The sequence below is a fragment of the Litchfieldia alkalitelluris genome, assembly GCF_002153425.1.
In the GTDB taxonomy this organism is placed as follows: domain Bacteria; phylum Bacillota; class Bacilli; order Bacillales; family Salisediminibacteriaceae; genus Evansella; species Evansella alkalicola.
On record NZ_KZ119600.1, the window covers coordinates 2,691,948 to 2,807,290 of the forward strand.

Genomic DNA, 115,343 nt, shown 5'->3' on the forward strand with positions numbered 1-115,343 from the left:
GTTCTGTATATAATATATCAAGAACGAATGTTCGTGTCAACAGATTAATAGAACGGATGTTTGCTAGTGAGTTGGAAGCATGGTATAATGTTCCTAAATACAATACATATAAACTCTAAATGAGGTGGAGAAAATGACGAAGCTATCAAAACGCCAGCAGGATATACTAGATTTTATTAAACAAGAAGTGAAAAAAAGGGGTTATCCTCCTTCTGTTAGGGAAATAGGGGTAGCAGTAGGATTGGCTTCAAGTTCCACTGTACATGGCCACTTATCAAGACTCGAGAAAAAAGGATATATTCGTCGTGACCCTACTAAACCACGAGCAATAGAAATTATTGATACGGAAAAAGAAGAAATGAAATTCCCTGAAAGTCCATCCGTTTATGTACCGATCATCGGTAAAGTAACTGCTGGGGAACCGATTACGGCGATCGAAAACATTGATGAATATATTCCCTTACCAGCAACATTTGCACATGACGAGAATTCTTTCGTTTTAGAAATTTCTGGTGACTCCATGATAGAGGCTGGTATTTTCGATGGAGATTACGTCGTTGTCCGTCAACAGCAAAGTGCAACAAATGGAGATATCGTGGTTGCTATGACAGAAGAAGATGAAGCAACGGTTAAGAGATTTTTCAAAGAAAAGGATTATATTCGCCTGCAGCCGGAAAACTCTTCCCTTGAACCAATTATCCTGAAGAACGTGCACATATTAGGAAAAGTCATCGGAGTATTCCGCTCTATACATTAAGCGACAGTTCAAGCTTCGGAAATTATTAAAATAATAAAAACGAGTCCCTTTCACTAAAGGGACTCGTTTTTTAATCACTAATTGCTACAACCAGATAAATTTGTTAATCATCAATTTCTAATTTTCATCCAACAATGGAACTTGAATACATTTATTATTGATGAAGCTAGGATTGGTTGATATACTAATCCTATATACCTATTTTAAATATTCTAAAAAATAGTTTTTTTGTCCTAAATTATGGTGGATCACAAACTCTAGATTTTATAATTATTTAAGGTTGATAAACTTAGTTTAGATGATGATACGTACGTTTTTACTTACAAATCTCTTTAGTAGAAAGTAGCTGATTGTTTTGAAGCATAGAAAAGTATTCTCCCCACTGAAAAACGAAAAAGGAATAGCCTTGGTACTAGTTTTACTTATAATTGTCATTATTTCAGTCCTTAGTCTTAGTATGGTAGGGATTGCAACAACGACTTTAAAGCATAGTTCTGGAGAGAGGGATTTTCAATCAACATACTATATTGCTGAAGCTGGCGCTACCCTTATGCTACATGAATTATCCTCCGAAATAATGGAAATACATGAGGATCATTCAAGTGCTCATTCTTTTTTTAGCACAGTTGAAACCGAACTACTAAATTTAAATAATACTATCGAATATGATGTTTTTAGTGATAATAAAGGTGAAACTCCAAATGCAGAAGTTACAGTCGAAATTGCAGAAATGGTTGATGAAGAAACGAAAAGGTATAAATTAGTTTCTAAAGGGCAAATCGGGAATAGAACTAGAATTGTAGAAACGTATTTAGATCTATCATGGCACGAAACTAGTTCCGATGGAGAGTATATAAGTATACTTAACGACATGGCTATTTTTACAAACGGAAATATAACTTTATCAAATTCAAATAGTAATGTAACAGGAAGTATAGGAACAAATTCACAAGTGGATAACTCAATAAGTATGCATCGTAACTCAAGTGTTAGTGAATACATTTATATACCAGGTGCAAAACAAAGTGTCGTTGATGAAAGTAGTCATCATAATAAAGTAAGAGATCTAGGAGAAAAAAGAAATTATCATCTTCCTCCATTCCCTGATTTACCAACCTTTAGCGAATCCAGTGGTAATTTCCACAATGGGGTGATTGACTCAGATAGATCATTCAATGTTCTCGGTGGTAATAACAGCAATATTCATATAGAAGTAGGAAGTGGACAGCGGATTATACGAGTAAAAGAACTACTTTTGGGAAATTCAAATAGTAGTCTAACCATTGAAGGGGATGGGGAACTGTTACTTTATGTGGAAGATAAGATTGATATTAAAGGAAAGTTCAATGAAGCAAATAAAAATGTAACTATCTATTATAGTGGAGAAAATAGTGTAGACATTACATCAAATAATAGCCTCTTTTATACAAGTCTGTTTTATGCTAAGAATGCTAATTTGAAAATTAATGGTGGGAATGTAAGAGGTCATATTTTTACTGGCGGCAATAGCATCGATTTTCAAGGTAACGGTGAAACACATAGCCAATTACTCTTAGCTCCAAATGCTAATGTTAAATTGAGTGGTAATGCGACCTTTAAAGGTTCCCTTATTTCGGAACAGCTTACATATAGTGGTAATGCAGATGTGATTTACGGTGAAATCCTTGAAGATGAAATAATAACTCACTTTCCAGGAGAAGGCTCTACTGACGTCTCACGTGAACAAATTCTAAATATAAATTCAATAAGAGAAAGATAGCATTTAACGGAGTTCCCATAACTTAGTTGAAATACTGTCTTAAACTAAGTTTCGGGAAACTCATGATATTATATTCTTAATTTTGGACAAGAATGTACTAGACTTGCAATCGAAATGTGTAAATAATTGACTAACGATAGGTTATTTTTCAGCATGTAATTTTACAACGACTATTTCCGGCCTATTAAAAACTCTCTGTGGAATAATACTATTCCCAAGTCCCCTATTCACAATCATTGTGGTCTTGTTGTTTTCCTTATAAATGCCAGAAGTATAACTAGGGAAAAAACCTTGATTTGGTGCAACCAGCCCCCCAATAAAAGGCAATCTAAATTGTCCACCGTGAGCGTGTCCAGTAAAAACTAGATCAAATTCTGCAGAGGCATAGAGGGAGAAGAATTCCGGTCTGTGAGCTAGAAGGATTTGGAAGCCCTCTCCTTTTATTATTTCAACTTTGTTTAGGTTTTCTTCCGTTATTGTTTTCTCTGCATAAGTTGCTTCACCTTTGGCAGGATCATCAATACCTATAAGATTAATTATTTCGTTTTCATAGACAATCTCTTCCGACGAATTCCTCATTACATTAACTCCGATATTCTGAAGTTTAACCTCTAAATCATCGAAAATTCCAGAACGCCATTCATGATTACCTGTTACATAATAAACGGGAGCAACCTTTACTAATTTTTCCATTAAGAGTAGACTAGGTTTTTCGTCATATTTCCTAGAGTCTATTAAATCACCTGTAAATACAATCAAATCAGGTCTTAAATTGTTCACTCTATTAACTAGGTAACTTTGATCAGCTCTAAATGATTTGTTATGTAGATCGGATAATTGGACAATCGTGTACCCATCAAAGCTTTCCGGCAATTTATTTGATTGAATGCTATATTCACTAGTTATAATGGCGTTATTTTGAAAATAAGAGAAAGAGACTAATAACACTACTACAATTAATAGAATCATGATTTTATAAACCTTTCTAGATCTCAACTGCTTACCTCCCAAAAGTTCGTAAATGATAGAAATCTTCTTAATCCGTAATTTTAATAACCTTATTGTCTATAATGCCATAATCAATTTACTACATTCGGCAATAAGGGTGAAATAACCTTTATATTTGAACAAAAGTAGGAATCCTGCGTGAGTTAGGCTGCTTATCGAACGCGAAATTGGGCAAAAGTTAGGATCTCACGTGAGATTGACTGCTTATCGAACGCGAATATGAACAAAAGTAGGAATCTCGCGTGAGTTAGACTGCTTATCGAACGCGAAAAAGCTCAAAAGTGGGAATCTCGCGTGAGTTAGACTGCTTATCGAACGCGAAAAAGCTCAAAAGTGGGAAACTCGCGTGAGATTGACTGCTTATCGAACGCGAATATGAACAAAAGTAGGAATCTCGCGTGAGATACCAATCTAATAAGTATATTTAATCTACCATGTAGTAAGAATAAGGGCCATGGAATACAACCTTATAATGCTGAACTATTATTCTTACAATAGTTCGTTCACTTACACCTCCCTCCCACACCATATTTTTGTACAATAAAGCATGAAAGTTTTAGTTTCTAAGTTTGTCTGAACCGGATAAAATCAAAATGATCTTTTAGTATCTTTTTAATCATTCCACTACTTTGCTACACCACGATCACCTTTACACATATTTTAATCCATGAGTTATCCACAGGTCGATTATTTTATAATTTCCTGGTAAACAATAGAAAAGCCTTGAAGCAAAGTGCTTCAAGACTTTTTAAGTATTAATAAGTAGTCATATACTGTTCACGTTCCCAAGGGTGTACTTGCGTGCGGAACATATCCCATTCAATCTCTTTTGCTTCAATGAAGTGCTCTAGGACGTGCTCACCTAGCGAGCCAGTGATTGTTTCATTTTTCTTCAATGCTTCGATTGCCTCTTTTAAGGTTGCTGGTAGTGCTTTGATACCTTCTGCTTCACGCTCATCAAGGTCCATCGCATAAATATTACGGTCAGTAGCCTTAGGTGGAGCAATTTTATTACGGATACCATCTAGTCCTGCTGCTAGCATAGCCGCCATTGCAAGGTATGGATTAGCTGCTGGGTCTGGACTTCTCACTTCAATTCGAGTACTTAGTCCGCGAGAAGATGGAATACGTACTAATGGTGAACGGTTACGCATTGACCATGCAACATAACAAGGTGCTTCATAGCCAGGTACTAAACGCTTATATGAGTTTACAGTTGGATTTGTAATAGCTGTAAATGCATCAGCGTGCTTTAAAATACCGCCTAAAAATTGCATTGCTGTTTCACTTAATTGACCAGGTGCATTTTCATCGAAGAATGCATTGTCCTTTGGTCCACGGAATAGAGACATGTTCGCATGCATCCCACTACCGTTAACACCGAACAATGGTTTTGGCATGAATGTCGCATGTAAACCGTGCTTACGAGCGATAGTCTTTACAACAAGTTTAAACGTTTGAATATTGTCACAAGTAGTTACAGCATCTGCATATTTGAAGTCAATCTCATGCTGACCAGGAGCTACCTCATGGTGAGATGCTTCGATCTCGAAGCCCATGTCTTCAAGCTCAAGCACGATGTCACGACGGCAGTTTTCACCAAGATCAGTAGGTGCTAAATCAAAGTATCCACCTTTATCATTAAGTTCTAAAGTTGGCTCCCCTTTTTCATCAACTTTAAATAGGAAGAACTCTGGCTCTGGCCCAATGTTAAAGTCTGAGAAACCTAAGTCTTTAGCTTCTTGTAATACTTTCTTCAAAGTGCCACGAGGGTCCCCAGCGAATGGTGTACCGTCAGGATTATAAACATCACAGATAAGTCGTGCTACTTTTCCTTTTTCAGGTGTCCATGGGAAGATTACCCAAGTATCTAGATCAGGATACAGATACATATCTGACTCTTCAATTCGAACAAAACCTTCGATGGATGAACCGTCAAACATCATTAGATTATCTAATGCTTTTGTCAGCTGATCAACTGGAATTTCTACGTTTTTAATAATTCCTAGAAGGTCTGTAAACTGAAGTCGGATAAACCTTACATTTTCCTCTTTAGCCATTTTCATAATATCTTCTCTTGAAAATTTACTCATGAATGAATCCTCCTCAATAATTATCTCGGTAATAGGTACATTTTTGCCCTTCCCGAGGCGAAAACGAACTAAATGATTAACATTAGCTATGAAAAGTCAATTTATGTTCGTTTTTCCTTTGCGTTATGTACATAATAACGGAGATTAAATCAGTTGTGTTTAATCATGTCAGATTATCTGACATGGTAATTTTTCTGACAAACCAAGCTATCGTTTGTTAACAGTTGAGACAATGGGCTTGAGTTCACATTTAAATAATAGTAAATATTTCTTATTTAATTTCCCAAAGGCCTTTTTCTAATAAATTCATTACAGCATCCTTCACACCAATTTTCACGTGTTCATATGTGAGACCACCTTGTACATATGCGGTATATGGTGGGCGAATTGGCCCGTCCGCTGTAAGCTCGATACTTGCTCCTTGAATAAATGTTCCAGCAGCCATAATGACATCATCTTCATAGCCTGGCATCGGGCTTGGGTGAGGTTTTACATGGGCATCCACTGGAGATGCACCTTGGATGGCCTGACAAAAAGCAATCATAATCTCCTTATTGGGGAAGGAAACAGATTGGATTAAGTCCGTTCGGTCTTCATTCCATGCAGGTGATGTTGTCATACCCAACTCCTCTAGTAGTTTTGCAGTAAACAGCGCCCCTTTCACTGCTTGATTAACGACATGAGGCGCTAGAAATAAACCTTGATACATCTCTAATAAACTATATAATGATGCACCACCCTTTAAGCCAATTCCAGGTGCAGTTAATCGATTGGCACATTGATTAATATATTTTTCCTTTCCAACAATATATCCACCAGTTTTCACTATACCCCCACCAGGGTTTTTAATGAGTGAACCAGCAGTAACATCTACTCCCACATCACCAGGCTCTTGTAGCTCAACAAATTCACCGTAACAATTATCGACGAAAACAATAACATCTTCCTTTATTTCTTTTACGAATGAGACCATTTCTCCTATTTGCTCTATTGTAAAGGATGGTCGTGTATCATAGCCTTTCGAACGCTGTATCCCAATGACCTTCGTTTTGTCATTGATCATTTCCTGGACCTTCACATAATCAATTTCAGTCTGTCCCTTTAATGGTACATAGTTATAGGAAATACCAAAATCAAGGAGTGATCCACTTATATCCCCGCGAAGACCGATTACCTCTTCTAATGTGTCGTAAGGTTTTCCTGATATATATAATAGTTCATCTCCAGGTCGTAGTAGCCCAAATAAGGAGGTGCTAATCGCATGAGTACCTGAAACAATTTGTGGTCTTACAATCGCTTTTTCTCCGCCAAAAACTTGAGCATAGATATTTTCCAACGTTTCACGTCCAGTATCGTCGTACCCATATCCTGTGGAGGCTTGAAAGTGAAACTCAGATACTTGATTTTTTCTAAATGCTTCTAGAACTTTCCGTTGATTTTGTTCAGAAATCTTTTCTCTCTGGAGGAAAGCTGGTTGGAGTTCTATCTCTGCTTCCATACTCAGCTTGTCCACTTTATTTAGTATTTCACTCATAAATCTTTCTCCTCTGATTGTCTTGTTTGCATTTCATGATAAATGGCTGATTCAGGTGGTGCAAAGCCACGGACGATGTACTCTTCTTTTAACTCATCAAATATTCTTTCCACCTGTATCGTCTCTTTTTGTAGCCGATGTAGTAATTTCCCTTCGTCCGACTCTAGATGAACGATATATGGCGAGAAATTTTCCTCCATTATAAGCTCAATCTTCTCCCTAAGCTTGTCCATATCCCCTTCATCATTGGCGCTCACTAAAGTGGTTGGACCATCGGAAAAGGAAAAGAAATCGCTTGTTAATAAATCTCGCTTATTGTACACAGTCAGCATCGGTATTTTTTCTGCAGATAGTTCTTCTAATAACCCCTTCACCGTTTTCTCATGGTTTGGATAATCTGGGTTGGAAGCATCTACTACATGGAGTATTAAGTCTGCTTCCTGGACCTCTTCAAGTGTGGATCGAAAGGCTGCAACCAGTGTTGTTGGGAGTTGTTGAATAAAACCTACTGTGTCAGTTAAAAGCACTTCAATACCAGATGGTAGCTTTAGTTTTTTCGTCGTAGGATCAAGAGTTGCAAACAGTTGGTTCTCCATATAAACGTCCGCTTTTGCTAATTTATGTAACAATGTAGATTTCCCTGCATTTGTATAACCCACCAATGAGATCTGGAATGCTTGATTTTTCTTCCTACGGGTCCTGTATCGATTACGGTGGGATACAATTTGTTCTAGCTGGCGTCTAATATCTGTCATCCTATTACGAATATGACGCTGATCTACTTCTAACTGCGTTTCACCTGGTCCCCTTGTTCCAATTCCCCCACCAAGACGAGACAGCATGAGCCCTTGCCCTCTTAAACGGGGTAATAAATAACTTAATTGAGCGAGCTCCACTTGCAGCTTTCCTTCTCTAGATCGTGCACGTTTAGCAAAAATATCTAAAATCAGTTGGGTTCTATCGATAACCTTCACATCAATAATATTGGTTAGGTTACGAATTTGTGAGGGGGTTAGTTCATCATTAAAGATGACTAATTCCACCCCCAACTCCTCCACTAATGCTTCTAACTCCTCCACTTTACCTTTCCCAATATATGTGGCCCTGTCAGGATTCTCCCTGTTTTGAATGACTTCAGAAACAACAACACCACCTGCAGTATTCGTCAAGGCTGCTAATTCTTCCATACGATATTGGAAGTCTTCTTCATCTGTTTCTGTATCTCTCACACCAACAAGCACAACGCGTTCCTCATTTACTTGTACGCCTTTTTCCAAAATGCTAGTCTCCTTTCTTATTTAAAAGCTGCTTTTTTAAAATCAACACTTTTTAATGTCATTAACTCAGTTTTTCCATAGTTGTCTTCTTCTAAAAGACGAACTGCCTGAGCCCTAATTGCCCGTTCTAATAAATTTCTAATAAACCTGCCATTACTAAAATTATCTTCTTGTTCTTCTTTCGCATGAGAAAGAAGGTTTTTTAAGGTTTCCTCCCCTTTCTCATCTAACTGATAATCACGTTCCTTCACCATCTTTTTAGCCATCTGTAATAATTCGTTAACTGTGTAATTTGGGAAAGTTACTTTCATCGGAAAACGTGAAGGTAATCCTGGATTTAATTTTAAAAAACGATCCATTTCTTTCGGATAACCAGCTAAAATTAAAACGAAGGAGTGCTGCTGATCTTCCATAGATTTCACAAGAGTATCAATTGCTTCCTTCCCAAAATCCTTTTCACCACCACGGGCTAGGGAGTAGGCCTCATCTACAAATAATATACCACCAATAGCTTTTTGTACTAATTCCCTTGTTTTCTGAGCCGTATGTCCAATGTATTCCCCTACAAGGTCCGCTCTTTCCGCTTCAATTAAATGGCCTTTCTCAAGTACACCCATTTCTCGAAACATTTTTGCAATCAGTCTAGCTACCGTCGTTTTTCCTGTTCCTGGATTACCACGGAAAACCATATGCAGAACTTGTTTGCCAGCCTTTAAACCCGCTTCTTCCCTTCGTTGGTTTAAGTATAACCATGCGTAGATCTCTTTCATGAAATCCTTAATATTTTTGAGCCCAATAAACTCATCCAGTTCCCGTTGTATTTTTTTAAAAGCATGATGTTCCGGCTTTTCCAATACATTTGATTGATGGGAGAGGAGAGCATCTTGCTCTGGTTGTTTTTTTAGTACAACATTAATTTGCCCTCTTTTTCTCATTCTTGCTGCCTTTTCCAACGAGGTCACCATCCTCTATTGTATAGTGGATATATCTTTCTAACAACTACTATACGCAATTGCGTCGTACGCGTGACACATGCCTAAATAATTTATTCCTACTAAGTTTAAATCTCCTTTTTTCCAGTCCTACTATGAAATAAGGTTTATTGGAACAACCTACGGTTTACTCCCTTTCCGTGGGCGAACCGCAAGCCTCCTCGTTCCTGCGAGGTCTTGCCTGGCCCGCTGTTCCCACAGGAACGAGCGTTTACATCACGAATATGCTTCGAGTTGTCTCGACGGATACGCTTCGTAGCATATGCTCGTAGAGGAAGAGACAGTTGCTTCGTAAACCTCCGTTTGTTCCAAATAATTTTCCATCGTACATGGTGCAACATTTCCATTGCATTGAGGTCTACCGTGAAAATACTTATCTTGTGTAGGTTGTCGTTACTGTTCATTTGTTTTTTCCGATTGGATGATAGCCCTTTGTTGCAAGACAAGTTATAATATTTAGAATATAATTTAAATAAAGGAAAGCAATGTTTTAAGAAAACATTTGGAAGTCAGGCAACCTTAGAAAAACAAGAATCAAATTTTTACAACAAAAATAAAGTCTGTGAGGTGTTCAAATGAATTTAATCAAAGGTATGGAACGCTTTATGATCGACTTAAAGGAAGCTAAACAACCAAGTACAATTAGAAGATATAGTTATGATTTAAAACAGTTTGATCAATGGTTAAAAGAAGAAAGAAACACTTCTGATTCAGATATACCCACCTTAGAAGAACTCCACTCCTATTATTTATATTTAAAGCATGTAATGGAATATTCCCCTAATACCATACGCCGGATTTTGTCAGTCTTAAAACAGTGGCTTTTATTTATGGATAATAAAGAATTAGCTTCTTGTTTAGAAGCCTATATTCAAAAGACAACTGGTAAGGGAAAAGATCGTAAATACCCGTTCTTAAAAGAAAAGGATATAAATAGACTTTTTCACAGTATTGCCTCTAACAGTGGATTAACAGACCACCAAATGAAATATCGCCATCTTATCCGTGATAGAAACGATGTGATATTCCGCCTTATTCTATTCTATGGTGTTACCATTCAAGAATTAACTAATTTAACAATTGATCGAATTCATTTTGCTTCAGATGAACTCGTTTTAAAAAGTCGGAAGGGAAAAATACGGCACAGGACTATCTCTAAGGAGGATCGAATTAAACTGTTTGAGTATTATATGACGATACCAGAACCCGTACGACCAGGTAGATACGATCACGCACCGTTTTTTATTGCATTTGATTATCAGCGTGGAACATATCGTTGGGATTATGATCACGATATACCAAAAGGGCTCACTGAAGTTGCCATGCAAAAAATGATACGTCAGGAAATGGTCCGTGCAGGACTTGGGAGAAATTTAACAGCTCGCCAGTTAAGAAAAACATATATTCTGAATCAGCTTCAAGCAGGAAGAAGTAAAGAAGATTTAAGTGTGGAATTACGTTTTGAAACAGTAAAACCTATTGAAACTGTAGAAGAAACATGGCAAAAGTGGGAAAGCGATAAAAAACTTCAAACTATATAGAAAAGCGAAAGCGCCTTGGTCATCGGCCACAAAAACTGCCTCTTCCTCTACTAGTAAAGCTCTGTAGCGTATCCGTCGAGGCAACTCGAAGCATATTCGTGATGTAAACGCTCGTTGGAGGAGCTAATTCGAAGAAGCTATCGTGAGATAAAGGAAACACAACGAACGGAGTGTATCCGTCTAGGCAATTTACAGAGGATCTTAATAAATAAAACACTTCTGCAGAACAAGCTGCAGAAGTGTTTATTAATTTCCATCTTGATTTAACTGAACGTTCTTTTGTGGTGAGAATGTTGATATAGCATGCTTATAAACAAGCTGCTGCTTCCCATCCGTATCAAGGATTATCGTAAAGTTATCAAAGCTTTTTACAAATCCCCTTAGTTGAAATCCATTCAACAAGAAAACGGTAACTGGAATACTTTCCTTCCTTAACTGGTTTAGGAATTGGTCTTGGATATTCACTGGCTGTTTCATGGTCATGTAAGCCTCCCTCTTTTTCTCTTTATTATTTATATTCGCTATGTAAAACAACTTTCCTTCACAAACTGATGAATTTCTTCAAGCTTTTTTTCACCATGTTTCGTCATATCAAACCATTGTATGTCCATTTTATTTCTAAACCATGTTAACTGGCGTTTAGCGTACCGTCTAGAGTTTTGCTTCAATAAATCAATGGCTTCCTCTTTTCCCAATTCTCCACTCAAATACAAGTAAATTTCCTTATAGCCAATGGCTTGGACAGACTGACAGTCACGTAACCCACTTTGATAGAGCTTATTTACCTCGTCAATGAGACCTTGTTCGATCATCAGATCCACCCTTGCATCAATACGATCATATAAGATTTGCCGATCCATTGTAAGCCCGATAACCGTAGCATCATATGGTGATTCCTTCGGCTGGTCTGGACGTTCCCCAATAGGTTTACCCGTTAACTTATAAACTTCTATAGCCCTAATTACTCTCCGTATATTATTCGGGTGTAATTCGTTATAACTAATGGGATCGATCTCTTTAAGCTTTTCATGAAGTGCCGTATTGCCATGGGTTTTCGCATAGTTTTCTAACTCTGCTCTAAGCTTAGAATCCCCTACTGAATCAGAGAAATCGTAATCATAAATAACAGAATTAATATAAAGTCCTGTTCCCCCTACTATAATAGGTAGTTTTCTTCGCTCAGAAATAGAATGAATGTATTCCTTTGCCCGTCCTTGAAATTCTGCGACAGAAAAACTTTGATCTGGCTCCTTGATATCAATAAGATGGTGAGGTATGCCATCCATTTCCTCCACCGTCACCTTTGCTGTACCAATATCCATTCCTTTATAGACTTGCATAGAATCCCCACTGATTATTTCACCGTTAAAGTTTTTTGCTAATGAAATACCTGTAGCTGTTTTTCCTACTGCTGTTGGACCTACAATGATGAAAATCTTCTTTTTCATTCACTCACCCCATTTCTTCGTTTAGTTCTATTGTGCCAAAGTGATAGGTCGCAGAGGGGCGTACTCGTACATGAAAACCTAACTCTTCAAATCTCTTACTACGAAAATGATCCTTTAAAACAACACGCTTTCTTGCCACTCGTTTTGCTTCCTTAATCACTTCTTCAGTTAATAATTCCGTATAGGTGAATGGCCTAATTGAATCAAATCCGTCCGCTCCTGTTACTGCCTCTTCAAACATAGGATCAAAATAAACGATATCAACTGACTTTTCTGGCGCATTTCGTAACCAGTCTCTATTATCAGCAGAAATTACCATAATTCTTCTCAATGCATCATCTATGTACTGGACACCGCTATTGTAATCTTTTAAACCACGTGTTACAAGAAACGATATGATTGGTGACGCGTCTAATCCTATGACAGCTCCCTTATCACCAACAGCTAAACTGGCAAGTATGGCATCAGATCCTAAGCCTAACGTCGCATCAACTACCGTGTCTCCAGGCTTTAGTTTGCAAGCCTCTACCAGTGGATCTTCCCCTGATTTAAGCCACCGCTTCGCCCGAAACATTGCAGAATTCGGATGAAAGAAAAACACGTGGGAGCTGCCTCTTCTATGAGCCTTTAAACCATCGGCACCTACGACAATAGCATCGCTCCCACTTTCTTTCATCACATTATTTACAGACCGCTTTTTTCTTTCCACAAAGGGTACTCCAATTAAGTCAGCCACTTTTTTTGCATAGATAACAATTTCTACAGAAGGGCGTCCTGATGTGGTGACAATTACATTCTTCAACTTCAAAACCTCAACTTTTTACATGACTCGTTTAAACATCCGTTCCATTTCATACGTGGAGAAGTGCACGATTACAGGTCTCCCGTGTGGACATGTATAAGGCTCTTCACACATTCTTAACGTTTCTAAGAGACGGAACATTTCATCTGGTGTTAAATAACGATTGGCTTTAATCGCGGCTTTACAAGACATTAAGATGGCTGCCTCTTCGCGAATTTTTAATATATCTATAGAAGTAGAGCTATGATCTTTAATTTGCTCTAGCATTTCCTCAATTATATCCTGCTCTTCTCCCCTTGGGAACCAGGTTGGATGGGACCTGACTAAATAAGTTCGTGTGCCAAATGGCTCAAGAAATATTCCTACTTCTTCTAGAAGATGTCCCTTTTCCTTAATTCTTTCCTCTTCTGCTTGTGTCACCTCAAAAGTGAGGGGTACAATCAAGTCTTGTAAATTCTTATCCACTTCCACGATCTTGTCACGAAAATACTCGTACTTGATTCGCTCCTGAGCTGCATGCTGGTCTATGATGAACAATCCCTTTTCATTTTGGGCTAATATATAGGTTCCGTGTAGTTGACCAATTGGATAAAAAGCTGGTACTTCTTTCTTTCCATCATTCTCCATGGGGCTTGTCTCATCTAAAGCTACATGAGCATTTGAAGCATCAGTCCCTAAGTCTCCCGTTTCCCCTATTGGGCGCTTTTCATCTACAGCAGTCATTAATTCTTCCGCAGAATTTTGTCCCCCATAACCCTCCATGAGCACCTTATTATCTTCTTTATCTCCATATTGTTGTTCCTTTAATCTAGTACCGTAAAAATCATCTACTTTTTCCGTTTTTTGCGGTTGAAGCGAGGCTTCACTATTATCACTTTCTTTTAGTTTTAGGTGATCGCCTGTTTTTTCACTAGCTTCCTTTGAAAACAAATCATGCGTTATCCCTAAAGATAGCTGTTCAGAGTTTTGCTTTTCTTTCGGCAAAGAAGATGAATCATATCGCACCTCTGGAATAAATCGTGTTCTCTGAAAAACTTCCTTTAATGACCTCGTTACAAGTTCCTGTAAAGCTTGTTCTTTACTAAGACGAACTTCTAGTTTCGAAGGATGTACATTCACATCTATTAAAATAGGATCCATCTCAATATGAAGAACAACAATCGGAAATTTCCCAATTGGAAGTAGCGTATGGTAACCGTCTTGGATAGCTCTCATTAATGGATAGTTTCTAATGAAACGACCGTTAATGATTGTGGACATATAAGAACGGTTTGATCTTGTGACTTCAGGCTTGGCGACATACCCCTTCACCGTAAAGTCGAGCGTCTCTCCTTTCACTTCCAACATATTTTTAGCTACATGAGAGCCATATATCGCTGAAATTACTCGGAGCATATCACCATTTCCCATTGTTTTTAACAATGTTTTCCCATTATGTGTCAGGTGGAATGCCACTTCCGGGTGAGCCAACGCCATTCGGTTTACCACATCAGATATGTGACCTAATTCTGTATGGACAGTCTTTAAATATTTTAAACGAGCAGGAGTATTATAAAAGAGATCTGTAACGATAATTTCTGTCCCTTTTCTAGAAGGGCTAGAGCCTTTTGAGGTGATGCGTCCACCTTCTAGCTTAATTTCATGCCCTTCATGATTTCCATTACATGTTTTCAACGTAAGTCTTGATACGGATGCAATACTAGGAAGTGCTTCCCCGCGGAAACCAAGCGTCGCAATACGGAACAAGTCATGATCATTTCGTATCTTACTTGTAGCATGTCGGAAAAAAGCAGTTTCTAGATCATCCCCATCGATCCCATCTCCATCATCTAGTATACGAATCAGGGTCAAACCACCTTCTTCCACATCAACACGTATTTGTCTACTATTCGCATCAAGGGAATTCTCTACAAGCTCCTTGACTACAGATGCAGGTCGCTCAACTACTTCACCAGCAGCTATTTTATTCGAAAGCTCGTCTGTTAACTGATAAATTTTCCCCAATGTCTTTCACTTCCTCAAGTTAGTTTGCGTTCACGCAAGCTTAAAATTACTATATTTATCTATTTATTTTCAAAATTACCTACTATTTTCGTAGCTTTCTCTGTAATTCATCTAATACTTGTATCGCTTGTATTGGTGTTATATGGAGCAGGTTTAATTTCTGTATCTCATCTACGATCGTCTTTTCTTTTGATGACAGCTTCTTTTTACTGCTTTCTTCTTCATTTTCCTTGTCTATCGTTCCAAACAAGGTTAGCTGCTCCATGTCATGCGCCTGTTGCGTAGAAGTGTCGATCACTGTTTCTTCAACAGCAGCAGATACTTCCTCAAATGCCTGGTGAGACTCGTCCACTTCTTTCACGATACTATGCTTATCTCCATTTTCAAAGTCATGTAGAATTGTTTTCGCACGGGATATAAGCTTTGGCGGCAGTTCAGCCAACTCCGCTACATAAATTCCATAACTTCGATCTGCCGCTCCATCAATCACTTTATGAAGGAATACGACCTTTCCATCTTCTTCTATAGCTGATACATGAACATTTTTCAGCCTTGGGAGATCATTTGCTAAGCTAGTCAATTCGTGATAGTGAGTTGAAAATAAAGTTTTTGCCCCAATTTCATGGTGAATGTATTCAATAATAGCCTGTGCTAAAGCCATTCCATCATAGGTTGATGTACCACGACCAATTTCGTCTAATAGAATCAGACTGTTTTTGGTAGCTCTAGACACGGCATGCTTTGTCTCTAGCATTTCCACCATAAAAGTACTCTGACCTTGTGCTAAATCATCGGCAGCACCAATTCTCGTAAATATTTGGTCAAAGACAGGCAACGTTGCAGCGCTTGCTGGAACAAAGGATCCTACTTGTGCCATGATAGAAATAAGGGCAAGCTGACGCATATACGTGCTTTTACCTGCCATGTTTGGACCAGTTATCAACAGCATCTCCTGTTCATGATCAAGATGAATATCATTAGAGACATAGTCCCCTTCATCAATCATTTTTTCCACTACAGGATGTCTACCGTCTGTTATTTTCACTTCTCCGTTATAGACCACTTTAGGTTTTACATAATGATTTTTCTCCGCAACTTCTGCAAAGCTTTGCAATACATCTAAGGTACTTATAACAGAAGCTAGCTTTTGCAATGGACGAATATAGGCCTTCACCTTTTCCCTTATCTCCATGAACAATTCATATTCTAGCTTCACGCTTTTTTCTTCCGCTTCAAGGATTAACGTTTCCTTCTCCTTGAGCTCCTCAGTAATGTAACGCTCTGCGTTGGATAGTGTCTGCTTTCGTTCATATCGCCCTTCTGGTAGATGGGGAATATTCGCCTTCGTCACCTCAATATAGTAACCAAAGACTTTATTAAAGCCTATCTTTAAGGACTTGATTCCTGTTTCTGCCCGCTCTTGTTGTTCTAACCCTGCAATCCAAGTTTTCCCATTACGCATAGCATCTCGGTACTTATCTAATTCTTGATTGTACCCGTCCTTAATAATATTACCTTCCGTAATAGACAAAGGTGGTTCTTCCTGAAGGCTTGTCTCTAATAGCTCCCGAAGACCTTCACAGTTCTCCCCCTGTCCAATAAGCTCATCTGCATAGCCATTCCCTAATTTAGCAGCAGTTTCAAAGATTTGAGGCACTTGCTGCAAGGAGCGCTTTAGCTGGATCATATCTCTTCCGTTCACATTTCCAAACGCCACTTTTCCAGAAAGGCGCTCTAAGTCATAAACACCATTTAACTGCTCCCTTAATGATTCCCTTTCAAAAAAACGGTCCAATAATGTTTCAACGAGGCTTAATCTTTTTTCAATAAGATCCTTGGAAACAAGTGGTCTTTCAATCCATTGCTTTAAATGTCTCCCACCCATTGCAGTTTCCGTTTCATCAAGAACCCACAGGAGAGAACCTTGCTTTTTCTTCTCTCGTAGTGTTTCAACTAATTCCAAGTTCCGTTTCGAATGCACATCTACTCCCATATATTCATTTGCCATATAGTAGATTGCTGGTTGCAAGTGATCGAGTGATCGTTTCGTTGTTTTTTTCAAGTAATTCAAGAGTCTAGCACAAGTTTTAACCAAAGCTTCCTCTTCAATTTTATGGAATAAAGTGTTATCCACTGCTTGTCCATCTTCAAACGATAAGGTGACACCAAGGTTTTTCTGAAGGTGCTGTTGCATGTCCTCAGAAAACGTAGATGGAATAACTAATTCCTTAGGTTTATATACTGCTACCTCATGATAGAGGCCTTCAAGTCCATCGATTGCAGTTACTTTAAATTCACCAGTCGTCATATCCACTGCAGCAATGCCAAAGCGGTCTTCTGCCAACGGAGTAATGGAAACGAGATAGTTATTATCCTTCTCCTCTATAATGTTTCCTTCCATCACCGTTCCTGGAGTAATCACCTGTACGACTTCTCGCTTAACAACCCCCTTCGCTTGCTGAGGATCTTCTGTTTGCTCACAAATGGCTACCTTATATCCTTTTTTGATAAGCTGTACTATATACTGTTCCGCTGAATGGTAAGGAACTCCGCACATTGGGATACGGTCCTCTTCTGCTCCCTTCCCACGGCTCGTTAATGTAATCTCTAATTCCTTCGCTGCTTTAATCGCATCTTCTAAAAAGAGCTCATAAAAGTCTCCTAGACGAAAAAATAAAAAGGCATCTTCATACTGTGCCTTAATTCGTAAATATTGCTCCATCATTGGCGTCTGTTTTGACATGGTTCTCCCCCAACTATCTATCATAATTATAGAATTAATTATAACATAGGTTCCCCAGTCTGCTAATCTATTCTCTCTCTCATTTTTAGCCAATTTAACCACTCATTTATTAGTTTTTGTTCTGTAGATGAGAGCAATGGATATAGTTGTTGGAAAAATTGGGTCACTGCTATTTTTAAGGTTGCTATGTCACCGTGGTAATAAGCACGAAGGACTGATTCAGTAAACTTATAATGAGGTAAATTTGGGTGTAAAAAAATAAATTCAATCCATTGAAAGAAAACCTTATTATCATCATCAATCAGCTCGTACCAGGATGGCAAAGTGCGATACTCAAAACCATTGTAGGGATTAAGACGAATAGAACCAAGTCTTCCGTAAATTTTGCGCCTATCCAAACCGTTTTTCATGTAATAAGCACTCAACGGGAGTGTGATTAGTGCATCTAATTGAGAAGCCTTGCGAAACGTCGCTTTCTGATTAGATACATGAATATGTCCACCGAGATAGAATCGCCCAGTTGGATTAGGAGAAGAAACAATTTGGAGACTTCTTTTACCAAGATTCTCTTCCAATCTACATTTAAGGGTATGTAATTCGTCTCTAAGCTTTATGCCCGATTCCTGTGGGGATGGGCGCAACTCGATAATCGGTTGATAAAAAGCATGACCCTTCCTAATTAAAGCCCTGTCAGACCCAATTTTACTACCTTCCCTATTCCCCATTGGAATGGCAACGAAAGACCCTCTCAAAGGATGATAGACCATTACCTCAATATCTGCCCCAAGCAGTGCCTTTAATTGCGTCTCTCCTTCCCCTCTATCTGAAAGATTGTGTTCGTTTTCCTCCGTTGATATAACACCAATCTCTTTCCCCATTCTCTGTACTTGTACCCTGTAGCTTGGAAGGTTGTTATAATAGGCAGCCATGATGGCAGTGTCCATCATTTCTTGTCCTAAATAATATTTATTAATGGATGATGCGTGACTTTGAATCGTTATGTAATTGTTTGATAAAGGCTGTTTTACTTGAATGCTTATTGGATAAAAATCAGTTCCTTCTACGATCATTTGAAAACCGTTATCCTTCTCTTCCATTGAACGTATACCATGAAGCTCATAATTTTTTTTCGCTACCATCCCTTTTTCCCCTTTTCGTTTCTACCCTTATAAAAATAAGGAAGAAGCTTTTGGCTTCTTCCCATAACTAACTATTCTTCTAAATCACCCATGAGGAAGTTTGGATCTAAGTCTTCAAAGTCTTCATCCTCGACATCATAATCCCAAACTTTATCATCCCAGTCATCTGTGCACCCATCAGGATTGACGTACACACAAACTTTAGTCTCACCGATTACTTCTACTAGGAATTCACGCTCTACTTGCACATTCACATCAGTTCCATTAGCAGCAATAGTTGCTTCTAATGTGTTTGGCTGTTGAACAGCTCTTGCAATTACTTCTAACTGATCAGAAAGGACATTTTTATCCTGCATGGATAGTGGTACAACATCCGTGTAGGTAACTGTTTCAGTTGCAACATTCGTCTTCGTATTGTTGCTGTAGGAATACCATATATTAATATCGTATTTACCACGAACCTCAATGGCATCTCCTTTTTTTGCAGCCTGATATTTGTGATTAATAATCCAACAACCTAGAATACTTGTTGGTTTTTCTCCTGGACTAATAGCGTGACTTGCTTGAGAAAACTTTCTTCCCTTTCCACATACGGCTTTCGTTATAATCTCTCTGTAATTAAGCTCTCTGTCTGCTGGTGACATGCTTTTCCCTCCTCAAAACGATTGATTGATGCGCAGCAAACGAAATTCCTAGAAATAACACGGTTTCACTTGCATCTTATGCAAGACAAATGACCATTGTGATAATAAAAATATGTGCGACTACTGCAATCTATGATGTTAAGTAAGAAATTGTTCCAAAAGAACAGGGGTTTTCCCAGTTCTAAAGGGATGTTTTGCACCCTTTTAAGTACCCTTTCTCCATAGTTCATTTATTTATATGATTGAATCGTAAAGATAATGATTATTCCAATAAAAAAATTTAAGAATAATATAATCAATCAAAGATAGTTTCAACTAAGTAGCCATGAACAACAATTCGTGAGACTCCTGTGGAAAAGGAAGGCAGGGCAAGACCCTGCAGAGCGTAGCTCGAAGCGGCTTGCCTGCTTCTCCACGGAAAGGGAGTGAATTGTTGTGAATTGGCATTAAAACTAACAAATTTTCCGGTAGCCATAAAAAAAACTGCCCATTGAAATATGGACAGCTTTAATATTTTAACAGCCGTGTGAATCAAAAGGGCTCTTCGTTGTCGTTCCCTTTAACAAATCTCCACCTGTTGACTTAATAATTTCGTCTGTTACTGTGTTTGAAATTGTCGTACTAACTAGTTGCAATAAGGAATTGACATCTGTTTGTGTCTGTTTAAATTCCTTTACTAGAGGGATCTCATCTAGCTCATCTTGAAGTGCATCAATTTTATCTTCGACAGCTTTAAGCCCCTCTGTTTTTTGGTAGTGCTGCAGATTAACAGCTTCTTTTTGCAAGGACTTGATTTTTGCAATTGTCTCCTGCACTTTAAGATTTTCATTGATTTGAAGCTCTGCACGTTTAAAGAAATCTACCTCTTCTGTTTCTGCAATCATTTTTGCCAGTTCTTTTGCTTGATCAATAACTTCTTGCTTTGAATAAGTTTTCCCCATTATTTTTTCACCTCGGCAGTTTCCACAACTTGGCCATTTAATGACCAGGACTTTGCATCTGTTATTTTAACATGAACAAGCTTTCCAATACAGGATTTAGGTGCTTCAAAGTTAACTAGTTTGTTCGTTCGCGTCCTACCAGCTAGTACATCAGGGTTCTTTTTACTTTCCCCTTCAACGAGAACCTCCACAACTTTTCCTTCATATGCTTTGTTTTTCTCTGCAGAAATTTCATTGACTAGGGCATTCAAACGCTGTAATCGCTCTTTCTTCACTTCCATTGGAACATTGTCTTGCATTTTAGCGGCTGGCGTTCCTTCCCGTGGAGAATAAACATACGTATAGGCACTGTCATATTCCATTTCTCTCACTAATGACAACGTGTCCTCAAATTGCTCCTCTGTTTCATTCGGAAAGCCAACGATAATATCTGTTGTAAATGATGCATGAGGAATGGCTTTCTTAATTTTATTAGCAAGGGTTACATACTCCTCACGGTTGTATTTTCTCGCCATCAGTTTCAATACATCACTATTTCCACTTTGAACTGGAAGGTGAATATGTTCAACGAGATTGCCACCTTTAGCTAACACCTCGATTAAGTGATCATCAAAATCTTTAGGATGACTTGTAGTAAAACGAACACGTGGAATGTCTATCTTACGAATTTCATCCATCAAATCTCCTAGTCCATAGTCCATGCCTTCTAAATCTTTTCCATATGCATTCACGTTTTGTCCTAAAAGCGTGATCTCCTTGTAGCCATTACGAGCTAAGTGACGGACCTCTTCAATAATATCCTCTGGGAGACGGCTACGCTCTTTCCCCCTCGTATAAGGAACAATACAATACGTGCAGAATTTATCACAACCGTACATGATGTTAACCCAGCCTTGGATTTGACCTTTACGGGCACGTGGCATATTCTCCACAATATCTCCCTCTTTAGACCAAACCTCAACGACCATTTCCTTACTGAAGATGGCATTTTTTATTAAAGTCGGCAAACGGTGGATATTATGTGTTCCAAAAATCAAGTCAACATGTTGATGTTTCTGAAGTATTTTGTTAACGACTGACTCTTCCTGCGACATACAACCACATACACCAACGATTAGCTCTGGCTTTTCTTGTTTCATTGGTTTTAAATTCCCAATTTCTCCAAAAACTTTGTTTTCTGCATTCTCCCTAATAGCACATGTGTTTAGTAGAATAACATCTGCATCTTCTGTTTCCGTCGTCGATTCAAACCCCATATTGAGTAAGATCCCAGCCATGTTTTCTGAATCATGTTCGTTCATTTGGCATCCATACGTACGGATTAAAAACTTCTTTCCTTTCCCAATCTCTCGCATATCCTCTGGTATCTCAAAATCATAGTGGATTTCCACATCTGCTTTACCACGCTTTTTAGCCTGCTTAAGGTCTGGTGGAATATACGTTGTTTGAAAATACTGAGAGAAGTCTTTACCCTGGCCGGATTTTTTGTCCGCAGAGCTTGTACTCCCTACTGCTGTGGTTTGTTGCTTACGTTGCTCTTCATTCATTTTTATCAAAGCTCCTTCTACCATCAAATTTACAAATTAATTATAACTGTTAAACATTCTACAACCTATAAGTATAAATGGTTTTATACTGATAAACAATAGGAGGTTACGATACATAATCTTTAGTTTGTAGAAGTAGTATTAAGGGAATATGGTTCCTAAAAAAGAAGAAAGGTGGATACTATCATGAGTAACCCACCTTTTACTATTAGATTATCCCCAGTTCTTTGCCAGCCTTTTCAAACGCTTCTAAAGCTTCTTGAAGTAACTCCTTCGTATGCTCTGCAGTGACGATAGTTCTTACCCTTGCTAACCCTTTTGCAACTGTCGGGAAAGCAATCCCTTGCGCAAAAACTCCATAGGATAAGAGTTTATCAGAAAGTTGATGTGCCTTGGCTTCATCGCCTACGATGACAGGTGTAATTGGTGTTTCACTAGTGCCTGTTTCAAAGCCTAGCTTATGAAGACCTTCTTTAAAAAACTTTGTATTTTCCCATAATCGATCAATTCGTTCTGGTTCATCCAACAAAATATCAATCGCTTCCGAACATGCAGCAGTAACTGCAGGTGGGTGTGATGTACTAAATAGGAACGGACGTCCTTTATGAATGAGATAATCACGTACAGCTTGCGTACTAGCGACATATCCCCCTAAAACACCAATCGCTTTACTTAATGTACCAACTTGAATATGAACACGTCCATTAAGATCAAAGTGGTCTACAGAGCCTCTTCCATTACGACCAAGAACACCGCTTGAATGGGCATCATCCACCATTATTAAAGCATCATATTTTTCTGCTAATTCTACTATTTCTGATAGTGGTGCAATATTACCGTCCATGGAAAAAACACCATCTGTTACTACAAGACGTTTGCGGTAATCCTTAGACTCTTTTAAAGCAGTCTCTAGACTTTCCATGTCCACGTGCTTATATATTTTACGTGCCGCCTTTGTTAAACGAATGCCATCAATGATGGAGGCATGGTTCAATTCATCAGAAATGACCACATCATCCTTTGTTAAAATGGATGATAAAATGGCTTGATTTGCCGTAAACCCAGACTGTAAAACTAAAGTTGCTTCCGTATGCTTAAATTCAGCTAGTTTTTTTTCAAACTCTTCATGCATACTAAATGTACCTGCAATCGTACGTACTGAACCTGTACCAGCTCCATATGTTTCTACAGCTTTTAAAGCTGCCTCTTTCATTCTAGGGTGATTTGTCAACCCAAGGTAGTTATTAGATGATAACTGAATAACTTCCTTCCCATTAATAACCACTTTTGCCCCTTGATCAGATTCTAAAGGTACAAGTGAACGGAATACCCCCGCCTCCTTCATACCTTGAAGCTCTTCCTCTAAATATTCAAACCCCTTCATATGAAAACCTCCTCGTTTATGGATGTAAAACGACTTTTCCACATTTACCTTCTAGCATTAAGTCAAAGCCTTTTTCAAATTCTTCTAGTTTAAAATGATGAGTAATCATTGGCTTCACATCCACTTGGCCTGAGCTAAGTAAACCTGATACTTGCTGCCATGTCTCAAACATTTTACGACCTGTAATTCCTTGTACAGTAATTCCTTTAAAGACAATGTCATTTGTAATGTCAATTTCTACTCGCTTCACTGGTAAACTTAAGATGGACACACGACCACCATTTGTTACCATTTTAAAGCCTTGATCCATTGCAATAGGGTGGCCACTCATCTCACAAACAACGTCCACTCCAGTTCCATTTGTCAGTTCACTAACTACTTTTAATGGATCTACTTCTTTAGAGTTAATAATCGTTGACGCGCCCATTTGTTTAGCCAAATCAAGACGATAGTTATTTAAGTCAAGTGCAATTACTTGAGATGCTCCACAAGCTTTCGCAACCCCGACTGCCATAATACCAATTGGACCACAACCAATTACTGCTACACTCTTACCTGCAACATCCCCTGCTAAAACCGTATGAACGGCATTACCAAAAGGCTCCTGCACACTAGCTACATCAAAAGGGAGCTCTGGGTCATTTTTCCACATGTTTTGCGCTGGTAATGCAACATATTCTGCAAAACACCCATCTCGATCTACCCCGATTATTTCTGTATTTGCACATATATGCGCTTGACCAGTTAAACATTGAGGACAGTGTCCACAAACAATATGTGTTTCAGCAGAAACGTGATCTCCTACTTCCACATTGTAAACATTTTTCCCCTTTTCCACAACGATCCCAGCAAACTCATGTCCGAAAACATAAGGTGGATTTACTCTACTTTGTGACCATTCATCCCACGTATAAATATGAACGTCCGTACCGCATATAGAGGTTGCTTTTACTTTTATCAGTACTTCATTATCACCAATCGTAGGGACCGGAACTTCCTTTAATGTTGCTCCAGGACCACGTGTATCTTTCACAATGGCTTTCATTAGTTTAGTCATGCATTCTCCCCCTCAGATGATAGGTTTACATTGAAAAAAGATATAAATGATATCTTATATTGAATTTGTATGCCTTCTCTATTTTACCATTTGGAAATGTACTCGTAAACAACACTGTCCACAACAAGAGGACAAACGATCCCCTACTTAAAACAAATCAAAAAATATTTTCTCCACATAAAAAGCACCTCTCGAAATGAGAGGTGCTTTCCCTTTTATTACATAAATTCACTAATTAATTTATCGAATTTCTCTTGATCTAATTCTAAGTCTTGTTTTGCTAGACCTTCTTCTTCGAATCCTTGTACAAGGGATTCATATGATGGCTTTTCTTTATCTTGATAGATTAAACCAGTTACTAATCCGTTATATTTCATTAGTGTATTCATTGCATCTGTACGATTTTCTGGATCATATCCTTCAATCGTTGAAAGGGAAGTAAGGTTTTCCTTGAACCAGTCATACGTATTAATCTTATTAAATGTTACACAAGGGCTGAACACATTAATTAGTGAGAAGCCTTTATGGTTAATTCCTTGCTCTATTAAAGATGTTAACTCTTTTAAGTCACTGGAGAAGCTTTGTGCTACAAAACCAGCGCCAGAAGAAATTGCAAGCTCCATAACATTCAATGAAGATTCAATGGTTCCAGCAGGTGTACTTTTCGTTTTGAATCCCATTTCACTACGAGGTGACGCCTGACCTTTTGTTAGTCCATAAATTTGGTTATCCATGACGATATACGTAACGTCAATATTTCGACGGATCGCATGAACCGTGTGCCCCATTCCGATCGCAAAACCGTCCCCGTCACCACCTGAAGCAATAACCGTTAATTCGCGGTTAGCCATTTTAACACCTTGTGCGATAGGTAATGAACGACCATGGATTCCGTGAAAACCATATGAATTAATATAACCGGATATTCTTCCAGAGCATCCGATACCAGATACAACAGCTAGTTCTTCTGGAACGATACCAACATTCGCAGCAGCACGCTGGATTGCAGCTTGTACAGAAAAGTCACCACACCCTGGACACCAGTTAGGTTTTACATTATTTCTAAAGTCTTTAAACGTGGCCATATTAGAACAACTCCTTGCATTGGTTGTGAATTTCAGATGGCAAGAATGGATTTCCATCGTATTTTAGAATAGAATGAATATCTCCTTGACATAGGTTCATCTTCGTCAGTTGTGCCAGCTGGCCTGTGGCGTTATTTTCTACCACAACGACCTTCTTAGCTTTAGCTACCATGCTCTTCACTTCTTCTGTTGGGAATGGGTGAAGCAGTCGCACTTGACCATGATTGACCTTCAAACCATCTTTTTCTAACCTTGGAATTGCTTCTTGAATTGTTCCACGCGTTGAATTAAATCCTAAAATAAGTAGATCCGCTTCTTCATGTCGCTCATCCTTATAAACAGGAGTTGGGAAAACATCTGGTAGCTTATCTACCTTCCTCATACGCTTATCCATCTGTGCCTTACGGTTTTCAGGACTTTCTGACGGCTTACCTTGTTCATTATGTTCAACACCAGTAACATGATGAATACCATATTTCATACCAGGGATAACCCGTTTTGAAATACCATCTTCCGTTACTTCATAGCGCTTAAAGTACTCATTTTTTTCTAGTTCAGGCAATTCTCCATTAAGGTCAAATTTCCCTCGACGAATCTTCACCTTATCAAAGTCTAGTGGCTCTACAGTCTGTTTTCCTAATGAAAGGGCTAAGTCTGTCACTAGAATTACAGGTAATTGGTATTCTTCCGCAATATTGAAAGCTTCGACAGCGTCATAGAATGCTTCCTCTACTGTTGACGGTGCGATCACAACTTTAGGAATTTCACCATGTGTACCGTATATTAAAGCAAAAATATCAGATTGCTCTTGTTTCGTTGGTAAACCAGTACTTGGACCTCCACGTTGTGTATCAACAATTACTAAAGGCGTTTCTGTGATACCGCTTAGACCAATTGCTTCCATCATTAACGATAACCCCGGACCAGCTGAGGCAGTTAAACTACGGACCCCACCGTAATTCGCACCAATTGCCATTGTACATGCAGCAATTTCGTCCTCTGTTTGTATAACTGTTCCACCGTATTCTGGAAGTTTTTTAATTAAATATTCCATAATTTCTGAAGCTGGCGTAATTGGATACGCTGGCATAAATCTAGCGCCACCTGCAAGTGCCCCTAGTGCTACTGCATCGTTTCCAATCATAAACATGCGGTTCTGTCCATCAGCTTCTACTAATTGAAAATCGCCCACATTATCCTGCGCTTCATTTAGGAAATATTTCATACCTTCTTCAATTGCTTGTAGATTTTTCTCAACAACTGATTCACCTTTTCGTGAGAAAATCTGTTCCACTACTGATCGGAATGCATCTGCTTTTAGTCCTAATAAGGCACTAGATGCTCCTACTGCCACCATGTTTTTCATCAATGAAGTTCCTAAGTCTGTCGCAATTTCTGTAAATGGTACAGAGAATAAACTTGCTGTACATCCTTCAGGTTGTTTTGGTGAAAATTTACTGTCTCCAATAATTACTCCACCTTGACGCAATTCATGGTGATTTAAATCTATTGTTTCCTGGTCAAAAGCTACCAGTATATCTAAATCATCTGATATGGAATTAGTCGGTGTAGTACTTACACGAATTTTATTGTTTGTATGTCCACCTTTAATACGTGATGAAAAGTGTCTATACCCGTATAAATAATACCCTTGACGGCTTAATGCCATTGAGAAGATTTCACCTGTACTTTCAATCCCCTCACCTTGCTGTCCTCCAACTTTCCATGAAAGTTGATTGATCATCTTTTTCTCCACCCCTTTAATCTGACAATGAATTAGTTACAACATGTGAAAGTAAAAACGTTCTTAATCAACAATAAATATGTACCGTGATCCTGGACCTTTTATCAAATAATGTTCCAAGAAACACCTCGACTTTCATCGATCCCCATTTGTTTAGGCCTCGTTTCTAAAGTTCAGAAGTGAAAACTCAATATTTTTCATAGATTCATATTGTAAAGCGTTTTCAGCTACTGTTTAATTTCTTAAAACACATTTATATTGTAACATAACTTTCACAATTTCTAAAACAAGAATATTCATTCTATTTTGTCAGATCTTATTTTGATTAAAAGCAATAGGCTATGTTAAAGAGTAGTCTAGATATGTTTAACAGAGCCAAATAATAAAAAATGTCTGAATAACTTGATGATTTGATTAAACTATATAAACACTTGATACGTTTGTCAAAGGATTGAACTCAACAATAAACGATAGACTTAAAATAACATTTTTGAGATGATATTCGCGTCAATCTCCAACAAAAAACCTGCTTGAAATTTCAAGCAGGAAAATTACCTCTATTTAACGAGGCTCAATAATTAATTTAATTGCAGTTCTTTCATCCCCATCAATTTGGATGTCAGTAAATGCAGGAATACAAATGAGATCAATACCACTTGGTGCTACAAAACCTCGGGCAATAGCAACCGCCTTAATGGATTGATTTAACGCTCCTGCTCCTATTGCTTGAATCTCAGCTGCTCCTCTTTCTCGAATTACTCCAGCTAATGCACCAGCAACGGAATTAGGATTAGATTTTGCTGAAACTTTTAATACTTCCACTTGAGAACCTCCTTAAGGAATTTTAGTGTGGTAAGATCATAACCAAAAACATAACATTGCAGAATATTTTCATCACTTCTCTTTATCTATTTATATTCTACAACGAAATGGACTAAAAAAGTTAAAAAATTCTAATTTTTTTCTCTTTTTGTATATATTCATAAAAAATTTAATTATTCTTATCCCATAAGATTAATCAAAAAAAGGTCGGTCCTCATTGATACTTATTCTTTGAATTGATTCTGCCTTGCCTGTTTGATTGTTTAAAGTAATAGTCACTCCATTGATCTGCTCTCTACCTTTAGCTACTTCAAACCTTCCAGGAAGACTCGTCAAAAACCTATTAATAATTATATCTTTATCCATTCCTAATATCCCATCGTACGGACCAGTCATCCCCACATCAGATATGTATGCAGTTCCACCAGGTAAAATTCTTTCATCAGCTGTTTGGACATGTGTATGTGTTCCAACAACTGCAGAAGCTCTACCATCCAAATACCATGCAATAGCTTGTTTTTCACTCGTCGCTTCCGCATGAAAATCAAGAAAAATAAAAGGTGTTTTTTTCCGTACTTCTTCAACTACTTCATCTAGTATTCTAAAAGGACAATCAAGAGGAGGCATAAACGTCCTTCCTTGTGCATTAATAACTGCAATTTTTTTATTCCCTGCTTTTGCAATTACATAGCCAACTCCTGGGGTATCCTGTGGAAAATTAATTGGCCGGATAAGGTTAGGAACATCGTCAATAAAATCAAAGACTTCTTTTTTATCCCAAGCATGATTCCCTAATGTAATAACATCCGCACCTGCTTCTTTTATCTCGTGGTACACTTTCTCAATGATCCCCTTGCCCCCTGCAGAATTTTCTCCATTTACAATTGTTATATCTGGTTTATATTTCGACTTTAATTTTGGTAAAAATTCTTTTAGCACCTTTCTACCAGGTGATCCTACTACGTCAGCGATAAATAATATCTTCATTTGATTGCTCCTTTGAAACTTTAATTATTATGTAATCTTTTTATGTTTGTTCTTCTTGGTGACCCTTGGATAAGAAACGGAATTGATATAAAAATAAAGTGGCAGAAATCGCCACTTTATTTTGCATACTCAACTGCCCTTGTTTCACGTATCACAGTCACTTTAATGTGTCCAGGATAATCGAGCTCGTCTTCTATTTTTTTAGTAATATCACGAGCCAATCGATAGGAGTCTTCATCCGTAATGAAGTCAGGCTTCACCATGATTCGGACTTCACGCCCTGCTTGAATAGCATATGTTTTTTCCACGCCATCAAAAGACTCTGAGATTTCCTCTAGTTTTTCTAGACGTTTAATATACGTTTCAAGCGTTTCTCTCCTAGCACCTGGTCTTGCTGCTGATAATGCATCTGCTGCAGCCACTAAAGTGGATATAACTGAAGTTGCCTCCGTATCACCATGGTGTGAAGCAATACTGTTAATGACTACTGGATGTTCTTTGTATTTTGATGCTAATTCCACGCCAATTTCTACATGGCTTCCTTCCACTTCATGATCAATGGCTTTACCAAGATCGTGTAGAAGGCCTGCTCTTCGAGCCAATTGAACATCTTCACCTAGTTCAGATGCCATTAAGCCGCTCAGATAAGCTACTTCCATGGAATGTTTTAAAACATTTTGTCCATAGCTAGTACGGAATTTTAAACGACCCAATATTTTGATCAAGTCTGGGTGTAATCCATGAATACCCATTTCGAATGTGGATTGCTCTCCGTATTCACGAATTAATTCGTCTACTTCACGGCGAGACTTGTCCACTGTTTCTTCAATGCGTGCTGGATGAATCCTTCCATCCTGAACAAGCTTTTCTAATGCTGTTTTTGCGATTTCTCTACGAATTGGATCAAAACCTGACAAAATTACAGCTTCAGGAGTGTCATCAATTATTAAATCAATCCCTGTTAAGGTTTCTAAAGCACGTATGTTACGCCCTTCTCTACCAATAATACGGCCTTTCATTTCATCATTCGGTAAATTTACTACCGATACAGTTGTTTCTGATACGTGATCAGCCGCACAACGTTGAATTGCCATTGATAAGATATCCTTTGCTTTCTTATCAGCCTCTTCTTTCGCTCTCGTAACAGATTCTTTTATCAGCACAGCACGTTCATGTGTTAATTCCTCTGAAACAGTTTTCATGATGATTTCTCTTGCATCATCTTTAGTAAACCCAGATATTCTTTCTAATTCTTGTTGTTGTTCTTTTACCATTTCCTCGACTTTGCTATTCATCTCGTCGATCTGATTCTGACGTTTTGACAATTCATCTTCTCGTTTATCGAGACTTTCTTCTTTCTTGTCTAACGTTTCGCTCCTACGGTCCAACGATTCTTCCTTTTGAACTAATCGATTTTCTTGTTTTTGAATATCGTTTCGACGATCACGGACTTCTTTTTCAGCTTCCATACGAAGCTTATGGGCTTCATCTTTCGCTTCAAGAATTGCTTCTTTTTTACTAGCTTCCGCTTCTCGCTTCGCATCTTCAATCGTTTGCTTTGCAAGCTGCTCTGCGCTGGAAATTTTAGCTTCCGCGATCGATTTTCTAACGAAATATCCAATAAAGAATACGATTATTGCAGTGAATAGCAAAATGAGGATTTGAATGATCATGTCCAAGACTGATTCACCTCCCCATGCTATTTCTTTTTTTTCAAACTTAGTTTCATTTTTTCATTTGTTCATGTTCAATTTGATTCCAATTTACAAATTACGTCAAAAAGCGCACATCCAATAAAAATTTAAATCAGTGAGTATGTGAAAAACTATAAAGTATTCTTTCTAATTGTATTCTTCATAATTTACAATGTCAAGCACTGGAAGAGCTCTTGAAACCTTATGAAAGCTGTTTTCCTGTCTTATCCCCTTGAATTTAATATATATATAAGATAGTACTAGTGATTTTTGTTGAAAAGTAGGGTTAATATAGATAATGTTTTATTGGTAGATACATAGTCTTATTTAAATAAAATCGACCCAAATGGTTATATACCTTTTGGGTCGATCTCCAAAATTATTTTAAATCTAATGGCAAATCTTCAGGCTCATCTGCATCAGCAGCTGGAACCGTAATCGGTTCATTTAATCCATGATACTCACGAATTTTTGCTTCAATAGCACTTGTAATATCATTATTTTCTTTTAAAAACTGCTTTGCATTTTCCCTACCTTGACCTAAACGCTCTTCATTATAGGAATACCAAGCACCACTCTTTTGAACGATATCTAAATCTGATCCAATATCCAAGATGGATCCTTCTCGAGATATTCCTTCTCCATACATGATATCCACTTCAGCAGTTTTAAATGGAGGTGCTACTTTATTTTTAACAACTTTAATTCTTGTTTTATTACCAACCATGTCATTTCCTTGCTTCAATGTTTCTGCTCGACGAACTTCTAATCTAACAGAAGAGTAGAACTTTAATGCACGACCCAATTTGTTATCCTATCGGCTTTTTATCCGATAGCTCTTACCCTTTCTTTCGAGTAAGTTCAGCATACATTTTCACCTTCGCACGATACGTTAAGGTGGCGGAGACTCGTGGGGATATTTTTGCTATCATAGCGCTCAATCCCTATGCGTTACACAGACTATTGATCATAGCCCGCTCGATATTAGCATCTCAGCCTTCATCGAATTTCCCCGCTCATAATCTAGATGGTTTCTCACCTAGACGGCAGTGTGATTAATAAATACTACCAGGTGTCGTTTCAGGATTCAGTTGTGTTAACACAAGAGTTTTTTATCTCTTGTTTCTGGAGGTTGTATTCCCTCATATCCTAATACTAGGATTACGATCAGTCATTTCTGATCCAGCTCAGCATATCTTTTCATCTTCGACATAACTCGTTAAGATGATGCGGCCTCTTGGAAGGATTATATTCTGTAATAATATACAGTTTCACCTTCTATGCGTTGCCCCTGACTATCATTTTACTTATAGCCTTCGGTTCGGATTTGCATCTCAGCATCCCCGGCTAATTCCGCATTCATAATCTAGAAAATTTCTTTTCTAGACGGCAAAGTGCTTGTCTTAAGCAACTCTATCACCAAACATAACTCCAACTTTTTCGCGAATCTGGTTAATAAATACTGCGATTGTTTTTGATTTATTGATTGCACCAGAAAGTTTTCTTAGTGCTTGTGACATAAGTCGGGCTTGAAGACCAACGTGGCTGTCTCCCATTTCCCCTTCAATCTCAGCTTTCGGTACAAGTGCTGCCACAGAGTCAATAACAATCATATCTACAGCGCCACTTCGTACTAATGCTTCAGCTATTTCTAGGGCTTGTTCTCCAGTATCTGGTTGAGATAAGAGTAATTCATCAATATTTACTCCTAAGTTTTGTGCATATACTGGATCGAGGGCATGTTCAGCGTCTATGAAAGCCGCTTGTCCACCATTTCGCTGAATTTCAGCGATGGCGTGTAATGCTACAGTTGTTTTACCAGAAGATTCGGGCAGGATTGTTATACACAAGGCTTTTTATCCTTGCTTCTGGAGGTCACCCTCATCACCATTACGCTCTGGAAACATAATGGCTACAGTTGGTTATTTCCAACTCAGCTCAGCGTACATTTTCACCCTCAGCATGATCTGTTAGGGTAGGGACACTCTTGCCAGGATTATATTCTATTAACGGTTAATAGGTTCACCTGGTACGCGTTACGGTGTTACGACTTTTTAGTTTCGCAATTACCTCGGAATTGTCTCAAGTGAGAGGTTTTCCGATTTTGCCCCTTTCCTCTTACCAGTTTCCCAGTAAGCGGGCGATCCGTCTCTTAACTTTTGTTAAGAATTATTCACCATAGATTTCAATGATTCTTCCTTTAGGATATCCTCCTACACCTAATGCAATATCTACTGCTAACGCTCCAGTTGATACAGTAGAAACTCGTTGTTCCGCCTGTTCTCCAAGTTTCATAATGGAGCCTTTACCAAACTGTTTCTCGATCTGACGTAAAGCCATATCAAGTGCTTGTTTACGATCTGACATGTTCAATCTCTCCTTAGTCTTGCATTCTTATTTCTAACACTATCTTACCTCTTTTTAATCTATTTGCCAATAGATTTGCAAACATTCGTTCCCTAATTTATTTTTTCTAAATCTAATAGAAAACTACTCTATTATACCTTTTTTAATTCCATCAATGCTAACTAAATCATCGCACCACTTATTTCCTTTCCTTCCACTTCCCTTTTTCTCTAATTGCTTAGGGCACTGCAGCGTATCCATCGAGGATACTCGAAGCAGAAACTTGATGACTGCTCAAGTTCATAAAAAATCCGCCTTTTTAAGAAAAGGCGGACATTGTTTTATTTTCTTTTCGGTCTCGGTTTCGCTGGTTCTAAATTTATTCGTGCACCATTGACTCTTGAGTACTTTAACCCTTCGTACACAAATGGCGCTACTTCCTGTGGAACTTCCATAAAAGTAAAGTTCTCAAATATATCTATTCTACCTACTGCATTTACTGGGATTCCAACTAAATGAGCAACCTCTTCTGATAGTATTTTCGGCGTTAAATCAACGTTTCGTCCAACATTAATAAAAAACCTTGTCATCCCTTTTTGTGCTCCAGTATCACCGAAATCATATCCATCATCTTTCAGATCATCCTGGCTATAAAAAGCAAGCTTCATCAAAGACGTAATCACTTTTTCTGGTGGATAATGCTCTAGTAAATCAGCAACCAGTGGATCATATAAGCTTTCCATGTCATCATCACTTTCAATTAGGTCAATGATTTGTCCTTTCCAGACATGCTGCTGCTTTTCAACAACTTCTTCTACAGACGGCAATTTTTCCGAAGGTATATTCATTTTGATCTCAGCTTCAATAGATCTCAAATGCTTCATTTCGCGAGGCGTGACAAGCGTTACTGCAATCCCTTCACGTCCAGCACGTCCAGTTCTTCCTATGCGGTGTACATAACTCTCAGGGTCCTGCGGAATATCATAGTTTATAACATGGGAGACATTTTCCACATCGATTCCCCTTGCAGCTACATCTGTTGCAATAAGAAACTCTATAGATGAATCCCTAAATTTTTTCATAACAATATCCCTTTGTGATTGTGTTAAATCACCGTGAAGACCATCAGCCATATACCCTCTTGCTTGTAAAGCTTCTGTTAATTCTGCAACACCTTTTTTTGTACGACAGAAAATAATGCCTAATTCGATTGTCTCACTGTCAATGACACGGCATAAGGAATCCAACTTATTTTTTTCTAGTACTTTATAATAGACTTGGTTAATTGATGGTGCCGTTACTTCTCCTTTACTAATTGTCACCTGTTTTGGACGGTTCATGTATTTATTAGACAATTTACGTATTGGAGGAGGCATCGTTGCTGAAAACAAAAGTGTCTGGCGTTCGCTATTGACTTGTTGAAGAATCTTTTCAATATCCTCAATAAAGCCCATATCAAGCATTTCGTCTGCTTCATCCAAAATTAAAGTGTGAACATTTCTTAATTGAAGCGTCTTTCTGTTTAAGTGGTCCAAAATTCTACCTGGAGTACCTACTACGACTTGAGTGCCTCGTTTTAATGCTTTAATTTGATGGCCAATAGACTGACCACCATAAATTGGAAGAATATGAACATTTTTGTACTTAGACAGCTTTTGAAGCTCACCGGCCACTTGAATTGCCAATTCCCTTGTTGGAGTTAATATAAGGGATTGTACATTGCGATCCTTCGTTACGTGTTCAAGAAGGGGAATACCGAAAGCAGCTGTTTTACCAGTACCTGTTTGCGCTTGTCCTATAACGTCTTGTTTTTTTAAAATCTCTGGGATAACTTTTTCTTGAATAGGCGATGGCGCTTCAAAGCCCATGTCCTTAATTGCTTTTTTTATATCATCAGAGATTTGAAATTCTTCAAATTTCATCATTTATTCATCCACCTTTTCATTTGCAATAATAAATAGGCTCCGTATTTAACTGAACGGTCTCTTATATTTTGCCTGCTACCAGCTAACTTCAACTCATAACTTTTCGTTTCATCTTCTGTGGAGATACCAATATATAAAAGACCAGGCTCTTTTCCTTCAAGTTGATCAGGACCTGCTACTCCAGTAAAGCTTATTCCAATATCAGAACCCATTATTTGTCTAACATTTCTAGCCATTTCCTTTGCACACTCATGACTCACAGTCCCGTGAATTAACGCTTCTTCTGAAACCTGGAGCTGAGATTTCTTTACTTCATTTGAATAACAAATAATACTTCCTGGGAAGATGCTTGACACACCAGGTTGTTTAGTCAATTCTGACGCAAATAATCCACCTGTAAGACTTTCCGCAGATGAAATGGTAGTATTTTTCGCCTTTAATTCATCAACAAGCTTTTCAACCAAGGTCACTTCTCCAGTACCATAGAAATACTTGTCCAATCTTGAAACGATTTCGTCTTGTAGCTTATTTAACTCATTTTCGTTCTCCGTCTCATCTAAACCCCTAATAGTTAATCGCAGCGTTACTTCTCCATCAGAAGCAAGTGGGGCTATAGTTGGGTTTGATTGACTTTCAAGGAGATCATCAATAATCTCAACTAATTGTGATTCACCAATGTCAAAAAAGCGCAATACTCTGGATTGAATCGAGATAGCATGCTGCATCTGTTTCCTAAGGTAAGGGATAACGTATTTCTCGAACATTGGGTTCAATTCTTTAGGGGGACCAGGTAACATGATGAATAGACGATCATCATCTTTTAACCCCATTCCACAAGCTAATCCGTGGTCATTAGGAAACACATGGGAGTTTTCTAAGATTAAAGCCTGTTTACGGTTATTCTCAGTCATTACTCGATTTCTTGCTTGAAAAAAACCTTCAATTCTATCCATTGTATCTTGATCATAGACAAGCTTTTTACCAGTGAAAGCAGCTGTAGTTTCTTTCGTTAAATCATCCTTCGTAGGACCAAGACCTCCAGTCATAATAATGACATTAGAGCGTTTTTTTGCAACATGCAAAACTTCCCCTAGTCTTTTAGGATTATCTCCAACCACTGTATGGTGATAAACATTTATACCTAATATTGTCATTTGCTCTGACAGATATTGTGCATTGGAATTCACTATTTGACCTAATAAAAGTTCAGAACCAACAGCTATTATTTCTGCATTCATCGTATTCATGTACTATATTTATACCCCTTTAATCAAGACTTGTTTGTTCTTAATAAAATAATCAATACCCGAAAGTAGAGTTAAGACTACTGCGACATAGACCATAACTGTGTCAAAAGGGAACCCTATCATTTCAAAAATCATATTATGTAACATCAATGCTGAAGCGGCAATAATTTGACTTACCGTCTTCCATTTCCCCCATTTACTCGCTGCAATAACCTCACCTTCACCAGAAGCTACAAGTCGAAGGCCAGTTACTGCAAATTCCCTACTTAGTATTACCACTGCTGCCCAAGCTGGAAACATATCTAAGCCCACTAATGAGATAAATGCTGCAGTAATTAATAACTTATCAGCTAAGGGGTCTAAAAACTTACCCATATTTGTAACTAGATTATATTTTCTTGCGTAATAACCATCTAACCAATCCGTTGAAGCTGCAATAATAAATACAAGTGCAGCGAAGAAGTGATGTAATGGTATATTCGCCCCCAAAAAGCGAAGTTCACCCCAAGAGAATGGTACCAACAGCAATACCATAAAGATAGGTATTAATATTATACGGGATATTGTAATTTGATTAGGTACGTTCACCTTAATCCTCCTAACAGCAATTAGTATCACTAAATGGAACAAGCATGCTATAAGCTTTATCAATTTTACCAAAAAAGGAACCATTTTGCGAATTATACATATACATATCTATTTAATTCATGATTTTCCCTCAAAAAAGAAGCTAGGATATTAGTGTCTGTATAAATGAAATTCCGGAACGAAATAGAACTGCACAAAATTCGCTCAGAAAATAAACTTTCTCCCAGCCGGCTAGTGAGCAGCATCGATGCTTTGCATTTGTTAGCTCACCATTATATATCTCCGGTTAGAGTAAACGTATATTTTCCTCCGCTAAGATTGTGCATTGTTCGTAAATTCATTTACACACACTTATTATATCCCAGCCTCTTTTAATGCTACTATTCATCTGTTTCATCTGTTTCTTCTGTTTCCTCTGTTTCTTCTGTTTCTTCAAAAGTAACGGTAATATTCTGGACATCATTATTAATGGGATATTCAATTAATTGGTCATTAATGAATATTGTCGCGGTTCTTGTATTACCGATCCTAAAAGTAATAGACTCTTCATCTGAAAAATCAAAGGACAATTCATCTTCATCGTAGTATTCTCCTTGATGGAACTCATCATCGTTAGAATCCCTTATTTGGATCCAAGTATGACCTGTGAACTCCAAACGAACGTCAAGAGAATCTGTATTTGATAAGATAAAATAAGAGTGAGACCCTTCCGTACGATCAAGTGCTAACTCTTGTTCAGGTTCAGGCTCTGGTTCTGGTTCGGGTTCAGGTTCGGGTTCTTCATCAACCTCTTCTTCATCAGTATCTTCCCCATCCTCTAATACATCATCAATATCAGAGTCAGGAATATCAACTGCAGGTCCACTCTGTTGCTCTTCACGGGATACCCCATCATTTGAACCGTTATCATCTAGATTGAAATACCAAAATGCCGTAGCAATTGCTAGTACAAAAATAACAACGACCAACGTAGGAATAAGAGATGCTAATTTTGATCTCTTCTTCACCAGTTTTGGTTTGGCCCGATTTACACGAGGAGGGAGTTCTGAAGGCGTCTGTTTAGATTGTGGTAGTTCATCACGATGCTCTTCGAAAAGCATATCTGAATCTAAACCTACGGCATCTGCATATCTTTTCACAAAAGCTCTGGCATAAAAATCACCTGGCATTCGCGAAAAGTCACCCTCTTCTATTGCCATCAAGTACCTTTTTTGTATTTTAGTTATGGTTTGTAACTCATCTAATGAGTACCCTTTTTCTTCACGGGCGGTTTTTAACCGCATTCCTAATTCAGACAATCGAAACACCTACCACCTTTAACTAATGTCAAAAGATGAGAATCCTGAATCAATAACTTCATATGTAATTTTCTCATCTTCATCACTTCTTAGTTCTATTATATAATCAAAATCATCCAATGAATACTCTGTTTCTCTCACAAAAATATCGGGATGTTCCACTACCTTTGTTGCAGGGAGCCTCATAATGTCACCAACGAGCATTTGATGCCTTTCAGAAGCCCTCATTGTTGAAACAATACCGTCAATAATATAAATATTATCTTCAGATAACTCATCATCTGCCAGTTGACTCCGAATCGTCTGTCTTAATAAAGTTGAAGATAAAAATGACCATCTTTTACTAGCACAGACACTCGCTGCTACAATTGACTCTGTTTTCCCTACTCTTGGCATTCCACGTATTCCAATGAGTCGATGACCGTCCTGTTTAAAGAGTTCTGCCATAAAATCAACTAACAGACCAAGTTCATCCCTAACAAAGCGAAAGGTCTTCTTTTCGTCTTGATCTCGTTCTATATATCGACCATGACGGACTGCGAGTCTATCCCTTAATTTAGGAGCACGAATTTTCGTCACCGTTATAATATCCATCGTTTCTAGAATATATTGCAAACGGAGAATACTCTCTTCGTCCTGACTTCTGATTAGCATACCCCTACGTTGGTCTTCTACACCATTTATAGTTAGGATATTAATTCTCAGCATTCCTAATAAGGAGGCAATTTCCCCAAGGAGACCTGGGCGGTTTTCATTTATTTTATATTCTAAATACCATTGTTTTTGCTCTCCCATCGTCCAACCCCTTTTCAATTATTATACTCCTTACTCCCTATCATAATTGATTTATTTCTGCATTTAAAGAAGTTTCTTACACTATCTGAAAAATAATCCAAACTATTCACGAATACTTTTAAATTTGTCTTTTGTTAAATTTAAATGTTGCTTTTTTGTTTGTTTAACAGAGATTTATATTTTAAATATTTCCACTATGGAGGTGATTTAAAAAAGTGCCGCTGAAAAAGCGACACTTTCTTCTTTTACCCTTTCTGAACAAGCTTAACCATCATGTTTGCTATAGCATGCTGTTCTTCTTCAGAAGCAACATGCCAAAGATCTGAAAGAACTTTTTCTTGATCATTTTTTGGTTCAACTTGCTCAGATAAATACTCCCCTACTTGATAAGCAACTTCGTTTATTACCTTATTATCCATGCCTTCACTTTTCGCCTGATCTAAACGGTCACCTAAAAACTCTTTCCACTGATTCCAGTTATCTAATACAGACATGAAAGATTCCTCCTTGTGTTTAAAAATTCATCTTTAGTTTTACACATTGGAGGAATTATATGCACTGTTCTCAACAATACCAAGCACCATTTGTGGAAATTATTTGACCATTAATATAATTGCTCTTTGGTGATACGAGAAAAGATACGATGGAAGCAACATCCTCTGGTGTACCTAGTCTTCCTGCTGGTATCTCAGATATTAAATCTTGCTGTTCTGATGCAGTTAAATGTCCAATCATCGCTGTATCAATTGCCCCAGGAGCAACTGCGTTTACTTGTATATTACTTGGAGCCACTTCCTTCGCTAACGCTTTGACGAAACTATTTAACCCTCCCTTAATTGTGGAATATAGTACTTCACATGAAGCACCAGTTATTCCCCAAATGGAGGAAATTACTATTATTTTCCCTTGCTTCCTTCGTAATAGATAAGGGAGAAATGTTTGGGTTAACATCATTGGTGTTGTTACACCACTGACAAGCTCCTGGGATAGTTCTTCATGGGTTAAATCGGTAAATAAGCCCCATTTGGACGAACCGCTGTTATGCACAATTACTTCTGGATTTATGGATAGTTCTTGAACTTTCTTTAAAGTTTCTTCTGGCTTAGAAAAATCAGCTTGAACTAAATCAATTTCCACTTTATATTTTTGAATGATTGAGTTCCGTAATGCCACTGCTTTATCTTTATTTTGATTATATTGAAGTATGAGGGAATATCCATCTGCAGCTAAATTCTCTGCTATAGCTCCCCCGATTCCTCCACTTGCCCCAGATATAAACGCCACTAAACCATTACTCATCCTTCGTTATTTCCCCTTTGGTGTAATATGACACTCACTCATCTGTGTTTCTGTTAAGAAGTGTTCTTGCATTGCCTTTGATAGATCATCTACTGTTATTGACTCTAATACAGGAATCACCTCAAATAGATCCATGTCATTAAAACGATATCTCGTGAATTGATTTGCAATATATTCTGGTGAATTCAGTGCCCTTAGAAAATAACCGATTTTCTTTTTTCTTATCCCTTCCATCTCATCCTTATTAAGTGGCTTTTGTATAAATTCTCCCACCATCGTTTTTATTCTTTTACCGAGTTCTTCAGGCCGATCCGTATCACCACCAACTACAGAAAATCCAAAACCGTGTTCGCCTGAATAATCAAATGAAAAGGAATCATCAATTAACCCTTCATCATGTAATTTTTGATAATTCTCTCCACTTTGACCAAACATCATCTCCAATAACAATTGAATTGATAATTCATGTTTTAACAGGTCTTTCCCTTGCTTTTCTGGTTTACGGTCCTTAAATCCAACTAAACATTTCCCTGTATTTACGTTCATTGGAATAGTCACTAGTTTTTGATCTACTTCCTCAGGTTCTTTTTCAAAATACCGTTCAACATGCTGAGGTTTTTCGAATTCTTTTCCTGCTTGATTTTCTCTAATGAGTTTAAATGTACTTTCTGGATCAAGATTTCCTACAACAAAAAAAACCATATTACTTGGGTGATAAAATGTTTCGTAGCAAGTATATAAGAGTTCCTTCGTTGTTTTATAAATAGAATCAACTGTTCCAGCTATATCAATTTTTACAGGGTGGTTTTTATACATGCTACCAATAAGTCCGAAGTAATTCCTCCAATCAGGATTATCTTCGTACATTTTAATTTCCTGTTCTATTATCCCCTTTTCTTTCTCAACTGACTCTTCAGTGAAATAAGGTTTCTGAACAAAATCTAATAATGTCTTCAGATTTTCTTCAATATTCATCGTACTTGAAAACAAATATGCTGTTCTCGTGAAACTTGTAAATGCATTGGCAGAAGCACCTTGTTTACTAAATAATTGGAATACATCCCCGTCCTCATCTTCAAAAAGCTTATGCTCTAAAAAGTGAGCAATTCCATCTGGAACCCTCAATGGTTCCTTCTCATTTAGAGGAATAAAGTGATTATCTATGGAACCATATTTTGTTGTAAACGTTGCATATGTCTTATTAAATCCTGGTTTGGGCAAAAGGTAAACTTGAAGTCCATTAGGAAGTTCCTCATAATATAAAGTTTCCTGCAGTTGATCAAACGACACTTTATTCATTAGCAGCTTCCTCCTTTCCCTTAAGAAAATAAACTGTATCTAGCTGTACTTTATTTGCCACTCTCACAACATCGTCCTTCGTCACTTTATCAATTTCAGTAATCCACTTGGCTACATATCGTTTATTTGAAGTTAGTTCGTTATGGTACTCTAGTTCAATAAATCCCCTTGGCACATCCATCGTCTCTAATAATTGATTTTTTAAGACAGCTTTTGTTTGCTCTAAATCCTCATCTGTGAAATTGCCTTGCTTCATTTGATCCATTTGTTCCTTAATTATTGTAGTTGCCTTCTCAAATTTATTACTTTCAATCCCTGACATTACAATTAATAGTCCTTTATGGCTTTCTACCCTTGAAGCGGCATAATAAGCTAAACTAGCTTTTTCACGTACATTTATAAAAAGCTTAGAATGAGAAAATCCTCCAAAGATCCCATTAAACAATTGCAGGGCAAAATAGTCTTCATGTTCATATGTTGTATTTGTACGGTATCCCATGTGAAGTTTACCTTGTTGTACGTCCTGCTCTTCAATGATTTCACGTGGTTGATCAATTTGTTTTTGCTGAGCTTCTATCGTATTATTCCTACTCCCTTCCTCAATACCTTGAAAATACTTTTTCACAAGTTGTTCCATTACAGAAACTTCCACATCACCAACTATATATAAATCAAGTTGATCTGACTTTAAAGCTTCTTGATAGTATTCATACAAAGATACATCAGTAATTTTTGTAACGTCTTCTTCTTGCCCGTTAACGAATATGCCAAATGGTTCATCTTCACACATTTCTTCCGTTAAGCGCATGTTCGCATACCGCATTTTATCATCATATACTGAAGTAATTTTTTGTCTTAAGGTTCTCTTTTCACCTTCTACTACAGATGAATCAAATGCATTGTCGGAAACATTCGGCGACAAAATCACGGAGGAGAATAAATCCAGACCCCGTTCTAATAATGGACGATCATCTGCTAAAAACTTTTCATTAGCCACTTCCATCTTAAATGTCATCATATGATATTCCCCTTTTTTAGAAACATCTACATTTAAAGTAGCTCCATATAGGTCATCTAATGCTTTACGAAATTCCTGCCTCGATGGATATTCTTTCGTTCCACTTTGAAGAACGTATGGTAATAAAGCTCTGTATGTTACTGTGTCCTTCGTTAACGGAGACCTAGCATGTAGGAGTAATGTATTAGTTTTGTATGTCTTTGACGGTAAAACATGAACATTTAATCCCCCAACTTTAAATTCCTGAAGTTTTTGTTCAATCAACTTCGTTCCCTCCTTTAATTCCTATCATTATCATACCTAATTATTTCCAAGTTATGTTTTGTACAATAAAAAAGACGCGTCAATACATTGATTGTAGCGAAAATAGTATCACAAATGCAAAGTTTAATACGAAAAGCGCAAGCGACTATGATTACGAGCGTAGGGCGGTGGAGGAATGACAACAAGAAGTCACGCCTTTTTGACTTCTGTTGTCATTTCGAAGTGCCCCGCAGCGACTAGGCGCTGGAGAAATTAACTACAAAAAAGCCAATGGTGTATAGTATTCCCATTGGCTGTAATTCTTTTCACCATCATATGAAAACTCTTTTTTAGACTCGTTTTCGTAAAACGTGAAATTTAAATTTATCTGAACGAAAATAATTAATGGAATAAAAAATTGGTCTTTCATTCACATCAAAATGAAGCTGTTTTAATAGTAATAATGATGTATCCAGGTCACAATTTAAAATATCAGATATTTTATCATGATACCCTAATGGCTCAATATGTGTTACTGCATATGATATATTAATTCCTGACTCCTCCAGTTGCTCAAAGAACGATTTTCCAGATTGCATATCATAATTTTTAATATATTTTTTTGGAATTCTGTCTAGACAGTACACGACTGGTTTAGAGTCAGCAGTTCTAACCCTTTCCACAACTAACATTTCCTCTAGGTCTTTCATTGACAATCTTTCTTTATCATCGTCCTCTGCTGGATAAACATCTGAAGATAGAAAGATTGTTCCTGGAGTTTCATTGCCCCTTTTAATCATATCCGTAATACTAAAGAGTTCTTCTATTCCAGATGAGAATAATGGTTTAGTGTTTACAAAAGTCCCCACTCCATGTCTGCGGACGATAACATTTTCATCCTCTAACATTCGAAGTGCTTCTCTTAACGTAGCCCGACTTACTCCCAATTGTTTTGATAACTCGAATTCTGAAGGGAGCTGTTCTCCTGCTTCATACAAACCGTTATCGATCTCATTTTTTAATCGATCAATGACTTGAAGGTACAGTGGCCGATGGTCTGATTTAATCACAGAAACTCCCTCCTCAATCTCGATAGCTTACTGATTAGATACTTCCTGATCTTCTGTCTTAGTAATTAGGACTTCCCTTGGTTTGCTTCCTTCATACGGACCTACTACGCCCCGAAGCTCCATTTCATCTATAAGACGAGCTGCTCTAGTATAACCAATTCTAAATCGACGTTGAAGCATGGATACAGAAGCAGTCTGCATTTCCGTAACAAGCTGTACTGCATCATCATAAAGCTCATCGTCCACTTCTGAAGTAACCGTTTCTTCCCCTTCTTGTGGCATCATTTCCTCTGCATATTGTGCCTTCTGCTGCTCAATACAATGATTAACAACTCTTTCCACCTCTTCATCAGAGAGAAACGCACCTTGTATTCTCGTTGCTTTATTAGCACCTACTGGAAGGAATAACATATCTCCACGACCTAGGAGTTTTTCAGCTCCATTTGAGTCTAGTATCGTTCTGGAATCAGTAGAACTAGATACTCCAAATGCGATCCTAGAAGGAATATTGGCTTTAATGACACCAGTGATGACATCCACTGATGGTCTTTGCGTTGCAATTATTAAATGTATACCAGCTGCTCTGGCCATTTGCGCCAATCTAGTGATGGAATCCTCCACATCTGAAGATGCAACCATCATTAGATCAGCAAGCTCGTCCACAATAACTACAATAAACGGAAGTGGTTGATATTGATCATCATCGCTACGACTTAAATTCTCTCGTTTAATATATGCATTGTAGCCTTCAATGTTTCGTGTACCTGAATGAGCAAATAGTTCATAACGTCGTTCCATTTCATTAACCACTTTTTTCAATGCCTGTGACGCTTTTTTTGGATCAGTAACGACAGGAGAAAGCAAATGAGGAACACCATTATATACATTCAACTCTACCATTTTAGGATCGATCATCATCAGTTTTACTTCGTGTGGTTTACTTCGCATTAAAATACTGATGATTATACCATTAATACAAACACTTTTCCCACTTCCAGTGGCCCCGGCTACAAGCAAGTGGGGCATTTTATTAAGTTCTGCAATGACAGCATCACCTGAAATATCTCTTCCTAAGGCGATGGCCAGTTTATTGTCCTTTTCTTGCATGATTGTAGAGTCTAATACTTCCCTTAAAGTTACAAGAGCCACTTCAGTATTTGGTACTTCTATACCTATGGCTGACTTACCCGGAATGGGAGCCTCCATACGAATATCCTTTGCAGCTAAAGCTAAGGCAAGGTCATCTGTTAAATTAACTATTTTACTTACTTTTACACCCACACTTGGATAAACTTCATATTTTGTTACAGAAGGACCTAGATGCACTTTTGTAACCTTTGCATTTACCCCAAAGCTTTCCAATGTTCTCTCAAGCTTTCTAGCATTTTTTGATAGCATAGAATGCTCTCGAGATTGATTTGCCTTCGATGGGTTGGCTAATAGATCAAATGACGGTAGTTCATAGAACTCGTTTTCTTCGGCACTTACAATTAATGAATTTGTCAAAGTTGGACTAGAATTAGTTTCCACAAACTCTGACTGTTCCTCTTCCTTTCGCTCTTGAACATTTCCCTTATTCTTTCCTTGAAGGGCTTCTGATTCCACATCTATGATTTCTGCAACAGGGTCATTATTATCGTATGCTTTTGTAGAAAAATCATAGATAATTGGCTCCTCTGTTTTAATATCCTCTTCTGGATATTGTTCCATTTGCTTCCTATCCTCAGTTAATGCTTCTTTCCGTTCTTTAGATTTTTGAATTGCAGCAGATATGAAATTTTTAATTTCAACGAATTGTGCTTTTAAATAATCTTTTAATCGTTGAAAAACAGAAGCAGAGCCTTCTCCACCTTTTTTAAGGACATCAATAATAGATTTACCCGTAATTAGAATAATAGATGTAATAATTAATCCTATTGCAAAAAAAGGAGTTCCTGCAGCTGAAAATAAGAAATGGGACACTGCAAATCCTAACGCACCAATCATACCTCCTCCAAGGCCCTCTATCACTGATTGACCTTGTAATTGTAACCAATATAAATGCCACGTGTTTCGGAGCACAGAGTGGTCAATAAAATCCGCATGATTAGACAGATCGCTATATAAGCCTAGATGTGTAAACAAAGCAATCGAAAATACGAGTAAATAAGTTCCTATTAATTTTCTAGTCCACAAATATGGAAGATTTCTTTTAATCATTATGTATAGGGAGAATATAAAAAGAGAGATAGTAAGAATGACAGACCAGTCTCCTAAGAAAAATCTAAACACTTGATGGAAGCCTTCTCCAACCACTCCAAGGCGGGCAAATGTGACGAGAGAAACTATCAATAAAAATAAACCTACTAATTCATACGTTAATTGTTTTTTCCATTTTTCCTGTTTTTTACGACGTTTTCTCGCCATTTGAACCACCTCTACCTCTAATAATACATAAAAGGAACAAGCAGCCGATACTTCCGGCTGCTGCTCTTTGGTCGAACGCTTGTTTTCCTAATTATATCACATATTTTTATACCTTTTCCATAAAATCATAAATTAAATTCTGGCAGATGTCGCACTTGTACCTTGCTTGAAAGGGAATGAACTGTAACGAACACCAACACGAGATTAGTATTTTAACGGTAGCCTAACGATTATCAAAGAAATAAGGTTGTCCAGGCTGATAACGTTCATCTAAGTATAAATTTGGATCAGTTGAAAGTAAGCGAACAACTCGGTAGCTGTTGTCTTCTCCTTGCCGCTGAACTTGTAATTGACCACCTGGAATATCCACCATTTCCACACCTTCATATTCAGTATCCTGCACTGGAAAAATGAGTTCCTGAGCCTGATATGTGTAGAGGATCATTGCACCACATCCTCACTTGGTTTATTTTCCTGAATTAATTCATTTAATTTTTTGATTGCAGGGCCAAGACCACCTATTTCATTAATAATACCATATTCTACAGCGTCCTTCCCTACTACGTTTGTTCCAATATCTCGGGTTAAGTTACCCTTAGACATCATTAACTCCTTAAATGTTTCCTCTGTAATGGATGAATGCTTCGTAACAAAACTAATGACCCGATCTTGCATCTTATCTAAATACTCAAATGTTTGAGGAACACCAATAACAAGGCCAGTTAAGCGAACAGGGTGAATCGTCATTGTTGCAGATTCAGCTATAAAACTATAGTTCGAAGCTACTGCAATTGGAACACCAATAGAATGGCCTCCCCCTAAAACTAAAGTTACTGTAGGCTTCGACATAGATGAAATCATTTCAGCAAGGGCCAAGCCTGCCTCCACATCTCCACCAACAGTATTAAGAATGATTAACATACCCTCTATTTTGGGATTTTGTTCAGCTGCAACTAATTGCGGAATGATATGTTCATATTTCGTTGTTTTGTTTTGAGGTGGCAGCTGCATATGCCCTTCAATTTGTCCAATAATTGTAACCATATGAATATTAGATTGTTCCATTTGTGGGACATTGGTTTGTCCTAACTGTTGTATTTTATCAAGTATCCCTTCTTTTGGGCTTTTACCCTGATCTTGATTAGGGCTCCCCTGGTCTTGTGACATCTGTGGATTTGACTTATTATTCATATCCGTTCACCACTCCTTTCTCATCACTAGTATGCAGTGAGAAGAGAGGTTTCATGCAAATTAGAGCTCACAAAAGGTTGAAATCCTTTTATGAGCTCCAAAAAAAAATTAAAAATGTATTAGTACCGATATTATGCTTCCATTATGATAGGAATGATCATCGGCCTTCGCTTCGTTTTTTCATATAGAAATCTTCCTAATTGATCCCTGATTTGCTGTTTTAATTGTGACCAATCAGAAAGTCCATGTTCAATACTGTCATTCACTGCTGATTTTACTAATGATTCTGCATTCATAATCAACTCTTCTGATTCACGAACGTATACAAAACCGCGGGAAATGATATCAGGTCCAGATAAAATCTGATTGCGCTTTTTATTTAATGTAATAACGGTAACGATAATACCATCCTTTGAAAGTAGTCTCCTGTCTCTTAAGACAATGTTTCCTACATCACCAATTCCTAAGCCGTCAATGAGTACATTACCATAAGGCACATTATTTCCCCTATTAGCTGTCTTTTTTATAAACTCTACTGATTCTCCTCGATTTAATAAAAATATATTATCTGATAATATCCCACAGGTTTTTGCAATTTGAGCATGGGCGTGCTGCATACGATACTCACCATGGATAGGGACGAAATACTTTGGTTTTATAAGATTAACCATTTGTTTTAATTCTTCAGCACTTCCGTGTCCCGAAGTATGAACATAATCCTGTCCATAAACAATTTCAGTGCCTAGGCGAGATAGCATATCAATTAATTTAGAAAAGGATTTTTCATTGCCTGAAATAGGACTAGCAGATATAATAACACGATCTGTAGATTTAATTTTTAGAGAATGACTACCATTAGTCATCTTACTGAGTGAAGTTAACGGCTCCCCTTGACTCCCAGCTGTTAATATGACTAAATCATCATCTTTAGACTTTAATGCATCATTTATATTTATTATTATGCCTTGTTCGTCTATCAAATAGCCTAGACCAAGACCTATGTTAACAACATGTTCCAAGCTTTTCCCAACTACAGTTAGTTTTCGGTTATTATTAGTAGTTGCATTAATTACTTGTTGAATCCGATGTATATTCGACGAAAATGTTGCTACGAAGATACGACCTGGGGCATTATAAAAAGCCTCTTTAAGACCTTTCGCTACTACAGATTCAGAAGCTGTTATGCCTGGCCTTTCTGCATTTGTACTATCTGAAAGGAGACAAAGAACACCTTTTTCACCAATATCAGCAAGTTTTCCTATTTCAGTTAATTTTCCATCTACAGGATTTTGATCAAATTTAAAGTCTCCAGTGTGTACTATAGGTCCTTGTGAAGTATGAACGATGATTCCAATGGAATCTGGAATACTATGGGTCGTACGAAAAAAGCTAACAGGTGTTTTTCCTACTCTTACCTTCGAATCCGAATTTATTTCCACTAACTTAGGACTAATCGCCACTTCCAAATCTCTACAGTGATCAGCGACTAATGCCAGCGTTAATTTTGTTCCATATACAGGGATATCCAAATCCCTCAATATATATGGTATCGCACCAATATGATCTTCATGTCCATGTGTAAGGATGATACCCCTTACCCGATCTTTATTTTCCTTTAAATAAGTAATGTCAGGGATAACTACGTCAACACCTAGCATATCATCATCTGGAAACATAAGGCCCCCATCAATTACTAGGATCTCATCATCTAACTCTATGACGTACATATTTTTTCCTATCTCACCGATTCCACCTAAAGAAAAAAGACGTATCTTCTCTGTTTGTTGATTTGACAATATATTTTCCTGACTGCTATGTATAAAAATTACAGGCTTCGAACCAGTTTAAAGCCTTTTGCTCCCCCAATAAAATCTATTAATCTAATTAAATTTTATTTTTTATTATGTTAATAGCGGCCAGGAGTTACACCTCCTGTTAGTTAGTTTTGGTTCATATGTATATAGAAGTATATGAAATATCAATATGTTTTTTGTAAGCCTTTACGTTCAACACTATGTTAGTAAGTATAACTTAAACTAATTTAGAAAAACAAGAAAGAGCACCAACACAAATCAATTACTACTTCCATTCTGCACTGTGCAAATTAATTGCAATTTATGTTTCTTGGGTGTCTATTATAAAAAAACACCATTTAAGCATCCATTTGGATGTAAATGGTGTTTTCTACATAGCTCGATAAAATGTACATCAACCTTATTTTTCTAAAATATCTGCAAGTTTTTGCCTTTCTTCTGGAGTAAGAGGTACAAGTGGTAGCCTCACTCCTCCAACACCTAAACCGTAAAATTGTAATGCCGTTTTTACCGGTACAGGATTAGGGGCCATAAATAGTGCTTTCATCTTTGGAGAAAGCTCCTGATGCATTTTAGCAGCATGAGCAATATTCCCTTTTTCAAATGATTGCACCATTTGTTGCATTTCATTACCAATTATATGACTGGCAACTGATACAACACCAGCTCCTCCAATTGCAAGCACTGGTAAAGCTAATGAATCATCTCCAGAATAAAGAAGAAAATCATTCTCTGTATTCGCTAAAATTTTTGTCATTTGATCAATTTGTTCACTAGCTTCTTTGACCGCTACAATATTTTTCACTTTAGAAAGGGCAATTACCGTTTCTGTATCCATATTGACGGAAGTTCGGCCTGGTACATTATAAAGCATGACAGGCAGTGAAGTTTTCTCTGCAATTGTCTTGAAATGCTCATATAAGCCTTTCTGAGATGGTCTATTATAATAAGGAGCCACTAGCATAATTCCATCAACACCGAGCTCTTCTGCTTTCCTCGTAAGTTCTACTGAAGCATACGTATTATTGGAACCAGTCCCAGCAATGACAGGAATTCGACCATTTACAACTTTTACAGAATGAGCAAACAAGGCTAGCTTCTCTTCATTGGAGAGTGTCGGAGACTCACCAGTAGTTCCGGCTACCACGATACCATCCGAACCATTTTCAATTAAAAAATCGATTAGCTTGGTCGTCTTCTGAAAATCAACATTTCCCTTCGAATCAAAGGGTGTAACCATAGCGGTTATTATTCGACCAAAATTCATGTTAATGCACTCCTTTTAATCAGCTTCTTCCTCAGTTAAAAACATCTCATGGAGGGCGTTAACAGCTTCTATCATATCTTCATTCCTTACTAAAACCCAGATGGTAGTATGGGAATCTGCCGATTGTAATATTTGAATGTTTTTACTTGATAAAGCCTCAACTATCCTAGCTGTTACACCAGGAACACCAGTCATTCCCGCACCTACAGCTGATACTTTAGCACAATGCTTAAGGATTTGAGGCTCTAAATCCATATCTTTCAGAATTGCCTCTGCCTTATCTGCCACATCATCGCTAACGGTATATGCCACCCCAAGGGGATGAATATTTATGAAATCAACGGATATACCTTCATTAGCCATTGCTTTAAATACTTTCGACTGCAGGTCATATTCTCCATCTTTCGCTGTAACCTTGATTTGTGTAACATTTTGCACATGAGCAATACCTGTTACTTGGCGTTCAATTACATCTCTTCCAACAGCACTCGTAGTGCTAGATGTAATTAATGTACCTGTTGAGTTAGAGTATGTGGATCGAATCCTAATAGGTACCTTTGCCTGCATGGCCACTTCAACTGCTCGAGGGTGGATGACCTTCGCTCCTTGATAAGCCATATTGCAAATTTCATTATATGTTACAACAGATAGAGGTTTTGCCTTATCTACAATTCTTGGATCAGCCGTCATGACACCAGCAACATCAGTAAATATGTCCACCACATCTGCACTTAAGGCAGCACCTAACGCTGTAGCAGAGGTATCACTTCCTCCTCTTCCAAGAGTAGCTGTTGTTCCCTTCGGAGTTTCCCCCTGAAAACCAGTTACAACTATTACATCATGTTCATTTAACAAGTTTTTTAACCCATTAACTTTCATTTCCGTAATTTTTGCATTGGAATAATCTTCGTTTGTTCTAAAACCTGCTTGTGCACCTGTAATAGCTAAAGAATTTATTCCCTTCTGTTGAAGGAGATTAGAAAATACAACAGAGGATATTGTTTCTCCACAAGAAGCTAATAAATCAAGCTCTCGCTTCGAAATATTGCTGTTTACTCCACCGACAAGGTTTAGCAATGTGTCCGTTGCATATGGGTCACCAACCCTTCCCATGGCCGACACAACAACAACTACCTTATATCCTTCCTTTAATGCTTGTGCAACATGGTTTGCTGCTAAATCCCTCACTTCGTCATTTTTAAGAGAGGTTCCTCCGAACTTTTGAACAATTATATTCATCTATTTCACCTCATACCCATCTTAATATGTGTTTAAGGTATTAAAATTACTTGCCTAACAGTCCTAGTTTTTCTAATGAAAAAGCAATTTGCACTGAGTTTAAAGCAGCTCCCTTTAATAGGTTATCTGCTACTACCCACATGTGGAATCCTTTTGTATTATCTAAATCATGACGAATTCTTCCAACGAAAACATCATCTTTACCTGCAGCATCAGTTGCTAGAGGATATAGCTGTTCTTTTGGATCGTCTTGTAAAGTTATACCTTGTGATTCTTGCAGTAGATTTTTGATTTCCTCTACGGAAACTCCATCTTGCTCTACTTCGATATATACGGATTCGGAATGACCTGTTTCAACTGGTAATCGAACACAAGTAGCTGCCACTTGAAGAGAATCATCGTGCATAATTTTCTTCGTTTCATTAATCATTTTCATTTCTTCAAATGTATAACCGTTCTCTTGGAATAGATCAATTTGTGGTACTGCATTATATGCTATTTGATAATGCTTTTTATCTCCACCAACCGGTAGGATCTCTGGATTGATCTCTTCATTATTTAAAATTTGGCGTGATTGGTTGTACATTTCATCAACAGCTTCAGCTCCTGCACCTGAAACGGCTTGATAAGTACTAACCATTACTCTTTTTAAGCCAAATGCTTTTCTAATTGGCTCTAATGCTACCACCATTTGTATAGTAGAACAGTTAGGGTTAGCAATAATACCTTGATGTTCTTTTAAGTCTTGTTCATTTACTTCCGGTACTACAAGGGGAATATTCTCATCCATACGGAATGCACTAGTATTATCAACTACGATTGCCCCACGTTTTACCGCTTCTGGTGCTAGTGCCTTAGATACTGATCCTCCTGCACTAAATAAAGCTAATTCAATGTTTTCAAAGGAGTCTGGAGTTGCCTCTTGTACTGTTAATTCTTCCCCTTTAAATAATACTTTTTTACCTGCTGACCGTTTTGATGATAATGGTAATAAAGATGCAACTGGAAATTCCAATCGTTCTAATGTTTTAAGCATTTGCTGTCCAACTGCTCCAGTAGCTCCAACAACTGCAACTCGATATCCTAATTTACTCATAACTAAAAATTCTCCCTTCCCTTTGTGTGCTGCTTCCTCGTCCCCTACTTCTATTGAAAAGATCATAGAAAGTCTTTCAATACCTTCAGAAAAACATAACGTAGTTAAGGAGGACCTTAACTACGAGAAGCAAACATAGCAAGATTAATTCTTACCTCTAATCTATTTTAACAACAGTTGGGGAATTTTTCACTATTCTTTGTATCTTTCAATTAAAACTGGTTGAATTTGTTGATGATTTAACGCTGCTTCCACTGTTTGAGGAAGCTTTGTCATATCAGCTACAAGAGAATTAGGTTTCTTATAAGGGTGATCTTGCCCGAACGGAACAAAATATATATTTTTTGTTGACATTAACTTCATAATATTAACACCATTCAATCCTAACGCATCATTTGTTGAAATACCTAATACAACTGGCTTACCAGTTCTTAACGTAGCTTTAGCACCCATTAAAACAGGAGAATCAGTTAATGCATTCGCAAATTTACTTGTTGACCCACCTGTTAACGGGGCTATTACCATACAATCTAGAGGAGTCTGCGGTCCAAATGGTTCTGCTTTTGGAATTGTGTTGACTATCGGCTCATCTGTGATGGCTTGGATTTTTTCCAACCAATCTGCTGCTTTACCAAATTTAGAATCTGTTGACTGTACTGTATAACTGACAAATGGTGTAACTCTTGCGCCAGCATCCACTAATTCCTGCATCACAGGTAATACCTCATCATACGTACAATGTGAACCTGTTAAACCAAAACCAATGTGCTTCCCCTTTAGTGACATTACTCATTTCCTCCTTTTTGTGTTTCCAGTTGCTCCCATAGTAAATTAGTTAAAACACCAGCTATTATTTTTCCTGCCGTTTTTGGTGCAACAATACCTGGTAATCCTGGAGCTAGTAATGCTTTGATACCTCGTTTTTCTGCATATCTAAAATCCGTTCCCCCTGGCTTGGATGCTAAATCAACAATCAAACAATTTGGTAGCATTTTTGATAATACATCTACGTTCAGTATCTTCGCAGGGATTGTATTAATAATTACATCAGCATGCTTAACATTATTAGGTAGCTCGTTTACAGAATAGGACGTAAACCCACATTCGAAAGCCCTAGCCCTAAGTTCAGGTTCATCTGCAACGACCTCAACATTTGCTCCAAGGTTTTTAAATGTCTTGGCAACTGTTATCCCTACCCTTCCAAAACCAGATACAATTACATTGGCACCATGAATTGTGATATCTGTATTTTGAATGACCATCATAACGGTCCCTTCTGCTGTAGGTACTGAATTGTAGATGGCCACATCATCACGCTGGAGTAGTTCTACAAGCTCACAATCATTGTCATCTACAAGACTTTTTAATTTTTCATTGGAAATCCCTGAGTACACCATCGTTCCTTTTGGTGTATCGCCTAGCCAATCTTCAGGTAACACAATCTTTTCCCCAGAAAAAATCGATTCAATTTCCCCTTCTTCATTCATACCACTTACTGGTAATACAATTGCGTCTAACGTTCCAGGATCTACGGAGTGGAAATTTTGTTTACTCGCCCCTGCAAATCCGTCATCTAATTGCTCAAATCCAATTAAGGATACTTTTCCATCAAGCTCTGAAATTTTCCTAATAACCTCTAGTTGTCTTGCGTCTCCACCAATTACAGCAATATGCATATCTGTTAGCAAAACTTTATTCCTCCCCTTTCTTACCACTCATTTTTTATTTGAAGGGGACCAATGCCTGCGTTTTTGTGAAACTCACTAACTCATGACATATTATGTGGGTGCCCCTCATGGTGTGAAACGTGGACATAAATTTCTTGAATTACATGTAAAAAATGCAGTTTAGCAAGGGAAGTAAAGCCCCTGTGTAAGCTTCCACTCATGTATATTATTTTTGAAACAGATAAAAACAGAAAAAGAGCTAGGGAATACCCCTAGCTCGTACGTGTATGGATTTATTACACCTCAATAATAATCATATCTGTTCCAATTTTTTTTATCTGATTCCAATACACCGTCACTTCTTTATCCCTTTTTCCCATCCCAAACCACTTTAAGGTCGGGATAACAAAAGCCTCGATTTGACCATCCTTTTCATCAATAATCAAATCTGTTTGGCCAAGAACTCCTAAGCGCTCGCCTTTTTCATAATCAATAATTTCTTTATTGCTAATTTCGCTTAAACGCATGCAATCCCCTCCCATCACTATAATCGTATGAAAGGAAGAAAAAAACATGTCTAATATATATTTTTATATGTTACGTGAAAATAGGTTTTATTGGAACAAACTACGGTTTACTAACTTTCGGTAGGATTCTCGAGATTTGTTTTTCATGATGTGACGCCTTTAGGTAGCTCTCCGTTTGGACTGATCAATGTTAGGGAAAAGTCTTTGGAAAAAATTTGTTCTGTCGTCTCTTGAATATGTTTAGAGCCAACACCATCAATAGCTTCGACTATTTCATCTAATGTACGATGTTTCCCTAAAAGTAGCTCATTTTTCCCATTACGACTCATTCTACTATTTGTGCTTTCAAGCCCTAGCATTAAACTACCCTTTAGCTGTTCTTTACCATTTGTCAATTCTTTCTCAGATAATCCATCTGATTGGATTTGTTTAACTGTATTCATTAATACATCAAACAGCTCATCTAAATGCTTCTGTGCTGTTCCTGCATAAATGGTGAGCATACCAGTATCATGAAAGGATGAATGATAGGAGAATACTGAATAGGCTAAGCCACGCTTTTCCCTTACTTCCTGGAACAATCTACTACTCATACTTCCTCCTAGTGCATTATTAAGTAAAACTAAACTGTAAATCTGTTCATCATGCAGTGGAAAGCCTTCATAGCCAATACATAAATGTGCCTGTTCAATATCCTTCTTACGTGCAATCCTGTCGGAATTAAATGTCGGTTTCTCAAAAGTAGTATTTTCCTTCGACCCTTTTTTCATCTGAGAAAATGAGTTTTCAACGTACTTCACAAATGACTCATCTACATTTCCACAAATTGAAATAACAACATTCCCTGCGTGGTAATTCTTATCCATGTATTTAAATAAAGATTCAGAAGAAAAATTCGAAAGTGTATCTTCCGTACCTAAAATAGGATAGCCTAACGGGTGATCTCCATAGCTTGCTCTACTTAGTAAGTCATGGACTATATCATCTGGGGTATCTTCATACATCTTAATCTCTTCTAAGACAACCCCTTTTTCTTTATTCAATTCATCCTTGTCGAAAGTAGAATGGAAATACATATCAGATAATACATCAACTGCATGCTCTGCATGGCTATCTAATACCTTAGCATAGTAGCAAGTATACTCTTTAGATGTGAAGGCATTGACGTGACCTCCAATCGAATCAAAGGATTCTGCAATTTGTTGGGCAGACCTCGATTTTGTTCCTTTAAAAAACATATGTTCTAAAAAATGTGATACTCCATTCTCTTGTTTCGTTTCAAACCTAGAGCCTGTTCCAATCCAGATACCAATTGCAACAGACCTTACAGTATGGTTTGGCTCATATACAATTCTTAATCCATTGTCACCTACAAAGCGTTTTATCACTGTGATCCTCCTAAACATAACAAAAACTATTGTTGTCTGATGGTTGTAATTCTCGTTTCACTTAAAACCTCACTTACCGTACCAAGCATATACCCTTTGTCTTTAATACCTTCTATCATTGATTCTAATCCATGTAAAGTAGATTCAGTAGGATGCATCAAAATTAAAGAGCCTGGCTCTGTTTTTTGTACAACACGGCTAGCCATTTGTTGTGGCTCAGGTTTTTTCCAATCAATTGTATCCACAGTCCATAACACTGTGTATAAATCATGTTCTCTTGCTACCTCAAGCACTTCCTGACGATAGCTCCCACTAGGTGGTGCGAACCATTGAGGAGTTCTGTCTATTGTAGCTTGTATAATTTCATTAGTTTTAATGATTTCATCCAAGATTCTACCTCTGGACAATGTTTTCATATCTGGGTGAGAATATGCATGGTTACCAACCTCATGCCCTTCTTCTACGATCATTTTAGCAAGTTTTGGATTATTTTTCACCCATGAACCATCTAGAAAGAAGGTGGCCTTTACTTGATGCCGCTTCATGACTTTTAGTATATCTGGGAGGTATTCATTACCCCATGCTACATTCACCATCATCGAGACCATTGGTTTATCTGGATGTCCCCTATAGATAGGTGCTGGATCTAAATCCTCTAAAGTAACTTTAGGAGAGATTTGATTAAATACTAGACCGTCCTCCTGAAATTCCCCTAGTTGCTGCATGTTATTATATGAGGCTTCTACGTCAACCTCTATACCATTGTATCCAGGAATGGCTTTCCACACCTTATCAATTACAGCGTCTTGTGCCTTAATTTCGTACTCATCTTTTTTTTCATCAATTTCTAAATATAATGGATCCTTCTGATTCATTACTGTTATCGCATCTTCTCTTAATTCATTAATATATCCACTTGTAATTGGATTTTGAACACTAGATAAAGATATGATTAAAATGATTAGAAAAGTCATAGATTGTAATACAAATTTCCTTATCATCACTATCCCCCCTCATCTATAAAATTATGCATGAGGTGGACAAGGTAGAACGTAAGTAATCAATTGGATGAACTTATAAAAGACTGGGGAGCCCCAGTCTTTTCGTTTTTTATTATGTGTTTATTTATTTTCTTCTGGTAATAAGGCTTTCCTTGACAGGTTAACACGGCCTTGGTTATCAATTTCAGTTACTTTTACCATAATTTCATCACCAATGGAGACAACATCCTCCACTTTATTTACTCGTTCTTTTGCTAACTGTGATATGTGAACTAAACCATCTTTACCTTTGAACAACTCTACGAAAGCACCGAACTTTTCAATTCGTTTTACTTTACCTAAGTAAGTTTGTCCAACTTCCACTTCGCGGATAATATCTTCAATAATTTGCTTTGCTTTTAAGTTCATTTCATTATCTGCAGAAGCAATGTAGACAAGACCATCTTGCTCAATATCAATTTTTACCCCAGTATCTTCAATGATTTGATTAATCATTTTACCGCTTGGCCCAATAACGTCACGGATCTTATCGGGATTAATTTTCATCGTAAGAATTTTTGGTGCATACTGACTCAATTCATTACGGGATTCAGGAATAGCTGAAAGCATGCTTTCTAGAATCTTCATTCGACCATCTTTCGCTTGATCCAATGCTTGCTCTAATACTTCCTGACTAATACCTGAAATCTTAATATCCATTTGTAGTGCAGTAACACCTTTAGCAGTACCAGCTACTTTAAAGTCCATATCTCCTAAGGCATCTTCCATACCTTGAATATCTGTTAACACTGTTACATCATCTTCATGCTTCACAAGTCCCATAGCGATACCTGCTACTGGCGCTTTTATTGGAACACCTGCTGCCATCATTGCTAGCGTACTTGCACAGATACTCGCTTGAGATGTAGAACCATTTGATTCTAATACCTCAGATACTAATCGAATGGTGTATGGGAATTCATCCTCTGAAGGAATAACTTGCTCTAAAGCACGCTCCCCTAATGCACCATGACCAATTTCTCTTCGGCCAGGTCCACGAATTGGCCCAGTTTCTCCAACACTGAAGGATGGAAAATTATAATGGTGCATAAATCGCTTAGACTCTTCAATTCCTAATCCATCTAAAATCTGCACATCACCTAGAGCACCTAGAGTACAAATGCTTAGGGCTTGTGTTTGTCCCCTTGTAAACAACCCTGAACCATGTGTCCTTGGTAAAATATCCACTTCTGATGCTAAAGGACGAATTTCTTCTGGCTTACGACCATCTGGACGAATTTTATCCTTAGTAATTAACACTCGAACAGTCTCTTTAAAGAGCTTGTCCAATACTTCTTTCGCTTCTGACGATCTGTCTTCTTCTTCAGAAACATAACCTTCTATGATTCGATCAAAAACTTCTTTCACCGCAGCATCTCTAGCATGCTTTTCTTCCACTAAAGCAGCCGTTTTCAAGTCTTCCATTGCCTTTTCTCTAATTTCAGATTCTAGCTCACTATCGACAAGCTTTAACTGAACTTCCATTTTTTCCTTGCCAACCTTTGCTACAATCTCTTCTTGGAAAGCAATAATTCGTTTAATCTCCTCGTGACCATACAAAATAGCTTCTAACATTGTTTCTTCTGGAACTTCTTCTGCACCAGCTTCTACCATATTAATTGCTTCTTTTGTACCGGCAACGACAAGATTAATATCACTTTGGTCTAATTGGCTAGGAGTTGGATTAATAATAAACTCTCCATTAATTCTTCCTACTGTTACACCTGCAATTGGTCCATCAAATGGAATATCAGAAATGGATAATGCAAGGGATGAACCAAGCATTGCTGCCATCTCAGAGGTTGCATCTTGATCATTACTCATCACGATACTGATAACTTGTACATCATTTCTGAAACCATCTGGAAAAAGTGGGCGTATTGGACGGTCAATTAAACGACTAGTCAATACAGCATGGTCGCTTGGACGACCTTCACGTTTAATAAATCCGCCTGGTATTTTACCAGCTGCATATAATCTTTCCTCATAGTTTACTGTTAATGGGAAGAAAGGCAAATCCTTTGGTTCTTTAGAGGCCGTTGCTGTAGATAGTACAGCTGTGTCTCCATATCGGACCATAACAGCGCCATTTGCCTGTTTCGCTAATTGACCTACTTCAAAGGTCAATGTACGGCCAGCCCATTCCATTGAAAACGATTGTTTTTCTTGTGTCATCTTGCGTGTACCCCTCTCGTCCTTATAATCTTATCCTATTATGATTATTGTTGGCTTATTTTTATGTACTAAACATGCTGTAGTTATAAAAATGAAAATTCCCTATTGGATAGAAAGGAAAGTTGTTCCATTTTACAACCCTAACTAATATCATATCAAAAAAACCTTTAATAGGAAATACAAACCATTAAAAATAGAACTGAGTATAAATTCTATTCATATATATAGTCATTTATTTTAAATATGTTCCACTGCGGCTGGTTAGCCTCCTTTATGATATATAGAGGCCCACTGAGAAAGTTTATATAGTAATTAGTAACTAACTCAACAACTGGATGCGAGTATTCAAATAATGGTGTAGCTGAGACCTACGCAAACTCGCTTACTACGGTCTCAGCAACTTTCCTTATTTAAGTTGCAAGAACATATATTATGTAAATTTATTACTTAAATTAGCTTTGTTTTAACCATATAAAAAAAGCGGGATGACTCCCGCTTTCCTTGATTATCGACGTAGACCAAGTCTATCGATTAACGTACGGTAACGAGTAACGTCTTTATTACGTAAATACGTAAGTAGGTTACGGCGTTGACCAACCATTTTTAAAAGACCACGACGTGAATGGTGATCCTTCTTATGTGTACGTAAATGATCGTTAAGTGTGTTAATTTGCTCAGTAAGGATAGCTACTTGTACCTCTGGAGAACCAGTATCATTCTCATGAGTTTTGAAATCTTGAATGATTTCATTTTTACGCTCTTGTGTTAATGCCATCCGTTCCACCTCCTTCAAAGATATCCCCATATGCCGAGCGAACGTTGGTGAATCGTTACGCCAAGCAACGGTTTAACATAGTAATCATACTAGGTTTCAAGAACAATTTCAAGTGTTATTGTAAACAGATGTTGATTTTTCTTGTTTTTTAAGGATTTTTCTTGCCACTATGACGTCATTATTAATCTGTTCAATTAACTCTTCTACTGACTGAAACTTCTTTTCAGAGCGGATATTTCCATGCCATCTGATTACCACATCTTCTCCATATATGTTCCCAGAAAAATCGAAGACATGCACTTCGACTGATAGGCCTAATTGTTTTTTGTCATGAAACGTTGGTTTATAACCAACGTTACAAACCCCATGTCTCCACTGACCTTTGATCTTCAGTTCTACAGCGTAAACACCTGTAGTAGGTAGATGAGTTCTCCCAGTGGATTTGATATTCGCAGTTGGATAACCGATTGTTCGTCCTCGTTGTTCTCCTTGTATAACGGTCCCTTCCGTTTCATAAGTTCTACCTAAATAATCATTAACTAGTTGAATATCTCCTTCGTCAAGTGCAAGACGTATGTTAGTAGAACTAATCTTACGGCCATTGTCCTCTACTTTATCCACTACTGTATAACTTAATTTATTACGTGAATGGAAAGGCAAAGTCTCCATTGTCCCTTTTCCAAGCCTGCCATACGAATAGTCGAACCCTGCAACGACATGTTTAACATTAAAATCTATTAAATATCCGTCAACAAATTGTTGTGGATTTAATTCAGCAAAAGTTTTAGTAAATTCAACAATAAATAGATAGTCTACACCTAGACTAGCTATTAACTCTTCTTTTTTCTCTAGGGAAGTTAAGTATTGCACTTCTTCCACCTTACGTAAAACTTCTTTTGGGTGTGGGAAAAAAGTCATCACTCCACATTTAAGTTGACGCTTTTCCGCCTCTTTTCTTGCTGTTAAAATAACTTCCTGGTGTCCTTTATGTACACCATCGAAAAATCCTAATGCAATTACCATTTCAGGAAAATCCCTTTTATTAAAAGGATGTTTAATTATTACTGTCTCCAAACTTGCCACCTCAACTACTTCTGTACTATTGTACGGATTTAATCATTTTAGCTGGTTTCATCATCCCTACCCGTTTGGGGTGCTTTTGATACAATGCTAAACATTCTCCCTGTTGATTATACAGAGCGATCATTGATTCGTCCATGATTTGAGGTAATACGGCACCGTTCATTACTTTTTGTTCTGTTATTTCGTCCACTGTTTTTTTGGGAAATGTACTAAGGGCATTTTCTATAGAAATAAGACATTTACTTAGTTCATTTTCGTCAAATTCCCTTAATTGATCTAATGAAATACATTCTTCAATAGGAAACATTCCAGATGCTGTTCTAGTCAGATCTGACATGTGAGCTGGATAGCCGAGCAGTTCACCCATAGTCACTGATAACGTCCTGATATATGTTCCTTTACTACAAACTGCTCGGTAACGGAAATGAACCTTTCCATCGCCAGTCTTCTCTATATCTGACTCCAAAGAAAGTTCATAAATTGTTACTTCACGTTTCGGACGTTCGACAGTTTTACCTTCTCTCGCGTATTCATAGAGTTTCTTTCCCTTCACTTTAACAGCAGAATACATAGGTGGTACTTGCGTAATTTTACCTGTTAATTTTGAGAGTACTTCTAATACCTCTTCCTTGGTAATATCACGATCAACTTTTTTTTCAGAAACTATCTCACCAGAGGCATCTTCTGTAATAGTGGATGAACCTATCGTCACTTGCCCTTCATATATCTTCCTATCCGCAGTTAAGTATTCAACAATCTTCGTTGCTCGTCCTAAACAAATTGGTAAGACCCCATCAACATCAGGGTCCAATGTACCAGTATGACCAGCTTTCCTTGTTCGAAAAATTTTTTTCACCTCTTGGACAGCTTTAAACGAAGTCATGCCTCTTGGTTTTAAAAGTGGCAGTACACCTGAAATTTCATCCTTCATATTTTCACCCTCTTTATTTTTTCAACCAAAAAAAAGGGATAGATACGCCATCCACCCCTTTGATTCGTTCTTATTTATCTTCGTTTAATTTTCTTAGGAGTTCTTCAATCCTATTACCACGTTCGATGCTCTCATCAAACTTAAATTCAAGCTCTGGAGTTTTTCTCAACTGAATTCGTTTACCGATTTCAGATCGAATAAAGCCCTTTGCTTTCCTTAAACCTTCTAGAGTTTTAGAACGCTGATCATCTTCCCCATAAACTGTTATATATGCAGTTGCCTGCTGCAAATCTCCAGTAACTTCAACTGCAGTAACAGTGATAAAACCAATACGAGGATCTTTAATCTCCCGTTGAATAATATCAGTTAATTCTTTCTTAATTTGTTCACCTACACGGTTGGCGCGAACATTACTCATTTATAACACCCCTGTCGATGTTTGACTACTGTCAGATTAATACCATTCCCATGTAATGTTTGTCACTTCAAGATCTGAATTTGTTTCGATGATGGAAAGAGCACGTTTAAGCTCTTTTTCCGCCTGTGTTCTCAAGCTTCCAACAGAAACAATCGTCCATTCTGTTCGTTGCCATACATCTTGATGGTTGGATTCAATAATGGAAACATTATATTGTTTAGCTCTTGTTACGATACTCTTTATGACGGACCGCTTTTCCTTTAAGGATTGTGCATTGTACAATACCGCTTCCACCGTTATCGTCCCTATGATCAACGCTTAATTTCCTCCATGATATACGCCTCGATGATATCTCCTTCTTTAACATCATTGAAGTTTTCAATCGTAATACCACACTCATAGTTTTGCGCTACTTCTTTCACATCATCTTTAAAGCGTTTTAGAGCATTTACTTCCCCTTCAAAGACAACGACGCCATCGCGAATGACACGAACAGTAGAATCCCTTGTAATTTTTCCATCTGTTACGTAAGAACCAGCAATAGTACCAATTTTTGAAACTTTAAACGTTTGTCGTACTTCTGCTTGGCCAATTACTTTTTCACGATATTCAGGGTCTAGCATCCCTTTCATTGCAGACTCTACTTCGTCAATTGCATTATAAATAACACGGTGTAAACGAATATCAACTTTTTCTTCTTCCGCTGTACGCTTCGCATTCACATCAGGACGAACATTAAAGCCAATTACAATCGCATTAGATGCACTAGCTAAGATAATATCTGATTCAGCAATAGCACCTACACCAGTATGAATAATATTAACTTTAACACCTTCAACTTCAATTTTTTCTAAAGAACCTCGCATCGCTTCCGCAGAACCTTGAACATCCGCTTTCACAATAACGTTTATTTCTTTAATTTCCCCTTGCTGTATTTGCTCAAAGAGATCATCTAGGCTAACTTTAGACGTTTCGCGACGGTCTGCTTCACGTTGTTTAACGGCTCTTGCTTCACCAATTTGACGTGCTTTCTTTTCATCTTCAAAAACTAAAAATTGGTCACCAGCCTGTGGAACTGCGTTTAACCCTGTAATCTCAACTGGTGTAGATGGCCCTGCTGTTTTCACACGACGACCTAAATCATTCACCATTGCTCTTACACGCCCAAATGCATTACCTACAACAATTGGATCCCCCACGTGTAAAGTACCTGATTGTACTAATAGGGTTGCAACAGGTCCACGTCCACGATCAAGCTCAGCTTCTACAACTGACCCACGTGCTGTTCTGTTAGGGTTTGCCTTTAATTCTTGCACTTCTGATACAAGTAAAATCATTTCTAATAGTTCATCAATACCGCTTCCATTTAATGCAGATACATTTACAAAAATTGTATCTCCACCCCAAGCTTCAGATACAAGACCATGTTCTGTTAATTCTTGCATCACACGATCAGGATTTGCTGCTTCCTTATCGATTTTATTAACTGCAACTATTATTGGAACATTCGCAGCCTTCGCATGGTTAATTGCTTCTACAGTTTGTGGCATGACACCATCATCTGCAGCTACAACAAGAATCGTAATGTCCGTTACTTTAGCACCACGAGCTCTCATCGTAGTAAAAGCAGCGTGACCAGGTGTATCTAAGAAAGTAATTTTCTTACCACTTTCCTCTACTTGGTACGCACCGATATGCTGTGTTATTCCACCTGCTTCTCCAGCAGTTACTTTTGTATGTCTAATACTATCTAGCAGAGTTGTTTTACCGTGGTCAACGTGCCCCATGATAGTTACAACTGGCGGGCGCTCCTCTAGAGAAGCAGGGTCATCCTGTTCTTCGAAATTTTCAATGTCCGTTTCATCAACGACTACCTCTTCTTCCAATTCCACTCCAAATTCATCCCCTAATAAGTCAATCGCTTCCTTCTCAAGCTCTTGATTTATTGTAGCCATTACACCTAAAAACATTAATTTTTTTATTATTTCAGATGGTTCTTTTTTAATTTTCTCAGCAAACTCTCCTACTGTAATAGGAGTAGTATATATGATTTTTGAAGGTGTCTCTGCAACATTAGCCTTAGACTCCTGCTTCTGTTGAGTTTGATTTTGATTTTGGTTTTGCTTTTGATTTTGCTTTTGCTGGTTTCCTCGTTTATTGTTCTTTTTATTGTCGTCTTTACGTTTCCCAGCCTTGTTATTTGTATTATTTCCTGACTTTTCATTTCCTTTATTCTTTTGGTTAAACTGCTGCTTTGGTGTTTCCGACTGTTTTTCTTTTGTTTGCTTACCTTCTAGTTGTTGGATGGTTTTATCTGTAATTACACTCATATGATTAGAAACTTCTATCCCCATTTCTTTTAATCGATCAATTATTTCTTTGCTAGTTACGTTCTTCTCTTTGGCATATTCATAAATACGCATTTTACTCATAAACTTACCTCCCGCTTCCGTTACGCACATCCTAAAATAGGGTGTGACACAAAACGAAATTATTCAATTATTGATCGTAACTTTGTAGCGAATCCTGGATCCTCAATACCTATTACTACTCTTTCGGCTTTACCAATTGCATTTCCAATAGAAGTACGGTCTCCCTTTACCACAACTGGAATTTGGTAAAACTCGCATTTATTTAAAACTTTTTTCTTTGTATTATCAGACGCATCCTCGGATACGATAACTAAGTAAACTTTCTTGTGCTGGATTGCTTTAATAACAAGTTCTTCACCTGTTACTAGTTTTTTTGCACGGTAAACAAGTCCTAATAAATTTAGCCATGGTGTGCTACTCATCATATTTTTCCCTTTGCTACTTCTTCTAATAGCTGTTCATATATATATTCAGGAACATCCATTTTTAAATGTCTTGAAAAAGCATTCTTCTTTTTTGCTTCAAGAATTACTTCTTCATTACTTGAAATGTATGCGCCTCGTCCAGACTTTTTAGAAGTGTGATCAATCACAATCTCTTTTTCTGGAGTGCGGACCACTCTTATGAGTTCTTTTTTTGGCTTCATTTCATTTGTCATAATACACTTTCGAAGTGGTGTCTTCTTCTTTCCTGCCATTTAAACCACCCCTATACTACACTTTATATTTTATTTTTCATCTTCGAATTGGTCTACAACATCCCAATCGTCAGCAGATTCAATAGAGGTCCACCCTTCATCTTCTTCTACTTCGTTTGGATCATATAGACCTAATTCTTCAGCATCAGATTGACTCTTAATATCTATTTTCCAACCAGTCAATTTAGCTGCTAGTCTTGCATTCTGACCCCTTTTACCAATAGCTAAAGATAACTGATAATCTGGCACAATTACTTGTGTCATTTTCTCTTCTTCATTTACTGTTACCTTTAATACCTTAGAAGGACTAAGGGCATTGGCTACAAAAACTTTAGGATCTTCAGACCAACGAACAATATCAATCTTTTCACCTTTTAATTCATTTACAATTGTTTGAACACGCTGACCTTTAGGTCCGACACAAGACCCAACTGGATCAACTTCCGTATCTTCAGCATGGACAGCGATCTTAGAACGATCACCTGCTTCTCGTGAAACAGATTTAATTTCCACCGTTCCATCAAAGATTTCTGGTACTTCCAGTTCAAATAACCTTTTTAACAGGCCTGGATGTGTTCTTGAAATCATGATTTGCGGACCTTTCGTAGTTTTCTCAACTTTTGTAATATAAGCTTTAATTCGATCATTATGACGATATGTTTCATTTGGCATTTGTTCACTTAATGGCATTAATGCTTCCACTCGTCCTAAATCGACGTAAATAAAGCGGTGATCCTGGCGTTGAACAATACCTGTCATAATATCTTCTTCACGATCGATAAAATCAGAGTAAATGATTCCGCGCTCAGCTTCCCTCACTCGTTGAGTCACTACTTGTTTTGCAGTTTGGGCTGCAATCCTTCCAAAATCCTTTGGTGTTACTTCAATTTCAACTACGTCATCTACATCATATTGAGGATTAATTGCTTTTGCTGCTTCCAGTGATATTTCTAATCGAGCATCAAATACTTCTTCCACAACTTGCTTTCTTGCAAAAACTCGAATCATACCGCTTCCACGGTCAATATCTACCCTTACATTTTGTGCAGAGTTAAAGTTTCTTTTATAACCAGTTATTAAAGCTTGCTCAATGGCTTCGAGAATAACTTCTTTATCAATACCTTTTTCCTTTTCAATACTTGTTAATGCATCCATAAATTCACTATTCATGAAATGCTTTTCCCCCTTTCATTTATTAAAAAATAACCGCAAGTCTTGCTTTAGCTACTTTATCATAAGGAATTTCAACTATTTTTTTTCTTGTTTTTACTTTAATCTCTATTTTTAGAATGTTGTCGCTGAATTCAACGAGTTTCCCCTCAAACACCTTTTCATCATCAATAGGTGCATAAGTTGTAACATGAACATTCTTTCCTACTGCACGTAATAGATCTTTTTCTTTCTTTAATGGGCGTTCTGCACCTGGTGAAGATACTTCAAGATAATATGCTTGCTCTATAGGATCTTGCTTATCCAATGCTTCACTAAGTTGCTCACTTACTGCTGTGCAGTCATCTAAATCCACGCCATCTTCCTTATCGATATATACACGAAGGTACCAATTTTTCCCTTCTTTTTTAAACTCCACGTCGACTAATTCTAGAGATAAGTCGGCTAAAATAGGAGTCAAAAGTTCTTCTGTTGTTTCCCTAATATTACTTGACACTTTTGTTCCCTCCTTAAAACACTGAACGATTGGCTATGTATTATAGAATATTATTCCCTAATTATCATGTCGTCATCTATGTATTTATGTGAAAACTTTATCTTTTTACAAAAGAAAGAGTGGGATAAAACCCCACTCCTTGTGCCGTCTCTATTCCAGTATTTCCATCTAACTATAACATAAACCATGAATCCATGCAAATTGCGTATCATATAAGGATTTTCAGTCTTCTTGTTAAAATAATGATAGTTGATTTGAATCTGGAAGACCTTCTAAACATCCATGGTCATCTAAAGTTTCAAGCACTGTTTTAGTTATTTTACTACGTTCCCTTAAGTTTTCTTTTGACAAGAACTCTCCATCTTTCCTTGCCTTTTCAATGTTGATGGCAGCGTTAGTTCCGACACCTGTCAACGAGTTAAAAGGAGGAATGAGACTATTTCCGTCCACTAGAAATTCCGTTGCGCTAGATCGATACAGATCCACCTTCTGAAATGACAAGCCTCTTTCACACATTTCAAGTGCTAATTCTAATACTGTAACTACACTTTTCTCTTTCGGTGTGGCATCAAGTCCCCTTGAGTAAATCTCTTCTATCCTTTTTCTAATAGAAGCAGATCCTCGAATCATAGTATCCATTTCGAAATCATCTGCCCTTACGGTGAAATAGGCTGCATAGAATAAGATTGGATGATGAACTTTGAAATAAGCAATCCGAACAGCCATTAAAACATATGCAGCAGCATGGGCCTTCGGAAACATGTACTTTATCTTTAGACATGAACCAATATACCAATCCGGTACATCATGTTTTTTCATCTCCTCAATCCAATCTTCTTGGAGACCCTTCCCCTTTCTCACAAATTCCATTATTTTAAATGCGAGAGATGGTTCTAACCCTTTATATATTAAATAAACCATTATATCATCACGGCATCCAATTACATCTTTTAGCACGCACGTTCCGTTAGCAATGAGGTCAGCAGCATTATTTAACCACACGTCTGTTCCATGTGACAAACCAGAAATCTGAACTAATTCACTGAAAGTAGTTGGCTTTGTTTCTTCTAACATTTGCCTTACAAAACGTGTACCAAATTCAGGTATACCATACGTTCCAGTCTTACACATAATTTGTTCTTCTGTCACACCGAGTGATTCTGTACCTCCAAAAATTTTAAAAACTTCAGGATCATCTACAGGGATATCACTTGGATCCATTCCACTTAAGTCTTGCAGCATACGAATAACGGTAGGATCATCATGTCCTAAAATATCAAGCTTTAATAAATTATCATGAATCGAATGGAAGTCATAATGCGTTGTTCGCCATTGTGCTTCGTTATCATCTGCTGGATACTGAATCGGAGTAAAATCATATATATCTAAATAATCAGGGACTACAATGATTCCCCCTGGATGTTGTCCTGTGGTTCGTTTAACACCAGTACACCCAGAAACTAATCGGTCTATCTCTGCCCCACGTAATTGTAAAGAATGATCATCCTCGTATCCTTTTACGAACCCATATGCAGTTTTTTCCGCAACCGTACCTATTGTTCCTGCTTTATACACGTAATCTTCTCCAAATAACTCCTTTGTATAATTATGAGCTACTGACTGATATACACCTGAGAAGTTTAGATCAATATCAGGTACTTTATCCCCTTTAAACCCTAAGAACGTTTCGAAAGGAATATCATGTCCATCTTTTTTATATTTTGCGCCACATTTTTCACAGTCCTTATCAGGCAAATCAAACCCAGAACCAACAGAACCGTCATTAAAGAAGTAAGAATGCTTACAATCTGGACATACATAATGTGGTGGTAATGGATTTACCTCTGTAATTTCTGTCATTGTTGCGACGAAGCTTGACCCAACCGACCCACGTGAACCAACTAAGTAGCCATCTTCTAATGATTTTTTTACAAGTTTCTGTGAAATCAAGTAAATTACGGAGAATCCATTAGTAATGATACTATTTAATTCTTTTTCTAAACGTGCTTCCACCAACTCAGGCAAATTTTCTCCATAGATGCTGCGGGCACGGCTATAGCACATTTCCCGCATTTCCTCATCTGCACCTTCAATTTTAGGTGTGTAAAGATCATCAGGTATTGGCTTAATCTCATCAATCTGATCAGCAATAATCTTAGGATTCGTTACGACTAGTTCTTTTGCCTTTTCCTGAGGTAAGAAGCTGAAACAATCAAGCATTTCATCTGTACTTCGGAAGTGTACTTCAGGTAAGCTTGTCCTATTCAATGGATTTGCTCCACCTTGGGAGGCAATCAAAATTTTACGATAGATATGATCCTCTTTATTTAGATAATGTACATTTCCTGTAGCTATCACTTTTTTCCCAAGCTTTTCGCCTAGTTCAATCATCTTATTGATGATATCTCTTAAGGCTAAATCATCCCTAACAATTTCTTTTTCTATCAAATGATTATAATTACTCGGGGGTTGTACTTCTAAATAGTCATAAAAACTTGCAATCTCTTCTACTTCCTCAATAGGCTTCTGCATGATTGCATCGAATACTTCCCCATTATCACAAGCTGAACCAATCATTAAACCTTCACGATATTTGGACAAAACAGATTTCGGTATCCTTGGAACACGGAAGAAATAATTAATATGGGAGTAAGATATAAGCTTATATAGATTTTTTAAGCCTTCCTTTGTTTTCGCAATGATAATACAGTGATTTGGTCGTTGCTTTTTATAATCGTCCTTTGATGTCTGCTCGTTTAATTCATAGTGCTTAAGAATGCCTTTAGCAGTAGTATCTTTCACCATTTTCCATAATAGGTGTCCCGTTGCTTCAGCATCGTAAATGGCCCTATGGTGAGAAACTAGTTCAATATTGAATTTCTTACATAGTGTATTTAATCGGTAGTTTTTAAATGTTGGATATAGTAGTCTCCCTAACTCTAACGTATCGATGACAGGGTTTGTCGCCTTTTCGTACCCGACTTTCGTTAGAGCCGCATTTATAAACCCCATATCAAAGCTAGCGTTGTGAGCAACGAGAACATCATCCCCCATCCACTCATGAAAATCCTTAATTACTTCTTCAATATCTGGAGCACTCTCTACCATGTCATCAGTAATACCTGTTAATTCAATAATCAATGGTGAAAGCTTCTCATGAGGATTTGCAAAGGCCTCAAACTTATCTACAATCTCTCCGTCTTTGACCTTAACAGCTGCAAGCTCAATAATCGTGTTGTAAACTGCTGATAAACCAGTAGTTTCAACGTCAAATACAATATAGGTTTCATTCAGTAAGTCACGGTCTTGTGGATTATAAGCGATAGGTACTCCATCATCAACAAGGTTTGCCTCTACACCATACAGTATTTTTACCCCGTGCTGTTTACCTGCAGAATATGCTTCGGGAAAAGCTTGTACAACTGCATGATCTGTTACAGCAATTGCTTCGTGTCCCCATTTTTTAGCTTGCTCTACATATTTAGAGACAGAAGTTACTGCATCCATTTGACTCATGGGTGTATGGAGATGAAATTCTATTCTCTTTTCCCCTTCTGGCGCCCTATCAACACGTTGTTTTGGCGTAACTTGCTGGATGTCCCTAGCCATCATCGTTAAGTCCCTAACAAATGTATCGTACTGAATGTCACCTCTGACCTTCACCCAAATTCCCTTTTTAATAAGTCCAAATACTTGTTCATCTTCCTTACTATTTGAAAACATCTTTATGAGTAATGAATCGGTATAATCTGTTATCTTAAAGGTTAGTAAAGTACGACCACTTTTAAGTTCCCTTGTTTCGGCAAAGAAGACATACCCTTGTAGGGCTACTTTTCTATCTTCCTCAAAGATTGTATCAATTTGGCGAATATCATTATTATTTATATTTGAACCTACGGAAATAGAAGTAACATCGCCCATTTCCTTGGCTTTATCTTGCTGTTTCTGCTTTTCAATCATTGCTTCAACAACTTTTGAATGATCTTCTTCCTTTTTTTGCTCCTCAAACTTCTCAATCAGTTCCTTCGACTCTTTAACAACTGATTCAACGAGGAGACGCCCAAAACCAATTTTTTCAAAAGCAACCTGTAGTGGTTCAGCTACTCGACGATTAATCATTTCTGCCTCAGTTTGGTTTAACACAGATATGATTACTTTCCTACCTTCGACAACTGGTGTTTGCTCTTGCAGTCTTTTAATCAATCCATTTGTTTTTGAACGTAGTAATTCTACGAAATAAGGCCAATAGGTCGGTATATGCTTAGCTAAATGAACGTCATCATGATAAGATAATAGAATTTCAACGGAAGCAATGTGCTTTAAACCGTTAACAATTGTGTTTGTAAACAATTCAAATGTTTCATATGGTAAGACGGAGGGAAGTGAGAGGGTAAACCTCCATTTTTTTTCTGATTGAAAAACTTCAAGTTTTTCAATTTTCCCATCACTTACAGCCGTTTTAACACTTTCAGGCATTGCAACTTGCTCTAATAAAAGCTGAAATCTATCCCGCCGTATTTGATCTTCTTGCATTAGTGTTCCTCCTCACCCAACAAAATAAGAAAAGCGCAGCTCCGAAATGCATGGGCATTCTTCATTAATTGATAATTATTGGAATTTTCCCCTCTAAAAAAGTAGAAGGTTGTCCTATGAAGACAACCTGTATTAATTCTCTACTTTATTTGTTGTTTTATAGCTTCAATTAACTCGTCTTTATGAATTTCAATCACTTCTCCTGAGTGACGAACTTTCATCTCTATAATCCCTTCACTAGCCCTTTTTCCAATAGTAAGTCTAACTGGGAAGCCGAATAAGTCTGCGTCTTTAAATTTAACTCCTGGTCTCTCTGCACGATCGTCGAATAACACATCGTATTCTTTATTCAACAGGACGTATAACTCTTCAGCCAACTCCCGCTGATCGTCCTGTTTCATATTAACAGGAATTAGATGAATATCAAATGGTGATACAGAAGCAGGCCATACGATGCCATCATCATCATGATGCTGTTCAATAATAGCAGCAACAATCCTAGATACACCTATTCCATAACAACCCATAACCATTGGTTTGTTTTTCCCATTTTCATCGAGGAAGTTTGCGCCCATTGCATCACTATATTTCGTGCCTAGCTTAAATACATGGCCGACCTCTATCCCCTCTTTGAACATTATAGTTCCTTTTCCATCAGGTGAAGGATCTCCTGGCTGGATATTCCTTAGGTCGCCATAGCTCGCCACTTGAAAATCTCGGCCTGGATTTACATTTTTATAATGTTTATCCACACTATTACCACCACATACACCATTAACAATCGACTCTACAGCATGGTCCGCAATTACTTTAATTTCCTGTTGTACATTTACTGGTCCAATAAAACCTGGAACAGTTTGCAACCACTTTTTTATTTCCTCATCAGAAGCCATTTCCACTATTGTAGCTTCAAATAAGTGCTTTATCTTCACATCATTTACTTCATGGTCGCCACGCACTAATACAAGTACAGGTTCACCATCTACCATGAATAGAACAGATTTAATTAATTTTTCTTTTGAGACATCTAAGAAGTTCGCCACATCTTCAATTGTTTTCTTCCCTGGAGTTTCAACCAATTTCAAATGAGACAATTCTTCATCAGATTTTTCGTATGTTACATTTACAGCAGCAATTTCAATATTTGCAGCATAATCAGATTGATCGGAGTAAGCAATAGTATCTTCTCCTATTTCAGACAATACCATAAATTCATGTGTATCTGTACCACCAATTGCACCTGAATCTGCTTCCACTGCCCGGAAATCCAATCCACAGCGTGTAAAAATCGTAGTATATGCGTCGTACATTTTTTGATAACTCTCATCTAACGCTTCAACACTCGTATCAAATGAATAAGCATCTTTCATAAGAAATTCCCTTGATCTAAGAACACCAAATCTTGGTCTTCTTTCATCTCGAAATTTATTTTGAATTTGATATAAAGTCATTGGTAACTTCTTATAGGAACGAATATCATCCCTTACTAACGTTGTAATGACTTCTTCATGGGTAGGTCCTAATGCAAACTCCCTGCCATGCCGGTCGTGTAGTCTCATTAATTCTGGGCCATAAGCTTCCCAACGTCCTGATTCCTGCCATAATTCTGCAGGCTGTATAGCAGGCATAAGTAGTTCTTGAGCACCTGCCATATCCATTTCTTCACGAATTATGTTTTCTACTTTCTTTAGTGCTTTCAATCCTAATGGTAGGAAAGAATATACCCCAGACGTACTTTGACGAATTAATCCAGCTCGCAGCATTAACTGGTGACTTTTTACATCTGCATCACTTGGTACATCTCTCAATGTGGGTGCTAAAAATGTACTTTGTTTCATAGTCCACCTCAGTTTTGTTCCTTAGAGGAAAAATTTGTTTATATCGTTCCATGTTACTACTAACATGAGTAGCATGAGTAAAGCAAAACCTATAAAATGTACTAACCCTTCCTTTTGTGGGTCTATCGGTTTACCTCTAACGGCCTCCACCCCAATAAATAATAGCCTTCCTCCATCAAGAGCAGGTAAAGGAAGTAAATTAATGATTCCTAGATTAACGCTTAAGATGGCTGTCCATTGCATGAGTACAAGGAAACCCATTGCAGCCACTTCATCTGTATAACTGTATATACCTACTGGGCCAGCCAAATGATCAAGGGTAAATTGACCAGTCACAAGCATTCCTAATGCTTCAAAGATTAACATTGTAAACTCGTATGTTTGGGTGAAGCCAAAAGCCACTGCACCTAATACATTTTTTTCAGTCATTGGGAAAATACCCACTACACCTTGCACTTGCTCATCAGGCCCTACTCTTTCTTGCGGCGTCATAGATACTTCAAAGCGTTCTCCGTCCCTCTGTATCTCAAAAAGTAGAGGCTCATTTGGACTTGATTGAATAATCGACGTCATTTCTTCCCATGTGGCAACTTGTTGACCTTCGATCGAAACAATCCTATCTCCACTTTCTAACCCAGATTGAATTGCGACTCCATCATCAGTCAAATCACCTACTAGCGCCTCATCAACAGGCATTCCTGCAAACCAAGCATAAAACGTTAAAATAACAATTGCTAGAACAAAATTCATCATAGGTCCTGCAAATAAAGCTAACGCCCGTTGTAATTTCGTTTTTGAACCAAACTGACGATCTAACGGAGCAATTTGCATTGGAACTTCATCATGTACATATTCTGCTTTCTCATCAATAGCATAAGTCACTAATCCCTCTTCATCTGCTACGTAACCCGTGACAAATAGATCTTTTTCAAGATCAATTTTCTCCACTTGAATAACTTTACAGTCAGAATGTTTGGACTTATTATTAATGATTAGTTTATCTACTTTACCAGCCCTGTTAAAAAGTAATCCAATCTCGTACCCCGGTTTGATTGTAATCATTTCAGGGTCTTCTCCAGCCATGCGAACAAAACCACCTAACGGAAGAAGTCTAATCGTATAAACAGTTTCAGCTTTTTTGAAAGAAAAAATCTTTGGACCAAATCCGATGGCAAATTCGCGACATAATATCCCTGCTCGCTTAGCAAAAATTAAATGCCCTAGTTCGTGTATAAAAACGAGAAGTCCAAATATGACAATGATAGACAAAAAAGTATTCATGGCATCACACCCTTAATTCAAATATGTTTGTACTTTTCTTCTAGTTTCAATATCCACCATGACAATATCGTTTAATGATGGAGCCTTTATGATGGAATGAGAGGATAATGCCTTTTCCACGAAATGATCAATACCTAAAAATGGTATTTTACCATTTAAAAAAGCATCTACTGCTACCTCATTAGCTGCATTTAAAACAGTAGGTGCCGTTCCACCTACCTTACCAGCTTCAAATGCAAGCTTTAAACAGCGGAATCTCTCTAAGTCGGGATCTTCAAAATGAAGTGTCCCAACTTCCCATAAGTTTAACTTTTCTCCACCGTGTAAATCAAGCCTTTTTGGATAGGACATGGCATATTGAATGGGCACACGCATATCAGGTGTTCCCAAATGGGCTAGTACACTACCATCAATATATTCCACCATTGAGTGAATGATACTTTCTTTATGTAAAATCACATCAATTTGTTCATAATCCATATCAAAAAGCCATCTTGCTTCAATCACTTCAAGTCCTTTATTCATCATTGTAGCGGAATCTATCGTAATCTTGGCTCCCATATTCCAGTTAGGGTGATTTAGTGCCTCTTTTACTGTAACCCCTTCTAATTCAGCTAGACTTTTGTCTCTAAAGCTACCCCCAGAAGCAGTGAGTATTAATCGCCTCACTTCTTTTTCCACATCACCATGAAGACATTGATATATAGCTGAATGTTCACTATCTACTGGTATTAATTTTACACCGTATTTATTCGCTTCCTCAGTGACAATATGACCAGCAGTTACTAGTGTCTCTTTATTGGCTATCCCAATATCCTTTCCTGCTTCAATTGCAGCTAAGGTTGGTTTGAGTCCTACACTACCCATAACAGCGTTAATAAGCATATCAGACTTCTCAAATGCAGCAGCTTCTATCAAACCTTCTTCTCCGTAATATACTTTTATGTTAGCTGGTAGCTCCACCTTTAATTTGTCGGCCATATCCTTTGTGAGGACACTCACCACTTCTGGCTTAAATTCGTGAACTTGCTGAAGACCTAGTTCCATATTTCTTCCAAATGATAAGCTAACAAGCTGAAATTCATTTTGATGGGCACGGATGACATCAAGTGTCTGTGTACCTATAGATCCTGTTGAGCCTAATAAACTAATTTTCTTCATTAGTAACTCCTTTACTCATTTAATACACTAATTACTTACCTATGAAGCTGCCTTATACTCATGAGGTCAGATAAGGCCTAACAAGTATAAGATAGGCATAACAAAAATTAAACTATCGAATCTGTCTAGAATACCTCCATGACCAGGTAAAACTTGTCCAGAATCTTTGACTGAATAATGGCGCTTTAGTGCTGACTCCACTAAGTCTCCTAATTGGCCAGTTACGGATACAACAAAAATAAATAAAACCGTAATAAACCAAGAGTCAAATATTGGAACAAACAAAACATACGTAATTCCAATTAAAAAAGCAACTAAAATTCCACCAATAGCCCCTTCTATTGTCTTTTTAGGACTTATTTCTGGCCAAAGTTTGTGTTTCCCAAAACTCCTTCCAGCGAAATACGCTCCAGAGTCAGTCGACCATACTAAAATTAGGATAAAGAAAAGTAAGAATAAGCCATCGTCTAAAAATCTTGTATAAATAAAATAATGAAAGCCTAATCCAGTATATACTGATGCTAGAACAATGAAACCTACATCATCGAATGTAAAGGAGTTCTTTGTAACTACAGTTAAAGCAAGCAATACAACGATTAACAATAAAAACAATTCTAACTTGTGAACATGAAGCCATTCCAAAGATGTCATTTTCTCTGGAATAAGCAATAACCACATCAGAATGAAGCTTAAGAAACTCATAGGGGACAAGAGTTTCATTTGTTTCATCCGTATTAGTTCGCCCATTGCCACACTTGCTAAGGCAATCATTAAGAGAGTAAATGGCCATTCACCAATTATAACTAATGTTACAAAAGCTGCTCCTGCAATAACTGCTGTAATTAATCGTTGCTTCAATGATGACTCTCCTCTCTATACGCCCCCATACCTGCGGGCTCGCCTTTGATAACTAACTATCGCTTCCACAAAATCCTCTTTTGTAAAATCTGGCCATAAAACTTCTGTGAACCAAAACTCCGCATAAGCCAACTGCCAAAGCATAAAATTACTTAAGCGGATTTCTCCACTAGTTCTAATTAATAAATCAGGATCTGGCAATTCCGATGTCATAAGAAATTGGCCAAGTTTCTCTTCTGTAATATCATCTTTTGACAACCCATTATTTTCAAGCATGTCATACATTTGCTTCACAGCGTTAATAATTTCAGAACGACTTCCATAATTCAGTGCAAAATTTAAAATTAAACCATCATTATCCTTTGTTTTCTCAATCGCTTTATCGACTGCCCTAATCGTATGTTTTGGTAAATTATCCTTTGACCCAGTTAACCTTACTACAACATTTTCCTCCATTAATTTAGGCAGCTCTTTCCCTAAAAATAATTCAGGTAATCTCATTAAAAAATCAACTTCCGTTTTCGGCCTCTTCCAGTTTTCTGTAGAAAAGGCATACAATGTTAATACTTTGACTCCGATTTCATTTGCCTGTTCCACAATATTCCTGATCACACTCATACCTTCCCGGTGACCTGCAATTCTAGGGAGTCCACGCTTCTTGGCCCACCTTCCATTACCATCCATAATAATCGCTACATGATTTGGAATGTTTTCCACCTCTAATGTGTCATAGTAAGGCCCTGTATTCATATTGTGGTCTTTGATCTTTTTAAACATCATCTTATCCCCCAGATTGCTCTCACAGTATGTATAGTTTTAAATATGCGTCAGTATGGTGAAAAGTGTAAAAAAACCCCCTTTTCTTAGAGGGTCTTTTACATTGTTCATTTTACATGGTTTTTCATTACACTTCCATGATTTCTTCTTCTTTTTCTTTTGCTATCGCATCAATTTGTTTAATGACATTATCTGTTAGCTGCTGTACTTCATCTTGACTACGGCGAAGATCGTCTTCTGTTAATTCCCCATCTTTTTCTTGTTTCTTTAATTCGTCGTTTGCATCCCTACGAATGTTACGAACTGCTACTTTCGCTTCCTCTGTATAACGACCTGTCATCTTAACTAATTCTTTTCTTCTTTCTTCAGTTAAAGCAGGAATGGCAATACGAATAATGTTACCATCATTAGTTGGAGATAGACCTAAATCAGCCATTTGAATCGCCCGTTCAATATCAGAAATGGAAGATTTGTCAAACGGTTGGATCGTAAGCATTCTTGCTTCTGGTACTGAAACAGTAGCTAATTGGTTTAAAGGTGTCATCATACCATAATACTCTACTTGTACTTTGTCTAATAACGATGGGTTAGCTCGTCCAGCTCGAATCGTTCCAAGTTCTTTACGGTAGGCTTCAACTGATTTGTTCATCTTTTCTTTCGCTTGGTTTAAGATGTCTTGTGACATTATTCTTTCCCCCTTATTATTGTTCCAATTTCTTCACCCATAACTGCTCTTTTAATATTTCCTTCTTCCATAATGGAAAAGACAATAAGTGGAATATCATTGTCCATACATAAGGAAGACGCAGTAGAATCCATTACAGCAAGACCTTCTTTTAATAAATCTAAATAAGTAAGTTTTTCATATTTAACTGCTGTTTCATCAACAGATGGATCTGCACTATATACGCCGTCCACTTTATTTTTAGCCATTAATATAACGTCTGCTTCAATTTCCGCTGCCCTTAACGCTGCAGTTGTATCTGTTGAAAAATATGGGTTACCAGTACCAGCAGCAAATATAACAACGCGTTTCTTTTCAAGGTGGCGTATAGCTCTCCTACGTATGTAAGGCTCTGCAACTTGACGCATTTCAATTGAAGTTTGAACTCTTGTTTGAACATCGATATTTTCTAAGCTATCCTGTAAAGCGAGAGAATTCATCACAGTAGCAAGCATGCCCATGTAATCTGCTGTCGCCCTGTCCATCCCTTTCGCGCTTCCAGCCATACCTCTCCAAATATTTCCTCCACCAACAATAATCGCTACTTCAACATCTAATTTCATTATTTCTTTTATTTGATTGGCAATGGACTGAATAACCACTGGGTCGATACCGTAGCCTTGATCTCCAGCAAGAGCCTCACCACTTAATTTTAGCACAATTCGGTTATATTTTGGTTTTTCCATAATGTCCTCCAATGCTCTCGTTCCCAATCTTTTTGGAAAATTTTAATATAGTGAATCTTAGGAAAAAGGGACACAATGTGCCCCTCTTTTATTAGTCTTTTTTCACTTGTGACATAACTTCTTCAGCAAAGTTATCTTCACGTTTCTCCATACCTTCTCCCACTTCATAACGGAAGAATAGTTTTACTGAAGCACCTTTAGAAGACACATATTTGCCAACCTTTTGATCTCCATCTTTTACAAACGGCTGGTCATTTAAGCAGATATCCTCAAAATATTTGCTTAGTCTACCTTCAACCATTTTTTCAACGATTTTTTCAGGCTTTCCTTCGTTTAATGCTTGTTGCTTTAACACTTCGCGCTCACGGGAAACTTCTTCTTCAGAAACTTCATCGCGGCTTACATATTTAGGATTAATTGCTGCTACGTGCATAGCAATGTCCTTCGCTAAAGATTCGTCTGATGTACCATCTAGTAGGGCTAATACACCAATTCGGCCACCCATATGAATATACTCACCGAAAGCTTGATTATCTGCACGCTCTACGATTTCAAAGCGGCGTAAAGAGATTTTTTCACCAATTTTTGCAATTTGGTTATTGATGTAGTTGTTTAATGTATCTCCTTCACCTTCAAAGTTCTGTGTAAGAGCTTCTTCAACATTTGCTGGACTATTTTTCAAAATATGAGTAGCAACTGTATCCACAAGATTAATAAAGTTTTCGTTTTTAGATACGAAGTCTGTTTCTGAGTTAATTTCAACAATAACAGCACGGTTACCGTCAACCTTTACGTGTGCTAAACCTTCAGCAGCAACACGGTCTGCTTTCTTAGCAGCTTTAGCAATCCCTTTTTCACGAAGGAAATCAATTGCTTTTTCCATATCACCATCAGTTTCAGTTAACGCCTTTTTACAATCCATCATACCTGCACCAGTTTTTTCGCGCAGTTCTTTTACCATACTAGCTGTAATAGCCATGAGAATTCCTCCTTCAAATATATCATAGTATTCATGTGTCTACCGAAAATAAACACTTATGTATGTGTGAATAACTGTTAAAAACGATAGAACATTCTGTGTCTGCTTTTTCTATTATTTACATTTTGATCATAGTCTATAAAAACTATGCTCAGTTACCATGTAATAATAGTTTAAAAAAGGGTGATAAAGGGTCTAGCCCTCTATCACCCTTTAGGAACGTCTTAAGCAGTTGTTTCTTCACCTTGGTTTGCTTCTATAATAGCATCAGCCATTTTCGCAGTTAATAAACGTACTGCACGAATTGCATCATCGTTACCAGGAATTACGTAGTCAATTTCATCCGGATCACAGTTTGTATCAACGATACCTACGATTGGAATATTTAACTTACGCGCTTCAGCAACAGCAATTCTTTCTTTACGTGGATCGATAATGAATAAAGCATCTGGAAGTTTCACCATATCTTTAATTCCACCTAGGAATTTTTCTAAACGATCCATTTCCTTTTTAAGAAGTACAACTTCTTTTTTAGGAAGTACTTCAAATGTACCATCTTCCTGCATACGCTCTAAATCTTTAAGGCGACCAATACGCTTACGGATTGTATCAAAGTTAGTTAATGTACCACCTAACCAACGTTGGTTAATAAAATACATTCCACTACGCTCAGCTTCTTCCTTAACAGCTTCCTGAGCTTGTTTTTTCGTACCAACAAAAAGTACAGTTCCGCCTTGTCCAGCTAGGTCACGAACGTAGTTAAACGCTTCGTCTACCTTTTTAACTGTTTTTTGTAGGTCAATAATGTAAATACCGTTTCTTTCTGTGAAGATGTAGCGATCCATTTTAGGGTTCCAACGACGTGTTTGATGTCCGAAGTGTACCCCAGCTTCTAATAATTGTTTCATGGAAATCACTGCCATTCCACACACCTCCTCTTGGTTTTTATTCCTCCGCCTCCATCCGCTTTAAGTAAAACTACATCAGTAGCACCATTACTTAAATCAGGAGACGTGTGTGATTAACACCGAGAATTAATATATCATATTGTCACATTGATGACAAGTGCGTGATTAAATTATTTGTAGAATTTTAATAGAAGTTGTACTTCTCCAGCACCCATTTCTAATTTTTTAGCAATTTCATCGACAGTGAGGCCATCTTTGTGAAGCTTCAAAACTTGCGAAGTACTAGATGTATTGACTTCAATTGCCTCTTCTTCCGGAACGGGAGGTTCATACTTTTCGTAATCGTCTTCACCCATCATTCGATGATCAAATACTGGAGATTGCTCTTCCAAATTATTTTGATGATTTGGTTTAATCGAGGGTAGCTGATCTTCTTGAGCTTCTGTATAATTTGTCTTTTTTACGCTTACTGCACTATTTTTACTAATTAGTTTTACTAGTTTTTCATTGTTTTCTTTCATCTCTTCTGTGAATGACAATAGCATATCTTCCATTTCCTTCATTTCTTTCTTTTGATCTGGCTGATACTTAGTTTGTCTTTGAAATAGAATAATGATTATAAAAAAACTAATAAAATGAAGTATAAAGCTTACGGTAATTAAATATCCCATTTTAGCTAACTCCTTACCATTTCACATCAAAATGCTTACCTTTAAAAGGATGATCCTCGAAATCTTCCCCTTTAGAATCAACCTTCATTTGTTTTTTGTTATATTGCTGACTATTCTTCTTCTCTTTCTCAGAATCATTATTTAATCTTTTCTTTTCAGCATGCTCTGTTTCTGTTACTTGAGTTCTCTTTTTAACTGACTCTTCTAGTTGATTTTGTGAGATGTGATGTTGCACATTAGGGCCACGTTGCTGTAGTTGATCTTGTATTTTGCCAGCTGTTTGTGTTCGCGGTAAGGCTACTTGTAGTTCAATTGATTTTAAGCCCCCCATTCCATCCCCTCCATCTATTATAAGACATCAAAAATGATTTCATTTTTATCAAACTTAAATACAACAGACTGATGTTTACTTATAATTTTACGCTTATATTTACCATAATGAATAGATGTATTTGGATATACGGTTCTTTTCACCTTAACAGTAGCATTTAGTTGCTCATCAAATATCTCTTCACTTTCAGATAGACTTTCTATATAGTCTAATAGATTTGTCTCTGTCTCTCTTATTGTATTCCTTAATCTGAGCTTCATAATTCTAAGTTTTGGTGACAGATCTTGATCAGATCCTTGTGAGGATATTTTCTGAAGCAATAGGTTCATCTTTTCAAGCTCGGCTTTACTCTTTTCAATTTCTAGCTTAAAATAAGCTTCCTTCTCAATTATATGTTGATTTACCCCAACAAATAAAGTTGTGGGAGTACTCATAGAATTTCCTGCTTCATTTACGACAATTCCTTTTCCAGCAAACACCTTTCCACCCACTATGTTTCCACGTCCTCGGTAACAATACACGCATTTTTGGGCTGAAACATTACTGTGGAGGATAGACTGGAGAACATGAACATCACCGTCAACATGAATGTTCCCTTGATTAATAAATGATGTATGGAGGTCTCCATGTGCTTTTATTAATCCTTTTCCTTGGGCGACAACACCTTGGTTAATGTAGATAGACCCACCCGCTTCAATTTCAGCACCTTCAACACTTCCATGAATTCGTACATCACCTTTTGCTTTTATTTTAAAGCCTGAAGGGACACTGCCTCGAATATTCACGTTGCCTACAAAATCTACATTACCTTCTTTAAGGTCAAGATCCCCATTAATTTCATAAACAGGAAAAACATGGATAACTTTCTTTTCAGCAACAATTTGCCCATCAATTAAAGAAATAATTTGATGATTATCATCACTAACTCTAGTATTTTTACCTGGTCTTAATATAAAGTCTCGTGGTGGCTTTCCTTTCACTTCATTACCGAGAATATCCATACCGTCCACTTGGTCTACTTTATCAACTTTTTTTCCAACAATTGACCCTTGTGTAACAGATGGGATCTTTTTAACTTCCCTAAGGTCGACTGTTTCATTTTCATCTTGACTTTTGTCGCAATTCTCTGGAAATATAGGCAATAAATAAGCGTTTTCACCATTTTGGGGCTTTGTACCTTTTGCGATAATGATCGGGAATACTGCTCTATTATCAATAACTTGACTTACGTTTTCTTTTATTACCCCGTAGACAATACCATGTTCTTCTATATATTTATCCAATGCCTCTTTCGTTATGGGAGATTCGTTTTTTCCTATTTGCTTTAACCACCCTGCCATGTTATCCTCGGAAATTTCAATTATAAACGAGTCATAAAGTCCTTCCAATTTAAATCCCCCCTGACATATACCTCAATCTGTTTCTTTCATACTCTGTAGTCTGCTTTGTAGCTTAAAAATAGTTTTTGAGTGTATTTGCGATATTCTAGAAGTGGTGAGGTTCATTATGTGACCTATTTCTGTCAGTGTGAGTTCTTCAAAATAAAATAAGCTAATGATAAGTTGTTCTTTCTCATTTAGTGATTGGATAACTTTTGTCAGTTCTTCCATATCCGCTTTTTTATTTAAACGTGCCTCAGGTGTCAACTGCTTGTTATCCATAATCGTTGCACTAAATGTCACATCATTATCATCGTTTGCCGTTTCATCAATTGATAAATGATTTCCGATAAAGTTTTCATTCATTGTGCGCAATACTTCATCTTCTCCGATTCCAAGAGATGCTGCAACTTCTTCTGAAGTAACATACCGACCATATTCCTGTTCCAATTTTTCTACCGTCTGTTCAATCTTTTTCGTCTTTTCTCGAACTGATCTTGGAAGCCAATCCTGTTGGCGTAAACCATCAATGATAGCTCCCCTAATCCTAAATGAGGCATATGTATCAAATTTCAAATCTCTTTTAGGATCAAATTTTTCCAATGCATCAAGTAAACCTAACATACCATTACTTTTTAAGTCATCTACATGAACATTCCTTGGTAAAGTGGAACTGATCCGATTGACATGATAATCTACTAGAGGCATATAAGCCCTAACAAGCCTATCACATGCTATTGAATCGCGGGTTTCATTCCAACAATCCCAATCCTGTTTTAGTTCCGTATTAACATTGATTTGTGGCATGGAAACCCCTCCTACTAATCCTTGGTCTGTAAATTTATTTATAAATGCTACCATGAAAATTGAATATGTTTAGTCTAATCACAACAATCTACTAAATTTCTTTTATTCCTTTGTTAATAGTTTTTATTTGAAGAATGCTATTATCTGGGTTAAATTCTATCGTTCGCCCTGAATTTCCACCTACATCTTCACTAATAAGCTTTATTTTATATTCTTCCAACAGGACCTTAACCGCTTCTGCATTACGTGGACCAATACGCATGACTTCATTTGTAGATGAAAAATTAAACATTTGCGCTCCACCAGCAATTTTGGCCTTTAGTCTATATACTGGAGATCCCTCATCTACAAATCTTTTTACTAGATCCTCAATTGCTGTATCTGCATATTTAGGTCGGTGAAGGACACCATTTCTTGCCAAGCTTGATTCAGGAAGCATAATATGTGCCATACCACATTTTTTTTCTCTTTCATCATATATGATAAGGCCCACACATGAGCCAAGACCAGAAGTCCTAATTTTATTTGGGGAATTCGCATATTTAAGGTCAGCCATTCCCACTTGAATAACATTACTCATCAATTTTTACTCCTAATGAATGAAAAATGATTTTAAAGGATTCTGGATCTGGAAGAAGGAAGAAATGTCCTTTACTCTGAGTTGTGTCATCCTTATCACTTATTTTAGTATCTATTACGATTGCATAATCCCCTGCTTTGGAGACCTCTATTAGTCCATGACTTAAAATTGCCATCGCCATGTCAATTGCTAAGGCTGGTGGTGTTGGTTGTAAATTTAAAGATGTAAAGTCTGATAATGCGCTTAAATATGATCCAGCAAGAATATTTCCCAATTCACATAAGGCTGACATCCCTATTTCATTTTCAGTAAGATTTCCACTACTAATTGTGTAATCATCTGTTACTTGTTGGATTAACCTGGTTGCTTCTTCGAGAGGAAGCATAAAGAACATATTACCTGGCGCATCTCCTTGTAAACGAAGGAAAATTGCAGCTACCACCATTTCGTCTCCACCAACAAATTCACTAACTTCACTTAAATGAACGATTTTCACAGAAGGTACAGCCATGTCTATTGATTTATTTAGCATTTTAGATAACGCAGTAGCTGCATGACCTGCACCAATGTTCCCCACCTCTTTTAATATATCAAGGTGTGGAGCTTGGATTCGCTCTAAATAATTCATTACATCGTTGCCTCAAGTGCTTTTATTTCTTTTAACTCGTCACGATCTAAAACGTAATTAAGATCAAGCAATATGAGGAGCCTTTTGTCTAGTTTCGCTACACCTCGAAGATAATTAACTTCTATTCCACCTACAATTTCCGGTGGTGGTTCTATTGCATTTACGGGGATATCAATGACATCGTTGGCAGCATCAACGATTAAACCAACATTCATATCTTCTACTGATACAATAATAATTCTAGTACTATCCGTATACTCCATTTCCTCTATATCAAAACGGCTTCTTAGATTAATAATAGGAGTGACTACACCTCTTAAATTAATTACTCCTTTGACAAAATCAGGTGTTTTTGGAACACGTGTAATATGCTGGATACGTTCAATTGATCGAACTTGATCAACACTTACACCATATTCCTCATCTTGTAACTGAAACACTATTACTTTTAGCTCTTCCATTGACACTTCACTCATGGCTTAACCCTCCTAGGTTTTTTCTCCTAAATTCGACAATATCTATGAATATATTATCCCATTTGTCAATAAGATCGTACATAGTTCTTTCATGTATAGTTTCTATTTTATTAACGAATTACAATCTACAATTAATGCCACTTCTCCATTTCCAAGAATTGTTGCTCCGGAAATAGCAAACACACCAGTTAAGTAACTTCCTAATGCCTTTAAAACTATTTCCTGCTGACCGATAAAGGAGCTAACAATTAACCCAGCCATCTTGTCTCCCTTTCTAACAATAACAATAGAATAAAAATCACCGTGTTCTACTGTCTCTGGAACGTCAAAGAAATGAGTTAAATCAATTAATGGGACCACTCTTCCCCTAAAATCAATTACTTTTTGATTATGTGCCGAGAAAATCTCTTCCTTAGTAATAATCGCTGTTTCAATAACAGAGGATAGTGGAATAGCATACACTTCCTTTTGTACTTCTACGAGCATCACTGATAGTATGGATAAAGTTAAAGGTAACTGGATTGAAAAGGTTGTCCCCTCACCTAACCCAGATGTTACTGTCACGCTACCTCCAAGTGATTCTATTTTATTTTTGACTACATCTAGTCCAACTCCTCGACCAGATATATCAGATAACTTTTCAGCAGTGCTCAATCCACTAGCAAATAATAACTCATATACTTGTTCATCAGTGTAGGTAGCACCAATTTCTCTTGACACTACTCCGTTGTTGATGGCTTTTTCCAACACCTTTTCCCGATTTATTCCTGCACCATCATCCGTAACATCAATAAACACATGATTACCACTGTGATATGCTTTTAATGTTATTTTACCTTGTGGATTTTTATTAGCTGTCACTCGCTTTTCTGTTGTTTCTAGTCCATGATCAATGGAGTTTCTTAGTAAATGTACTAAAGGATCCCCAATTTCATCAATTACAGTACGGTCTAGTTCTGTTTCAGCTCCAATGATTTCAAGATTTACTTCTTTATTTAAGTCCTTTGCCAATCCACGAACCATTCTTGGAAAACGATTAAAGACTTGTTCTACAGGGACCATTCTCATATTCAAAATGATATTTTGTAGGTCACCTGATATCCTCGACATGTGCTCAACAGTCTCAGTCAATTCCTTACTGCTAACCTCTTTAGAAATCTGTTCTAACCGTCCCCTGTCTATTACCAGTTCTTCGAATAAGTTCATTAGATTATCTAATCTATCAATATTAACTCGTATTGTTTTCCCAGAAGCTTTAGTTGAGGATTCACCCTTAGATGTATCAACTACTCCTTCATTTTCTTCAACTACTGAAACTGGCTCACTAACACTATCTTGCTCTTCTATTTCTTGTTCGTTACCTTTTGAAGCAGACAGTTTATTTAAATCAATATTTACGAGGTCAACTGAATCTATTTCAGAAACCTTTAGTACTTTGCTTTCCACTGATTCGGCAGTATCCTTCGTTACGAGGGTAACAGTAAATTCATTATCAAAGTCCTCTTCTTCCAATTCTTCAACTGGAGGCACGGCCTTGATGATTTCACCAAGCTGCTCTAGCACTTGAAAAACCATATAAACTCTAGCAGCCTTTAAGATACAGTCTTCTCGCAATCTAATGGTTATGTAAAATGTATGGTATCCTTGTTCTTGTGATTGACTTAGTACTGTTAACTCGAAATCATCGTAGGTAGGATATGAAGAGTTTTCTATCGTATTTACAGGTAGAGTATCTACTCCTGCTGCAATTTCATTAGCAGATTCCCCTTTTTCTAGCCTCTCTAACTCCGAAACAATAGCAATTACATTCTTTTTTCCACTGCCCCCATTTTCAATGTCTTCAACCATCTCTTCTAATGCATCAACTGAACTGAATATAGTATCAATAATTTCGCTTGTTACTTGAACTGTTTTATTTCGAATCCCATCAAGAACATTTTCCATCTGGTGAGTGAGGCTAGCAATATCGTCATACCCCATCGTTGCAGACATCCCCTTTAAAGTATGGGCTGATCGGAAAATTTCACTAATGATCGCTTCCTCATTTGGATCACTTTCTAATTTTAATAGGTTATCATTTAAGGATTGTAAATGGTCTTTACTTTCATCAATAAACATATCTAAATACTGATTTCTTTCCAATGGGATTGCCTCCTTTAGATACTATATTTCTCGATTGTTGTTGCTACTTTATTTAATGTTACAACATCATCAACATACTTAGACTCTATAGCTGCTCTTGGCATTCCATAGACAATTGCAGTGGCTTCAGATTCGGCTAGAGCAATCGTTTTATTCGATTCCTTTAGTACTTTCAAACCTTTCGTACCATCTGACCCCATTCCTGTTAAAATAACAGCAAGTACGTCTTGATCTTTTAATTGAGCAAGTGAATAAAACATCGTATCCACCGATGGCCGATGACCATTCATTAAAGGGGATTGGTCCAATTTAACTACGACGGAAGTCCCAACACCCCTTACTTTTAAATGGTAGCCACCTGGAGCAATATATGCAATACCTTTTTTCAAAATTTCACCATCTTCTGCCTCTTTAACAGTGATATTACTCAGTTTATTAAGTCTTTCACTAAGAGATTTTGTAAAGCCTTTTGGCATATGTTGCACAATTAATATGGGTGCCGGAAAATCTTCTCTTATCTCAGGTAGAATTTTTTGTAGTGCTTTGGGCCCGCCTGTTGATGTCCCAATTGCAACAATCATTCTGGAATCTAATAAAGGTAGATTGTTATTATTTTCTCTCACAACAAAATTGCGGGTACTTTCTATTAACCTATTTGGATCTGTTTCAGTCGTTATGTTATTTTCATTACTTTTGTTCAGGATTTTCAAAGGTGTTCTAGCTGCATGAACAATTTTATTATTTAAGTCATTTTGCACCTTATAAATATCGAGCGAAATAGATCCTGATGGTTTCGGAATAAAGTCAAATGCTCCAAATTCCATTGCCTGGATGGTAGTATCCGCTCCTTCTTTAGTAGTACTAGAAACCATAATGACAGGCTTTGGGTGACGTGCCATGATGTTTTTTAATGCTTCAATCCCATTCATAACAGGCATTTCAACATCCAACGTTATCACATCGGGGTTATACTTTGATATTTTCTCTAATGCATCTACCCCGTTTCTTGCTGTTGCGATAACTTGGATTCGTCCATCCTGTTCAATGAGATCTGATAGCATCTTCCTCATAAAAGCAGAATCATCGACTACCATCACTTTTATCATTTCTCTTACCTCCCCTTGGTGTAAAAAAAGCTTTTAAGTTTTGTGACGAAACCAGTAAGAGATGTTTCTTTTATTTCATTGCCATTACCATATAAAAAACGATTAACTGCTTCAAAGATTGCGACTGATGATGCAGCTCTAGGTGATATTAGTACAAACGGTGACTGCGAGCGGACACCTTTCCAAACAGCATCGTCCTCAGGAATGGAGATTAAATAATTTATGTTCTTATTTAGAAACTGCTCACAAACCCTAGACACACTATTTGCAGTAGCCTGCCCTTCTTTTTTAGTTCGCACTCTGTTAACCACTAAAAACAATGGTATATCTTTATCTTCATGATGAAGGTACTTAATTAAACCATAAGCGTCCGTAACAGATGTTGGATCAGGAGTTGTAATAATAAAAACTTCATGGGCTGACATTAAAAACTGTAGGCTGTCTTTAGTAACACCAGCACCAAGGTCAAATAAAATATATTCATAACCTGATAACATAGCTAATTGTTGGAGAAAAAAATTCTTCTTCAATTCATCCATTTGAAATAACTCATTCAATCCAGACCCTCCAGATATAAAGGAGATGCCAGCAGGTCCACTAGAAATAATTGAGTGAATTGGCATGGATCCTTCAAGCATATCAACAATGGAATAAGTTGCAGACAGCCCTAACATAATATCCACATTTGCCATTCCAATATCTAGGTCTATAATGAGGACCTTTTTATTTTTTTCCTGTAATGCTAATGCGAAATTAATAGTGAAACTTGATTTACCTACGCCACCCTTCCCACTAGCTACTGCTATTACTTTTGTATTTATAGATTCAGGTGGGTTACTAAAGTCTTTCATTTTATTTCTTAGAATTGCAGCCTGATCATGCATTGTTCATATCCCCTGCAATGTAATTCACTAACATATCTACTGTTGGCTCTTGTATATCATCTGGTACATTCTGACCATTAGTAATATAAGAACAATTAATTTCATAGTCTTTAAAGACATTTATCATAGCGCCGTAGCTGTCTGTTTCATCTGATTTTGTAAAAATAACTTTATTTATATTAATAAGTTGAAACTGTTCTATAATCCTTTTCATATCACTATACTTTGATGTTAAAGAGAGCACGAGGTGTGTTTCCATTTCATGATTAAAATCAATGACTTTCTTCAGTTGTTCTACATAAAGGGGATTACGGAAATTTCTCCCTGCAGAATCCACTAATATGAAATCGTAATTTTTTAATTTTTCTTTAGCGTGATGAAAATCCTCTATAGAGTAAGCTACCTCCACTGGTGCATTTAGAATTTCTCCATAAGTTTTTAATTGATTAATCGCAGCAATTCTAAAAGTATCTGTAGTAATAAAGGCTACACTTTTCTTGTCAATCAAAGCAGCTTTCGCAGCTATTTTTGCAATTGTTGTTGTTTTACCAACACCAGTGGGGCCAACAAGATTGATAAACTTCTTATCATAAGTAAATGGATTAGCTTTAAAACCATTTATATAATGTCTAATTTCTTCCTTCAACCATTCATGTAGTGTATCAATACCTTTTTCATCACCATTCTCTGTATACCAACGCTTTAGGAGGTTGTTCATAATTTGAGCTTGATGATCCAAACCAAGCCCTTGATTACTAAGTAATTTGTTCAAATCATTAAGATGACCAGGGAAGTGATCAGCAGAAATTCGTTGCTGTTGTCCGTTCATACCTTTAATCATATCTTTTATCTCGGCTATTTCTGAAGTTAGTTTTGTTTCTTTTCTAACTTGCGCCGCATCTGTCTTTGCCGTTTTATTAACCTTTGTCATTTTTTTTTCAATGACTCTCGGTCTACTTTTCGGATCAATTGCAGCAATTACTTCTATTTTCTTTTTAGTGAATAAGCCAAGGAAGCCTCCAGTTTCAACCTTTTTTGTGTTAAGAATAACTGCATCATTCCCAAGCTCTTCCTTAACCTTCGTCATTGCTTCTGGCATTGAATTTGCTGTAATTTTTTTTACCTTCACTTCACATTCACCACCCCGACGCTTTGAACTTCAATATATGACTCTAATTCATTGTAAGAAAGCACTGGTATATGTGGTATATACCTCTCTAACAGATGTCTCGCATACATCCTCACTGCAGGAGAGCATAATATAATAGGCATTTGTCCTGTTTCCTGCATGCGTTCCACCTCTGTCATCGTTGACTCAATAATTGATTGCATTGTATTTGGATCTAAATTTAAGAAGCTGCCATGCTCTGTCTGTTGTACCGCATCGGCTAATAGCTTCTCTACTGAACCGCTAACAGTTAGAACATAAAGTGATTCTCCTTCGGCCACATACTGCTTTGTTATTTGACGAGACAAAGCTTGCCTTACATATTCTGTTAATAAATCAGTGTCTTTAGTCATTTGACCATAATCAGCTAATGTTTCAAAAATTATTGGTAAGTTACGAATAGAAACCTTTTCCTTCAATAAACTACTCAATACTTTCTGTATTTCCCCAGTTGAAAGTGGGTTTGGTGTTACTTCCTCAACTAATGTTGGGTATGATTCATTAAGATGATCTATTAATTGTTTTGTTTCCTGTCGTCCGATAAGCTCATGAGCGTGTCTTTTGATAACTTCCGTTAAATGAGTTGAAACAACTGATGGTGGATCAACAACTGTATACCCTGCCAATTCAGCCTGATCCTTCATATCTTCTGCAATCCAAATGGCTGGTAAACCAAAGGCTGGTTCCACTGTTTCAATCCCTACAATTTCCTCATCGTCTACCCCTGGACTCATTGCCATAAAATGATCAAGTAAAAGCTCACCTTTTGCAATTTCATTCCCTTTAATTTTTATGGAATATTCATTCGGTTGAAGCTGTATATTGTCCCTTATACGAATAACAGGAACGATCATCCCCATCTCAATTGCAAGTTGACGTCGAATCATTACTACCCTGTCTAGTAGATCCCCACCTTGATTGGCATCTGCCAAAGGTATTAATCCATATCCAAATTCAAATTCGATTGGATCAATTTGCAATAAGTTAACAACACTTTCTGGAGATTTAATATCCTCTTCTACTTCTTCTCCATCACCATTAGCCTCCTCCAACTCGGGTATTGACTTTTCATTTCGTTCTAACATAAAGCCTCCAACGCCAAGGATCAAAGCAACTACAGTTGTAACACCAGCTTGAATTGGAGTAAAAAATCCAAGTAGGGCAATCGTTCCACCTGCAACGTACAGCATTTTTGGGTAGGCAAGTAATTGCTTGGTGATGTCATGTCCCAAATTCCCTTCTGATGCAGCCCTTGTCACTACGATACCAGTAGCAGTTGATACTAATAAGGCTGGTATCTGACTTACTAAACCATCCCCTACAGTTAACAATGTATATTTTCCTGCTGCCTCACCTATAGCAAGACCTTCTTGTCCCATACCTATAACAAGTCCAAAAATAATATTTATTATGACAATTACAATACCTGCTATTGCGTCACCCTTAACGAATTTACTAGCACCATCCATGGAACCATAAAAATCAGCTTCTTGTTCAATCTTTTTTCGGCGATCTCTAGCATCTGAATCTGAAATAATACCAGCATTTAAATCTGCATCGATGCTCATTTGCTTACCGGGCATAGCATCTAATGTAAATCTAGCACCAACCTCAGATACACGCTCTGCACCTTTTGTAATTACAATAAATTGAATAACAACAAGTATTACGAATACTACAAAACCAACGAGGGCGTTACCTCCGACAACAAACTGTCCAAAGGTTTCAATGACATTTCCCGCGTCCCCCTGATTTCCTAGTATTGCCCTTGTCGTAGATACGTTAAGTCCTAAGCGAAATAACGTAATTAACAAGAGCAAGGTAGGAAATATAGAAAACTGGAGAGGTTCTCTCGTATTCATGGAAACTAATATAATTAAGAGCGCAATTGATATGTTAATGATGATTAAAAAGTCAATCATGCCTGTAGGAAGAGGTATGATTAACATAATCACTATCAATATAACACCTAATAATATACTAAAATCTTTCATTGGCATTTACGCTCTCTCCTTCAACCTGGGGTACCACTTATCACAATTTTTTCTGTATACGGTACACATAAGCAAGTACCTCAGCAACCGCTTTAAACAAATCTTCCGGAACTTGATCTCCTATTTCTGCTTGACTATATAAGGCCCGTGCAAGTGGACGGTTCTCAACGGTCATTACACCATTATGTTTAGCTACTTTAATAACCTTCAGTGCTATAAAATCAACACCTTTTGCAATAACAATTGGTGCTTCCATGTTTTCGTTATCATATTTTAGTGCGACCGCATAGTGAGTAGGATTTGTAATCACAACATCAGCTTTCGGAACCTCTTGCATCATTCTACTCATAGCCATCTGTCGTTGTTTTTCTTTAATTTTTGATTTGATTAACGGGTCTCCCTCTGTCTTTTTATACTCATCTTTTACGTCCTGCTTAGACATTCGTATATTTTTTTCATGATCATACTTTTGGTACATATAATCTAAGACTGATAAAAATATTAATAACACTGCTACAGCAAGACCCATAATCACCATTAAATTACCAACAAACCTAACACTTTCTTCTACGGTGTAGAGGGATAGCTTTAAAATATCATCTATAAAAATCCACAAAACACTAAATGTTACAATACCAACTAGTGTAATTTTCAACATTGATTTAAGAAACTCTACTAAGGCACGGACAGAAAATATCCGTTTAAAGCCTTTAATAGGATTAATTTTTTCAAGCTTCATTTTAATTGCTTCAGGTGCAAATAAAAATCCAACCTGCATATAATTACTTACAATCCCTGCGACCATCGCCGCAAGCATGATTGGTGCAACTACGGCAACTGCCTGAAAAGTATATTCAATAAACATTGCCTGTACATTTTCTTCGGTTAACTCAATGAGTAAGTATTCTTGAAACGTAAATCCAGTTAAAGTAAATAGTTGCTCTGATGCAAAAGGACCAATAAACATAAAAGAAAGAAAAACAAATAATAATATGAAAGCAGTATTTACGTCGGAACTTTTCGAAACTTGTCCTTTTTTTCTTGATTCTTGCCGTTTTTTAGGAGTTGCTTTTTCCGTCTTTTCTTGTGAAAAATATTGTAAATCCAGTGACAGATACATCACTAAGCCCCTCCATACAGTTCCATCAGCGTTCTCATTGTTAACGTCATCGTTTCTATCAAATGTTGTACAAGTACAAAGAATGGTGCCATCACAAGAACCAACATGATGAAACCTACTAGTATTTTTAATGGTAGTCCTACAACAAAAACGTTTACCTGTGGTACTGTTCTTGAAATCATTCCTAATGCCACATCTACTAAGAATAGAGACCCAACAATAGGCATTGCCATTTGAAATGCGATAAGAAACATTGTATTAAAACTCGTCACTACAAAATTAATCACATTTTCTTGCCCGAATGGAATAAACATTTGGTCCATCGGTATAAATAAATAACTATAGAAAACACCATCGAGTAACAGATGATGCGCATCCGTAGCAAGTAAGAATAAAAGAGCAAATGTGTACAAGTATCCCCCTGTTAATGGGGATTGAGCACCGGTTTGCGGATCAATAACATTAGCAATCATAAATCCCATTTTCACATCAATAAAGCCACCTGCAATTTGAATGGCATATAACATGATCATGGCCACTAAACCTACTGAAAGACCCACCATTGCTTCTTTAATGATCAAAAGATAATAACTATAATTCAATTCCAACAAAGGCCAATCACCGGAGAAAAACATAATCCAAGAGATAAACACTGCGAGCCCAATTTTGATTGGGCCTGGTATATTTTGATAAGAAAAAAAAGGTAATGTTATTAGGAACGCAGAAACCCTAACTAAAATTAATAAAAATGCAGGCAGCCATTGAATAATTTCTTCCATTTATCTAACCTACAAACCGATGTAGGTTACTAAAAATTTGTGATGCAAAACTGATGGCATGTGTTAGCATCCATGGACCAAATACAATGAGTGCAATTAGTACTCCTACAATTTTAGGAATAAATGCTAATGTTTGTTCTTGAATCTGGGTGGTTGCCTGAAAAATACTAACTAATAACCCAATTCCCAGTGCAACAACAAGGAGTGGTCCTGCAATAACAAGTACAGTGAAGATACCTCTCTCTGCTAATGAAATTACCATTTCTGAACTCATTTACATCACCTTCTAAAAACTTAATAGTAAAGAACGTACAACTAAATGCCACCCATCCACCATTACAAATAGTAATATTTTAAATGGTAAAGCAATCATAACAGGTGGAAGCATCATCATTCCCATTGACATAAGTACACTTGCTACTACCATATCAATGACTAGAAATGGTACAAAAATCATAAAACCTATTTGAAAAGCTGTTTTTAATTCACTAATGGCAAAAGCAGGAACTAATGCCGTTAAAGGAATGTCATCAAGCGTTTCTGGTCGAGGCATACCCGCATACCCCATAAACAAAGCTAAGTCCTTTTCTCTCGTATGCTTTGCCATAAACTCCTTTACTGGAATGGTTGCAGCATCAAAAGCTTCTTCCTGCGAAATCTCACCTTCAAATAATGGCTGTAGTGCATTTTCATTTACTTCCCCAAATATTGGCGCCATAATGAAAAATGTTAAGAAAAGTGCTAGTCCAACTATTACTTGGTTCGGGGGCATTTGCTGTGTTGCTAACCCCGAACGAACAAAAGAAAGGACGATTACAATTCTCGTAAAACAAGTCATTAAAATTAAAATACTTGGTGCTAACGATAGTACTGTTAATAAAAGTAATAATTGCACCGTTGCCGTAAGGTCACCTGGCTCCTCACTAAAAATATCGAGAGCAGGGATCTGTATCATGGAAAAAAGTTCTATCATTGGTCTTTCTCCTTCAATGCGGAGTAAACTTTATCTTGGGACTCCTTGACATCATTTAATTCTTTTTTGAAAAGGGATTGAAATGAAGAGCTATCTCTTTCTGCAGAACGATTCATTACATTTTCTTTTACCCAGTTAGATACTTTCATGACTGGTTGATCAAAAGTATCTTGTGGACGATGTTCTTCAAGAATAATCTCAACTTCATTTGGGTCTTCAATTTCTTTTAGTAAGTTTACTGACTCCCCCACACCTAGAAGGTACACCTTTTTCCCAACCCTAACCATCTGAACAGAACGATTAGAACCTAATCCTACCCCCCCGACACTTTCAATTGTAGAATGATTGCGAAAGGAACGGCTCCTATTGTTAACAAATTTTAAAAGGGCATAAATAAGAAAAATAACAAAAGCAAGTGCAAAAAACATTTGCAATGATAGGAAAAATAAGTTTTGGTCAGGGCCTTCTCCAAGTACGGCCTCTGCGTCACCTTCTTCTAAGGCCTCTGCGTCATCTTCTTCTGTTTCTATTTCGTCTAGTTCATTATCATTACTGTTTTGAGGATCAATTGTCTCTACTTCTTCCCTGTCCCTAAACATATCATTTACACTACCTCCACCATCTTCCCACTGTTCTTCTCCATGGATGATTGTTGGGAATATGATAAAGACTACTAATGTCGTAACCAAAAATAAAATAACTTTATGTTTCAAAAGACACACTCCTTTGAAAGCAATTATCCTAGTGTCTTATTAATTGCTTCTAATACACGATCGGCTTGAAATGGCTTAACAATAAAGTCTTTCGCCCCTGCTTGGATGGCATCAATAACCATCGCCTGTTGTCCCATCGCAGAACACATAATTACTTTTGCATTTGGATCCATTTTTTTTATTTCCTTTAAAGATGTAATCCCGTCCATTTCCGGCATGGTAATATCCATGGTAACAAGATCTGGAGAGTGCTCTTTATACATATCAACTGCCTGTGCACCGTCCCCAGCTTCAGCTACTACTTCGAAACCGTTCTTTGTTAAAATATCCTTTATCATCATGCGCATAAACGCAGCGTCGTCTACAATCAATACTTTTACTGCCATTGTCATATCCTCCTATTAAGATGTGGTATTTTAAGTCTACAATACTATTATAGTTTATTAATCCTCTCTTTCTTGCTGACAATATCTGTCACTCTTACACCAAAGTTTTCATCGATTACAACGACTTCCCCTTTAGCGATTAGTTTCTGATTTACTAAAATATCTACAGGCTCACCTGCAAGTTTATCGAGTTCAATAATAGATCCTTGCGCTAGTTCTAAAATATCTTTTATCGTCCGCTTTGTTCTTCCTAATTCCACCGTTACCTGTAAAGGAATATCAAATAACATTTCCAAATTCTTTGCTTCCGTCTCTCCTAACGGTGTAGCATCAAAATTAGTGAATGCAGCAGGATGGACATTTGCAGTACGCTCTGGTGTAGAGGTTATATGCTGTTGTTGATGAGACCTCTGCTCGTACACTGGTTCCTGACGATGATTATCAAATAGATCGTTATTGGTGTAACTTGATTCAGGAACTGCCGTTGTTTCTGCATTTTGTTGAACTTCTTGCTTTACTTCTTTTGCTACACCTTGTACTGGATCTTGACTTTGCTCAACCGATTCTCCATTACTTGGATTCATTAATTCTTCTACTAAGTCCTTAGAAAAACTTACAGGAATTAACTGCATAATCTTAGAATCTATTAAATCACCAACCTTGAGGTTAAAAGAAATTTTAACAAGAACATCTTCATCAGGTAGAAATTGATGATCTGAATAATCACTTTTCTCTAAAATATCTATACCTGGGGGTGATATATCAACTCTCTTATTAAAAATCGTTGACATAGAAGTGGAAGCAGACCCCATCATTTGGTTCATAGCTTCTTGTACCGCACTAATTTCCATTTCACCTAATACTTCCGTGACATTCAAGCCATCATTACCTAACATTAAATCTGCAATCACAGCGGCATCACGGGTTTTTACAACAAGTAAATTCATACCTTCAAATCCATCTGTATAATGGACTGCAATATTTACATGTGGTTTAGGAAACTCATCTGCTAATTCCTTCTTTTTAACAACAGTTACTTTAGGTGTAGTAATATCTACCTTTTGATTTAATAACGTAGATAGGGCAGTGGCAGCACTACCAAATGATATATTCCCAATTTCTCCAATGGCATCTTGCTCAATGCCAGATAAATAATTCTCAACATTTAATGATTTAGAAGCTTCGCTTTCCTCAGCTGTATCAGCTTCATCTGATTGTAAGCCACTTAAAAGAGCATTTATCTCATCTTGAGATAACATTTCATCACTCATGACCATCACCCTCCTCTTCAATAGTTTCAGTAATCTGGAGTGCTATTTTTTCTTTTACTTTACCCGGTTGTCCTAAAAATTTTGGTTGTTCAGCAACTTTCACTAATAACGGGGATTCAATTAATTGATTGAGTTCAACTATATCACCCTTATCAAGCTGTAAAAACTCTTGTATAGTTATCTCTGACTTACCAAGTTCTACTACAACGTCCAATGGTGCCCGCTTGACATTCAACTCTAACGCTTCTTGTTCCATTGGCACTCTATCTTTCTTCTTTTGTTGCATCCATAAATGAACAGAAAGCTTAGGTAGGATAGACTCTATTACTACATGTGGAAGGCATATATTGATCATCCCTGTAGCTTCACCAATAGCAGTTGATAACGAGATTACAACCACCGTTTCATTTGGTGAAACTAATTGCAAAAATTGAGGATTGACTTCAATTTCTTCCATGATTGGGTCTATTTCAACAACGGATTCCCAAGCCTCTCTGAAAGTTTCTAAGTTTCTTTGAAATAACTGAGTAAGGATTTTTGATTCAATTTCAGTTAAGGTCTCCACTTTATTAACTGAAGCCCCTTGACCACCTAACAATCGATCCAACATTGCATAGGCAATGTTTGGATTGATTTCCATTACGAATCTTCCATCAAGGGGGACTGGCTCAAATACATTTAACAATGTCATTTTTGGGACGGAACGTATGAACTCATCGTATGGGAGCTGATCAACAGAAGCTACTGATATCTGAACAAACGTTCTCAACTGTGCCGATAATTGTGTTGTCAATAGTCTCGCATAGTTTTCATGAATTCTCGTTAAACTCCTAATTTGATCCTTAGAAAAACGTAAAGCTCTTTTAAAGTCATAAACCTTTATTTTTTTCTCTGTCTCTTCTTTTTTTAATTCTTCCGCATCCATTTCCCCAGTAGATAAGGCGGATAACAGGGCATCAATTTCCCCTTGGGATAAGACATCTGCCAAAAAGACTCACCTCTTTTCTTACAACTACTCTTGATGGCTCAATTCTTATTGAATCACTCGTTGATTCATATAGACATTTACTACTTCTCCATCTTGCATTATCTCATTTACTCTTAGTCGTAATTGCTCTTCAATTTGTCTAATTCCATCAGAACCACGGAAATCACTTTCTTTCATGTCTGATAGCTCTTGAATGATTAGGTTTTCTACTTGAAAATCTCTTTTTTCGAATTCATTTCTAGCTTTCATACTATCTAGTTCAATAACAAATTGCGCACGAATAATATGATTTGTATATAAGTTTGTAATTATCTCGTCTGTTTCGACTGAGAGTCTTAAAATGTCATCGATTGTCTGTTCTTCGTGGGCACTAGCTTCATCAAAAAATTGTGTATAAAGGACTAAAGTTAAAGCGCCAATTAAGGTCAGGGCTAGGAGAATGATTATCATAATTTTTAAAAGTCGATTTTTAAACACTGTGATCACCTATCCTTTTCATGGCTGTTAACCCCACTTGACGATAAAACTCTTCAACCTTTATACGTACATCTTCCTCCGAATCTTTAACAACTAAAATCTTTCCATTCATCATCGTAATAGTCGTATCAGGAAACTCTTGAATTTGTTCAATATATAGAGCGTTTAAAGTAAATGTTTGTCCATTTAATTTGGTTAATAAAATCATTTGTTTAGTTAGACTTGGTGGTTTTATCCAAGTCGTTCCTCCCTAAAAATTTGACTGGCTTAACACTTAAATAATTTAAGCGCTAAGCCGAGCCAACTTAACGTTTTAAGTTTACTAGTTCTTGTAATATTTCATCAGAAGTCGTAATAATTCGTGTATTCGCTTGGAAACCACGCTGAGCAACAATCATTTCTGTGAATTCCTCAGACAAGTCAACGTTAGACATTTCAAGGGCTGCACCAGTAAGTGATCCTCTACCACCATCACTAGGAAAGCCTACTTGTGGCATCCCGGAGTTATTCGACACTTGATAGGTATTAGCTCCACTCTTTGTTAGTCCTTCTGGGTTATTAAATGACGCCAGGGCGATTTGGCCCAGTAATCTCACTTGTCCATTTGAAAAGACACCATTAATTTCCCCTGTACTGGAAATGTTATAACTCTCTAATGTTCCATCTATGTTTCCATTTACACTATAAATATCAACATTTGAATTCCTGTCGTATTGAGTAATTCGTGAAAAATCTAAATTAAATGCTACATTATTAATATTTGGATCATTAAACACTAGAGTGAGTTCTGTATTATCATCATCTAAATTACCACTATTAAATTCAAGCGTACCAGTCGTACCACCTGTTACTGCTGCACTTTCAGAGGAAACGGCATAGGACCACTCGTTATTAGAATCTTTTGTAAAGGAAACCTCTATTAAATGTGGTCTACCAATCTCATCAACTACATAAAACTCAATGTTTCTTGAATTTCCAACCACTGTCTCTGAATCTAAGTTCCCTCGGACTGTAGCTTCCGTCGTTGCTTGCGGTGGTATAGTCATTCCTGCTGGTATTTGCAAGCTTCCAATCCCTGCAGCTTCATTGATATTCCCATCTGCTCCAACACCATAACCTTGTACTCTTAATCCATTAGAGTTAACAAGGTTCCCCTGTTGATCAAGATAGAAATTTCCAGCTCTAGTGTAATACGTTTGGTTACCGTCATTAACGATAAAAAATCCATCACCAGTTATACCTATATCTAAATCTCTTCCAGTAGTCTGCAAAGATCCTTGGGTCTGAATTGTATCAATGGAAGCAAGAGTACTACCTAATCCCATTTGCATCGGGTTAGTACCGCCTCGGTTTTCAGTAGGAGTACTAGCACCTGATAATTGCTGGCTTACTAGATCCTCAAAGGTTACTCTACCTTTTTTATAACCAAATGTATTAACGTTAGCGATGTTATTACCAATTACATCTAACTTAGTCTGGAAATTACTCATTCCACCTATACCTGAGTACATAGCACGTAACATAAGAAAAACTCCCTTCAAATTGTTTATGCTGTATCCATCATTCAACAGCAATAGGCTTCCTTTCGGTCCGGCCTAGTTCATCAAAATTGCTCCATTTATATTAGTAAATAACTGGGATTGAGCTTCTTCCCTATCCATTGCAGTGATGACTGTATTATTTTTTACACTTACAACGAGTGCTGCATTTTCCGTCACAACAAGAGAATCACAGATTCCTTTATGACTAGCCTCATTTACTTTTTCCTGTATTTGTTTCCAAGTTTCAGGAGTTATGTTAATTCCACGTTCATTCAAACGCATTTCCGCATGTTTACTAACCTTTATACTCTCACTAACAGCGACAGTTTTTTGAAACACCGACTGAAATGTCTCAACCTTATGTTTAACAGGAGAACCTGTTTTCTGAGATGGCTTTATAAATGACTGCTGCAGGTGATGGGGCATTATTTTGTGATTCACTAACCTCACCTCCTATACAATTATTTTGGAATGGAAACTGTATTGATGTCTTTTACTGAGATGGTGTATGTTTCATCAACCAATAACTCAGCTGATCCATTTTTAAACTTTACTGTTGTTACAACACCTTCCATTTTTTCCATTCTTCGATTTCCGTTTTCATTTACTTCCCTATCCCACGTTACTTTTTTCCCAATAAGTTCACTGTGAGAGATAAATTGACTCTGTTGTTGACTTTGTATAAACTTTTCTAGATTTGAATTCATGTTTGTCATTTGCTCTAACGAAGTAAATTGGGCCATTTGTGCTATAAACTCTTTATCTTCCATCGGATTCAATGGATCCTGATTTTGAAGCTGAGCAATTAAAATTCGTAAGAACGCATCTTTGTCTAAATCATTCGTGTTTCTTTTTTGTTTTTGATAATCTGCTAGATACAAACTATCATTGATCGCAATTGTCATTTATGATCACCCTACACTTTCATATCGATCAAGTCTTGGAGGAATTCCTGAAAATTATCTTCGTCATCTTGCTGTTCCAAATCATCTTGTTTAAGGGACTCTTCTCTCCTATTTTCTCCTTGACCTTCCTGTGAATCTTTGAAAGGATTTTGGTTCGTTTGCTGTGTCTGTTGCTGAGTGATTTCTATTCTATCTACTTGTATATTTTGCCCTTGGAAAGCTTGACGTAATTGATTTAATTGCCCTTCAATCAGTTCCCTAGCAGCAGCAGTTGTCGTCATCATTTTTGCAACTAAAATACCATTTACTTGTTGGATATTAATATCAAGTCTTCCTAATGATTGTGGGTGTAGCTTTAGACTGATCTGCTGGATTCCATTACTTAATTGCTGGAATTGATTTCTATTTAACATATTTTGAATCTGTCGCATAAATTGCTCTTCAGAAACCCGATCCCCTTGTCCACCAGTATGTAGCATTAATTGCTGGACTCGCGACATATGACTGTTATTTGTATCGAATGAGCTTATCATAAATTGGGTATTAGCTGTTACATTGGATTCATTCTGTCGAAAAGTATTAAGGAAAATCCTTTCAACTGTCTCTCGATCAGGTCTAGATGAAACATACCTTAATTGTTCTTTTAAACTTAATCCACTATCCTTTTCCAAGCCTTGCAAAATCGTTTTTAAATGACTACTTAATTGCTCAAACACGTTACCATATGACTTTGTACTGTTTTCCAACACAAACGTTGGAAAGACTGTTTGTAAAACCTTTTCTACTTGGCTTAGGAAATGAGTGTGTCCAATCCCTCTCATTTCAATGTACGAGCTATTTTCCATATGAGTGAAAGCAATTATCATTTTCAAAAGATTCATTGGATCTGGATTTTCTATAACTTGATTTAGTAAATCCTCACTTGAAAAAGATTGGTCTCCACTAAATAATTGGAGGAGTTCATCTTTAAATTCTTTTGGAAGGATTTCAAGTATTTCCTCAATATCTTCCATATTGATAGGAATATCAATTAATTCGCCTTCCCCTAGCCAATCTTGATGCGTTTCCTGTTTCTCCATTCCATTAGCAATTACGCCTGAAGTTTCCTCTGTGACCTGATTTAACTGATTCAACATTTGATGGAACAAATTCCCCTTTTGGGTGCCTTCTACATCAACTTTGTTGCCGTTACTCCCTGGTAAAGTTTTTTTAGTCATAGGAAATGCTGCCATAATATCATTCACTTATTCTCACCCCCTTTCAAGCATTCGTTTTATCATTAATCAACAAGTTTACTAATGATATTAGCTGCTTTTGATGGATCTACTCTACTTAAAATCTGAGATCGGGCGTCAGTATTCATAAGTCTTAAATACAACACCGCTTCATCTTCTTCCATTTCCGATACAATTTGAGCTGCCTTTGATGCTGTCATTCCTTCAAGCGTTCTTACAATGTCTCCATAATCTGCACTCTCATTTGATTCTTGAATTTCATTTTCATTTTCTTGTTGGACTAGTTGATCAATTCGCTCTTCTAACTCAATAATTTGGAGGTTTTTTTGCTCCATTTCATATTCTAAACTTTGAATTGTTGTTAAATATGTGCTGTTTTCATGCTCCAATTGCACAAGCATCTCTTCAACATTCTCTTCAGTCTCTATTGTTTCTTCATTTTCTCCATCAACGAAAGGTAACATAGATACTACTTGTTTCACGTTATCAACGATATTGACATTCATAAAGCTTAATACTGCTACAGCCAATATTACTGCGAAAACACCTGGAATGAAGATGAGCATAAAGAAGACTTGCCATTTGTTTTGTGAGTTATCATTTTTCATAGCTTCACCTATCTACCGATTCATATATTGCTGTACTGAAACTTCATCTAGGTTCTTGTTTTCAAACCTTTTTTGTTCAACTTCATATTGTTGAAACTTTTTTTCTTTCATTTTTTCATATTTTTTTAAATCAACTGTTGAGGTTAACAATAATTGCTGTTTTTCGTTCATGGACGACCTCGCATAGTGTGTTGATTCTTGAAGTCGGTCGATTTGGAGTTGTAAAAATCGTAAAGCTTCTTCCGTCTGTTGAATAATAGAAATTGGTACACCTTTTCCAATATTCTCTTCATAAGTCTGCAAAATCTCTTCCTTCTTTTTTAATACATGATATAATTCCGTTGCTACTTCTTCGAATTTGCGCATTGCGTCCTGGTATTCTAATTGAGCTTCCATTTTATTATGCTCTTTCATCTCAAGAACTTTTTGTAATGTAAATTGAAAACTCATTATGTTACCCCTTTCCCAAACTCCTCTAATAGTTGAGCTACAGCATCATCAAAGGTTATACTCCCGTCCACTTCTTGCTTCAGAAAATTTATAATGCTTGGATGACGATTTATTGCTTCATCAATTAGTTGGTTGGTACCCCTTTTATAAGCTCCAATACTAATCAAATCCTCTGAATCTTGATAGGTAGCTAGTAACTTTCTCAAATTGTCTGCTGCCTTGCGATGCTGCTCAGAAACTATATCGTTCATAATTCGACTTATACTTGTTAAAACATTAATAGCTGGAAACTGACCTTTATTTGCTAGCTTCCGATCTAATACAAGATGTCCATCTAAAATTCCCCTCACAGTATCAGATATCGGTTCATTTAAATCATCTCCGTCAACTAATACAGTATAAAAGGCAGTAATAGTACCATACTCATTTGTTCCGCTTCGTTCTAAGAGACGTGGTAGTAGGGCAAACACAGAAGGTGTATAACCTTTCGTTGTTGGCGGTTCACCAGTAGCTAAACCAATTTCCCTTTGCGCCATTGCTACACGTGTAACGGAATCCATCATTAATGTGACATTTAACCCTTGATTCCGAAAATATTCTGCTATTGCAGTTGCCGTGAAAGCGCCTTTAATTCTCATTAGTGCTGGCTGGTCTGAAGTGGCCACAACCACGATTGAATTTTTTAAACCTTCTTCTCCAAGATCCCTTTCTACGAAATCCCTTACTTCTCTTCCACGTTCTCCAATTAGAGCTATGACATTTATATCTGCATCAGATTTCTTTGCAATCATCGCCATGAGCGTACTTTTACCTACTCCGCTTCCTGCAAAGATCCCGACACGTTGCCCTTTTCCCACTGTGAATAGTCCATCAATAGCACGTACTCCTAAGCTCAAAGGTTCCGTTATTCTCGGCCTCTTTAGAGGGTTTGGTGGTGGATTATCAGTTGGGTATGGTAAGGTCCCCTTCGCTAACCCTTGGTTGTCGTAGGAGCGCCCTATTCCATCTATAACTTTTCCAATTAGGCTTGTCCCTATATTAACTTGTAGAGATTTACTGGTTGCTTCCACCAAACATCCAGGGGAAATATCATGAATTTGATCAAATGGCATCAAAAGAACATTTTCTTCACGAAACCCCACTACCTCTACCATCACTTTCCTATTAGATGGTGGTCCTACATGGATATAACAAATCTCTCCAATTGAAACTTGAGGACCTTTAGATTCAATCATAAGACCTACTAGTTGCTTTACTTTTCCAAAATGAACTAATGAAGGTATCGAATCTATTTCCTGAACAAGTTGATCAAATTTCATTTGCGACACCCTCATTTAACTTACTAACTAGTACTCTTTTCATTTCGTTTAACTGGCTATCTAGGCTAGCGTCTACCTGCCCGAAAGGGGTTTCAATAATGCAACTTGATTCAGATAAAGTATTATCTGGGTATATATATAATTTGTTCGTATGGAGTGCCAGTTGTTTGAGCTCATCAAGATGTTGCAATGTTAATTCATACCAATGAGGGTTTACATAAATCCTAACTTCTTCTTGACCCCTAATTTCCATTACCGCTTCTCTTAATAAATGCACCCATGCTTCATTCGTTTCATTAAATGTATTTCCGATAATTTTTTTTGCAAGCTTAATGGCTAATTCAAGCATTTCTTCTTCAGAATCTTCTATATGTTTATAGTAGTCTTCCTCAGCCTTTGCAACGATTTCTTTCGCCTTTTGAATGCAAGTTTCATAATCTTGTTGACCTTTGAGAAGGCCATCTTGGTAACCTCTTTCAGTTCCTGCCTCAAAAGCTTCAGCATATCGCTTTTCAGCCTCTTGTTCTATTTGAGCCTGGTACATTTCAATTTCCTCTTTCATAGACTCCACTTGGAACTTAGCTTCATCAATTAAAAGTTGTGCTTCCGCTTCTGCTTGCTTCATTAACTCCCCTCGTTCTACATAGTGAACTTGACGAGCTACTGAATGATCATTATCATTTACATCTCCATCATAAGTATTTGGAAAAACAATCGATTTCACTTTTATTTCCTTGGAGCTAGGAGATGCTTGAATGGCGTTATTAGATTTAATCAATTTAGACAATGATATCATCTCCTCCACCACGTGCAATAACGATCTCACCAGCGTCCTCTAAACGGCGAATCACACCAACAATACGTGTTTGAGCTTCCTCCACATCTCGAAGTCTAACAGGGCCCATAAACTCCATTTCATCTTTAAAGGTTTCGACCATCCTTTGACTCATATTATTAAAGACAGTCTCTTTTACCTCATCACTTGCAACTTTCAATGCAAGTTGTAAATCTTCGTTCTCTACATCACGTATAACTCTTTGAATAGAGCGATTGTCTAATGTAACAATATCCTCAAATACAAACATTCTCTTTTTGATCTCTTCCGCCAGCTCTGGGTCTTGTATTTCTAGTGCATCTAAAATCGTGCGTTCTGTGCTTCTATCTACACTATTTAATACTTCCACAACAGATTCAACACCACCAGCTTGCGTGTAATCTTGGGTCACTGTAGCTGAGAGCTTCTGCTCTAATATACTTTCTACTTCATTTACTATTTCCGGTGAAGTACTATCCATTAAAGCAATTCTTCTAGCAATATCAGCCTGTAATTCTTGCGGTAATTCAGATAGTATTTGACCTGCTTGCTCACTTTCCAAATAAGATAAAATTAATGCAATTGTTTGCGGGTGCTCATTTTGAATAAAGTTTAATATCTGTGTCGGATCAGCTTTTCTAGCAAAGTCAAATGGCTTCACCTGTAAGGTCGAAGTGAGACGATTAATAATTTGCATAGCCTCATCTTCCCCTAGTGCCTTTTCTAAGACACTCTTTGCGTATCCAATACCACCTTGGGTTATATAGTCTTGTGCAAGAGCTAACTGATGAAATTGATCCAACACTTCTTCCTTCGTTTGATTATCGACCTTCCTCACACCAGCTATCTCAAGTGTAAGTTTCTCTATTTCCTCTTCTGATAAATGTTTATATACATTCGCTGAGACATCAGGTCCTAAAGAGATCAATAGTATCGCAACTTTCTCTCGGCCTGTTAGCTGCTTTTTTTTCGCCATTGTTCTCCCCCCTTAGTCTTCAGAAAGCCACGTGCGAACTAGTTTTGAAAACTCATCTGGTTTTTCCTTCGCCAGTTTTTCCAACTGTTTCCTACGTACTTTTTCTTCTGAATCTTTTTCTTCCATCATCGTTAAATCTTGAATTTCTTCCTGTTCAATAGTTTCCTCTTCAATCGTTTCCTCTACAGTCCTTCTTCCTTTTCGTATCAGTAAGAACAATAGTAAAATGATTAAGACAACTAATCCTCCTACAATGTAATACCATAATGGAGTACCAGCCTCTTCAGGTATTTCTAATTCCACTTTTCCAAGAAACTGTGATTGTGATACAAATATTCGTTCATTAATATCTTGCTGCTCCCAATTCGCAGTGTACTCTTGATCAATGGAAGTACGAACAATTTGACCAAGAATTTGCTGAATATCATCTAGTCTTTCAGCGGGTAATGAAGCTGGGTTTTCAGGATCCGGAGGTTCAACCATCACTTGTATTCCAATGTCTCTTATCTTATAAGGACTTTCAACAATTTCACGTTGAATTCGGTTCACATCATTATTAATTCTTTCTTCCATCCGTTCATAATCCCCAGAACCAGTTACACCAGCTCCAGGATATCCAGGAATATCAGTTTCTCCAGTCCCTGGAATACCACCTTCAGGAACGTCTTCCCCAGTGTATGTCTCTGTGATTCGCTCCACACTAACAGCAATTCCAGACATGTTCTCTTCATTGACAGGAGTTACAAGTTGTTCCTGTCTATTTTCCTGTGTGAAGTCTAAATCTGTACTAACAGTTACTAGCACCTTGTCAGGCCCCATTAACGTCCCTAACATTTGTTGTACTTGCCTTTGTATATCCTTTTCTATGTCTCTTTGAATATTTCGCTGCTGCTCATACATGGAAAAGGTAGTATTTACCTCAGCTTGATCGTCAAATAGTTCCATGTATCTCGACATTTGGTCCATTATTACAATATTTTCTACAGGTAAATTCGGTACACTTCTTGATGCTAGGTGATAAAGTGCCCTAATTTGCTCTTGATCCAACCTGTAACCAGTTTGAAGATTCAAAGTAATTGCTGCAGTTGCTTCCTGCCCTTGATCTGACAACCAAATACTTTCTTCAGGAAGTGTAATCATTACATGTGCTGCATTTATTCCATCTATACTTCGGAAAAGATCCTCTAGCGATGTTTGGATCGCTGCTCGTTCTAGAAGGCTAAATTCATTATCCGTTGTACCAAACCCCATACTATCCCTAAATGTACCGTAATCGATCCTTCCACTATTAGGTACTCCTTCTGCTGCTAAACTCACCTTTAAGTCATTCACATGATTGTGAGGAACAAGGATTGTCGTACCATTATCAGCAATTTCAGAAGGAACTCCCCTCGAATCGAGAACTTCCTTTATTTCCCCAGTTTCTTGTATCGTCAAATTGGAATACAGTGGGACATATGTTGTTCGAGTCCCAAACCACATGAACGTCAGGGTTAACAAAAGGATTATGATGACAGAAGAAATTATTAATTGTTTCTCCTTTTTCGATCTCCCTTGCCAGAACTCGGTTGTTGTTTTTTTTTAGGCCTGCCATTTTTTCGTTCATGATTCCTCCAACTAATTCCAAAAAGATTTGTATAAGACAAAAAAATAATTAAAAATATACTCAAAAAATGAAATATACATCCGATAAATATATTAGAGCAAAATTAAACTTGCATTCTCATGACTTCTTGATAAGCTTCAATGACTTTATTTCTAATTTCAACAGTGGTTTGGAGTGTAATACTCGCTTGCTGTGCAGTAATCATTACATCGTGCAGGTCAACATTTTCTCCCCTAACAACTTTTTCAGTCATTTTCTGAGAATTTACTTGTGATTGATTTACATTTGTAATCGCTTCATTTAACCAGTTTTTAAAAGAAGTCTGCGCTTCATGTGGAGTTAACTTGTTTCCAAGATTTTGCGGCTTCATGATTGATTGTAATTGCTGCATATTTTGTAATTTGTTAATTTCCATTAATTATGACCCTCCACCTTAAAATTATCTACCGATTTCTAATGCCTTTAACAACATGTTTTTATGGGCATCAAATGTTGTCACATTCGCTTCGTATGATCTTGTAGTGCTCATCAAATCAACCATTTCCTTTAAAGGGTCCACATTAGGCATGGAAACATAACCATCTTCATTTGCATCAGGATGGTCAGGTTGAAAAACTAATTTAAATGGTGTTTGATCTTCAGCGATTTGACTTATTTTTACTCCCGAACCACTGGTGGAGTTATTACCCATAGCCCGTTGTAAATGGGAAGAAAATGCAGATCCATTTGGTTCCATCACTACCATCTTCCTTCGGTAAGGTTGCCACTCGCCCTCTACCATTCTACCTCGTGTCGTTTCTGCATTTGCCATATTGGAGGAAATGACATCCATTCTAAGTCGTTGGGCTGTCAATGCAGAAGCTGTTATATTCATACCATTAAATATTGACATCAACCATTACCTCCCTTGTCCTAATACTGTACGAATACTATTGAATCTTCCATTCATTCGATCAATCAATGTATTGTAATATATTTGATTCTGGGCCAAATCGGCCATCTCTATATCAATATCCACATTATTTCCGTTATGGTTCATTTGTGTATTAGATCTCTCTACGACTCGAGCACTAGGGATATTGTCACTCCCACCAAATTCAAAATGCCGTGAATCAGTACGAAATGATTGCAATCTATGTGCATCACTAGCACGTTCCAATTCATGGGCAAAAACTGTTTTTTTGGCTTTGTAGTTTGGAGTATCTGCGTTTGCAATATTGTTAGCAATTGTCTTTTGTCGGGTCATTGCTGATGACATAGCTGTTTGTAATAAAGCATTCGTAGAATTATTAATTAAGTTCATTTGAACTCCCACTCCCTCACTCCAAGCTTTCAATACTTGGATAATATTTGTATATGTACCATAATACGCCAATAAAAACCTATTATTCTAGTAAATTCTATGACTTTCTACAAAAATCGAGTTATTAACTACAAATTGTATTTTATATCAATATGCAAGACTTGTCTAACAGTCTTTGAAATTAAATGAGTTCAATATAAAAGACCTAGTCCCGTTTATGAGGATAGTCACGTATACATAAAAAAAGAAAGTACCAGGTACATGAGTACATGATACTTTCTTGATATGTTTAGTAAATATCGTATAGAGCTTTGGTAATTAATAATCACCAATCTATGTTGGTTATTATACTAATTATTTGATGAAATTAATTAATTTTTCATTTTGTCTAATTCTACTAAGAATTTATTATTCAGTACTTTTATATAAGTACCTTTCATTCCTAACGAACGTGACTCAATTACTCCTGCACTTTCTAATTTTCTAAGTGCGTTAACGATTACAGAACGAGTGATTCCTACTCTGTCAGCAATCTTACTAGCTACTAGAAGCCCTTCATTCCCGTCTAATTCCTCAAATATATGCTCTACTGCCTCTAATTCACTATAAGAAAGTGAACTAATAGCCATTTGCACTACCGCTTTGCTGCGTGCTTCTTGCTCAATCTCTTCTGTCTTTTCATGTAAAATTTCCATTCCAACTACAGTAGAACCATATTCAGCTAACAATAGGTCATCATTATCAAATGAACGTTCAAGACGAGCTAAAATTAATGTTCCTAATCTCTGACCACCACCAGTGATAGGTACAACAGTTGTTAGTCCTTTTGCAAATAAATCTTTATTTTCTACAGGAAAGGCAGTGAACTCACTGTTAATATCTAAATTAGACGATGTTTCATCAAGTTTAAAAAGACCTTGTGTATATTCCTCTGGGAACTGTCTTTCTTCTAGCATTTGCTTCATTCGAGGGTTTTCAATTTCCTGTTTTATTGAATAACCCAATAATTTCCCACGACGACTAACAATAAATACATTCGCTTCGATTACATCTCGAAGGGTTTCTGCCATATCCTTAAAGTTTACTGATTGACCAGCACTCGTTTGAAGCAATTCATTAATTTTTCTTGTTTTTGATAATAAATCCATTTCTTCTCCTCCAATAGTTATAAAATGTACTGACTTAAATCGCGATTCTTAACTACATTTTGTAGCTTATCCTCAACATACTCATCTGTGATTACTATTTCTTCCATTGTTATTTCTGATGCTTCGAATGAAAGATCTTCTAATAGCTTTTCTAAAATCGTATGGAGTCTGCGCGCACCGATATTTTCAGTTTCATCATTTACTTCCGTAGCGATTTTAGCTATTTTATGAATAGCATCGTCAGAAAATTTCAATTTTATTCCTTCTGTTTCTAATAATGCTTGATATTGTTTCGTTAATGCATTATTTGGGTCAACCAATATTCGTATAAAATCATCCACTGTTAAGCTAGATAGCTCAACACGAATTGGAAATCTCCCCTGCAATTCTGGAATTAAATCAGAAGGTTTTGAAAAGTGAAAAGCCCCTGCTGCAACAAATAGTACATGATCCGTCTTCACTGGTCCGTACTTTGTCATTACCGTTGATCCTTCGACAATTGGTAGAATATCTCGTTGGACACCTTCCCTCGAAACATCGGCAGACTGTTGCTGACTTTTTCCGGCAACCTTATCAATCTCGTCAATAAAAATGATTCCCAATTGTTCAGCTTTTGAAACTGCATCTTGTGTGACTTCATCCATATCGATCAATTTTTGTGCCTCATCATCAGTTAGGACTTTACGCGCTTCCTTTACGGCCATCTTCCTTCGTTTTTTACGTTTTGGTACCATGCTTCCAAGCATATCTTGCATGTTCATTCCCATTTGGTCCATTCCTGCACCTTGAAACATATCAAAAAAGTTCCCTTGTTGTTGTTCATCTACCTCAATAGTAACCAAGGTATCTTCTAATTCACCCATCGCCAATTGATGGCTAATACGTTTTCTACGATCACGGACTGACTCTTCTTCTACAGTGTCCTCCTGGTCAGGCTGTTCTCCTTGGGAACCTTGGAATAACATCTCCAATGGGTTACGATAGGACGTTTCCTTTTTCTTAGCAGGCACCAACAATTCAACAAGTCTTTGATTTGCATTTTCTTCTGCCTGTTTTTTTACTTTTTGCATTTTTTCTTCTTTTACAAGACGGATAGATGTCTCCACTAAATCCCTAACCATCGATTCCACATCGCGACCTACATAACCAACCTCAGTAAACTTAGTAGCTTCCACTTTCACAAAGGGCGCACCTACTAATTTAGCAAGGCGTCGTGCTAGTTCAGTCTTACCAACACCAGTGGGACCGATCATAAGAATATTTTTCGGAGTGATTTCTTCTCTCATCGTTTCTTCTAATTGGTTTCTACGATATCGATTCCGAAGGGCTACTGCCACTGACTTTTTCGCTTTATCTTGACCAACAATATATTGATCTAGCTTTTCAACTATTTGTCGTGGAGTTAATTTTTCACTCATCTAAATTCCTCCCTTATACTTGCTAACTAAGGCACCATTTCTCTTTACAATTCTTCAACGATAATTTGGTCATTCGTATAAACACATATATCAGCAGCAGTCTTTAACGCTTCATATGCAATATCTTTCGCGGAAAGATCACTACCATATTTCTTTAAAGCTCTACCAGCGGCAAGAGCATAGTTGCCACCTGAACCTATCGCTAAAATCCCATCATCAGGTTCTATTACTTCTCCAGTACCGGCTATGAGATATAAATTAGATTGATCCATTACAATAAGCATAGCCTCAAGTTTTCTTAATACTCTGTCACTACGCCAGTCTTTTGCAAGTTCAACGGCAGCCCTTTGTAGATTACCCCCGAACTCTTCCAGCTTCTGCTCGAACTTTTCGTATAATGTAAATGCATCAGCAACTGATCCGGCAAAACCAGCAATTACTTTCCCACGATATAACTTACGTACCTTCTTTGCAGTGTGTTTCATCACAACTGCATTACCAAAGGTTACTTGGCCATCCCCTGCCATTGCGCAATTCCCTTTATGTTTTACAGCGAATATAGTCGTACCGCGAATCTGCTCCATAGTATCCTCCTTTATCAAGCTCTCGGATGTGATGATCTATAAACTTCAGTCAAACGATCCTTTGTACCATGCGCATATCTTTGTGTAGAAGAAGAGGTGCTGTGCCCTAAAAGTTCTTGAACTGTTCGGAAATCAGCCCCTTCATTTAACATATGTGTAGCAAAGGTATGTCTTATGACATCTGGACTAATTTTCATGATATTAGAGGTATTTTCCATCAACTTACTCAATACCACTCTAACACCCCTGTCAGTAATTCTCCCACCACGATAGTTAAGAAATAATGCTTTTTCACTTGATATTCTTTGTAAAATCTTTGGTCTTCCATTAGTTAAATAATTCTCTAATGCTTCCATTGCTAAACTGCCAACTGGTACATACCTTTCTCTTCTACCTTTTCCATTAACATGTATTGTACCAATATCCTTATCATAGTCACTTATGTTCAGATCTACACATTCACTAACACGAATGCCCGTTGCGTATAACAGTTCGATTAGAGCCAAGTTCCTTTTCCCTAATGCTTCTGTAGTATCAATTGAATCAAATAGAGAATTGATTTCCTTTTCGGCAAAAACAGGGGGCGAGCCCTTTCTACTGTTTGAAACCGCAATCATGTTAAAGGGGTTTTGAGAAACCGCTCCTTCTTTCAATAAATATTTATAGAAAGACCGTAAAGCTGACACTCTTCTCGCAATTGACTTTCTTGAATAGGCGCGATAAATGAGATCATTCAAATACTCTCGTACTTCTGTGTATGTATGCTCAACATTAGTTGTACGGCTTTCAAAAAAATAGTAAAAGTCATTAATATCTCTTTGATAATTTTTAATTGTGTGGACTGATACACCTTTTTCAATTTGCAGATATTGTATAAACTGTTTAACCCACTCCTGGTTCATTTATACCCAAACCTTTATTCATTTTTAAAAGCTA

Annotated in this window: 106 protein-coding genes and 3 pseudogenes; 3 read left to right on the forward strand and 106 right to left on the reverse strand. The window is 37.2% G+C overall.

Annotated elements, in window-relative coordinates; all coding sequences use genetic code 11:
- The first annotated feature begins 133 nt into the window (after nucleotides 1-133).
- Both lexA and BW724_RS12905 read left to right on the forward strand, forming a co-directional pair.
- Nucleotides 134-757 carry a transcriptional repressor LexA gene (lexA, locus tag BW724_RS12900; protein ID WP_088075605.1) on the forward strand — a complete coding sequence of 208 codons (624 nt, stop codon included), beginning with the start codon at nucleotides 134-136 and terminating at the stop codon, nucleotides 755-757.
- A gap of 355 nt (nucleotides 758-1,112) precedes the next feature.
- Nucleotides 1,113-2,516: a PilX N-terminal domain-containing pilus assembly protein gene (locus BW724_RS12905; protein ID WP_088075606.1), complete on the forward strand. Its 1,404-nt coding sequence runs from the start codon at nucleotides 1,113-1,115 to the stop codon at nucleotides 2,514-2,516.
- A gap of 141 nt (nucleotides 2,517-2,657) precedes the next feature.
- On the opposite strand, the gene BW724_RS12910 is transcribed toward BW724_RS12905, so the two are convergent.
- From BW724_RS12910 to spoVK, 5 genes are all read right to left on the reverse strand, one after another.
- Nucleotides 2,658-3,485: a metallophosphoesterase gene (locus BW724_RS12910; RefSeq protein WP_088077911.1), complete on the reverse strand. Its 828-nt coding sequence runs from the start codon at nucleotides 3,483-3,485 to the stop codon at nucleotides 2,658-2,660.
- A gap of 794 nt (nucleotides 3,486-4,279) precedes the next feature.
- The gene (gene glnA, locus BW724_RS12915; RefSeq protein WP_088075607.1) at nucleotides 4,280-5,617 is read right to left on the reverse strand and encodes a type I glutamate--ammonia ligase; all 1,338 of its coding nucleotides are present in this window, start codon (nucleotides 5,615-5,617) and stop codon (nucleotides 4,280-4,282) included.
- Between the two features lie 271 nt (nucleotides 5,618-5,888).
- On the reverse strand, nucleotides 5,889-7,151 hold the full coding sequence (locus tag BW724_RS12920; RefSeq protein WP_088075608.1) for a methionine gamma-lyase family protein: 1,263 nt from the start codon (nucleotides 7,149-7,151) through the stop codon (nucleotides 5,889-5,891).
- Entirely contained in the window at nucleotides 7,148-8,431 is a 1,284-nt protein-coding gene (gene hflX, locus BW724_RS12925; protein WP_417891446.1) for a GTPase HflX, read from the reverse strand. The genes BW724_RS12920 and hflX overlap by 4 nt, the downstream gene beginning before the upstream one ends.
- 14 nt (nucleotides 8,432-8,445) lie before the next feature.
- Nucleotides 8,446-9,393, reverse strand: coding sequence for a stage V sporulation protein K (gene spoVK / locus BW724_RS12930; RefSeq protein ID WP_328588718.1), 948 nt, complete (start codon nucleotides 9,391-9,393; stop codon nucleotides 8,446-8,448).
- 602 nt (nucleotides 9,394-9,995) lie between these two features.
- Between spoVK and BW724_RS12935 the strand changes: the two genes are divergently transcribed.
- Entirely contained in the window at nucleotides 9,996-10,961 is a 966-nt protein-coding gene (locus BW724_RS12935; protein ID WP_088075611.1) for a tyrosine-type recombinase/integrase, read from the forward strand.
- A gap of 246 nt (nucleotides 10,962-11,207) precedes the next feature.
- Here BW724_RS12935 and hfq read toward each other — a convergent pair whose 3' ends face one another.
- From hfq to BW724_RS13440, 101 genes and pseudogenes are all read right to left on the reverse strand, one after another.
- Nucleotides 11,208-11,438, reverse strand: a complete 231-nt coding sequence (gene hfq, locus BW724_RS12940) for an RNA chaperone Hfq (protein WP_088077913.1) — start codon at nucleotides 11,436-11,438, stop codon at nucleotides 11,208-11,210.
- A gap of 44 nt (nucleotides 11,439-11,482) precedes the next feature.
- The gene (miaA, locus tag BW724_RS12945) at nucleotides 11,483-12,409 is read right to left on the reverse strand and encodes a tRNA (adenosine(37)-N6)-dimethylallyltransferase MiaA (RefSeq protein ID WP_088075612.1); all 927 of its coding nucleotides are present in this window, start codon (nucleotides 12,407-12,409) and stop codon (nucleotides 11,483-11,485) included.
- A 4-nt stretch (nucleotides 12,410-12,413) separates the two neighbouring features.
- Nucleotides 12,414-13,211: a class I SAM-dependent methyltransferase gene (locus BW724_RS12950; RefSeq protein ID WP_088075613.1), complete on the reverse strand. Its 798-nt coding sequence runs from the start codon at nucleotides 13,209-13,211 to the stop codon at nucleotides 12,414-12,416.
- 18 nt (nucleotides 13,212-13,229) lie between these two features.
- Nucleotides 13,230-15,215: a DNA mismatch repair endonuclease MutL gene (mutL, locus tag BW724_RS12955; protein ID WP_088075614.1), complete on the reverse strand. Its 1,986-nt coding sequence runs from the start codon at nucleotides 15,213-15,215 to the stop codon at nucleotides 13,230-13,232.
- Between the two features lie 82 nt (nucleotides 15,216-15,297).
- Nucleotides 15,298-17,958, reverse strand: a complete 2,661-nt coding sequence (gene mutS, locus BW724_RS12960) for a DNA mismatch repair protein MutS (RefSeq protein WP_088075615.1) — start codon at nucleotides 17,956-17,958, stop codon at nucleotides 15,298-15,300.
- 62 nt (nucleotides 17,959-18,020) lie between these two features.
- On the reverse strand, nucleotides 18,021-19,097 hold the full coding sequence (locus BW724_RS12965) for a putative amidoligase domain-containing protein (protein WP_088075616.1): 1,077 nt from the start codon (nucleotides 19,095-19,097) through the stop codon (nucleotides 18,021-18,023).
- A gap of 71 nt (nucleotides 19,098-19,168) precedes the next feature.
- Entirely contained in the window at nucleotides 19,169-19,741 is a 573-nt protein-coding gene (locus BW724_RS12970; RefSeq protein WP_088075617.1) for an outer spore coat protein CotE, read from the reverse strand.
- 515 nt (nucleotides 19,742-20,256) lie between these two features.
- Nucleotides 20,257-20,682, reverse strand: a complete 426-nt coding sequence (locus BW724_RS12975) for a YlbF/YmcA family competence regulator (RefSeq protein ID WP_088075618.1) — start codon at nucleotides 20,680-20,682, stop codon at nucleotides 20,257-20,259.
- Nucleotides 20,682-22,229, reverse strand: coding sequence for a tRNA (N6-isopentenyl adenosine(37)-C2)-methylthiotransferase MiaB (gene miaB / locus BW724_RS12980; RefSeq protein WP_088075619.1), 1,548 nt, complete (start codon nucleotides 22,227-22,229; stop codon nucleotides 20,682-20,684). Before miaB ends, BW724_RS12975 begins: the two co-directional genes overlap by 1 nt.
- Before the next feature lie 208 nt (nucleotides 22,230-22,437).
- The gene (locus tag BW724_RS12985) at nucleotides 22,438-23,613 is read right to left on the reverse strand and encodes a glycine C-acetyltransferase (RefSeq protein WP_088075620.1); all 1,176 of its coding nucleotides are present in this window, start codon (nucleotides 23,611-23,613) and stop codon (nucleotides 22,438-22,440) included.
- Nucleotides 23,614-23,629: 16 nt separating this feature from the next.
- Nucleotides 23,630-24,670, reverse strand: coding sequence for an L-threonine 3-dehydrogenase (tdh, locus tag BW724_RS12990; RefSeq protein ID WP_088075621.1), 1,041 nt, complete (start codon nucleotides 24,668-24,670; stop codon nucleotides 23,630-23,632).
- Nucleotides 24,671-24,888: 218 nt separating this feature from the next.
- Entirely contained in the window at nucleotides 24,889-25,755 is an 867-nt protein-coding gene (locus BW724_RS12995) for a 2-oxoacid:ferredoxin oxidoreductase subunit beta (protein ID WP_088075622.1), read from the reverse strand.
- A 1-nt stretch (nucleotide 25,756) separates the two neighbouring features.
- Complete coding sequence (locus BW724_RS13000) at nucleotides 25,757-27,499, reverse strand: 2-oxoacid:acceptor oxidoreductase subunit alpha (protein WP_088075623.1); 1,743 nt, start codon at nucleotides 27,497-27,499, stop codon at nucleotides 25,757-25,759.
- A 561-nt stretch (nucleotides 27,500-28,060) separates the two neighbouring features.
- On the reverse strand, nucleotides 28,061-28,321 hold the full coding sequence (locus BW724_RS13005; RefSeq protein ID WP_078595664.1) for a stage V sporulation protein S: 261 nt from the start codon (nucleotides 28,319-28,321) through the stop codon (nucleotides 28,061-28,063).
- 192 nt (nucleotides 28,322-28,513) lie between these two features.
- The gene (locus BW724_RS13010) at nucleotides 28,514-29,308 is read right to left on the reverse strand and encodes a TIGR00282 family metallophosphoesterase (protein WP_088075624.1); all 795 of its coding nucleotides are present in this window, start codon (nucleotides 29,306-29,308) and stop codon (nucleotides 28,514-28,516) included.
- Between the two features lie 116 nt (nucleotides 29,309-29,424).
- Nucleotides 29,425-30,981: a ribonuclease Y gene (gene rny, locus BW724_RS13015; protein WP_205160390.1), complete on the reverse strand. Its 1,557-nt coding sequence runs from the start codon at nucleotides 30,979-30,981 to the stop codon at nucleotides 29,425-29,427.
- Between the two features lie 400 nt (nucleotides 30,982-31,381).
- A pseudogene (locus tag BW724_RS13020) lies at nucleotides 31,382-31,804 on the reverse strand (DNA recombination/repair protein RecA); the annotation flags it as partial.
- A gap of 613 nt (nucleotides 31,805-32,417) precedes the next feature.
- A pseudogene (locus BW724_RS13025) lies at nucleotides 32,418-32,834 on the reverse strand (DNA recombination/repair protein RecA); the annotation flags it as partial.
- A gap of 343 nt (nucleotides 32,835-33,177) precedes the next feature.
- A pseudogene (locus BW724_RS13030) lies at nucleotides 33,178-33,369 on the reverse strand (DNA recombination/repair protein RecA); the annotation flags it as partial.
- A gap of 320 nt (nucleotides 33,370-33,689) precedes the next feature.
- Nucleotides 33,690-35,273 carry a DEAD/DEAH box helicase gene (locus BW724_RS13035; RefSeq protein ID WP_088075627.1) on the reverse strand — a complete coding sequence of 528 codons (1,584 nt, stop codon included), beginning with the start codon at nucleotides 35,271-35,273 and terminating at the stop codon, nucleotides 33,690-33,692.
- Complete coding sequence (locus BW724_RS13040) at nucleotides 35,270-36,511, reverse strand: competence/damage-inducible protein A (RefSeq protein WP_088077915.1); 1,242 nt, start codon at nucleotides 36,509-36,511, stop codon at nucleotides 35,270-35,272. Before BW724_RS13040 ends, BW724_RS13035 begins: the two co-directional genes overlap by 4 nt.
- Nucleotides 36,512-36,529: 18 nt before the next feature.
- Nucleotides 36,530-37,108 carry a CDP-diacylglycerol--glycerol-3-phosphate 3-phosphatidyltransferase gene (pgsA, locus tag BW724_RS13045; protein WP_088075628.1) on the reverse strand — a complete coding sequence of 193 codons (579 nt, stop codon included), beginning with the start codon at nucleotides 37,106-37,108 and terminating at the stop codon, nucleotides 36,530-36,532.
- A gap of 380 nt (nucleotides 37,109-37,488) precedes the next feature.
- Entirely contained in the window at nucleotides 37,489-38,415 is a 927-nt protein-coding gene (locus BW724_RS13050; protein ID WP_417891445.1) for a helix-turn-helix domain-containing protein, read from the reverse strand.
- 9 nt (nucleotides 38,416-38,424) lie between these two features.
- Entirely contained in the window at nucleotides 38,425-39,201 is a 777-nt protein-coding gene (locus BW724_RS13055) for a DUF3388 domain-containing protein (protein WP_088075630.1), read from the reverse strand.
- Nucleotides 39,202-39,446: 245 nt separating this feature from the next.
- The gene (locus BW724_RS13060; RefSeq protein ID WP_088075631.1) at nucleotides 39,447-39,695 is read right to left on the reverse strand and encodes a DUF3243 domain-containing protein; all 249 of its coding nucleotides are present in this window, start codon (nucleotides 39,693-39,695) and stop codon (nucleotides 39,447-39,449) included.
- A gap of 70 nt (nucleotides 39,696-39,765) precedes the next feature.
- Nucleotides 39,766-40,500, reverse strand: a complete 735-nt coding sequence (ymfI, locus tag BW724_RS13065; protein ID WP_088075632.1) for an elongation factor P 5-aminopentanone reductase — start codon at nucleotides 40,498-40,500, stop codon at nucleotides 39,766-39,768.
- Between the two features lie 6 nt (nucleotides 40,501-40,506).
- Nucleotides 40,507-41,799, reverse strand: a complete 1,293-nt coding sequence (yfmH, locus tag BW724_RS13070; RefSeq protein ID WP_088075633.1) for an EF-P 5-aminopentanol modification-associated protein YfmH — start codon at nucleotides 41,797-41,799, stop codon at nucleotides 40,507-40,509.
- Nucleotides 41,792-43,081: an EF-P 5-aminopentanol modification-associated protein YfmF gene (yfmF, locus tag BW724_RS13075; RefSeq protein WP_088075634.1), complete on the reverse strand. Its 1,290-nt coding sequence runs from the start codon at nucleotides 43,079-43,081 to the stop codon at nucleotides 41,792-41,794. Before yfmF ends, yfmH begins: the two co-directional genes overlap by 8 nt.
- Before the next feature lie 329 nt (nucleotides 43,082-43,410).
- Nucleotides 43,411-44,130, reverse strand: coding sequence for a GntR family transcriptional regulator (locus tag BW724_RS13080; RefSeq protein WP_088075635.1), 720 nt, complete (start codon nucleotides 44,128-44,130; stop codon nucleotides 43,411-43,413).
- A 27-nt stretch (nucleotides 44,131-44,157) separates the two neighbouring features.
- Nucleotides 44,158-46,536 (reverse strand): DNA translocase FtsK, encoded by a 2,379-nt coding sequence (locus BW724_RS13085; protein WP_088075636.1) that lies wholly within the window; start codon nucleotides 46,534-46,536, stop codon nucleotides 44,158-44,160.
- 223 nt (nucleotides 46,537-46,759) lie between these two features.
- Nucleotides 46,760-46,981 (reverse strand): YlzJ-like family protein, encoded by a 222-nt coding sequence (locus BW724_RS13090; protein WP_088075637.1) that lies wholly within the window; start codon nucleotides 46,979-46,981, stop codon nucleotides 46,760-46,762.
- Nucleotides 46,978-47,703, reverse strand: a complete 726-nt coding sequence (locus BW724_RS13095; RefSeq protein WP_140355091.1) for a ClpP family protease — start codon at nucleotides 47,701-47,703, stop codon at nucleotides 46,978-46,980. Before BW724_RS13095 ends, BW724_RS13090 begins: the two co-directional genes overlap by 4 nt.
- Nucleotides 47,704-47,858: 155 nt before the next feature.
- Nucleotides 47,859-49,523 carry a ribonuclease J gene (locus BW724_RS13100; protein ID WP_088075639.1) on the reverse strand — a complete coding sequence of 555 codons (1,665 nt, stop codon included), beginning with the start codon at nucleotides 49,521-49,523 and terminating at the stop codon, nucleotides 47,859-47,861.
- A 418-nt stretch (nucleotides 49,524-49,941) separates the two neighbouring features.
- Nucleotides 49,942-50,808 carry a 4-hydroxy-tetrahydrodipicolinate synthase gene (gene dapA, locus BW724_RS13105; protein ID WP_088075640.1) on the reverse strand — a complete coding sequence of 289 codons (867 nt, stop codon included), beginning with the start codon at nucleotides 50,806-50,808 and terminating at the stop codon, nucleotides 49,942-49,944.
- Between the two features lie 15 nt (nucleotides 50,809-50,823).
- A complete protein-coding gene (gene dapG / locus BW724_RS13110) occupies nucleotides 50,824-52,047 on the reverse strand; it encodes an aspartate kinase (protein ID WP_088075641.1) in 1,224 nt (407 codons plus the stop codon).
- Nucleotides 52,048-52,093: 46 nt separating this feature from the next.
- A complete protein-coding gene (gene asd / locus BW724_RS13115; protein ID WP_088077917.1) occupies nucleotides 52,094-53,143 on the reverse strand; it encodes an aspartate-semialdehyde dehydrogenase in 1,050 nt (349 codons plus the stop codon).
- A gap of 192 nt (nucleotides 53,144-53,335) precedes the next feature.
- A complete protein-coding gene (locus tag BW724_RS13120; protein WP_088075642.1) occupies nucleotides 53,336-53,929 on the reverse strand; it encodes a dipicolinate synthase subunit B in 594 nt (197 codons plus the stop codon).
- Complete coding sequence (gene dpaA / locus BW724_RS13125; protein WP_088075643.1) at nucleotides 53,929-54,831, reverse strand: dipicolinic acid synthetase subunit A; 903 nt, start codon at nucleotides 54,829-54,831, stop codon at nucleotides 53,929-53,931. Before dpaA ends, BW724_RS13120 begins: the two co-directional genes overlap by 1 nt.
- A 275-nt stretch (nucleotides 54,832-55,106) precedes the next feature.
- Entirely contained in the window at nucleotides 55,107-55,337 is a 231-nt protein-coding gene (locus tag BW724_RS13130) for a YlmC/YmxH family sporulation protein (protein WP_088075644.1), read from the reverse strand.
- A gap of 143 nt (nucleotides 55,338-55,480) precedes the next feature.
- On the reverse strand, nucleotides 55,481-56,725 hold the full coding sequence (locus BW724_RS13135) for a M16 family metallopeptidase (RefSeq protein WP_088075645.1): 1,245 nt from the start codon (nucleotides 56,723-56,725) through the stop codon (nucleotides 55,481-55,483).
- Between the two features lie 26 nt (nucleotides 56,726-56,751).
- Entirely contained in the window at nucleotides 56,752-57,726 is a 975-nt protein-coding gene (locus BW724_RS13140; protein WP_088075646.1) for a polysaccharide deacetylase family protein, read from the reverse strand.
- A gap of 120 nt (nucleotides 57,727-57,846) precedes the next feature.
- On the reverse strand, nucleotides 57,847-59,940 hold the full coding sequence (pnp, locus tag BW724_RS13145) for a polyribonucleotide nucleotidyltransferase (RefSeq protein ID WP_088075647.1): 2,094 nt from the start codon (nucleotides 59,938-59,940) through the stop codon (nucleotides 57,847-57,849).
- A gap of 505 nt (nucleotides 59,941-60,445) precedes the next feature.
- Nucleotides 60,446-60,715 (reverse strand): 30S ribosomal protein S15, encoded by a 270-nt coding sequence (rpsO, locus tag BW724_RS13150; RefSeq protein ID WP_088075648.1) that lies wholly within the window; start codon nucleotides 60,713-60,715, stop codon nucleotides 60,446-60,448.
- Between the two features lie 108 nt (nucleotides 60,716-60,823).
- A complete protein-coding gene (locus tag BW724_RS13155) occupies nucleotides 60,824-61,789 on the reverse strand; it encodes a bifunctional riboflavin kinase/FAD synthetase (protein WP_088075649.1) in 966 nt (321 codons plus the stop codon).
- Nucleotides 61,790-61,814: 25 nt separating this feature from the next.
- Nucleotides 61,815-62,717, reverse strand: a complete 903-nt coding sequence (gene truB, locus BW724_RS13160; protein WP_140355093.1) for a tRNA pseudouridine(55) synthase TruB — start codon at nucleotides 62,715-62,717, stop codon at nucleotides 61,815-61,817.
- An 82-nt stretch (nucleotides 62,718-62,799) separates the two neighbouring features.
- A complete protein-coding gene (rbfA, locus tag BW724_RS13165; protein ID WP_088075651.1) occupies nucleotides 62,800-63,147 on the reverse strand; it encodes a 30S ribosome-binding factor RbfA in 348 nt (115 codons plus the stop codon).
- A gap of 36 nt (nucleotides 63,148-63,183) precedes the next feature.
- Nucleotides 63,184-63,462 (reverse strand): DUF503 domain-containing protein, encoded by a 279-nt coding sequence (locus BW724_RS13170; protein WP_088075652.1) that lies wholly within the window; start codon nucleotides 63,460-63,462, stop codon nucleotides 63,184-63,186.
- A complete protein-coding gene (infB, locus tag BW724_RS13175; protein WP_088075653.1) occupies nucleotides 63,459-65,579 on the reverse strand; it encodes a translation initiation factor IF-2 in 2,121 nt (706 codons plus the stop codon). Before infB ends, BW724_RS13170 begins: the two co-directional genes overlap by 4 nt.
- Nucleotides 65,580-65,638: 59 nt before the next feature.
- The gene (locus BW724_RS13180; protein ID WP_088075654.1) at nucleotides 65,639-65,941 is read right to left on the reverse strand and encodes a YlxQ family RNA-binding protein; all 303 of its coding nucleotides are present in this window, start codon (nucleotides 65,939-65,941) and stop codon (nucleotides 65,639-65,641) included.
- Entirely contained in the window at nucleotides 65,941-66,216 is a 276-nt protein-coding gene (gene rnpM / locus BW724_RS13185; protein WP_088075655.1) for an RNase P modulator RnpM, read from the reverse strand. Before rnpM ends, BW724_RS13180 begins: the two co-directional genes overlap by 1 nt.
- 30 nt (nucleotides 66,217-66,246) lie before the next feature.
- Entirely contained in the window at nucleotides 66,247-67,386 is a 1,140-nt protein-coding gene (gene nusA, locus BW724_RS13190; protein ID WP_088075656.1) for a transcription termination factor NusA, read from the reverse strand.
- 25 nt (nucleotides 67,387-67,411) lie between these two features.
- The gene (gene rimP / locus BW724_RS13195; protein ID WP_088075657.1) at nucleotides 67,412-67,882 is read right to left on the reverse strand and encodes a ribosome maturation factor RimP; all 471 of its coding nucleotides are present in this window, start codon (nucleotides 67,880-67,882) and stop codon (nucleotides 67,412-67,414) included.
- Nucleotides 67,883-68,116: 234 nt separating this feature from the next.
- Complete coding sequence (locus tag BW724_RS13200; protein WP_088075658.1) at nucleotides 68,117-72,415, reverse strand: PolC-type DNA polymerase III; 4,299 nt, start codon at nucleotides 72,413-72,415, stop codon at nucleotides 68,117-68,119.
- A 140-nt stretch (nucleotides 72,416-72,555) separates the two neighbouring features.
- Entirely contained in the window at nucleotides 72,556-74,253 is a 1,698-nt protein-coding gene (locus tag BW724_RS13205; protein ID WP_088075659.1) for a proline--tRNA ligase, read from the reverse strand.
- A 21-nt stretch (nucleotides 74,254-74,274) separates the two neighbouring features.
- The gene (rseP, locus tag BW724_RS13210; protein WP_088075660.1) at nucleotides 74,275-75,534 is read right to left on the reverse strand and encodes an RIP metalloprotease RseP; all 1,260 of its coding nucleotides are present in this window, start codon (nucleotides 75,532-75,534) and stop codon (nucleotides 74,275-74,277) included.
- A gap of 12 nt (nucleotides 75,535-75,546) precedes the next feature.
- The gene (locus BW724_RS13215; protein WP_088075661.1) at nucleotides 75,547-76,695 is read right to left on the reverse strand and encodes a 1-deoxy-D-xylulose-5-phosphate reductoisomerase; all 1,149 of its coding nucleotides are present in this window, start codon (nucleotides 76,693-76,695) and stop codon (nucleotides 75,547-75,549) included.
- Between the two features lie 66 nt (nucleotides 76,696-76,761).
- Complete coding sequence (locus tag BW724_RS13220) at nucleotides 76,762-77,553, reverse strand: phosphatidate cytidylyltransferase (RefSeq protein ID WP_088075662.1); 792 nt, start codon at nucleotides 77,551-77,553, stop codon at nucleotides 76,762-76,764.
- Between the two features lie 15 nt (nucleotides 77,554-77,568).
- The gene (locus tag BW724_RS13225) at nucleotides 77,569-78,330 is read right to left on the reverse strand and encodes an isoprenyl transferase (protein ID WP_417891357.1); all 762 of its coding nucleotides are present in this window, start codon (nucleotides 78,328-78,330) and stop codon (nucleotides 77,569-77,571) included.
- Nucleotides 78,331-78,457: 127 nt separating this feature from the next.
- The gene (gene frr / locus BW724_RS13230) at nucleotides 78,458-79,015 is read right to left on the reverse strand and encodes a ribosome recycling factor (RefSeq protein WP_088075664.1); all 558 of its coding nucleotides are present in this window, start codon (nucleotides 79,013-79,015) and stop codon (nucleotides 78,458-78,460) included.
- Nucleotides 79,015-79,740, reverse strand: a complete 726-nt coding sequence (pyrH, locus tag BW724_RS13235) for a UMP kinase (protein WP_088075665.1) — start codon at nucleotides 79,738-79,740, stop codon at nucleotides 79,015-79,017. The genes frr and pyrH overlap by 1 nt, the downstream gene beginning before the upstream one ends.
- 91 nt (nucleotides 79,741-79,831) lie before the next feature.
- Nucleotides 79,832-80,719: a translation elongation factor Ts gene (tsf, locus tag BW724_RS13240; protein WP_088075666.1), complete on the reverse strand. Its 888-nt coding sequence runs from the start codon at nucleotides 80,717-80,719 to the stop codon at nucleotides 79,832-79,834.
- A 224-nt stretch (nucleotides 80,720-80,943) separates the two neighbouring features.
- Nucleotides 80,944-81,642: a 30S ribosomal protein S2 gene (gene rpsB / locus BW724_RS13245; RefSeq protein WP_088075667.1), complete on the reverse strand. Its 699-nt coding sequence runs from the start codon at nucleotides 81,640-81,642 to the stop codon at nucleotides 80,944-80,946.
- 155 nt (nucleotides 81,643-81,797) lie between these two features.
- Nucleotides 81,798-82,298: a DUF6115 domain-containing protein gene (locus BW724_RS13250; protein WP_088075668.1), complete on the reverse strand. Its 501-nt coding sequence runs from the start codon at nucleotides 82,296-82,298 to the stop codon at nucleotides 81,798-81,800.
- A gap of 13 nt (nucleotides 82,299-82,311) precedes the next feature.
- Nucleotides 82,312-82,629, reverse strand: coding sequence for a hypothetical protein (locus tag BW724_RS13255; RefSeq protein WP_088075669.1), 318 nt, complete (start codon nucleotides 82,627-82,629; stop codon nucleotides 82,312-82,314).
- A 17-nt stretch (nucleotides 82,630-82,646) separates the two neighbouring features.
- Entirely contained in the window at nucleotides 82,647-84,017 is a 1,371-nt protein-coding gene (locus BW724_RS13260; protein ID WP_088075670.1) for a DUF342 domain-containing protein, read from the reverse strand.
- 24 nt (nucleotides 84,018-84,041) lie between these two features.
- Complete coding sequence (locus BW724_RS13265) at nucleotides 84,042-84,815, reverse strand: FliA/WhiG family RNA polymerase sigma factor (protein ID WP_088075671.1); 774 nt, start codon at nucleotides 84,813-84,815, stop codon at nucleotides 84,042-84,044.
- Nucleotides 84,816-84,906: 91 nt separating this feature from the next.
- Nucleotides 84,907-85,395 (reverse strand): chemotaxis protein CheD, encoded by a 489-nt coding sequence (locus tag BW724_RS13270; RefSeq protein WP_088075672.1) that lies wholly within the window; start codon nucleotides 85,393-85,395, stop codon nucleotides 84,907-84,909.
- Complete coding sequence (locus BW724_RS13275) at nucleotides 85,388-86,023, reverse strand: chemotaxis protein CheC (RefSeq protein WP_088075673.1); 636 nt, start codon at nucleotides 86,021-86,023, stop codon at nucleotides 85,388-85,390. The genes BW724_RS13270 and BW724_RS13275 overlap by 8 nt, the downstream gene beginning before the upstream one ends.
- Nucleotides 86,023-86,499, reverse strand: coding sequence for a chemotaxis protein CheW (locus BW724_RS13280; protein ID WP_088075674.1), 477 nt, complete (start codon nucleotides 86,497-86,499; stop codon nucleotides 86,023-86,025). The genes BW724_RS13275 and BW724_RS13280 overlap by 1 nt, the downstream gene beginning before the upstream one ends.
- A 102-nt stretch (nucleotides 86,500-86,601) precedes the next feature.
- A complete protein-coding gene (locus tag BW724_RS13285) occupies nucleotides 86,602-88,641 on the reverse strand; it encodes a chemotaxis protein CheA (protein ID WP_088075675.1) in 2,040 nt (679 codons plus the stop codon).
- Between the two features lie 14 nt (nucleotides 88,642-88,655).
- Nucleotides 88,656-89,747: a protein-glutamate methylesterase/protein-glutamine glutaminase gene (locus tag BW724_RS13290; protein WP_088075676.1), complete on the reverse strand. Its 1,092-nt coding sequence runs from the start codon at nucleotides 89,745-89,747 to the stop codon at nucleotides 88,656-88,658.
- 5 nt (nucleotides 89,748-89,752) lie between these two features.
- On the reverse strand, nucleotides 89,753-90,631 hold the full coding sequence (locus BW724_RS13295) for a MinD/ParA family protein (protein WP_088075677.1): 879 nt from the start codon (nucleotides 90,629-90,631) through the stop codon (nucleotides 89,753-89,755).
- Nucleotides 90,624-91,760: a flagellar biosynthesis GTPase FlhF gene (flhF, locus tag BW724_RS13300; RefSeq protein ID WP_088075678.1), complete on the reverse strand. Its 1,137-nt coding sequence runs from the start codon at nucleotides 91,758-91,760 to the stop codon at nucleotides 90,624-90,626. The genes BW724_RS13295 and flhF overlap by 8 nt, the downstream gene beginning before the upstream one ends.
- The gene (gene flhA, locus BW724_RS13305; protein ID WP_088075679.1) at nucleotides 91,757-93,799 is read right to left on the reverse strand and encodes a flagellar biosynthesis protein FlhA; all 2,043 of its coding nucleotides are present in this window, start codon (nucleotides 93,797-93,799) and stop codon (nucleotides 91,757-91,759) included. The genes flhF and flhA overlap by 4 nt, the downstream gene beginning before the upstream one ends.
- Nucleotides 93,800-93,833: 34 nt before the next feature.
- On the reverse strand, nucleotides 93,834-94,913 hold the full coding sequence (gene flhB, locus BW724_RS13310) for a flagellar biosynthesis protein FlhB (RefSeq protein ID WP_088075680.1): 1,080 nt from the start codon (nucleotides 94,911-94,913) through the stop codon (nucleotides 93,834-93,836).
- Between the two features lie 2 nt (nucleotides 94,914-94,915).
- Nucleotides 94,916-95,692 carry a flagellar biosynthetic protein FliR gene (gene fliR / locus BW724_RS13315; protein ID WP_088075681.1) on the reverse strand — a complete coding sequence of 259 codons (777 nt, stop codon included), beginning with the start codon at nucleotides 95,690-95,692 and terminating at the stop codon, nucleotides 94,916-94,918.
- Nucleotides 95,693-95,696: 4 nt separating this feature from the next.
- Nucleotides 95,697-95,966 carry a flagellar biosynthesis protein FliQ gene (gene fliQ / locus BW724_RS13320; protein ID WP_088075682.1) on the reverse strand — a complete coding sequence of 90 codons (270 nt, stop codon included), beginning with the start codon at nucleotides 95,964-95,966 and terminating at the stop codon, nucleotides 95,697-95,699.
- A gap of 12 nt (nucleotides 95,967-95,978) precedes the next feature.
- Entirely contained in the window at nucleotides 95,979-96,665 is a 687-nt protein-coding gene (gene fliP / locus BW724_RS13325) for a flagellar type III secretion system pore protein FliP (RefSeq protein WP_088075683.1), read from the reverse strand.
- The gene (locus BW724_RS13330) at nucleotides 96,662-97,378 is read right to left on the reverse strand and encodes a flagellar biosynthetic protein FliO (RefSeq protein ID WP_088075684.1); all 717 of its coding nucleotides are present in this window, start codon (nucleotides 97,376-97,378) and stop codon (nucleotides 96,662-96,664) included. The genes fliP and BW724_RS13330 overlap by 4 nt, the downstream gene beginning before the upstream one ends.
- Nucleotides 97,379-97,401: 23 nt before the next feature.
- Complete coding sequence (locus BW724_RS13335; protein ID WP_088075685.1) at nucleotides 97,402-97,764, reverse strand: response regulator; 363 nt, start codon at nucleotides 97,762-97,764, stop codon at nucleotides 97,402-97,404.
- Nucleotides 97,765-97,811: 47 nt separating this feature from the next.
- Entirely contained in the window at nucleotides 97,812-99,035 is a 1,224-nt protein-coding gene (gene fliY / locus BW724_RS13340) for a flagellar motor switch phosphatase FliY (RefSeq protein WP_088075686.1), read from the reverse strand.
- Nucleotides 99,028-100,023, reverse strand: a complete 996-nt coding sequence (gene fliM, locus BW724_RS13345; RefSeq protein ID WP_088075687.1) for a flagellar motor switch protein FliM — start codon at nucleotides 100,021-100,023, stop codon at nucleotides 99,028-99,030. The genes fliY and fliM overlap by 8 nt, the downstream gene beginning before the upstream one ends.
- Before the next feature lie 45 nt (nucleotides 100,024-100,068).
- Nucleotides 100,069-100,500: a flagellar basal body-associated protein FliL gene (fliL, locus tag BW724_RS13350; protein ID WP_088075688.1), complete on the reverse strand. Its 432-nt coding sequence runs from the start codon at nucleotides 100,498-100,500 to the stop codon at nucleotides 100,069-100,071.
- Nucleotides 100,493-100,708, reverse strand: a complete 216-nt coding sequence (locus BW724_RS13355) for a flagellar FlbD family protein (RefSeq protein WP_088075689.1) — start codon at nucleotides 100,706-100,708, stop codon at nucleotides 100,493-100,495. Before BW724_RS13355 ends, fliL begins: the two co-directional genes overlap by 8 nt.
- A 97-nt stretch (nucleotides 100,709-100,805) precedes the next feature.
- Nucleotides 100,806-102,023, reverse strand: coding sequence for a flagellar hook protein FlgE (locus BW724_RS13360; RefSeq protein WP_088075690.1), 1,218 nt, complete (start codon nucleotides 102,021-102,023; stop codon nucleotides 100,806-100,808).
- Between the two features lie 72 nt (nucleotides 102,024-102,095).
- On the reverse strand, nucleotides 102,096-102,482 hold the full coding sequence (locus tag BW724_RS13365) for a TIGR02530 family flagellar biosynthesis protein (RefSeq protein WP_235848976.1): 387 nt from the start codon (nucleotides 102,480-102,482) through the stop codon (nucleotides 102,096-102,098).
- Nucleotides 102,483-102,502: 20 nt separating this feature from the next.
- Entirely contained in the window at nucleotides 102,503-102,946 is a 444-nt protein-coding gene (flgD, locus tag BW724_RS13370) for a flagellar hook assembly protein FlgD (RefSeq protein ID WP_088075691.1), read from the reverse strand.
- 11 nt (nucleotides 102,947-102,957) lie between these two features.
- Nucleotides 102,958-104,190, reverse strand: a complete 1,233-nt coding sequence (locus BW724_RS13375; RefSeq protein WP_088075692.1) for a flagellar hook-length control protein FliK — start codon at nucleotides 104,188-104,190, stop codon at nucleotides 102,958-102,960.
- A gap of 35 nt (nucleotides 104,191-104,225) precedes the next feature.
- The gene (locus tag BW724_RS13380) at nucleotides 104,226-104,789 is read right to left on the reverse strand and encodes a MotE family protein (protein ID WP_088075693.1); all 564 of its coding nucleotides are present in this window, start codon (nucleotides 104,787-104,789) and stop codon (nucleotides 104,226-104,228) included.
- 12 nt (nucleotides 104,790-104,801) lie between these two features.
- Complete coding sequence (gene fliJ / locus BW724_RS13385) at nucleotides 104,802-105,239, reverse strand: flagellar export protein FliJ (protein ID WP_088075694.1); 438 nt, start codon at nucleotides 105,237-105,239, stop codon at nucleotides 104,802-104,804.
- Nucleotides 105,239-106,558, reverse strand: a complete 1,320-nt coding sequence (gene fliI, locus BW724_RS13390; RefSeq protein WP_088075695.1) for a flagellar protein export ATPase FliI — start codon at nucleotides 106,556-106,558, stop codon at nucleotides 105,239-105,241. The genes fliJ and fliI overlap by 1 nt, the downstream gene beginning before the upstream one ends.
- A complete protein-coding gene (gene fliH / locus BW724_RS13395) occupies nucleotides 106,548-107,345 on the reverse strand; it encodes a flagellar assembly protein FliH (protein ID WP_176371412.1) in 798 nt (265 codons plus the stop codon). The genes fliI and fliH overlap by 11 nt, the downstream gene beginning before the upstream one ends.
- Nucleotides 107,338-108,348: a flagellar motor switch protein FliG gene (fliG, locus tag BW724_RS13400; protein ID WP_088075697.1), complete on the reverse strand. Its 1,011-nt coding sequence runs from the start codon at nucleotides 108,346-108,348 to the stop codon at nucleotides 107,338-107,340. The genes fliH and fliG overlap by 8 nt, the downstream gene beginning before the upstream one ends.
- 12 nt (nucleotides 108,349-108,360) lie before the next feature.
- On the reverse strand, nucleotides 108,361-109,875 hold the full coding sequence (fliF, locus tag BW724_RS13405) for a flagellar basal-body MS-ring/collar protein FliF (RefSeq protein ID WP_216943308.1): 1,515 nt from the start codon (nucleotides 109,873-109,875) through the stop codon (nucleotides 108,361-108,363).
- 182 nt (nucleotides 109,876-110,057) lie between these two features.
- A complete protein-coding gene (gene fliE / locus BW724_RS13410; RefSeq protein ID WP_088075698.1) occupies nucleotides 110,058-110,369 on the reverse strand; it encodes a flagellar hook-basal body complex protein FliE in 312 nt (103 codons plus the stop codon).
- Nucleotides 110,370-110,393: 24 nt separating this feature from the next.
- Nucleotides 110,394-110,846 carry a flagellar basal body rod protein FlgC gene (gene flgC / locus BW724_RS13415; protein ID WP_088075699.1) on the reverse strand — a complete coding sequence of 151 codons (453 nt, stop codon included), beginning with the start codon at nucleotides 110,844-110,846 and terminating at the stop codon, nucleotides 110,394-110,396.
- Between the two features lie 6 nt (nucleotides 110,847-110,852).
- Complete coding sequence (flgB, locus tag BW724_RS13420) at nucleotides 110,853-111,257, reverse strand: flagellar basal body rod protein FlgB (protein WP_088077921.1); 405 nt, start codon at nucleotides 111,255-111,257, stop codon at nucleotides 110,853-110,855.
- A 371-nt stretch (nucleotides 111,258-111,628) separates the two neighbouring features.
- Nucleotides 111,629-112,405 carry a GTP-sensing pleiotropic transcriptional regulator CodY gene (gene codY / locus BW724_RS13425; RefSeq protein ID WP_088075700.1) on the reverse strand — a complete coding sequence of 259 codons (777 nt, stop codon included), beginning with the start codon at nucleotides 112,403-112,405 and terminating at the stop codon, nucleotides 111,629-111,631.
- Nucleotides 112,406-112,422: 17 nt separating this feature from the next.
- A complete protein-coding gene (gene hslU, locus BW724_RS13430) occupies nucleotides 112,423-113,823 on the reverse strand; it encodes an ATP-dependent protease ATPase subunit HslU (protein WP_088075701.1) in 1,401 nt (466 codons plus the stop codon).
- Between the two features lie 44 nt (nucleotides 113,824-113,867).
- Nucleotides 113,868-114,407, reverse strand: a complete 540-nt coding sequence (gene hslV / locus BW724_RS13435) for an ATP-dependent protease subunit HslV (RefSeq protein ID WP_088075702.1) — start codon at nucleotides 114,405-114,407, stop codon at nucleotides 113,868-113,870.
- Nucleotides 114,408-114,421: 14 nt separating this feature from the next.
- On the reverse strand, nucleotides 114,422-115,309 hold the full coding sequence (locus tag BW724_RS13440; RefSeq protein WP_088075703.1) for a tyrosine recombinase: 888 nt from the start codon (nucleotides 115,307-115,309) through the stop codon (nucleotides 114,422-114,424).
- Nucleotides 115,310-115,343: the final 34 nt, after the last annotated feature.

Excerpts from the sequence above, each read along its gene's own strand:
- BW724_RS12995 (WP_088075622.1), bottom strand. The coding sequence starts at position 25,755 with ATGGCCACGTTTAAAGACTTTAGAAATAATGTAAAACCTAACTGGTGT.
- BW724_RS13085 (WP_088075636.1), bottom strand. The coding sequence starts at position 46,536 with ATGGCGAGAAAACGTCGTAAAAAACAGGAAAAATGGAAAAAACAATTA.
- flgB (WP_088077921.1), bottom strand. The coding sequence starts at position 111,257 with ATGAACTTAATTAATAATTCTACGAATGCTTTATTACAAACAGCTATG.
- flhA (WP_088075679.1), bottom strand. The coding sequence starts at position 93,799 with ATGCCAATGAAAGATTTTAGTATATTATTAGGTGTTATATTGATAGTG.
- fliQ (WP_088075682.1), bottom strand. The coding sequence starts at position 95,966 with ATGAGTTCAGAAATGGTAATTTCATTAGCAGAGAGAGGTATCTTCACT.
- BW724_RS13215 (WP_088075661.1), bottom strand. The coding sequence starts at position 76,695 with ATGAAGAAAATTAGTTTATTAGGCTCAACAGGATCTATAGGTACACAG.
- frr (WP_088075664.1), bottom strand. The coding sequence starts at position 79,015 with ATGTCACAAGACATCTTAAACCAAGCGAAAGAAAAGATGAACAAATCA.
- BW724_RS13355 (WP_088075689.1), bottom strand. The coding sequence starts at position 100,708 with ATGATTTTATTAACCAAATTAAATGGACAAACATTTACTTTAAACGCT.
- miaB (WP_088075619.1), bottom strand. The coding sequence starts at position 22,229 with ATGAATGAAGAGCAACGTAAGCAACAAACCACAGCAGTAGGGAGTACA.
- BW724_RS13010 (WP_088075624.1), bottom strand. The coding sequence starts at position 29,308 with ATGAAGATATTATTTATCGCTGACGTAGTAGGATCACCTGGTAGAAAG.
- BW724_RS13090 (WP_088075637.1), bottom strand. The coding sequence starts at position 46,981 with ATGATCCTCTACACATATCAGGCTCAGGAACTCATTTTTCCAGTGCAG.
- yfmH (WP_088075633.1), bottom strand. The coding sequence starts at position 41,799 with ATGAATAAAGTGTCGTTTGATCAACTGCAGGAAACTTTATATTATGAG.
- rpsO (WP_088075648.1), bottom strand. The coding sequence starts at position 60,715 with ATGGCATTAACACAAGAGCGTAAAAATGAAATCATTCAAGATTTCAAA.
- dapA (WP_088075640.1), bottom strand. The coding sequence starts at position 50,808 with ATGAATTTTGGTCGAATAATAACCGCTATGGTTACACCCTTTGATTCG.
- miaA (WP_088075612.1), bottom strand. The coding sequence starts at position 12,409 with ATGAAAAAGAAGATTTTCATCATTGTAGGTCCAACAGCAGTAGGAAAA.
- tdh (WP_088075621.1), bottom strand. The coding sequence starts at position 24,670 with ATGACTAAACTAATGAAAGCCATTGTGAAAGATACACGTGGTCCTGGA.
- BW724_RS13270 (WP_088075672.1), bottom strand. The coding sequence starts at position 85,395 with ATGAGTAATGTTATTCAAGTGGGAATGGCTGACCTTAAATATGCGAAT.
- BW724_RS13055 (WP_088075630.1), bottom strand. The coding sequence starts at position 39,201 with ATGGGAGAGCAAAAACAATGGTATTTAGAATATAAAATAAATGAAAAC.
- rny (WP_205160390.1), bottom strand. The coding sequence starts at position 30,981 with ATGATCATTCAAATCCTCATTTTGCTATTCACTGCAATAATCGTATTC.
- rpsB (WP_088075667.1), bottom strand. The coding sequence starts at position 81,642 with ATGGCAGTGATTTCCATGAAACAATTATTAGAAGCTGGGGTACACTTC.
- BW724_RS13040 (WP_088077915.1), bottom strand. The coding sequence starts at position 36,511 with ATGAATGCAGAAATAATAGCTGTTGGTTCTGAACTTTTATTAGGTCAA.
- fliR (WP_088075681.1), bottom strand. The coding sequence starts at position 95,692 with ATGGAAGAAATTATTCAATGGCTGCCTGCATTTTTATTAATTTTAGTT.
- codY (WP_088075700.1), bottom strand. The coding sequence starts at position 112,405 with ATGGATTTATTATCAAAAACAAGAAAAATTAATGAATTGCTTCAAACG.
- BW724_RS12920 (WP_088075608.1), bottom strand. The coding sequence starts at position 7,151 with ATGAGTGAAATACTAAATAAAGTGGACAAGCTGAGTATGGAAGCAGAG.
- BW724_RS13265 (WP_088075671.1), bottom strand. The coding sequence starts at position 84,815 with ATGCCACAAATCAATGTTAATACGGAACTAAAACAGGATTGGGATTGT.
- BW724_RS13120 (WP_088075642.1), bottom strand. The coding sequence starts at position 53,929 with ATGTCACTAAAGGGGAAGCACATTGGTTTTGGTTTAACAGGTTCACAT.
- glnA (WP_088075607.1), bottom strand. The coding sequence starts at position 5,617 with ATGAGTAAATTTTCAAGAGAAGATATTATGAAAATGGCTAAAGAGGAA.
- BW724_RS12975 (WP_088075618.1), bottom strand. The coding sequence starts at position 20,682 with ATGGGGAAAACTTATTCAAAGCAAGAAGTTATTGATCAAGCAAAAGAA.
- hfq (WP_088077913.1), bottom strand. The coding sequence starts at position 11,438 with ATGAAACAGCCAGTGAATATCCAAGACCAATTCCTAAACCAGTTAAGG.
- rbfA (WP_088075651.1), bottom strand. The coding sequence starts at position 63,147 with ATGAGTAATGTTCGCGCCAACCGTGTAGGTGAACAAATTAAGAAAGAA.
- flgD (WP_088075691.1), bottom strand. The coding sequence starts at position 102,946 with ATGACAATTGCGATCAATGATAGTTTGTATCTAGCAGATTATCAAAAA.
- rseP (WP_088075660.1), bottom strand. The coding sequence starts at position 75,534 with ATGAATACTTTTTTGTCTATCATTGTCATATTTGGACTTCTCGTTTTT.
- BW724_RS13280 (WP_088075674.1), bottom strand. The coding sequence starts at position 86,499 with ATGAGTGAAGTGTCAATGGAAGAGCTAAAAGTAATAGTGTTTCAGTTA.
- nusA (WP_088075656.1), bottom strand. The coding sequence starts at position 67,386 with ATGAATAGTGAATTTATGGATGCATTAACAAGTATTGAAAAGGAAAAA.
- BW724_RS13250 (WP_088075668.1), bottom strand. The coding sequence starts at position 82,298 with ATGGGATATTTAATTACCGTAAGCTTTATACTTCATTTTATTAGTTTT.
- BW724_RS13060 (WP_088075631.1), bottom strand. The coding sequence starts at position 39,695 with ATGTCTGTATTAGATAACTGGAATCAGTGGAAAGAGTTTTTAGGTGAC.
- BW724_RS12910 (WP_088077911.1), bottom strand. The coding sequence starts at position 3,485 with ATGATTCTATTAATTGTAGTAGTGTTATTAGTCTCTTTCTCTTATTTT.
- BW724_RS13130 (WP_088075644.1), bottom strand. The coding sequence starts at position 55,337 with ATGCGTTTAAGCGAAATTAGCAATAAAGAAATTATTGATTATGAAAAA.
- fliI (WP_088075695.1), bottom strand. The coding sequence starts at position 106,558 with ATGAAATTTGATCAACTTGTTCAGGAAATAGATTCGATACCTTCATTA.
- infB (WP_088075653.1), bottom strand. The coding sequence starts at position 65,579 with ATGAGTAAAATGCGTATTTATGAATATGCCAAAGAGAAGAACGTAACT.
- BW724_RS13200 (WP_088075658.1), bottom strand. The coding sequence starts at position 72,415 with ATGCAAGAAGATCAAATACGGCGGGATAGATTTCAGCTTTTATTAGAG.
- BW724_RS13035 (WP_088075627.1), bottom strand. The coding sequence starts at position 35,273 with ATGATGAAATTTGAAGAATTTCAAATCTCTGATGATATAAAAAAAGCA.
- lexA (WP_088075605.1), top strand. The coding sequence starts at position 134 with ATGACGAAGCTATCAAAACGCCAGCAGGATATACTAGATTTTATTAAA.
- BW724_RS12935 (WP_088075611.1), top strand. The coding sequence starts at position 9,996 with ATGAATTTAATCAAAGGTATGGAACGCTTTATGATCGACTTAAAGGAA.
- BW724_RS13335 (WP_088075685.1), bottom strand. The coding sequence starts at position 97,764 with ATGGCAGTAAAAGTATTGATTGTAGACGACGCTGCGTTTATGCGCATG.
- BW724_RS13140 (WP_088075646.1), bottom strand. The coding sequence starts at position 57,726 with ATGATAAGGAAATTTGTATTACAATCTATGACTTTTCTAATCATTTTA.
- spoVK (WP_328588718.1), bottom strand. The coding sequence starts at position 9,393 with ATGGTGACCTCGTTGGAAAAGGCAGCAAGAATGAGAAAAAGAGGGCAA.
- BW724_RS13295 (WP_088075677.1), bottom strand. The coding sequence starts at position 90,631 with ATGCATGATCAGGCTGCAATTCTAAGAAATAAAATGAAAGACTTTAGT.
- BW724_RS13275 (WP_088075673.1), bottom strand. The coding sequence starts at position 86,023 with ATGAATTATTTAGAGCGAATCCAAGCTCCACACCTTGATATATTAAAA.
- mutS (WP_088075615.1), bottom strand. The coding sequence starts at position 17,958 with ATGTCAAAACAGACGCCAATGATGGAGCAATATTTACGAATTAAGGCA.
- pyrH (WP_088075665.1), bottom strand. The coding sequence starts at position 79,740 with ATGGAAAAACCAAAATATAACCGAATTGTGCTAAAATTAAGTGGTGAG.
- BW724_RS12985 (WP_088075620.1), bottom strand. The coding sequence starts at position 23,613 with ATGAAGGGGTTTGAATATTTAGAGGAAGAGCTTCAAGGTATGAAGGAG.
- fliJ (WP_088075694.1), bottom strand. The coding sequence starts at position 105,239 with ATGAGTTTTCAATTTACATTACAAAAAGTTCTTGAGATGAAAGAGCAT.
- rnpM (WP_088075655.1), bottom strand. The coding sequence starts at position 66,216 with ATGGCAGGAAAGAAGAAGACACCACTTCGAAAGTGTATTATGACAAAT.
- hslV (WP_088075702.1), bottom strand. The coding sequence starts at position 114,407 with ATGGAGCAGATTCGCGGTACGACTATATTCGCTGTAAAACATAAAGGG.
- fliP (WP_088075683.1), bottom strand. The coding sequence starts at position 96,665 with ATGATAGAACTTTTTTCCATGATACAGATCCCTGCTCTCGATATTTTT.
- dapG (WP_088075641.1), bottom strand. The coding sequence starts at position 52,047 with ATGAATATAATTGTTCAAAAGTTCGGAGGAACCTCTCTTAAAAATGAC.
- BW724_RS13225 (WP_417891357.1), bottom strand. The coding sequence starts at position 78,330 with ATGTTTAAAAAGATCAAAGACCACAATATGAATACAGGGCCTTACTAT.
- BW724_RS13440 (WP_088075703.1), bottom strand. The coding sequence starts at position 115,309 with ATGAACCAGGAGTGGGTTAAACAGTTTATACAATATCTGCAAATTGAA.
- tsf (WP_088075666.1), bottom strand. The coding sequence starts at position 80,719 with ATGGCTATTACAGCTAGTATGGTAAAAGAACTGCGCGAAAAAACTGGT.
- BW724_RS12965 (WP_088075616.1), bottom strand. The coding sequence starts at position 19,097 with ATGGTAGCGAAAAAAAATTATGAGCTTCATGGTATACGTTCAATGGAA.
- BW724_RS13095 (WP_140355091.1), bottom strand. The coding sequence starts at position 47,703 with ATGTCACAAGACCAGGGGAGCCCTAATCAAGATCAGGGTAAAAGCCCA.
- BW724_RS13205 (WP_088075659.1), bottom strand. The coding sequence starts at position 74,253 with ATGAAACAAAGTACATTTTTAGCACCCACATTGAGAGATGTACCAAGT.
- pnp (WP_088075647.1), bottom strand. The coding sequence starts at position 59,940 with ATGACACAAGAAAAACAATCGTTTTCAATGGAATGGGCTGGCCGTACA.
- BW724_RS13380 (WP_088075693.1), bottom strand. The coding sequence starts at position 104,789 with ATGAAAAATGATAACTCACAAAACAAATGGCAAGTCTTCTTTATGCTC.
- hslU (WP_088075701.1), bottom strand. The coding sequence starts at position 113,823 with ATGAGTGAAAAATTAACTCCACGACAAATAGTTGAAAAGCTAGATCAA.
- fliE (WP_088075698.1), bottom strand. The coding sequence starts at position 110,369 with ATGGAAATTAACAAATTACAAAATATGCAGCAATTACAATCAATCATG.
- BW724_RS12970 (WP_088075617.1), bottom strand. The coding sequence starts at position 19,741 with ATGTCACCAGCAGACAGAGAGCTTAATTACAGAGAGATTATAACGAAA.
- BW724_RS13255 (WP_088075669.1), bottom strand. The coding sequence starts at position 82,629 with ATGGGGGGCTTAAAATCAATTGAACTACAAGTAGCCTTACCGCGAACA.
- fliY (WP_088075686.1), bottom strand. The coding sequence starts at position 99,035 with ATGAGTGATGAAATGTTATCTCAAGATGAGATAAATGCTCTTTTAAGT.
- flgC (WP_088075699.1), bottom strand. The coding sequence starts at position 110,846 with ATGTCAATATTTAATGGTATGAATATAACAGCTTCTGCATTGACAGCC.
- BW724_RS13290 (WP_088075676.1), bottom strand. The coding sequence starts at position 89,747 with ATGATAAAAGTGATGGTAGTCGATGATTCTGCTTTTATGAGGAAGATG.
- fliG (WP_088075697.1), bottom strand. The coding sequence starts at position 108,348 with ATGGCGAAAAAAAAGCAGCTAACAGGCCGAGAGAAAGTTGCGATACTA.
- ymfI (WP_088075632.1), bottom strand. The coding sequence starts at position 40,500 with ATGAGTAATGGTTTAGTGGCGTTTATATCTGGGGCAAGTGGAGGAATC.
- BW724_RS13360 (WP_088075690.1), bottom strand. The coding sequence starts at position 102,023 with ATGTTACGTGCTATGTACTCAGGTATAGGTGGAATGAGTAATTTCCAG.
- BW724_RS13180 (WP_088075654.1), bottom strand. The coding sequence starts at position 65,941 with ATGAGTAGCACACCATGGCTAAATTTATTAGGACTTGTTTACCGTGCA.
- BW724_RS13000 (WP_088075623.1), bottom strand. The coding sequence starts at position 27,499 with ATGATCAATCAACTTTCATGGAAAGTTGGAGGACAGCAAGGTGAGGGG.
- flhB (WP_088075680.1), bottom strand. The coding sequence starts at position 94,913 with ATGTATCTGTCACTGGATTTACAATATTTTTCACAAGAAAAGACGGAA.
- asd (WP_088077917.1), bottom strand. The coding sequence starts at position 53,143 with ATGAGTAAATTAGGATATCGAGTTGCAGTTGTTGGAGCTACTGGAGCA.